We start from the raw sequence: 115,343 nt of genomic DNA, 5'->3' as shown, positions 1-115,343 counted from the left end.
CACGTAAGTTAATGATGTCTGCTTCTGCCATCAACTCATCAACGTTTGGCCCAAGAGAAGCTCCAGTGAAAACGTTTACTTTGAATTTCTCAGTTTTACCTCTTTCAGCTAATGCCAATGGGACCGCTTTCGCATCTCCAGACAAAGTAAAGCCACTTAAACCTAAAGACATTCCATCCTCGATCCAAGATGCAGCTTCTTTAGCTGTAACAATCTTATCTTTTAGTGCTTCACAACGAAGGACTTTGTTTAATTCGTTTGACACGGTATCATCCACCTAACCTTTCATTTTGTATATAATTCTATCAGTTATTCAAATAAAATCAACACAATGTTATAGGAACTAGACTAATTCTCCCATAAGATCTTTTTCTCTTACTTTTACATGAGTAAAGTAGAGTTCTCCCTAGCTTTTGAAGGAGAATGATCGTATTGCTTGGAGGAAATAGGGATTTCCCCAATAGAAGGCTTGTGTGTAACGCGTATAATTGATGAATATAAAGATATTTTACTAGAGTCAGATGATTTGTTATGTAATACAAGAAAACAGTTAGGGATTTCCCTGTGGAAAATTCAGAGTAGTTTGTACTCCGTTGGGTAATATGTTTAATACGTCCGTGTTCCTGGTTGCTACATTCTTAGAAGGAGTGGAAATGTTCGATGAAAAAAAGATTCGGATTACATTATTTTAAACCTGTCGAAAGTTATTCGGGAAATTGGTCGGTGCTAGAAGAGAAAAGCCGTGATTGGGAAAATATGTACCGCCAGCGCTGGTCGCATGACAAAGTGGTGCGTACAACGCATGGCGTAAACTGTACGGGTTCCTGTAGTTGGAAAGTATTCGTAAAGAACGGCATCATCACATGGGAAAATCAGCAAATCGATTATCCTTCCTGTGGTCCTGATATGCCGGAATTTGAACCGCGTGGGTGTCCACGTGGTGCATCGTTTTCTTGGTATGAATATAGCCCGCTGCGTGTGAAGTATCCTTATATAAGAGGGAAGCTGTGGCGCATGTGGAACGAAGCACTACAAGAAACAAAGGATCCTGTGAAGGCTTGGACAGCGATTGTCGAAGATCCTGACAAGACGAATGAATACAAGAAAGCGCGTGGTAAAGGCGGACATGTCCGTATTCATTGGCGCGATGCTACGCTATTGATTGCAGCTCAACTCATTTACACCATACAGAAATACGGTCCAGATCGTATCGCAGGGTTTACGCCAATTCCCGCGATGTCGATGGTCAGTTATGCATCAGGTGCGCGATTGATTTCATTGCTTGGTGGGGAAATGTTGAGTTTCTACGACTGGTATGCGGATCTACCGCCTTCCTCTCCACAAATTTGGGGCGAGCAGACAGATGTTCCAGAGTCTAGTGACTGGTTCAATGCAGGGTATATCATTATGTGGGGATCCAACGTTCCATTAACTCGGACACCGGACGCGCATTTCATGACAGAAGTTCGCTATAAAGGAACGAAAGTTGTTTCGGTTGCACCGGATTATGCGGAAAGTGTGACACATGCTGACGATTGGATCGCGGCTAACCCTGGAACGGATGCAGCGGTTGCACAAGCGATGACACATGTGATTTTGGATGAATTCTATGAAAAACGTAAAGAGCCGACATTTTTAAACTATGCGAAACAGTATACCGACATGCCGTTCTTGATCATGCTCGAACCTCATGAAAATTCCTATAAGGCTGGCCGATTTTTACGTGCAAGTGATTTAGGACAGCAATCAGAGCATGCTGAGTGGAAGCCGGTACTATTTGATGAAGCAAAAGATGAAATCATTGTGCCTAACGGGACGATGGGACAGCGTTGGGAGCAAGACGCGAAATGGAATTTGCAACTTGAAAATCCAGATGGTACGAGAGTCGAGCCAGCATTGTCTGTGGAAAAGCACGGGGGCGAGTGGCAAGAAATTCATTTCCCTTATTTCGATAACCGAGGCAATGGCACATTTAAGCGTCCAATCCCAGCGATGAAAGTGCAGTTTGCGGACGGTACAGAGCGTTTAGTCGCTACGACGTATGATGTCATGCTGAGTCAATACGGTGTCAATCGGATCGATAGCGCGCTTGAAGCGACTGGTTATGATGATGTGACTTCTATTTATACGCCAGCATGGCAAGAAGCGATCACGAACGTTAAACCGGAGCTCGTTACGCAAATCGCGATGGAATTTGCGCAGAACGCAATTGATACGGGTGGCCGCTCGATGATTATTATGGGTGCAGGCATCAATCACTGGTTTAATAGTGACACGATTTACCGCGCCATCTTGAATTTAGTTACACTCACTGCTTCCCAAGGTGTCAACGGTGGAGGTTGGGCACATTATGTAGGTCAGGAGAAATGTCGTCCAATTGAAGGATGGAGTACGATTGCCTTCGCAAAAGACTGGCAAGGACCACCACGTTTGCAAAATGCTACGTCATTTTTCTACTTTGCGACTGATCAGTGGAAGTATGAAGAAGCGGGCGCGGATACGTTAATGTCACCGCTTGGAGGCGAAGCGAGATATCAACATCCAGCAGACTATAACGTACTCGCTGCAAGACTTGGCTGGTTACCTTCATATCCACAGTTCAATAAAAACAGTTTATTGCTTGTAGAGGAAGCGGCGAAACTCGGCAAGACCGCGACAAATGAAGTCGTTGAACATGTGGTAGATCAACTGAAGTCAGGGGAGTTACAATTTGCGGCACAAGATCCGGGGGCACCAGAAAACTTCCCACGTTCGCTATTTGTTTGGCGTTCGAACTTAATCTCCAGTTCCGCAAAAGGTCAAGAATACTTCATGAAACATCTACTCGGCGCATCTAGCGGCTTGTTAGCTACACCGAATGAAGACATGAAACCTGAAGAAATGGTTTGGCGTGATGAAGTAGAAGGAAAGCTCGATTTGCTCGTGGCACTCGATTTCCGTATGACTGCAACGCCTCTGTACGCAGATCTCGTGTTACCAGCTGCTACATGGTATGAAAAAGTAGATTTATCGTCTACGGATATGCACCCATTCGTTCACCCATTCAATCCAGCGGTCAATCCGCTGTGGGAATCTCGTTCGGATTGGGATATTTACCGCACCATCGCTGAAACTTTCTCTGAACTAGCGAAAACGCATTTGCCTGGTGTTTACAAAGACTTGGTTACGTCGCCACTTGCGCATGATTCCATTCAAGAAATCGCGCAACCATTCGGTGAAGTACGTGATTGGAGTAAAGGGGAAATTGAAGCGATTCCAGGGAAGACGATGCCAAGTATGACGATTGTTGAACGTGATTACACGAAAGTTTACGATAAATACATTTCGCTCGGACCTTTATTATCTACAGGCAAGACGGGGGCGCATGGCGTCAACTTCTCGGTTGCTGAAGAGTACGAAATGATGAAAGGGATCAATGGAGTGTATGACGACGATACGGTGAAAAATGGCTTGCCGAAGTTATTCACAGCGAAACATGCAGCTGAAGCGATGTTGACGCTGTCTTCCGCAACGAACGGAAGGGTATCGCAACGGGCGTTTGAGGCGGCTGAACATGACACGGGCGTTGAACTGAAAGACATTTCAGCAGACCGTGCAGCCGAGCGTTTTACCTTTGCTAATATTACAGCGCAACCACGTGAAGTCATTCCGACACCTGTGTTTAGTGGATCCAATAAATTAGGACGTCGCTACTCGCCATTTACAACGAATATCGAACGACTTGTACCATTTAGAACATTGACAGGCAGACAGCACTTCTATGTGGATCACGAATTATTCCTTGGATTTGGAGAAGCATTACCTGTTTATAAACCAACACTTCCGCCGTTCGTCTTCGCGGATCGCGACGCTGAAATCGTTGGCGGACAAGATGCACTCGTTTTACGTTACTTAACACCGCACGGCAAGTGGAATATTCACTCCACGTATCAAGACAATCAGCATATGTTGACGTTATTCCGTGGCGGTCCGACGGTTTGGCTCTCGAATCTAGATGCAGATGAGCACGGAATCGATGACAACGACTGGCTTGAAGTATATAACCGAAACGGTGTCGTTAACGCACGTGCGGTCGTCAGTCATCGGATGCCTAAAGGAACGATGTTTATGTACCACGCACAAGATAAGCATATTCAAATGCCGGGCTCGGAAATTACTGAGCAACGCGGAGGAAGTCATAATGCACCAACGCGTATTCACATGAAGCCGACGCAAATGGTAGGCGGCTATGCTCAGCTTAGTTATGGATTCAATTACTACGGACCGATTGGTAACCAGCGTGATGTCTACGTCGCGGTTCGTAAGATGAAGGAGGTCAACTGGCTTGAAAATTAAAGCGCAAGTTGCGATGGTGATGAACTTAGACAAGTGTATCGGGTGTCATACATGTAGTGTGACATGTAAAACGACGTGGACGAATCGTGAAGGTGCCGAATATATGTGGTTCAATAATGTTGAAACAAAACCAGGTATTGGCTATCCGAAACGATGGGAAGACCAAGAACTTTATAAGGGTGGTTGGCAATTACGTAAAGGAAAGCTAGAACTGAAATCCGGTTCAAAACTTTCTAAAATCGCATTAGGTAAAATCTTCTACAACCCGGATATGCCAGAAATGAAAGATTACTACGAGCCGTGGACGTATGATTATGAAAAATTAACATCTGCCCCAGACCGGAAGCATACACCAATCGCGCGTGCAAAATCGGTCATCACAGGCGAATATATGGATCCTGAATGGGGTCCGAACTGGGAAGATCAGTTAGCGGGTGCACATATTACAGGCCCGACTGATCCGAACATCGAAAAAATTGAAGAAGAAATCAAGTTCAACTTTGAACAAGCGTTCATGATGTACTTGCCTAGACTATGTGAACACTGCTTGAATCCGAGCTGTGTAGCATCATGTCCTTCAGGTGCGATCTATAAGCGTGATGAAGACGGTATCGTATTAGTTGACCAAGAAGCTTGTCGTGGTTGGCGTTACTGTACGACGGGTTGCCCATATAAGAAAGTCTATTTTAACTGGAAAACGAATAAAGCGGAGAAATGTACATTCTGCTTCCCGCGTGTGGAGTCGGGCTTGCCGACAGTTTGTTCTGAAACATGTACAGGACGTATCCGTTATTTAGGCGTTTTATTATATGATGCAGATCGCGTACTAGAAGCGGCATCAACACCGGATCCGAAAGATTTGTATGAAGCGCAATTGGACCTATTCTTAGATCCGAACGACCCGGAAATCATTGAACAAGCACTTCAAGACGGTATTTCGGAAGACTGGATCCAAGCGGCGCAAAACTCACCGGTATATAAATTAGCCATTGAATATAAGCTGGCATTCCCATTACACCCAGAGTATCGTACATTGCCAATGGTTTGGTATGTACCGCCACTTAGCCCAATCATGAATTACTTTGAAGGAAAAGACTCCATTAAAAATCCGGATATGATCTTCCCGGCTATCGAAGAAATGCGTATACCACTTCAATATTTGGCGAATATGCTAACAGCGGGAGATGTAGAAACGGTGAAAGGTGGCTTGCAACGTATGGCCATGATGCGTTCGTACATGCGTGCAGTATCTTCCGGCAAAGAATTTGATGAAACAAAGCTCGAACGTGTCGGATTGACCGCGAAACAGACGAAGCAAATGTATCGACTTCTTGCGATTGCGAAGTATGAAGATCGTTTTGTTATTCCTACTTCCCATAAAGAAGATCAAATGAATGTCTACCGTTCGCAAGGTTCTGCAGGGTATGACGGCATGGGCACATATGGCGAACAAGCGCCTACTCAAAGTCCGTATTCCTATTCCGTAATGGGTTCGGATGGAGGTTGTGATGGTTGTGGACCTGCTTCACCAGGAGCACCAGTAAAAACGGGTAAGGAAATTTATGAAGAGAATTTCTATGGGGGGATCTGGCGTGATTAATCTTGATCTCTTATATGACAAGAAAACGATTTTCGGTTTCTTTTCCAACCAGCTTAATTATCCTGAAAAACTAACATTTCATCCGTCCGTTTGGGATGAATTCGTAATGAGTGATGCAGCGGGTTATGAAGATATGCAAACCTACTGGGAGCAAATGCAAACGTATAGCTTGGACGAAATCCAAGAGATGTACACGTCCACATTTGACTTCCAGAAAGACGCAACATTGTTCATGACTTATGTGAAATTCGAAGACTCTAAAGAGCGCGGTCAAATGCTCGCTCGCTTGAAAGTGTTGTATGAAATGTTCGGCTTGAATATGCCGGATGGTGAACTGTCTGACTTACTTCCGTTAATGTGCGAGTTTATTTACGCAGCCGAATGGAAGGGGGATCCGCGGGCGCAGCAAAGTTTCTCTATGCTGCTCGCGGTCATTGAAGATGGAAGTTACTTTTTAATGAAAGCTTTAGAAAAGTATGAAAGCCCTTATTTCTATTTGATACGGGCACTGCGTGAAACATGTAAATCGTGTATTCAACGGGAGGTTTCTGCTAATGACTAGTCAATTCCTATGGGTCATTTTTCCGTATATTTGTATCGCTGTTTTTATAGTAGGGCATATATTCCGCTATAAAAATGACCAGTTCGGTTGGACCGCAAAGTCCAGTGAATTTATTGAGAAAAAGCAATTAATGATTGGTAGTTTGCTGTTTCATATCGGAATCTTCCCCGTCATTTTAGGGCATGTGGCGGGTCTAGGGATTCCGAAAGAATGGACACGCGCGATAGGTATCAGTGACCATGTGTACCATATAGGTGCGGTTTGGGGCGGAGGATTTTTCGGTGTAATGACGCTTGTTGGGATGATCATTTTGACATCTCGCCGCTTTACAAAGCCGAAAGTGCGAAAGCTTTCTTCTACTTCCGATTTAATTGTTAATACGTTTTTGTTGTTCATCGTATTTATCGGTGTGTATAGCTCGCTAATTACGAACACGATGACACCTGGCTTTGATTATCGGGACACGATTTCGGTGTGGTTTAGATCATTACTCATATTCCAACCGGAAGCAGCCTATATGGCGGCTGTCCCGATTGCGTTCAAATTGCATATTTTAACCGGATTTTTCATTTTTGCGATGTGGCCGTTCACGCGATTAGTGCACGTTTGGAGTGTGCCGTTGAATTATGTAGGGAGAAGTTATATTCTATATAGAAAACATCTACCGGGCAAACAGAACACTCTACGTTAAGCGAATGATAAAAATAGGAGATTACGTCTATGACTGGACAACAGAATTTTAATTTCCAATTAGCTATAGACCAGTTAAAAGAAACACTTGATGCGGATTTCATCGGATTGGCGCTAGTGGATGTAAGTAAATATTCTTATGAATTAAAATGGCGCTATGTCGCCGGGAACATCAGTTTACGTTATCGGAAAATTGTTCTTAGTTCAGGCAAAGGCGTAGCGGGATTGGTGTTCAAAACAGGGAAACCGATTCGGGTAGAAGAGGCGGATGAACGAATAGATAATCTAGACCTTTATAATTATCCGATTATCGCCTTTGAAAAGCTGAAAAGTTTTGGCGCCATTCCTTTATTTAAAGGTGATCACGTACAAGGCGTGTTACTCGTTGGCTACCGTGAACCGAAAAAAATGACGGTGGAAAAGTTTGAACAGTATAAGTTGACGGTCGGCACGAAGTTTGGGCCGTTTCATCATAAGGAGCGATTGAAAGATGACGCCATCGAGCAGTGACAACGTACCGGAGTTATTACAGATGCTTTACAATCGTACAACGGAAGCCATGTTCTTTTTTGGGGCTGAAGGTCAAATTCTATCAATGAATGAAGCTGCCAAACAAATTATTGAACCCGAACTTTATCATAAGATGCAGCAAGGTGAAGCTGATTCAATCTGTTTTACGTGTCGTGGCTATACGAGTGAAGATGAACAGATGACGTGTGTCTCTTGTTTTATGTCCAATCCTGGGCAAACGTTGACATCTTTCCAACTATACTTAGAAACGAAAGGTCTAGGCATCGTACCGTATAGTGCAACGTATCAAGTGATTGACGAACAACAACAGATTTCCGTGCTGATGCTACGGAATCTGACACTTCAGACGCAAACACAAGAAGTGCTCAATCAAAAGTTGCGTGTCAAGCAAGTGATTCAAGCGCAAGAGAACGAGCGTAAACGGATATCGAGAGAATTGCATGATAGTGTGGCGCAAGAGATGCTTAGTTCATTAGTCGATTTGCGCGTGTTGAAATATATGAATGTAGATGAAGATGTGCTGGGAAAGTTACGTCAGACAGAAGGTTCACTCATGCGGTTGCTTGATGATATTCGCCATTTGTCCGTTGAGCTTCGTCCAGCTGTGTTGGATGACTTTGGTTTGGAAGCGGCGTTTCGAACGCATATTAAAGGGTTAGAAAAAAACTTTGGATTGGTCGTTCATTTTGATTCGGATTTGAAACGCAGTCGCTATGAAGGGGAAATGGAGACGGTCGTTTATCGAATCGGGCAAGAAGCGATTTTGAATGCGTTGAAATACGCAGAGGTAGATGAAGTCTTCTTATCTTTGAAAGAAGTGCAGGGGAATTTGAAGTTGGAAGTACTTGACGAAGGTGTTGGTTTTAACGTCAATGATTTTACTCCGGGAGGTACGGGTCTTGGCTTGTTTGGAATGCGTGAGCGTGTCGAATTGGTAGGTGGAAACTTACTGATTGTATCTAACGCACATGAAGGAACAAAAATCCAAGTCGAAATTCCGGTAAAGAAGGAGAGGGCAACGAGTGAAAATCATAATAGCTGATGATCATGCAGTCGTCCGTACAGGATTTATGCATATTTTGAATTTCCAATCTGATATGGAAGTCGTCGCAACGGCTGCAGATGGATTGGAGGCATATGAATTAGTTGCCAAACATAGACCGGACATTATTTTACTAGATTTAAGCATGCCACCCGGTCAAAGTGGTTTAATTGCGACAGGTAAAATACATGAGGATTTCCCTGAGACGAAAATTGTTATTTTAACGATGTATGATGATGAAGAGTATATGTTCCATGTACTAAAAAACGGAGCATCGGGTTATGTGTTGAAAAATGCACCGGACGAAGAGCTATTAAGTGCGCTACGCCTAGTCTATGATGGCGGCACCTACGTACATCCTTCCATGGCGACATCGCTCGTGCGAGAGTTTGTGAAGAAGGGCTCTAAGCCGACAGATGAAGACGATCCGTTCAAGATTTTATCAAAGAGGGAAATTGAAATCTTGCCGCTTGTCGCAAAAGGGTATGGTAATAAGGAAATTGCGGAAATGTTGTATATTTCTGTGAAGACGGTAGAGGCGCATAAGGCAAAACTGATGGATAAACTTCATCTGAAAAGCCGTCCAGAATTAGTAGAATATGCGCTGCGAAAGAAGTTTTTAAACTTCTAATGAAGGAGGTGGAGGAAGATGGTCAACCAAAGTTTCACCCATACGTTGCCAGCCTTGCGTGTGCTAGAAAATGAACACCGCTTCTTAACGCATGAAATGAATCAATGGCATGCGATTGTTTTAGATTTTGAAAACGAACGCTTTTCTCGCGAGGAAGGCTTGGTTGCGCTTCAGCAATTACGTAAGCTCGTTATAGAATTCATTGATCCACTAAAAAATCATACGGAAAAGGAAGAGAAATTCTTATTTCCTATGCTGGCTAAATATGTAGGCAGCGATCAAGGACCTGTTCAGGCAGTGCAAGAAGAGCATAATGAAATTGATGCGTTTATTGGGCATTTCCTTCACCATACAAGAGGAGACTTATCCCAGTTTACACTGCAGATGATGCAAGATGTGGTGAAAGATGCAGGAGAAGCGTTCGAAGTCATGATGATTCACTTCATTAAAGAAGAGAATATCATCTTCCCAATGGTGTTATCTGTTTTACGAGCGAATGAACAAGAGGAGCTGTTCGAACAACTGTATACATCTATTTTGCCAGAGTCGTAAGTAAAGCGGGGAGTCATTTAGGTAGTTTCGTAACTAACTTTAGATTGGATGGATTGCTATGACACAAAAGATCCAATTGCCGTTACAGACGGCAAATTTAGTCGTCGGTTTCATGGTATGGGTGCTCATTTCATCTTTGCTACCATTTATTAGCGAAGATATTAGTATAGCGCCTGAACGCGTGGCCATCATTACAGCAATTCCCGTAGTACTCGGTTCCGTTTTGCGTATACCGCTTGGTTATTACGCCAATGTGTATGGCGCGCGCGTCATGTTTTTCATTAGTTATATCGTGTTGCTATTTCCTGTCTACTACATAAGTGAAACGTCAACCGTGACAGGATTATTAATCGGTGGTACGTTGCTAGGTGTAGGGGGCGCAGTTTTCTCTGTCGGCGTAACATCGCTACCGAAGTATTATCCTAAGGAAAAGCACGGTTTAGTCAATGGTATTTACGGTATGGGGAATATAGGGACCGCGATTACGACGTTTTCAGCCCCTATACTAGCAATGAAATTCGGCTGGACTCTGACGGTTAAAATGTATTTGGTTTTACTACTTGTGTTTATCGCATTGAATTTCTTCTTGGGTGATCGCAAGGAAGTAAAAGTAAAGGCACCGATTGTTGAGCAAATTAAAGGTGTCTATAAAAATGAGAAATTGTGGTTCTTCTCGCTATTCTATTTCATTACGTTCGGATCATTTGTGGCGTTTACCGTGTTCTTACCGAGTTTCCTCGTTAATTACTTTGAATTAGATAAAGTTGACGCAGGTCTTCGGACGGCAGGATTCATCGTAGTGGCGACATTCTTGCGTCCAATCGGTGGTTGGTTAGGGGATAAATTTCAACCATTATTCTTGTTGATGGGCTGTTTTGCTGGGTTAACTGTAGCGTCTATCGTTCTAGCATTTTCGCCTGATATTGCGCTCTATACAGTGGGAAGTATAATGATTGCGGCAGCTGCGGGAATTGGAAACGGCGTTATCTTTAAATTGGTGCCAATGTACTTTAGTAAACAAGCGGGTACGGTCAACGGGATTGTTTCGATGATGGGCGGCTTAGGCGGATTTTTCCCTCCTTTATTGCTGGCAACGATCTTCTCGATGACAGGTTCTTATTCAATCGGCTTTATGGCATTCTCTCAAGTTTCACTAGCGAGTCTCGTATTGGTCGTTTGGTTGTATTATATGGATCGTGTCAGTCTATCAAAAGAAGTGTTCGATTCGACCAGACAAGGGATTTTAGTAACCAATAAATCAGGAGCTATTGTGTTAGTCAATCCAGCGTTTACGCAGTTGACGGGCTATAGTGAAGAGGAAGTGCTAGGTAAAAGTCCGAATGTATTAAGCTCGGGGCGTCATGATCGCGCGTATTACGATACTATGTGGTGTCAGATTGAAGAACATGGTGTATGGCAAGGTGAGATTTGGAATAAGAAGAAAAACGGTGAAGAGTATTTGGAGTTTTTAACGATTAGTGCTGTGAAAGATGGGACGGGAGACATCGTTCAATATGTTGGATCATTTAGCGATATTAGTCCCGAAACAGCAGAAGGCAATCAGTTACTATAACTGATTGCCTCGCTTGTTTTAGATGAAAGGGTGCGGATGAAGTGGAAAATCGTTATTCAAGACAGACATTATTTCAGCCGATAGGGAATTCAGGGCAACAATTTTTGGCGGAGTCCCATGCCGTTATTATCGGTTGCGGGGCGCTTGGTTCGTCTATTTCGGAGACACTTGTTCGCGCGGGGATTGGCAAGGTGACGCTAGCGGATCGTGATTATGTAGAAGCATCAAATTTACAGAGACAACAATTATTTACGCAAGCGGATGCGCGAAATAATCTGCCGAAAGTAGTGGCAGCTGAGCGCAGATTGCGCGAGATTCGAGAAGATGTGAACATTCGAACGGTGTTGGATCATGTGGATGGTCCGTTGCTTGCGGAGATTGCTGTGGATGCGAATGTATTGATTGATGCGACGGATAATTTTGAGACGCGTTTGTTGATCAATGATGTCGCTTGGTCGCTTGATATTCCATGGATTTATGGGGCAGTTGTCGGCAGTTCAGGCAGCGTGTTTCCTTTTATTCCAGGCAAGACAGCTTGTTTCCGTTGTCTACTACCTGTCCTTCCATCTGTTAATGAAACATGCGATACGGTAGGAGTTATTGCACCAGCTGTTCAAATTTCCGCTGCGCATCAAAGTGCGGAAGCATTGAAATGGCTGACGGGAAATCGGTCGGCTATGCGTACAAAACTACTGCATTTTGATGTGTGGAATAATACATCTATAGAAGCGGGAATCAGTCGAATGCAAAATCCGCAATGTGAAACATGTGGCAATCATCCGACGTATCCCGCGTTACATCAGTCTTCAGGCACGCAATACGCGGTGCTTTGTGGTAGAGATACGGTGCAAATTATACCTGACGCTGGGCGGGAGTTGTCCTTAGCTGACGGCGTGCAAGTAGCCAAGCGATTGCAGACGGAGTACCGCGAGACGCCATTTTTCGTTGAGTTTCAAGCGGAAGGCTATCGCTGTATTTTATTTGGAAATGGACGGTTATTAATACATGGTTTGAAAGATATGCGAGTGGGTAGGAAAATTTATCATTCATTATTTGGTTAAGGGGTGTAGCGAATGGAAGAGGCACATTTACCGCAGCAAGCGCGTAAGAAATCTGTGGTGGTTGCGGTATTGACGATTAGTGATACACGAACGAAAGCAGATGATAAAAGTGGAAAAATCATTTGTGAGAAGTTGGTGGAGGCTGGGCATTATGTAAGGCATTATGAAATCTGTCCAGATGAAGCTACGCGAATTACGCAACAGTTGTCTGCGTGGCGGTCGGATTCAGCGGTCCAAGCGATGATTTTCACGGGTGGTACAGGTATTGGTGCGCGTGATATTACGGTTGAGACGGTTGCACCTCATTTTACGAAGCCACTAGACGGTTTTGGTGAGTTGTTTCGTTTCTTAAGCTATACCGAAGACGTGGGGTCGAAAGCGTTATTGAGTCGCGCGACTGCGGGGGCGATTGGCGAGCAAGTGGTATTTTTATTGCCCGGGTCTTCAAAAGCAGTGACGCTTGCGATGGATAAGTTGATTGTACCTGAGTTACCACATATTGTGCATGAGTTGACGAAGCATTTGGAAGGGTAATTTGTTAGTTATGAGCGCGGTTGGGGAGACTATGAGCGGTGGGGCGAGTTTTATGAGCGTGAAGCTGGGTTCTATGATCGCTTGAGTGAGTTCAATGAGCGTGAAGCCGTGTTCTATGATCGTTTGAGTGAGTTCTATGAGCGTGGAGCCGTGTTCTATGATCGCTTGAGTGAGTTCTATGATCGCGAACCCACATTCTATGAGCGCACCAACAAAAAACGCGCGACGATTAGTCTGCGCGTGTGTAGTCTCCATTTTTTCCACCTGTTTTATTTTGCAACATTGTGGGTCCGATGATCATCTCTTTGCCGGCTGCTTTGCACATATCGTAAATTGTCAGTGCAGCTACGGAAGCGGCGGTGAGGGCTTCCATTTCAACGCCTGTGACGCCTTTTGTTTTGACTGTAGCTTCTATACGTACTTCGTAATGTGAAGTTGCTTCGTCAATTTTCCAATCAAATCGGACATCTACACCTGTTAGCGGTAAGGGGTGGCACATCGGAATAATAGTGGATGTATTTTTAGCAGCCATAATGGCAGCGACTTGGGCGACTGCGAAGACATCACCTTTTTTATTCGTACCATGTGTGATTTGCTCGTGGATGGATTGGTTGACAATAATAGTAGACGTAGCGATTGCGGTGCGTAGGGTGATTTCTTTACTAGAAACATCAACCATTTTGGCGCGACCTTGTTCGTTAAAGTGAGTGAGTTCGGACATATTGTTCATCCTTTCGATTCATTGTACTCGTAAGTATAACAAAAGAAAGAGGAGATGTAAGTGGTAGAAATTCGTAAACCTATTCAAGTGGCGGACGCGGTAGAGCGTGTGATGTCACATGTGCAGACGATAGGGACGGAAATCCTTTCATTAGAAGATACATATGGCCGTGTGTTGGCGGAGCCGATTGTGGCAAAACATGATGTGCCACCGTTTGATCGTTCGCCGTATGATGGTTTTGCGATCCGTGCGATAGATTCTGCAGGCGCATCAGGGGACGAGCGTAAGGCGTTTGACGTAGTAGGTGAAATTGGGGCGGGGCATGTGGCGCATCGACCGATTGAACAAGGAGAGTCGTTCCGAATTATGACAGGTGCACTTATTCCGGAACAAGCGGATGCGGTCGTGATGCTTGAGCAAACGGTAGAGAATGATACAGGATTTACATTGCGGAAACCGTTTGAGCCAGGAGAAAATATTTCACGGCAAGGGGAAGACGCGAAACGGGGCGAGCAATTGATTGAGGCAGGTACGCTCATTCATCCGGGGACGATTGCCTTGCTTGCAACGTTTGGTTATTCGCAAGTGTGTGTGGCGAAGAAGCCAATTGCTGGTGTGTTGTCTACGGGTACGGAATTGCTTGATGTGGCGGATGAATTGGTACCGGGTAAGATTCGTAATTCAAACGGACCGATGATTCATGCGCAATTGACGCGGATGGGGATTGAATCAAAGTCGTATGGCATGATGGAAGATGATTTAGATAGTTGTACGGAAATTGTGGAACGTGCGCTTCGAGAAACGGATGTACTTATTACAACGGGCGGTGTATCTGTAGGTGATTTTGATTATTTACCAGCAATTTACGAACGTTTAGGCGCGAAAGTATTGTTCAATAAAGTAGCGATGCGTCCGGGGAGTGTAACGACGGTTGCAGTGCTAGGTGATAAATTATTATTCGGTTTATCGGGTAATCCTTCTGCGTGTTTCACTGGATTCGAACTGTTTGCGCGACCGGCAATCTTAGCGATGATGGGCTGCACAACGCCTTATATGCCGAGGATTCAAGCGACACTTGGAGAAGATTTCAAGAAAGCGAATCCGTTCACTCGTTTTATTCGTGCGAGCTGGGAAATGACGCCGCAAGGAATTGTCGCAACGCCTGCTGGTTTCAATAAATCGAGCGCAGTGTCTTCGATTGCACGGGGAAATTGTATTATTGTCTTACCGAGCGGAACGAGGGGCTTTGAAACGGGAATGTTAGTAGACGTCTTGTTGTTAGGTTCGGAGCAAGGTGTGGAGCGTTGGGAACTATGAAAACGCTACATGTCGTCGGCTATAAAAACAGCGGTAAAACGACATTGATTGCGCATTGGATTACGGTGTTGCAACGTTTAGGGCTGGAAGTCGCTGTGCTAAAACATCATGGGCATGGCGGTGCACCGGATCTACCCCCAGCACAAACTGATACTGTGCAATTTCTGGTAGCTGGAGCCGTCTCAACCGTAGTGGCAGGGGGCGGTATGCTACAATTAATACAACAAAAAGAACCTTCATTTCAAGAACTAAAGGCACTGGCTGCTTCAAGTGGTCCAGATGTGTTATTGATAGAAGGATATAAACAAGAAGTTGGTGAAAAAGTGGTGCTTCTTCGTAATGAAGAGGATCGGGCAACACTTGAGTCGCTACAAGGAGTCATCAAAATAGCGGATACACATGCACTTTTTTCGGATGGAACGTTACTCGACAATTGGTTGCAGCAGTGGATGGAGGAAGCGCAATGAAACGATTTGAAATAGTGGATACACCCATTGATCCGCAAACATATAGTGATCTCGTATTGCATCCGGCAGCGGGTGCGGTGACGGTCTTTACAGGGCATGTACGTGAATGGACACATGGTGTGCGCACATTGTATCTTGCGTATGAAGCGTATATTCCGATGGCGGAGAAGAAATTGGCCGAAATTGGTGCGGAGATGGAAGCAAAATGGCCAGGCGTCCAAGTAGCAATGGCGCACCGAATTGGCGAATTGAAGATATCAGATATTGCAGTTGTGATCGCGGTTTCTTCTCCTCACCGGAAAGAAGCGTATGAAGCGAATGAATATGCGATTGAGCGTATTAAGGAAGTCGTGCCCATTTGGAAAAAAGAAATTTGGGAAGATGGCGAAGAATGGATCGGTGCACAAAAGAAATATCCGAAGAAAGGAAGCGGGTCAAAATGATTACAGTTCATTACTTTGCGAGGTTGCGGGAGTTAACAGGTAAAGGAGAGGAATCTTTGGATCGGGCTTCGTTAACGGTAGAAGAATTGCTCGACTGGGCCGAAGAGACGTATCCTGGTTTTGGTAAAGAGACGATTCACGTGGCGGTCAATGAAGAATATGCACGTAAAGAAGACGTCATTCAATCGGGTGACGTATGTGCGTTCATTCCGCCTGTGAGCGGCGGATGAAGCAGACGGTTGGCATTCTACTTGCGGGTGGACAGTCGCGACGATTCGGTGAACCAAAAGCGTTTGCGGAGTATGAAGGTCGGCCGTTTTATCGCTATTCAGTAGAAGCATTGCGACCGTTTTGCGAGGACATTGTAGTAGTTACTCGTCCTGAATTTGTTGATCAGTTTCCGAGTGATCTTCGCGTAACGACGGATAGTGACATGTTTGCTGGAATGGGTCCGTTAGCGGGTATTTTATCGGCCATGGAACTAGTAGATGCAGAGCGTTATCTCGTGTTGCCATGTGATATGCCGTTCATTACACGTGATGTCATGGCGAATTTATTGGCTAGACATCAAGCAGATGTGACGGGTGTAACTGTCGAAGGTAAGCTTCATCCGCTAGTGTCGATATGGCAAGCGACTGTGAAGCCGACGATTCGTCAAGCGCTGCTAGATAGTAATCGCCGCGTGATGCATGTTCAAGCGTTACATGATGCGGAGTGGATAGAAGGTAATTTATTGACCGATCAACCTGCACTTGCGTTTAAAAATGTCAATACACCATGTGAACTAGAGAGGGGATGAAGGAATGGATGCCATCGTTGATCAACTGGGACGACCGATTCGGGATTTGCGGATTTCTGTGACGGATCGTTGTAATTTTCGCTGTACCTACTGCATGCCGAAAGAGATTTTTGGTGATGACTTTATGTTTTTGGCGAAAAATGAGTTGCTGTCATTCGAAGAGCTTGAACGTCTGGCGCGGATATTTGCCAAGCTAGGTGTCAAAAAACTTCGGTTGACGGGTGGAGAACCGTTGATGCGACGGGATCTACCTGAATTGATCCGGAAATTACACGGCATCGAAGGAATTGAAGACATCGGATTGACGACGAACGCAGTACTGCTTGGTCAATATGCGCAACCGCTTTACGAAGCAGGGTTGCGGCGTCTGAACATTAGTTTAGATGCACTCGATGCAGAACTGTTTGGTCAAATCAATGGACGTGGCATTTCACCTGATCTCGTTCTAAAAAACATCAAAAAAGCGCAAGACATAGGCTTCACGATAAAAGTGAATATGGTTGTACAAAAAGGTGTCAATGAGAGTGAAATTCTTCCGATGGCGACGTATTTCAAGGATTTAGGCATTACATTGCGCTATATCGAGTTCATGGATGTCGGCAATGATAACGGCTGGAGTTTTAAGAAAGTAGTTACGAAGAAAGAAATTTATACGATGTTGTCAGAAGTGTATGCTATGGAGCCGGCAGAAGAGGACTATTATGGGGAAGTCGCAAAACGTTATCGCTACAAGGATAGTGACGCTGAAGTAGGGTTTATCACATCCGTTTCAGAATCGTTTTGTTCTACTTGTACGCGTTCTCGATTATCTTCTGAAGGTAAGTTATATACTTGTTTATTCGCTTCGGAAGGCTTCGATATTCGTGAATTAATTCGATCAGGTAAGACGGATGAAGAGTTGTTTGAAGAAATCGCAGCTGTTTGGAGAGGGCGTAAAGATCGTTATTCCGATGAACGAACGGAGCAGACTGTGAAGAACCGTAAGAAAATTGATATGAACTATATTGGTGGCTAAAGGGGCGAGCAGAGTGAAACCTACGTTATATATTTGCCGGGAGATGCCGGAAGAAATAGTAGCACCGCTTCGTGAACTGTATGAAGTGGATATGTGGCAATCAACGAGTGTTGCTGTTCCGCGCGACGTATTGCTAGAAAAGTGTGCAACTGCGACCGCATTGTGGACAGTCATTTCAGATCAAATAGACGAAGAAGTGTTAACAGCGGCTTCGAAATTGAAAATCATCGTCAATATGGCGGTTGGTTATAATAATATTGACGTAGAAGCGGCACGAACGCGTGGAATCACTGTGACAAATACACCAAATGTACTAACAGAAACAACGGCAGATTTGGCATTCGCTTTATTGATGGCAACCGCGCGTGATCTGATCGGTGCAGAAAATGGATTGCGTGAAGGTCGATGGACGTCTTGGGAGCCGCTTGGTTTTACAGGAGTGGATATTTACGGGGCGACATTAGGCATTGTCGGAATGGGACGTATTGGCGAAGCGGTTATGCGTCGTGCGAAAGGATTTGGCATGGACGTCCTCTATCATAATCGTAGCAGGAAGCCCGAAGTGGAGGATATGTATGGTTGTACGTATGCAGAACTGGGGGATTTGCTTGCCGCATCTGATTTTGTTTTACTTTTGGTACCGTACAGTGCTGAAACAAAAGGCTTGATTGGCAGAGATGAGCTGGAGCGAATGAAAGAGACTGCAATCCTGATTAACGTCGCGCGTGGCGGTATCGTCGATGAAGATGCGCTGTTTGACGCGTTGCGCACGAAGAAAATCCATGCAGCAGGCTTGGACGTTTTCGAAACCGAACCCGTGCCACTCGATCATCCGTTACTGACACTACCAAATCTTACGGTACTTCCACATATCGGAAGCGCCACCGTCAAAACGAGGCTAGCGATGATGAGCCTCAACCAAAAAGCGCTACTGGCCTTCGCAAAAGGCGAGGAACCGAATCATCAAGTGACTTACTAAATAGAAAGAAACGCGACTCTGGGATTAGACCTAGAGTCGCGTTTTTTGAATATAGACGTAATTAGTGGGCTGTATTTGCGGCAATGATATACTTTCCTAAACCAATCGAACAGTTATTCCGTCTTATGAATAAACAACCACACAGCGGCGGATAGTTCGACTGCTTGCAACTGAAACTCGGAACCTTCGAATGCTTGGCGGAACGATCGGACGACGGATTCGAGCATATAGTTGCGGGGCGTATCCGACGAAAGTTCTTCTACTAAAAACTGACCGTACTGTTTGCCAGTGCTTTCAGGTAACTCCCCAACAAACGTCTGCATCTTCTCAACCAATACATCCTGTGTCACCGGATGCATCTCTGCACCTGTCAGGATCCTTTCGACAATTTCTTGCGATAAAAATCGTGTATTCTGCTGGATTATATCGGGTACGACGACTTCCATTCGCTGCATCACGAAGTCCACTAGCTGTTTTGTATCCAGCGTCTCCGTGGTCGAGCTTTTCCAGACGCCTAATGAATGTTGAATGAAACCGAACATCATTGACGCACAATCGAACGCATAAACTTTTAATTCTTTACCGTAGATGTCCACTAATCGTTTGGCAATCCATGCTAGCTCGCGATAGTGCATCTGTTTAACAAATTCCCGTAATTCATCATCTGATGAGTGTACTACGGTTTCAAAAAGGGGCAACAGATTTTGTTCACGATTCATTGAAAGGCGGATATGAATCTGCTCAGAAAGTAATTGCGGGTTGCTAAGGTCTTTGCCAATCGCTAGTTCGTTGCGTCGCAAGAAAGATAGATAATACGCGTCACGCAAGATCGCCATCAAGCACTCATTTTTGGATGAAAAGTAATTATAGAATGTACCTTTCGAAATATGTGCTTCATCCAAGATGTCTTGAATAGAAGTTGCTTGAAAGCCATTTTCGATAAATAATTTTTTAGCGGTTTGTAAGACAAGTTTCTTTCGATCTTTCATCCTCTATCACCTGTTCTTTAGAATTTTATACTGTTGGTCTAACTAGTATATTAACTAGTAAAGGTTATCATATCAACTATTTTGGGCGATTGAGCTTATGTAGTTGAAATAGTTGGACTGTAGGTATAAAATTAAATTCTGATATACTTTATAAGTACACAGAGGAGGATACTATGGAAGAATCATTAGATATTAAGAAATTGCATGAAAACCCTCCTTATGGGGTCATTGCGATTTTATTCATCGGGGCCTTTGTTGCCATTCTTAACAACACATTACTTAATATTGCACTGCCAGTCATCATGGAGGAGTTTGCGATTCGTCCGTCAGATGTTCAGTGGCTGACGACTGGATTTATGCTTGTCAACGGTATTTTGATTCCTGCGAGTGCATTTTTCATACAAAAGTTTACGAATAAAAAGATCTTCTTAACAGCGATGATCTTGTTTTCACTAGGTACATTCCTAGCGATTATTGCACCGACGTTTAATCTATTAATTGTATCCCGCATGATTCAAGCATGTGGATCTGCATTGATGATGCCGTTGCTGATGAATGTTATGTTAACAGCGTTTCCGATTGAGAAACGTGGGACAGCGCTTGGTATGTTTGGTTTAGTTATGTTCACTGCACCTGCTATTGGACCGACGTTGTCCGGTTGGGTAGTTGAGCATTATTCATGGCATATGCTGTTTGTGATTGTCTTGCCAATTTCTTTATTGACGATTGTCATTGCGATTTTCAAAATGAAGAATATCACACCGAATCGTGATGTGAAATTAGATTTCTTATCACTTGTGCTATCTAGTATCGGTTTTGGTGGGCTATTGTATGGCTTTAGTACCGCTGGTGAAAAGGGCTGGGGAGCGATAGAAGTATACAGCACGATTGCTATCGGGACGTTAGCGCTTATTATTTTCGTAGTGAAGCAGTTGAATATGAAAGAACCGATGCTCGATTTCAAAATTTATAAGCACCCGATGTTCGCATTAGCATCCGCTATTTCGATTGTACTTTCTATTGCGATGTTTTCGGGTATGATTTTAACACCGCTGTACGTACAAAGTGTTCGCGGTATTTCACCGTTGCATGCAGGGCTTCTGTTGTTACCGGGTGCAATTATTATGGGAGTTATGTCGCCGATTACGGGTAAATTGTTCGATAAATATGGACCACGCGCGCTTGCTTACACTGGGTTGACAATAACCGCAGTGTCAACCTTTTATCTGAGCCGTTTGGAAATCGATACGGGTTATTATTATTTGATGATGATTTATACGATCCGGATGTTCGGTTTATCCATGGTTACCATGCCGATCATGACGAATGGGATGAATTCATTGCCGATGAAATCTAATCCGCACGGTACTGCAATGAACAATACGTTGCAACAAGTGTCCGGTGCAATTGGTTCCGCGCTCTTGCTGACAATCATGACGAATCGTCTTGAAAAGTCAGCTGCCGCGCAAGCGAATGAGTTGGCTGCTTCTGGTGTCGATATTACATCGATGACAGAAGAAATTAAGCGTATGGCGATGCTTGATGGTGTCAATCACGCATTTTTCATCTCCACACTCATTACAGTAGGTGCGTTAGTCCTTTCATTGTTTATTAAACGTGTCGTGCCACCTACATTTACTCCAGTAAAAAATGAAGATTGAAAATTCCGAAAACTGGAATGGGAAGCTCTGTGTGCCTCTTGGCATGCTGAGCTTCTTTTTTTTGTGTTATAGTAAAAAGAAAAGGTTGTGTTCGATGTGATGGGGAATAATGAAAAATGCCCATGCGAAAGTGGGAAAATTGTTCAGGAATGTTGTGGGAAAACGAGCGAGCCGGGCACTAATCAAATTCAAATAGAACTGAGAAGTGTGCTGAACAGTTATTATGAAACGTCATTGGCACCTGCAGAAGTGCGGGCGTTGGAGGTTTTATTGAAGGAGTGGGCTGCACGTCTAGGCGACTGGATGCAGGAAGAAGAGTTAGTGACGAATGTTAGTGATTATTATTTCTTCATAGTCCGAAAAGATTTGTGGCGTCGTCATCTCGTAAAAGCGTTGAATCGCACGCAAAATAAAGCGGTACGCAATATACTAAAAAGCTGGCAAAATTCATTCATTACATTTGCTGAAGTCGTTTCCGCAGATGAGCAAGTGTACCATATGAAAGAAATTCTTGGAGAAGGCGAGTATTTGTTGGCCAAAGAGCCGGGGGAGCCGAGTGACGTAAAGGCTGTGCTTGCGATTGTGCTTGAGGAATTGCGCAATGATGAACGCCATGTCATGCCGATCTCTGCAATAGCTGTCAATGAACATATGAGCAAAGAGTTAGTTTCACAGGTACAGAAACTTGCTGAAACAGCTGACGAAAATAATAGTTTTGAATTCTTCAAAAACCATCTCGTGGACATTTATGAATTTATTTGTAAATTAGATGCACAGACATTGACTGATGTTGTGGAACAAAACTTTACGCCGCTTCAACGTGAAGTAGTTGAAATAGTAGATGCGAAATTAGAGAGTGAAGAACTGTATCCGGGCGCATATGAAATGTTGCTTTCATTGATGGCGTATTACTTTACAGATGAACAGCCGAAGTTCCGTAAGCCTGAAGTATTAGCGGCCGCTGCGTTCCAACTAGCTGTGGATCTAGAGATGATGCCGAATACGTATACGCAAACGGAAGTCGGTAAGATGTTTGGTGTGTCGGTGTCTTCTTATAGAAAACATACCGATGCGTTGAAAGGTAAGGTCGATGATTTAGAACAAATGATGAATGAAGGAAATTCAGGTGTTGCGTATTATGTTGGAACGGATCCACGTCCAACGGAGCAAACGAATTGGCAAGTGCATATGCTGTCGTTGAAAAACAATTTCGAGACGCTAGAAGAAGCGCAAGCATTCATTCAGCAAGCGATTCAAAAACCATTTGAGCCGGAAAATCAACAACAAGAAGCGCAGATGCTTTGTTATATGGCATATAATGCGGAGACTGTTGAGCAACGTCATGACTTTGCGCTGCAAGCATTTGGTGCAGATCCGACGAATGTGGATGCGTTGTTGTTACAAGCAGAATTTACAGAGGCGCTAGAAGAAAAAGAAAAGCTGTTCAAGCAAGCAATTTTCTCAGGTGAAAAGCAGTTCAATAATCAAGCGGAAGATGCTTGGGCTTTCGCGCCGAACCGTCCGTATTTACGCAGTTTATTAAGTTATGGTGTGTGGCTTTATAGCAATGAGCGTTATACAGAGTCGAGTGAATTGTTCATGCGTTTGTTGACGTTGGATCTTCATGATCATCAAGGGGTTCGCTATTTGGCGATTGCGTCGTTGATTTATCAGGACGAAATTGAACAGGCGGAGCGAGTGCATGAGGCGTGTGCAGAGATTTCGCAAGAGGATGCAGCGTATCATTATTTGGCGTGGTTGATTGAGATGGACAAGACGCAAGGGGAATCTGAACACAGTGCGGAGTTTTTCAAGAAGGCGGAGCGGTTGAATCCGTATGTGGGTGCGTTGATTCATGCGGGTGCTGAGAAGGCTCCTTTCCCGAAGAGTGCTTCGGTTAAGCCGGGTACTCCGGATGAGGCGCATTATATTTGGTTTATGCTGTAAGTTACGTTAATAACCATCACGGCTGGTCGTTTATACGACTGGTTGTGGTGTTTTTTTGTTGTGGTGGGTCGTTGCTCGACTTTTTTACGGTTCTGAAGTTAGTGCAGATCAGCTTTCTATCATCGCTTCGGCACGTGGGGGATTGCCTCCCACAAAGAGCCAGCTAGCGAAAGTTCACGCTAGCCGTCTCTTTGTTTCGGCCGACCCCGCAGTTGTGCCTACGCTATTGAGTACAGTGTATTTTTAGTAGTCTTTGATACATAGTAACATTCACTTTTAAACTTTAAAGTACTATGTTACATACTTCTCTTCACTAAACGAAGGCGCCTTACAAGCGGTAGGCGTAGCAATGAGACAGATAGGCGGTCTTCCTGTCTGGCTCATTGCGGGAGCCATCCGCCAGCGCCGAAGTGGGTACAGTGATGATTACTTAACAAAATTCAGAAGCGGATAGAAGTGTCTAGAAATTACTGAGTCCCTTACTAACTTCAAAGAGCTATGCTACTTACTCCCCCTCACCAAACGAAGGCGCCTTACAAGCGGTAGGCGGAGCGATGAGACAGATAGGCGGTCTTCCTGTCTGGCTCATTGCGGGAGCCATCCGCCAGCGCCGCAGTGGGTACAATGATGAATTACTTCTCCACATACAGAAGTGTATTGAATTGTCTAGAAATTACTAACTCTCTCCCCAGATCCCCCTATTAAACAGGCCTACTTCACCAGCGTTGAAGTGAGTACAATGAAGAATACTTTTACAACTAGACTTGTGGAAAATCCAGAATAAGTCTCGTAATGAAGGAATAGGATGATATATTGTCGAATAATTCTAATAAGGGCAATTACGAGAAAACTGTAAATGGAAAGGGGCAAGACGGATGAAACTTACTAACTACATCGATGGAACATGGCAAAAAGAGGCGGCGAACTATGGAGCTGTGGTTAATCCAGCGAACGGAGAAGTGCTAGCGCAAGTACCGCTTTCTACAGAAGAAGACGTTAAGCAAGCGGTGGCAGCTGCGAAGAAGGCGCAGAAGCAATGGGCGCTTGTACCGGCACCGAAACGTGCGGACTACTTATATGAAATTGGCCGACTGATGAAAGAAAAAAAAGAACATCTCGCGCAAGTACTGACGAAAGAAATGGGTAAAGTAATAGAAGAAGCTCGTGGCGAAGTACAGGAAGGAATTGACATGGCCTTTTATATGGCGGGAGAAGGGCGTCGGCTATTTGGCGAAACGGTACCGTCTGAACTACAAGACAAATTCGCAATGAGCGTACGTGCTCCTATTGGCGTCGTTGGCTTGATCACACCTTGGAACTTCCCGATTGCGATTGCGACGTGGAAATCGTTCCCGGCCATTGTGGCGGGTAATACGTTCATTTGGAAACCGGCAACGGAAACTCCGTTAATGGCGTATGAAATGGCATTGATCTTTGAAGAGGCATGCTTGCCGCATGGTGTAGCGAATATCGTCTTTGGGTCGGGTGCTGATGTTGGAACAGCGTTGATTGAACATCCGGATGTACGGGTCATTTCATTTACCGGGTCAACGGAAACAGGTCGTCATGTGGCGGAGCTTGGTGGTCGCCATTTGAAGAAGGTTTCATTGGAAATGGGCGGTAAAAATGCGGTCATTGTCATGGATGATGCAGATCTTGAGTTAGCAGTTGAAGGTATTTTATGGAGTGCGTTCGGAACGGCTGGGCAGCGCTGTACGGCATGTAGCCGGGTAATTGTTCATGAAGCGGTCAAGGAGCGACTGCAAGCGCGACTAATTGAAAGTATGAAAGAATTGACGATGGGTGACGGGCTGGATGAATCGGTAAAAGTCGGTCCTGTTATTAACGCGAAAGCACTTGAGAAAATAGAGAGCTATATTGAAATAGGTAAGCAAGAAGGTGCGAAGCTAGTGGCAGGTGGAAGTGTTTTAAATGAAGGAGACTTTGCGAATGGTCATTATTTCGAGCCGACGTTATTCGTAGATGTGGCATGGGATAGTCGCCTCGCACAAGAAGAAATTTTTGGTCCAGTCGTTTCGCTCATTACAGTCGGCAGCCTTGATGAAGCGATCGAAGTGAATAATAGCGTAAAGTACGGCTTGTCGAGTTCGATTTTCTCGCAAGATGTTAATAAAGTGTTCCGTGCACAACGCGATTTGGATACAGGAATCGTCTATATTAACGCAGGAACGACAGGCGCAGAAATTCATTTACCGTTCGGTGGGACGAAAGGAACGGGTAATGGTCATCGGGATTCGGGTGTTGCAGCGCTTGATGTCTTTACGGAATGGAAGAGCATATATATTGATTACAGTGGTAAATTGCAACGTGCACAAATTGATACGGAATGAACTACAGGAAGAAGGGATGGGCAGATGAAAGTTGTCGTATTAGGTGCCGGATTAATGGGAAAAGAAGTAGTTCGAGATTTAGTGAAGCACGATGAAGTGAAAAAAGTTTATTTGGCGGACCGAGCCATTCGGCAGGCGGAAGATTTTGCGGAGCAACTAATGTCCGATAAACTCGATATTCTCTTACTAGATGCCAGAAACGACGTGCAGTTGAGCGACGTCATTGGACTTGGAGATATCGTCGTCAATGCACTATTTTATACGTTCAATGAAAAAGTTGCTCGCTGTGCAGTCGAACGCGGTGTACATGTTGTCGATTTAGGTGGACATATCGGTGGCGCAACGGATAAAGTCTTGGCATTGCATGAACAAGCGGTTGCTAAAGGTGTAACGCTCATTCCGGATCTAGGTGTGGCACCAGGTATGATCAATATTTTAGCGGGTTATGGGGCTTCGACACTTGATGAAACGAGCGAGATCAAGCTCTACGTCGGGGGCGTACCTGTAAAACCTGAGCCACCACTCAATTACAATGTCGTCTTTTCATTGGAAGGATTATTTGATCATTACACAGATACTTCTCGCGTCATTCGTCAAGGACATGTGGTCGAATTGCCTTCACTATCTGAAGTAGAGTCACTTGAGTTTACTGGTTATGGCACGATGGAAGCCTTCCATACATCAGGTGGAACTTCAACGTTGCTAGAATCATTCCCTATGATTGAGACGCTAGAATATAAGACGATTCGTTATCCTGGGCATGCAGAAAAGATGAAGTTATTAGTTGATCTCGGTTTGTTGTCGAGAGAATCAGTAATCCAAGTAGATGGCAAACCACTGCGCGTGCGTGATGTTATGCTAGAACATTTGACACCCCAATTACGTCTTGGCGACAAGTCGGACGCAGTATTATTACGTGTCATCGTTAGTGGAACGAAGGAGGGGCAGTCGAAAACGGTGACGTTCAATATGATTACTGAAAAAGACCAATCGACGAATGAAACCGCAATGGCACTTGCGACGGCTAATACGATTTCCGTTGTGGCACAGATGATTGGTAACGGCGTCATCACAAAAAGAGGCGCGTATCCACCCGAACAAATTGTGCCTGGAAATCTCTATATTGAAGAAATGAAAAAACGCGGTGTAATAATTGAAGAGCAGTCATCGTAAAGGGGGAAACGGAGATGGACTTTACATTTACAGCTGAACAAAACATGTTACGCAAAACAGCTAGACAATTTGTTGATGCGGAAATTATGCCGCATATAGCGAAATGGGATTCGCAAGGTAGCTTTGATCCTGCGCTTTGGAAAAAGCTTGCGGATCTTGGTTTCATGGGGGTTTGTGTACCTGAAAAGTATGGCGGCAGTGGCATGGATTATAATTCATTGGCTATTTTATGCGAAGAATTAGAGCGTGGAGATACTGCATTCCGTACAGCGGTTTCGGTGCATATTGGACTGAATTGTATGACGCTCATGCAGTGGGGGACGGAAGAACAAAAACAGAAATACTTAGTTCCGCAAGCGAAAGGCGAAAAAGTTGGTGCCTTCGGATTAACGGAACCCGGTGCTGGATCGGATGTGTCAGCGATTCAGACGACTGCTGTGCGTGATGGTGATGAGTATGTAATCAATGGGCAGAAAACGTGGATTTCGCTTTGTGATTCAGCAGATCATTTCCTTGTCTTCGCGTATACCGATAAATCAAAAAAACATCATGGCATTAGCGCATTCATTGTAGAACGAACGATGCCTGGCTTTTCATCGAAAGCGATTAAAGGCAAGTATGGCATTCGTTCAGGTAATACGGGTGAACTGTTTTTCGAAGACGTTCGTGTGCCAGCAGCTAACTTAGTTGGTGAAGAAGGTGAAGGTTTCAAGATTGCCATGGCGGCGCTCGATAACGGTCGATTTACAGTGGCGGCGGGTGCGGTTGGTCTGTTAAATGCTTGCCTTGAGGCGAGTATTGAGTACGCGAAAACACGCGAGACATTCGGTAAGAAAATTGGAGAACATCAATTGGTACAGCAGATGCTTGCGAAGATGGAAGCGGGCTATCAAATGAGTCAACTTCTCGTCTATCGTGCGGGTGAGTTGAAAAACAAAGGAATCCGCAACACGCGTGAAACGTCACTAGCGAAGTGGCAAGCTTGTGATTTTGCTAACCAAGCAGCAGACGACGCGATGCAAATTCACGGCGCATACGGCTACTCAGACGACTTTCCCGTCGCGCGCTATTTACGAAACTCCAAAGCACCTGTAATTTACGAGGGTACTAGAGAAATTCACACGATCATGCAGGCGGAATATGTGCTAGGCGAACGAAGCGATAAAAAGCTCAATCGCATGTTGCCTACTTGGCCTTTTGAGGAATGAATTGAAACAAGCATAGTTTTTTAGACTATGCTTGTTTTATCATAATTTACGAACCGACATAATCGCCCCCATTTACATGAATCGTTTGTCCGGTCATATAACTAGCATCTTGTGAAGCGAGGAATACATAAGCGGGCGCATTTTCTACAGGTTGCCCACGACGTTTCATCGGTGTATCAGATCCGTGTTCAGCAACTTTTTTTGCATCAAATGTTGCTGGAATGAGTGGTGTCCAAATCGGACCTGGTGCCACAGCGTTCACTCGAATCCCTTTATCGCTCAAGTTCAGAGCTAGTGACCGGGTGAAACTTGTGATAGCGCCTTTCGTTGCGGAGTAATCAAGCAAGTCCTTCGAGCCGTTATATGCTGTGATTGAAGAAGTATTGATAATGCAATCGCCTTTCTTCATATGTGAGACTGCAATTTTTGAGAGATAGAAGAGCCCAAAGAAATTGGTTTCAAACGTTTCTTTAAGCTGATTTGCTGTAATGTTCTCAATCGACTCTTGTGGAAACTGTTTGCCGGCATTATTGACAAGTATATTAAGTTCGCCAAAATCCACAATCACTTGATGAATCAGCTGTTCGCAGTTATCTTCTATGCTAATGTCCGTCTGATATTTCATCGCCTTACCGCCGTAGTGTTCAATCAATTCAAGCGTTTTATCGGCATCTTCATCTTCCTGGTCTGCTAAATAGGCGATCGCGACATTTGCTCCCTCTTTTGCGAATGCAACGGCGACAGCTCTGCCGATACCACTATCTCCACCCGTAATCAATGCAGTTTTACCTTTTAGTTTATCTGCACCTTTACGATTAGGATCATCATAAATCGGAGCTGGATGCATGTCTTCTTCCACGCCTGGTTGTTCAGCTTGCGTCTGACCGGGTACTTGATTATCAATCTTTTCAAATTTATCGTTAGTCACATGTATCCTCCTTTATAAAGTTGGTCATCAAAAGTATTCCCAGATTTTCATAAGACAAACATCCACAGATTATTGCTAAAGTTTTTTCCAAGATGCGATTTTGCGTGTTATACTAAGTAGATAAACTATTCTATAACAGCTAAGGAGTGCATCTTCATGAAATTTGAACCGTCCAAAAAAATGTCCATCTTCACACCCGCTATTTTCGGTGACCTAAAAGCAGCTGCATCGGAAAAGCGCGCAACTGGAGCTAACGTCATCGACTTAAGCTTAGGTAGCCCGGATCTGCCGCCAGACGAGCGTGTGCGTCAAGCGCTGTCTGAACAAAGCGCGCTGGCCTCTTCTTACGGCTACACACTCGGAGGGACGAATCGATTCCATGAAGCTGTCGCGAATTACTATAAACGACGCACAGGAGTTATCATCGATCCACAAACAGAAGTTTTACAGACGATGGGTTCGCAGGAAGGACTCGTCCATTTACCGCTAGCATTTTGTGATCCAGGGGACTATGTACTAACAACAAACCCGGCATACGTTGCATACGATGCTGGGATCAAATTAGCAGGCGCAGTTCCTTACTATATGCCGTTGCTTGCAGAAAACGGCTTCTTACCTAATTTGAATGAAGTACCAGAAGAAGTGGCGGAAAATACGAAGCTACTCATTTTGAACTTGCCGGGCAATCCAGTGCCTGCCATGCCAAATGAAGAATTCTTCAAAGAAGTCGTAGCGTTCGCAAAAAAATACGAAATCATCGTACTGCACGACGCGGCGTATTCCGAATACTACTTCACAGGTGATCGTCCCGCGAGTTTCCTAACTACACCAGGTGCAAAAGAAGTCGGGATGGAAATCAATTCCCTTTCAAAGAGTTTCAGTCTAGCAGGCGCACGTATCGCATACTTCGTCGGTAATGCAGAGATGATTAAAGTGCTGAAAGAATTGAAGTCGAACCTTGACTACGGCACATTCGGTCCGATTCAAGAAGCCGCAGCCGTAGCTCTTGATAACGGGGAAGAAATTACTGATCGCTTGCGTGCAGAATTCTCGAAACGTCATCATGCATTGATGGACGGACTTGCATCACTAGGATGGGAAACGACTCCGTCAGAAGGCGGGATGTTCGTCTGGGCGAAGTATCCATTTGACATGGACGATAAAGCATTTGTCTTCGAAGCGATTAAACAAGTTGGCGTCGTCATGGTGCCGGGAAGTATTTTCGGTACAGCAGGTGAAGGCTATGTGCGACTTGCGCTCGTTCAGAAAGTGGAATTGATTGAACAGGCGATTAAGCAACTTTCGAAAATAGTGTTAGTAGAAGCTTAAGTAATGGACGAAAAAAGGACCGCTAATTCACTTGTGAATTAGCGGTTTTTGATTTTACTATGGGTAGGTAGTGAAACATAAAAAAACAAGCGTATTCGAGAGTGACACCTCGAATACGCTTATTTTGAATGGTTGTTGGGGTTATCGCTTTTAAAGAACATGTCTGCTATCAGCAATAGTATACAACCTACTAAAATTGCGCTAGCGATGATTGTTCCTTGCGTATCTTGCCCCCACCTAGTGAAAATTGTATAGACTTGAAAGATACTCAAGAGAAAGATGCCGAATTTTAATGGTAACTTTTTTATTTTCATGTTCATCATCCTCACCTAGTCTAGTTGTTATAGACAGTTATTATAGACGTTTCCACGCACCTGATTTTGTATATTTCCAACTACGATACATTCTCCAACCCCCATTGTTACAATTATATCACTGTCCATAGTTTCTACATCTACTGTACCAGATGTCGCAAGCGAAGGAACGATCAAATTATCTCCATCAGCAATCACCTTTAAGTCCGTCTTTTTAGTCAGCCATTTTGCTACCTTTTCCGCAACGTGCTTTTCAATCCCTTTAGGCGACTGCTCCAAACCTTCCAAGAACTTGACTAAATCTCCAAACGGAGGCAATTGTTGAATATGTGAAAATAACTTATGTAAGTCGTTGTTGTGCTGATATTTTCCTGATTTGATTGCAATTTCGAATATTTGTTGCCCCATCACTGTATTGAACGTGAAACATATTGATTAGGATATGGTTTTTTTAAAACAAAAAAGTCACCATTTGGTATCTTCAAGTGTGTTAGTAGTGAAAGGAGTTGAGAAATGTTGCAACAAGCGTGGTCGGATGAACTAGACGCAAAGCGAATTGTTGATACATATGGCAATATGCTATTTAGTATTTGTCTTGTTATTCTATGTAATGAGAAAGATGCAGAGGATGCTGTACAAGATACTTTTATTACTTATCTAACGAAATCTCCAACATTTAACGATCCAGAACATGAGAAGGCTTGGTTGATAACGATTGCCACAAATCGCTGCAAAAATATGAGAAGGTACAATTTTATTCGTAAGCATATAGATATCAATGATTTACAGCTATATTCCAAGAATGATAAAAATCATGATTTACTCGATCACTTAATGAGATTGCCAACTAAACATAAAGTTGTATTGTTACTTTATTATGTGGAGGGCTATAAAGTCGATGAAATAGCGAAAATCCTTACCATTACTACGTCAGCCGTGAAAAAGCGGTTACAACGGGGAAGAGAGCTTCTTCGAGAAAGATATCGAAAGGAGAATGAATATGGATTTTGAGAAGATCAAAGATGCCGTTACTTCTATTGAAATGTCAAAAGCTATGGAAGATCGTATAAAAAAGAATATTGGCAAGAAAAAATCGATTCAAGTGAATTATATAAGATGGATTTCGGTAGCATGTGCATTTGGAATCCTTTTATCTATTATGATAGGCATGCCATATCTTAATAAGAATGGAGAGATCCAAGTTGCAAATTTTGCAATCACGGCTTATGCATTGAGTGATGATGGGAAACAGTTTAATACAGCTATTACGTCAGAAAAAGCTACTATTGAATTAGCAACTGAAGATAGAGTAGGTGCTCTACTGAGTATAAGTGGTAGTGGAGCTAATTTAATTTTTACAGATGTTAGACTAAAAATAACTGGAGAACAGATTGAATCAATCACTTATACGTTAAGCGAAGGCAAGTTTATTGAAGATGTTACATTTACTTCTAAAGAGTATGTAGACAAAGAATGGTTAAGATCGGAAAAGATAAATTTCATTACTACTGAGCCTGGTTCGGGTAAATATCAAGGAATAAAGGAAGTAGGGAGTACCTATACAGTTAACTATAATGAACAAGAAAAACATAAATATGCTCTTGCCATTCCTCATGACGGCAATGAAGTAATAGGTGATGACATGATCATTAAAGTAAATGTAAAATATACAGATGGAAATTCTGAACAACAAGACATCGTTGTAACTCAAGAATCAAATTCTATTTCATTGAGGCTTAATTAACAAAATCAAGATGATAAAGAAACACTTTCAGATATAAAACAGTCTTTTAATTTGAATCTAGGGTCTTACGCTGCCTACAAATACAATCAATTGCAATACCAAGCAGAAATAAATAATGAATTTAAATCCCTTGTTACTATTGCAGATGAAATAGTAACCAACATATTGCTTCCTGAGAGAAAGATCCCCTACAAAAATGTCATTGACCCTGTTACCTTTCTAAAAGATAACACGGGTTATATACTTTTCAAAAATCCGACGGTATAAATGTAAATTATAAAGTGCAAAAGAAAGACGGAGGTTGGATAAAAATAGTGAAAATTCAGTAAAATAGATTATAAATTACCATGGTATGTATGGGGAGAGAAAAAACCTACTGATTAATTCAGTAGGTTTTTTCATAAAAACTGTAACGAAATAAAAAGAATCCAGTCCAATCTGGTAAGGAGGGGATCCAATGAATATGAAAAATGACTATCCAAGTGGTCATTATATTGTGATAGAAACGTTAAACTTGCGACTCCGTAACATCCTCTGTTGGTTTCGCCCGATACACACTAAACGATAAAATAACCGCAACGATAGACATCGCAAATGCAATGAAATAAACAAGCTCTACTCCTGCAACTAATGCTAAATTAACCGTTGCAGATTCAGTAGGTGTCGTGGATTTTTCTAAGAAGTGCAATTGTCTCGCGTTCATAATACTAATGAAAATCGAAACGCCAATCGCACCAGCAACAGGTTGTAGGGTGGACATAACAGCCGTTCCGTGTGGGTACAATCGTTTAGGCAATTGGTTTAGTCCATTCGTTTCTGCTGGCATCATAATCGCGGAAATCGTCAACATGAGTAAAATATAACTAACAACAACCATCCAAATAGGCGTATCAATTGTTAATCGACTCATCATAAACATCGTTGCACTTAACACAATGCTTGAAGGAATCATCAGTACACGTGGCCCGAATTTATCGAATAAATGCCCCATAAACGGTGACATAATACCATTTAAAATACTGCCCGGTAACAAAATCAGTCCCGCTGTCGCAGCAGTGAGAGCGAGAGGACCTTGCATATAAATCGGCAAAATAATTTCCGAAGCAAACATCGCCATGATAATAATTAAAAACATAAGAACAGCGTGTGTAAACATCGGATACCGGAAAACGCGCAAATCCATGACGGGCTCTTTTAATTTAAATTGTCTAGTTGCAAAAAGGACAATACCGATCACGCCGGTGCCGATGAATAGCAATACCATAGGATTTGCAAACCCATTCGCGCTTTCACCAACCGAACTGAATCCGTAGACGAGCGAGCCGAAACCGATTGTTGAAAATACCAATGATACATAATCGATTTTAGGTTTCGTCACTTCAGATACATTGACTAAGTATTTATAACTAAATGCGATGGAAAATAACGAGAATGGAATAACGAGGATGAATAAATAGCGCCATCCTAAATAGTGAACAATGACTCCAGATAATGTAGGTCCGATCGCGGGCGCAAACATAATAACGAGTCCGATAAGACCCATGATTTTCCCGCGTCGTTCGGGTGGGTAAATGAGCAAGAAGACGTTGAAAATAATGGGCATAAGTAAGCCGGTTCCAACAGCTTGAAAGAGTCGGCCAGTTAATAATACAGCGAACGAAGGCGCGCTCGCTGCAATGATCGTTCCGATGGTGAATACGGTCATCGTTCCAATAAATAATTGTCGGGTCGTGAACCATTGGAGTAACAAGGCTGAAATTGGAATGACAACTGCCATGACGAGCATGAAGCCAGTCGCCATCCATTGCACGCTGGGTAATGTAATCGAAAACTCATCCATCAGTGTGATAAGCGCGATATTTAATAATGTTTCATTCAAAATAGCGAAAAAAGCGCCAATGATTAGAGTTAACATGATAGGGAGAACTTTGACATTCGGATTGTCCGCTAAGTATTCGTATTGCTTTTGTTCCATTTAAAAACCTCTTTCGTCCATTAAGTGAATTATAATTATAATTGCTTACCTACGTATTGCAAGTTTCAAGTGCGTTGTTGACACGGTAAACCACATTTTTTTCAAACATTGTAACTAAACTAAAAGAATTCAGTCTACTCCAATAACAGTAATTATGGAGAGGATGAATTGTATGAAGAAAAATAGAGGAATTCTAGTTTTCGGCATCGTCGCGGTGCTTGTACTAGCAAGCTTCTTACTCTGGCCGAAAGTAGGAGTCAAGTCTGCGAAATCCGTACTTGCGGGACAGCCATTGACAGTGTATTTTGCGACACCAGCTACAATCGATGCATCGAAATTTTATGTGACGGATCAGCAGAAACAAAGAGTGTCCACAAAAATGACGTATGGAAATGAAAAAAACACTTTGAAAGTAGGCGAGTTACCACCCGGAGAATATCAATTGCATTTGCCAATGAACAGCTTCGGCGGATGGCGGCGCGCGGCAGATTCGACGGTTTCATTTTCTGTAATTGAATCGGTTAAACCAGTCGCATCCGTGAAGGAAATTGAAAAGTATTTTGCACAAGTAAAGAAACGAAATACATTTATGAGTAGAGACGATGTCGTGATGGAGTCTGCATCCGAAGATAAAGCATCGGCGCAAGGGAATTCCAATTATTCCGAAACGAATCAGCAAGTAGCAGGCGTGGATGAAGCGGATGTCGTCAAAACAGATGGCGATTTCATTTATGATATGACGAATTACGAGGAGTTAGTGATCGTAGATATCCGCGATCAGAAGAATTTGCTGAACGCCAGTGTGACGGATTTTGGCGATAATTTTTATCCGAGAGAATTGTATGTAGATGAGGATATTCTGGTGGTCATTGGCAATCGACAATCATTGGATGCGATGACATCCAATCGAATCATGCCTACGCAAGAATTATCCGTTATTCGTGTCTATGATATTGCAGACCGAAAGCAGCCGAAACTACTGCGTGAAGCAGGGGCGGAAGGCTATGTAATCGGTACACGAAAAATTGACCAATACGTCTATATGATTACGAATAACCAGCCGATGTATTGGATAACAGATATGCCAGTTGAAAGGGAGCAATATTTGCCGAAAGTTTTTGATTCTACTATAAATCGGACGTCACAACCGATGGAGCTGGATAAAGTCTACATCCTGCCTGGTGCGATGGAACCTTCTTATTCGGTCGTTACAGCGATCGATATTCACTCGGCAGAAGAAGGTAGTGTCCAGACGAAAGCCTATCTCGGCAGCGGTGAACAATTGTATATGTCGAAGGACAACATCTACTTAACGTCCACGCAATATGATGAAGGGCGAGGCTATATGGCAGGAAATAGTGAAGTATTCAAATTCGCATTGAACGGTACGTCAATTAATTTCGAGCAAACCGCCCAACTAAAAGGAACGATTTTAAATCAATTTTCCATGGATGAACACGATGGCTATTTCCGCGTTGTGACAACAGAAGGCAATCTATGGGATGAGAAGAATGTTGCGAAAAACCATTTATTCATTCTAGATAGTCAAATGAAACAAGTCGGTTCAGTGGAAAATCTTGCGGTCAATGAACGAATCTACTCTGCGCGTTTCATTGGAGATAAAGCGTATATGGTGACGTTCCGCGAAACGGATCCACTGTTTGTAATGGATGTTGGAGATCCTAGAAACCCGAAAGTGTTAGGGGAGTTGAAGATTCCAGGCTTCAGTAACTATTTGCACCCGCTTGACGATGGACATTTAATAGGCTTCGGCTACGAGACTGTTACGAAGAAAAATCCACAGGGAGGCGAACCTATTATTCAGACGCGGGGGATGAAGATTTCCCTGTTTGATGTTACAGATTTCGCGAATCCAAAAGAAACGGCATCAGAAATCATTGGCGGCCAAGGAACATATTCACCCGTTCAACATAATCACCATGCGTTGTTTGTTCATCCAGCAAGAAATCTCTTCGGCTTTCCGATTACTGTTTACAAGGAAGGGAAGAACGGTAATTATCTGCATCTTGAAAAGGCGGGTGCGATGATTTATGAAATTACTGCAGAGAATGGCATTACGCTGAAGGCGAATTTGACTGATTCAATTACGCAGGATTATATGGATTGGGAGAGAGAGGTTCAGCGTTTGTTGTATAGTGGCGATGCCGTGTACACGATTGCCTCGGGTGAAGTGAAAAGTTACTCGTTGGATGGATTCAGTGTGTTGGATGTAGTGAAAAAGTAATCGAGTAATTTATGTCCACGCTCATAGAAAGTGGTTTCGCGCTCATAGAAAGCGTTCCCGCGCTCATAGAAAGCGATCCCGCGCTCATAGAAAGCGATCCCGCGCTCATAGAAAGCGCCCCCGCGCTCATAGAAAGCGATCCCGCGCTCATAGAAAGCGATCCCGCGCTCATAGAAAGCGATCCCGCGCTCATAGAAAGCGTTCTCGCGCTCATAGAAAGCGATCGCGCGCTCATAGAAAGCGATCCCGCGCTCATAGAAAGCGATCTCGCGCTCATAGAAAGCGGTCCCGCGCTCATAGAAAGCGATCGCGCGCTCATAGAAAGCGATCTCGCGCTCATAGAAAGCGGTCCCGCGCTCATAGAAAGCGATCTCGCGCTCATAGAAAGCGATCTCGCGCTCATAGAAAGCGATCTCGCGCTCATAGAAAGCGATCCCGCGCTCATAGAAAGCGGTCCTGCGCTCATAGAAAGCGTTCCTGCGCTCATAGAAAGCGATCTCGCGCTCATAGAAAGCGATCCCGCGCTCATAGAAAGTGATCTCGCGCTCATAGCCCAAGCAACCTCAATATAAAAACATTGTATTTTCATCCCCCATCCAGTAAGCTGTAAGGAAATAGACGGATAAAACCTAACTACCCATATGCGCGAAAAAATGGAGCCCTTTCTATAAGAAAGGTGCTCCATCAAATTTGTGTGGACTTATTTTAGTGTATGTCGATTTGATCGGCGGGTAGTGGTATACCGATATAGTGACCTTGTACCGCGTCGATTCCCATTTTCTTCAACAAATTAAACTGGTCTTCATTGACGACGCCTTCAGCGACTGTGTATAAGTTCAGCTTTTTGGAAAGCTGAATAATTCCTTCTACTAACTTTTGAGTCTTTGGATTACTAAGCAAAACTTCAGTAAAGATCCGGTCAATTTTGATAGTTGTGACAGGCAAGTGTTGCAAATAGCGTAACGATGCATAACCTGAACCAAAGTCGTCTAGCGTGAATTGTAACCCAAGATTTTGAAGCTCGGACATTTGTGAGAGTACAGATTGTTCTTCTTCCGCCTTGAGTGCGAATGTTTCTGTAAACTCTAAGTATACTTTGTTTGCCGGACAGCCCGTATCGTTTAAGATAGAGATTAGACGGTCTTTCCATTGCGGATTCAATGATTCGCGCACAGAAGTGTTAATGGAAATGCCCATATCCGTGCCGGCTCGGTGCCAATTCGTCGCAAACGTCATCGCTTCTTCCGCTACGTAGGCTCCGACTTCTTCTATCAATCCGTTTTCTTCCGCGATGGGAATTAATTCATCGGGACTAATGACGCCAAGCTCTTCATCTTCCCAGCGAACCAATGCTTCATAGCAAGTAATACTGTTGCTGGCAATATCGAATTGTGGTTGATAGGCAACGTGTAACGAATTTCGATCTAGTGCTGTCAGCATTTTACGATCGATTTCATGACGGCGATTTAAAGTTTTATGAGACTCGGCAGAGAGTGAAGCGATTCGGCCGCCACCTGAGCTGATGACCTCATCCGCAGCAGCAAGTGCCACTTGATATAACTGCACGTATGTTTGTTGATCTTCGGGGAAACGTACGATCCCGCCACTGATCGAAAGCGTTTGTGCGTTATGACTCAAGTAGATTGGTTGTTGTTTTAGGAAATCATAGAATCCTTGAATATACCAATCACCAAATGCAGTGAGTACGACGAAACTGTTCGTATCAATCCGTGCAATCGGGCTATCTTGGAAATAACGCTTTAGACGATTAGTGAATTCTTGGATCAGTTGCGTTTCAGAATCAGCAGATTGTAATTCTTTTATAGTGTAGTAATGATCGATCGTTAAATAGACAAATGAAAAATGAAGTCCTTTGTCAATCGACTCATTAACGACTTGTTCCAATTTGTGGCGGCTCATTAATCCGGTTTCCACGTCAATAAATGCGATTTCTCCTAGCTTTTCTTGCAAGCGGATATCTTCTGTAATATCCAGTTCTAAAAAAAGTGCGGATTGTAATTCGCCTTCATTAGAAGTTGTAGGTACTGCTAGCATATTTACAAAAAATGGCTTGCCGTCGCGAGACATTTTTTCTACTTTACCTGACCAGGACTTACCTAAAAGTAAACGATCCCAAATCGAATTGACGATATCTTGGTTTTCCGAGCAATCCGAAAACATTTGCCAAATAGATTTTCCAATGATGCGTTTAGGTGTCCATCCGCTCACGTTTAAGTAATTCTGATTTGCATAGGTTATTAGTCCTTCTCCATCCGTATGGGTGACTAAATGAAATTTATCGAGACTATTAACTAATGAGTTATATTCATTGGTTTCAGGGAGGTCGGTTGTATTCATTAGAGAAAGCTCCTTTCAAGTTCTACTATATAACTATTATAAGCAAAAATAGACTTGTGTCCATATTATAAGTAAGAACTTTATACTATACGTAAAGAAATCTACAATTTTTTGTTAGGGGTGATGGAGCATGTTACGAATGAAAGGAATTATGATGATTGTCATAGGTTCAATGTTATGGGGTGCTACAGGACCTATGATGGAGTGGATTTTGAATCATAGCGACATGTCAGTTTCCATGATGTTGATCTTGCGTCTGACGATAGCAGGAGCGGCTGTTCTTTTATTACTAAAGGCTAAAGGCGTACAAGTAGGGCGTCCAATGAGGCAGAAACTGTGGTTTCGAAAGATGATCGCGTTCGGTGTGATCGGTATGCTAGGTGTGCAGTTTGGTTTCGTCCAGACGATCGCGCATAGTGACGCAGTAGTCGCTACACTCTTCCAATTCGTCGCGCCTGTATATATCATTATCCTATTGTCCATTACCCAAAGATCCTTTCCGCCGGGCGGGCAAGTGATTGGTATGGTCGTCGCATTGTTCGGTCTACTCTTGTTATTGACTAATGGGTCGTTTTCCAGCATATCATTAAACACAACCGCCATTGTGTGGGGGGTAGTTGTCGGGATTGCCTTTACATTTTATACATTGTATCCAGTTGTTTTGATGGCAGAGTGGGGCGTATTACTCGTTGTTGGTTGGGGGATGTTCATTGGTGGATTGGCATTATTTATCATCAATTTACCGATGTTCTTCATGAATTTAGTTATCTTGCTAAATGGACCGGCGATGGGGATGTTGTTGCTCGTTATTATCATGGGGACGCTTGCCTTTATTTTGTTCCTACAAAGCATGACATACATTTCACCTGTAGAGACAAGTGTATTGTCTAGCTTTGAACCGCTAACTGCGATGGTAGTATCTGTCGTTTGGTTAGATCAACTGATGGGGGGCTGGCAAATTAGTGGTGCGATTACTATGCTACTTGGAGTTATTTGGTTATCTGTAGGCGGCAATCGAAAGAAGAAGACTGTTGCGCCACCAGATCCAATTCAACAATATGAACCATATGATTCGTAACCGACTAAGCTAGTACAACAAAAACTCGCTTATCCAATACGCTGGATAAGCGAGTGTTCTTCATTTCTTTTCATCAATATCTAACGTTGTATTATCTGAAAACGTAACATCTAGATCAAACTCATCGTAATCATCAAGACCATACCACTGAAGAATCTTATCGATTGCTTGCTCTTGCGTCGTATCACTATCTAGCAAGATCTCGATAAACATAGGATGCATACTATCAATCGCTTCATTACCTTTTTGATTTACTTCTTGAAACTCATTCAGATATTCCGCATCACCAGGCTTTACACCTTCATAATCCACTTCGATTTTCTTATTATCCTTCTTGATCGTCAAATCAAAATCTGTGAAGCCGTAACCGTCACCGGTGTTGATTGTACTGCCTTTGCCTTTCTCCTCGTCCTCAAAACCAATGGCTGTATTATTATCTGGTGGATCTTCCTTTTTAGAACAGCCCCCGACGACTAAAAGAGACGCAATTCCAATAATCGATAACATTTTATAAAAAGACATCCGCTACATCCTTTCTGAGTGCATGGTACTTATATTATCGCCAAAAAAGGCATGCGCTAAACCACGATTTCCTAATGTAGGGGGGAGTTATTTTTTATACATATTTTCGTTCAAGAATAGAACCTAGCATTTGGCGAATAGGTAAGATTTGACCATTAGGCAGGCGAATCTTTCCGTGGTAATATCCAACTGTTTGATAGACAGACATTTTGCGTAGGAAATACTGTTCAAGTGTCTGGTTTTGGAAAAACGGTTTGAATAGTAATGAAATATCGTCTGATTCCTTAGTGTTAATACGCCAAGGATTCATAAGATTGCCTTTATCTTGTTCAAATACTACATCTTCATGGAATTTATACATCGTACCTTCCACGAATACTGCATTTTCAGTGATACCTGTACCGTCTGTCCAACTTCCTCCCAAATTCAATCCGACCCTTTTGCCGCCAGTTCGCTGAGAAGCCGTAGCCCATTCCCAGTTCTCCATGGTAGTCCAAACACCACGGCTGTAATCGTATACAGCAAAGCTATAGTAAGGGTTAAAGTCATAGCGACGATCTCCAACTTTGACAAAACCACCAGTAGGCAAAATTGTATGTTTTGATGTGAAGTGGAAGGAATCCCGACTTCTTGGAACCACAACATTAAGTGAGTCATCTTTTTCAGGATGAATAATATGTAAATCTGCATGAAGTATTTCATTATCAAAATCCTGAATGGTTACAGATAAATGCGTTTCACCTTGCATATGAATGACCTGAACTGTAATTTCATCATGAATGAATTTAATACTATCCAATGGTTCGTGTGGCATGTGAACGCGTCGCCCAAAAGGTATAGATATATGTTTTTCATAAAATCGCTGTGTTTCGTAATTTAATATGTAAATAAGGCATAGTGCTTTATAATCTAGATGGACAATGGTTGCGGAAAATAATAAATCTTCTCCATAGATGGACCAATGATTCCATCTTTTCTTTTTCATGAACTGACCTTTTAGGTTGCTGACTACTAGCGGAGTATGTGAAAAACCGATGGATTCAGGATTAAGAAGACCTTTAGAATCGCATAGCGGTACCGTTTCTTTAATTTTCTTTTCTGCATACTGCATCTGTCATATCACCTTCCTTGCCTATTGTCTTTTCTTTGACTAGTTGATATACTCTATATTGTATCAGAAACGAGGGGCATTAGCTCAGCTGGGAGAGCGTTGCGCTGGCAGTGCAAAGGTCAGGGGTTCGAGCCCCCTATGCTCCATAAACAAATTTGTGGCAGTTCTTGAAGTGAGTCTTCGGGAGCTGCCACTTTTTTTGTACAAAGTAGTTAATACTATTTTATAACACTAAATGAATTAATATACACATTATCGCATATTAATAGATTCATGAATAGTCATCAAGAAGTTTTCATCTAAAGTATTAATTCGTAGCCTCTTTTTGTCATATAGTTTGGCAAGGAGGGGTTTTTTTGTATGATCGACAAGCGGCAGTACGTTATGCAGATAAATGGTGGGATGGTAGGAATCCAGCGTTTCCTATAGTGGATGATGATTGTACGAATTATATTTCCCAGTGTTTACTAGCAGGTGGTGCACCGATGCATGGTTATCCCAATCGTGAAAAGGGCTGGTGGTTGCGTAAAGGTACTTGGAGTTTCAGTTTTACTGTAGCCCATTCATTGCGCTGGTATTTAGCAACTTCCAAGAAAGGTTTAACAGCTACTCAAGTCGGCTCGGCCGAAGAACTTCAAATCGGTGACGTCATCGCGTATGATTTCCAAGGGGATGGACGTTTTGATCATTCAACCATTGTGACAGCAAAGGATGGGAATACACCACTAGTCAATGCACATACCTATAATGCGTATCACCGAACATGGGATTATAAAGATTCCTACGCCTATTCACCTAATGCAAAGTATATATTCTTTAAAATAAACGACTATTTCTCTTGAATCGAAACTAGGCGTTCGAAGTGTTTTTTGCTTCGCCTCTAGTAACTACTCGCCAAGTTAGGTATACTTAGAAACAGTTATAGTACACATGCAAAGGAGAAGGTTGAGTGTGAATGAACAAGCATTATCGGTAAGAGAGGCCATCGTTACGCGGCGCTCGATAAAAAACTTTAATGGTCAACCGATCGAACCTGAAATCATACCAGAAATTATAGAAGATGCCGTCTGGGCACCGAACCATGGAAACCGTAATCCTTGGCGTTTGATAGTAGCAGCAGATGCGCAGTATAAGCAGCTTCTAGATGTATTGAAGGAATTCGGCGTAGCGAACTGGAAGCAACTTTCCGACGAAGACTTAGACAAGCAAATGAAAAAGTTTTCGTCTGCGAGCGCGGCTGTTTTCATTATCGTACCTGAAGATGCACGCCAAAAAGAACGTTTGGAGGATTATGCTGCAGCAAGTATGCTAATCCAAAATATTCAATTGCTCGCGTGGGATCGGGGTATAGGAACGTGCTGGAAAACACCACCATTCCTAGATAATCCGAAATTCCGCGAACGTTTAGATGTGCAACAAGGTGAACGCATCATCAGCATGTTACAATTTGGCTATTTCGATACGTTACCAAAAGCAGCTCCACGTAAAACAAATGAAGAAATCATTACGTATTTCGGCGTGAGTGAAGAAGAATAAAACATAAAAACAGGCATCCATTTGGGGAGTGCCTGTTTTTACGTTTTTTATTGTCTCCGCGCTCATAGACCTTGTCTCCGCGCTCATGGACCTTGTCTCGGCGCTCATAGAACTTGTCTCTGCGCTCATAGACCCCGTCTCCGCGCTCATAGCCCCCGTCTCCGCGCTCATAGCCCCCGTCTCCGCGCTCATAGCCCCCGTCTCCGCGCTCATAGCCCCGTCTTCGCGCTCATAGCCCCCGTCTCCGCGCTCATAGCCCCCGTCTTCGCGCTCATAGCCCTCGTCCCCGCGCTCATAAAGCTTGTCTTCACGCTCATAGACCTTGTCTTTGCGCTCATAGCCCTAGTCCCAGCGCTCATAAAGCTTGTCTCCGCGCTCATAGCCCCCGTCACCACGCTCATAGACCAATCAACCTTACATCCCCAGCTTCTCAATCTCACCATAATAACTACCAATCACACGTAGCCCTTTATCAAAATTCTCCAAATGAAAATGCTCATTCGGTGCATGGAAATTTTCCGTATCCAAACCAAAGCCCATTAACACAACAGGTAAATTAAGAATCTCGTCAAATGCAGCGACAATCGGAATCGAACCGCCACCCCGCGTATAAACAGTCGGCACGCCATATACTTGTTCATACGCTCTGCCAGCTGCTTGAATCACCTCATGATCGTAAGGAGTCAAATAAGGCTTACCTTTATCGAACTCGGTCACTGTCACTTCACAGCCAACCGGTTCGTGCTTGGCGATATGTGCGCGCAACTTGGCGACGATTTCATCTGGATCTTGATCAGGCACTAGACGACACGTAATTTTCGCGCCAGCTTCTGAAGGCAACACAGTCTTGATACCTTCGCCAGAAAAGCCTCCGAAAACCCCATTTATCTCTAACGTCGGACGTGCCCATGTACGTTCTGTATACGAATAGCCAGGCTCGCCCGTTAGTTCTTTAACGCCAACTTCTTGTTTCACAGCTTCTTTATCAAAATCAAGAGAAGCCCATGCTGAACGCTCTTCTTCCGTTAAATTACGCACTTCATCATAAAAACCATCAATTGCAATCGTACCTTCTGCATCGCGGAATGAAGCTAAAATTTCAACTAATGCATGAATTGGGTTTTGAACTCCGCCACCATATAATCCAGAGTGAAGATCGCCTTTTGGACCTTTTACATCAATCTGCACACCCGCTAAACCACGCAAGCCATAGCAAATCGCGGGCTGTCCAGGGCCGTACATTCCTGTATCGGAAATAACAATTAAATCAGCAGCTAGTTTATCTTGGTTATTTAGAATATATTCTTCCAAATTAGGGCTACCGATTTCTTCTTCGCCTTCAATAATTAGTTTAACGTTGACCGGAAGTTTTCCGTCCAATTTCATTAGCGCTTCAATCGCTTTGACATGCATGAACACTTGCCCTTTATCATCGCTTGCTCCGCGCGCATATAATTTACTATCACGAATAGTTGCTTCAAACGGTGGGGTCTCCCATAAGTGAAGGGGATCAACAGGCTGTACATCATAGTGGCCATAAATTAAAATAGTTGGTTGATTTTCCGCATGTAACCAGTCTGCGTAGACGACAGGTTGACCGGCTGTTTCTTCAATAGATACGTTTTCGAGTCCGGTATTCTCGAACATTGTTGCTAGCCACTCAGCTGCTTTTTTCATATCTGGCTGATGTTCCGAAAGAGCACTAATACTTGGAATCGCCAAAAAGTCTTTTAGTTCATCCAAATGGCGCTCCCGGTTCTCTGTGAAGTATTGATCCAATGATTGTAATGTAGTCATCTGAAACCCTCTTTTCTTTAGACTTTTTCTTTCCCACAGTATAGCAGAATTTCTAGATTTTATAAGGTTTAGTCGCTTATGAAGAGGGGAGTCACTTTGTGAAACTTACTATAAACGTACATCTGAAATTAACGGATACACATATATTTGTGTTATACTAATTGAATTAGAAAACGTGGATTTTGAGAAAATTTTTATGATTCTTGATTAAAAATACACAAGAAACGCTGGGGGAGACGCAATTGTTTATTGCATTAGGACTTTGTTTATTTTTGTCCTTTTTTTTATCGGGAAGTGAAACAGCTTTAACTGCCGTGAATCGCATGAAGGTTCAGCTACGTGCAGATCAAGGGGACCTGAAGTCGATTAAGTTACGAAAATTACTATCGAAGCCGGATCGAATGATTACGGCCATATTAATTGGCAATAATATCGTAAATATTTTAATGCCGACCATCGTGACGATGATTGCGATTGATAAAGGGTTAAGCATTGGATTACTAACAGGAATATTGACGGTCATTTTAATTATATTTGGTGAAGTATTACCCAAAACGATAGCAGCTACTTTCGCAGATCGGATTGCTTATATCGTGGCACCACCAATTAATGTGCTTGTTAAATTACTCATTCCGTTAACCGCTATTTTGGCATTGTTTACAAACTTCTTTGTTCGATTGATTTCAAAAGGGGCTGTAACGGAAGCGACGCTTACTAAGGAAGATGTACGTTCTATGGTAGACATCGCATCAACTGAAGGTACGTTTGGCCAAGACGAGTCGATTCGTTTAAAGGGTGTTTTGGACTTTAGAGAAAAAGACGTAATGGATGTCATGGAAACACATCGTACGGATATTATTTCGTTGTCAATGGATTCCACATATGAGGAAGTGCGGGACGTGGTATTACAGTACTTTTACACACGTTATCCAGTGTATGAGGAAAGTATTGACAAGGTAGTCGGTATTTTTTATTCGAAAATGTTAATCGAGTGGTCAATGTATCCAAAGCGAAAGTTTTCGGAAGTGATTGATACGCAACCATTATTTGTTGTACAGACAGCGAGTGTAGAATTGGTATTTAAACGCATGCTAGCGCAGAAAAAGCATATGGCGATTGTGTTGGATGAATACGGTGGAACGCTCGGTATTGTTACGCAGGAAGATATTATTGAAGAAATGATTGGGCAAGATATAGAAGATGAAACGGATGTTGCAGAAGAGTCGATGGTTTTTGAAAAGGATGAAAATCTTTTAGTTTGTCAGGGACGTCTGGAAATTGAAGATGTCATTGAGTTATTAGATATTAATTTGCCAACTGACCACGACACGATTGGTGGATTCGTTTTCCAGGAAATAGGTCATATCCCCGAAGAAGGCGAATGGTTCGTGTATAATTCATTGTTGTTTGAAATTGAAGAGATGGATAGAACGCGAATTTTACGTCTGAAAATTACAAAACAGCAGGAGCAAGAAGAGGCGATTGAAGCATAGAACATGTCAAGTAACCTTACATAAATGTAAGGTTACTGAAAGAGAAACCGATAGTTTGTAATGAATGTGTCGTTCATAATAAGGGTAACAGTTACTAATGGAGGTTACCTATAATGAATACTGACTTAAACGCATTATATGAAGAGTATGGCCGTTACCTATATCATTTATGTCTTAAATTGACTCGAAATAAAGAAGAAGCAGAAGATCTTATGCAAGATGTCTGGGTGAAAGTAGTTCGCTACAGTGGCGAAATGAGCGGGGTCAATCGTATGAAAGCTTGGTTAACTACGATTTGTATGAACACTTTCCGCGATCGTTACCGTAAAAATGTTCGTAACAGCCAATACGTGATGAATCAACCTGATACATTAGACGTTCCGATTTTAGATCTGGTTCCCAGTAATGCAAAAACGCCTGTGGAATTGGTTGAACAAAACGATATCCAGTCGCTCGTTCAGGAGAAAATCGGTGAGCTAGACGGCATTTATCGTAAGACAATCGAGTATTTCTACGTGAATCAATATTCGTTAGTGGAGATTGCTAGTTTGATGAGTGTATCAATCGGTACAGTCAAGTCACGCCTTTTCCGCGCGAAGAAGTATTTGAAGGAGTTACTAGTACAAGACCAAGCGGCACAAGAATACGTCATGGCCTAAGCTCACCTCGCGTGGGCTTTTTTGCTATGGAAATAAAAGAAGTATGGATGTTGAAATTAGTAAGGAATTCAGTAATTTCTAGACACTTCGATCCGCTTCTGAATTTTGTTAAGTAATCATCACTGTACTCCCTTCGGCGCTGGCGGATGGCTCACGCAATAAGCCAGAAAGGAAGAGCGCCTCTCTGTCTTATCGCTCCGCCTACCGCTTGTAAGGCGCCTACGTTTTGTGAGTGGAAGTAAGTGATAGTACGTTGAAGTTAGTAAGGGTTTCAGTAAGTTCTAGCCACTTGAATCCGCTTCTGTATGTAAAGAAGTAATCATCACTGTACTCCCTTCGGCGCTGGCGGATGGCTCCCGCAATAAGCCAGATAGGAAGGGCGCCTCTCTGTCTTATCGCTCCGCCTACCGCTTGTAAGGCGCCTTCGTTTTGTGAGTGGAAGTAAGTGGCATAGTACTTTAAAGTCTAAAAGTGAGTTTACTATGTACCAAAGCCTACTAAAACCTACTAAAACTACCTTGTACTCAAAAAGCGTAGGCACAACTGCGGGGTCAGCCGAAACAAAGAGACAACTAGCGTGAACTTTCGCTAGATGGCTCTTTGTGGGAGGCAATCCCCCACGTGCCAAAGCGGTGATAGAAAGCTGACCTTTACTAACTTCAGTATTGAAAAAGTTAGTAAGGGATTCTGTAAGTTCTAGACACTTCAATACGCTTCTGAATTTTGTTAAGTAATCATCGCTGTACCCACTTCGGCGCTGGCGGATGGCTCCCGCAATAAGCCAGATAGGAAGGGCGCCTATCCGTCTTATTGCTCCGCCTACCGCTTGTAAGGCGCCTACGTTTTGTGAGTGGAAGTAAGTGATAGTACGTTGAAGTTAGTAAGGGTTTCAGTAAGTTCTAGCCACTTGAATCCGCTTCTGTATGTAAAGAAGTGATCATCACTGTACTCACTTCGGCGCTGGCGGATGGCTCACGCAATAAGCCAGAAAGGAAGAGCACCTCTCTGTCTTATTGCTTCGCCTACCGCTTGTAAGGCGCCTACGTTTAATGAGGGAAAGTAAGTAGCATAGTACTTTGAAGTCTAAAAGCGAATTTAACTAAGTACCAAAACCTGCTAAAACTACACTGTACTCAAAAGCGTAGGCACAACTGCGGGGTCAGCCGAAGCCAGGAGACAACTAGCGCGCCCTTCGCTTGTTGGCTCCTGGCGGGAGGCAATCCCCCACGTGCCGAAGCGGTGATAGAAAGCTGACCTGTACAAACTTCAGTACCATAAAAAAATCGAGCAACGCCCCAACACAAACTGGTTTTCCTATGTACAAAGCCTACAAGTGTCCAGCAACGAAAAAAATGACCTCCATCATAATCGATAAAGGTCGCTTCATTCATTATTCAGATACCGCCGCCAACTGCTTATTCAAATCAGCCAAACGTTCCTCCATACCAGCCAACCGACGCTCAGCATTTTCAATCATCTTATTATGACCCATAGACTCCAACTTCTCCATATCGCCCTGCAAACTAATATAATCCATCTTCAACTGTAAAATTTCTTGTTCCAATTGATCCTTATTCATTCAAGAAAACCCCTATCTGCGATTTTCCCTAAGTGTAACATATCCCGTCGGTTTACGTTTCGGAAATTCGAGCAAATAATGAATCACTTCCAAAACCTTTTCCTCGCTTGAACCGACCTGTAACTTCAGTTGCCGCTTAATCGCACGTTCCTTACGCGCCTCATGCAATAAAGGTTCCATAATTGCATTCAATAAATTCGACTGCGTCACTTTGCGTCCAAGACCGAGGTGGGTGAAGCCGTTTGATTCTGTCGGGAAACCTAAGTTTGATTCGAACTCATTTTGGGCAAGTACAATACAAGGAACACCAATTATGGCCACTTCATATGGTGTATAAGCAGCATCACATAAAATCATATCCGCTTGTGCGAAGAGTGCCAATCGATCGGTAGGTGCGCGAAGAACTTTCGTGTTCCTACGACTTAACGCCATCAGTTGAATCTCGCTTACATCATGCGCATAATTAGGGCCAATGACAACAGAAACGGCTAAAGGAATTTGTAGTTGCTTAATATGTCTCATCGCACGAAACGTTAAATTACCGGGATCTTCATCACCAAATGAAATGACCAAATGAGGTGAGTGTGAAAAAGGCTTATCCTTTAAACCTGCTTGACGGAACGATTGTAAGGAGCTGTCGACCACAAACGTCTCAAAGCCAGCAATGTAATGGTTAGGAAGTGGTTCGTGGGTGTCTGCATATAGTGTTTGGATGACCCAATCCGCTTGCTGGCCACCTTCACCGAAATCATCAAAATGCAAAATACTCGGTACCAGCTCTTGTAGCTTGGCCATTTCGTCTTTATAGCTAGAACCGCTATCGCGTATTAATAAGTCAGGCTGAAGACGCGTAACTAATTGGATGAGAGAAGATGGCCCTTCAATCTCATAACATGTAAAATCCGTAGTAGGGGCAAGTGTTTCTGGATCATGTAAGAAAATGATCTCCGCTTCTGTTTTCAATTTATTTGCTAATAGCGTTGCACGTCGTAGAGGATAACTTCCTTTTCCGTCAGTTATTGAGAGATACATCACAATTGTTTTTTTGGCTTGTTGTTCGATTGGAACCACCCTTTCTGAACCTGCTTCGTTCCTCTTACCCTATGAAAAAGGGGAATAGTTTATTACAATGAAAGGCGAGTATAGAAGAATTGAGCGTATACGATGGAAGGAGGGGAATCACATGTTTAATTCGTTAGTGATGGATTTAATGTTGGTCGTATTAATTGGGGTAGGATCGCAGTGGGTGGCATGGCGTACAAGAATGCCCGCGATTGTCGTGATGGCGATTGCCGGTTTACTCGTCGGTCCGATTTTTGGATTGATTAATCCGCAACAATCAATGGGGGATTTATTTGGGCCGATTATTACATTTGCAGTTGCTATTATATTATTTGAAGGAAGTTTGAATCTCGATTTTAAAGAAATTAAAGGGTTTGGGCGACCGGTTGCACGTATTGTAACGATTGGTGCGTTTATCGCTTGGATTGCAGGTTCTCTCGCAGCGCATTATATTGCGGGATTGTCATGGGAAGTAGCATTCATTATTGGGGGCTTGTTTATCGTCACGGGTCCAACGGTTATTTTACCGTTACTGCGGCAAGCTCGATTGAAACCGCGCCCTGCAGCAATTTTAAAATGGGAAGGAATTGTCGTTGATCCGTTCGGCGCGTTGCTTGCGGTATTTGCTTTTGAAGTTATAAAATTTATCAATGACGAAGTAACGGTGAAGACGATGACGTTATTCGTTGGTGCTTCGTTGTTCTCGGTCTTGCTAGGATGGGGAGCGAGCCGCATTTTGGGGAATGCATTTGAAAAAGGAAAAATCCCTGAATATCTGAAAGCGCCGATATTATTTGGAGTAGTGTTATTCGTTTTCGTTTTGTCAGATGAAATTATGCACGAAACAGGGTTGCTAGCAGTTACCGCGATGGGGATGACGATGGCTAATATGCGACTGACGACATTACAGGATATCCGTCATTTCAAGGAGAATATTTCTGTGTTGTTAATTTCGGGGATATTCGTTATGTTAACCGCATCTCTTGATCGGCATATATTAATTGAAATTTTAAATCCTAAAATTATTATGTATGTTCTGGCGATGCTGTTTATCGTCCGACCATTGTCCATTTGGATATCAACTATTGGAACGGATTTGACGGTGAAAGAAAAGACGTTAATCGGTTGGATTGCTCCACGCGGAATCGTCGCGCTGACGGTATCTGGATACTTTGCGACGATCTTACTAGAAACGGGCTATAAAGATGCTGAACTGTTAACTGCGCTAACGTTTGCGCTTGTATTTTCTACCGTTGTTGTGCATGGCTTTTCAATCGGTTGGCTGGCGAAGAAACTAAATTTGACGACTCCGGAAGAATCAGGTGTCGTACTGATTGGTAGCTCACGTTTTGTGGCGGAATTCGCGAAGTCTATTACTGAAGCGGGGCATAAAGTGCTGATTATCGATGATTCATGGGGCGGACTATCGAACGCACGGAAGCTCGGAATCCCTTCATATATGGGTGATATTTTATCTGAGCATACGGGCTATCACCTAGACTTGACGCCTTACCGCTATATCGTAGCAATGACCAAAATGGATACGTATAACTCGCATGTATGTGCAGATTTTACACCGGATCTAGGACGGGATTTACTGTTCCAGACGTCTCCGCATAAGCGAGGGAAAGATCATCAAATTAATTTGACGACTGGGCAGATTTTATTCACACCGAACTTGTCGATTAATGAATTGGAGGAACGCATCAATTCTGGATACGTCTTCCGTAAAACATTGCTAACGAAGCAGTACAGTTATACGCAATATTTACGGGAACGGGATGATCAATCTGTGCTACTCTATATCCTGCGTGAAAACGGTGATATGGAATTCTACACAGCAGAGAAAGAGCTCCAAGCACAAACGGGTGATACGATTGTTGCGCTATCCACGCTAAATAAAACGATTGAACGGACGATAGATCGCTTAGAGGAAATAGGCGGTAAGATGGCAATTAAAAAAGAAGTAATTGAAACTAAATTTTTAGAAGATCCGCCCAATGAAAAGCCGGAAATTCCTGGTGAAACGCCACCTAAAATTAAAGAGTAGTACAGAAAGCACGTCAGACAGCACGTATCGTCTGGCGTGCTTTTTCATCTAGACAATGTTTGCGAATTGATAGAAACGGGTATTAATGGTACACACAATATGAAGCGAATTTGAATAAAGCGGAAGTTGTATAGGTAAAAGGATATAAAGGAGAATCTACAAAACGATTCGCGAATATATGTCATCCCGCACAGCTATTACACCAGTTGATTCCTCAAAAGCGCGTGCAACGAATCGTATGCAAACATATTACAGCAATGCATTTTCCGCTTATGCCATTCAGAGTCAGGCGAAAAATAACCAATACCAAATCGAATGGCCTCAAATGAACGTCAGCGTCTAATTAGAGACTATAGTTCATCCATGAGCTTCGCCATATAAAGTCCGTTTCCTCCAGTGAAATGGGCTTTTTACTGTATAATAAGAACAACTAAATTTAGAAGGGAAGGGGAATAGAAGAGTGGTAAAAAAACAGAAATCCATTAAAACCAATGCGATTCGAATCCTTGAAAATGAGAAGATTGCCTATCAAATGCGTAGTTACGAGATAGAAGATGGCCAAAATGACGGTGTTTCGGTAGCGAAAAAAACGAATGAACCACCAGAAAACGTTTATAAAACACTAGTCGCTATGGCAAGTAAAACAGCATTGCTCGTCTTCATCATCCCGGTAACGGAAGAACTCGATCTAAAAAAGGCCGCAAAAGCTGCCGGTCATAAGAATGTAGACATGTTGCCTATGAAAGAACTTATGAAAGAAACTGGTTACGTACGTGGCGGTTGTTCACCCGTTGGCATGAAAAAGGAATTGCCGACATTTATTGACCAACAAGCGGAAGCCCTCGACTATTTCTTCGTTAGCGCTGGAAAAGTAGGTTTGCAGATGAAGCTCGCGCCAAGTGATTTAGCTACTGTAACGAAAGCGCAATTCGTGGACATTGTCAAAAAATGACGGAACAAGCGCACATTTATCTGTTACAATGAATCAATGACAATATGACAACTAGAAGAAAGAAGAATGTTTATGCGTAATTTATTAGCTTGGCGATGGATTTTTTTCATTGGCGGAATGATGATCATGTCGCTCGGTGTATCACTTACAATTAAAGGACAGAGGCTCGGCATCGGTCCTTGGGATGTACTACACGTCGGTTTGTTCCAAAATATTGGGTTGACGATCGGTTCTTGGAGTATTATAACAGGATTTTTAATCGTTATCGTTACATCGCTTATTCTGAAGGAGTGGCCTAGAGGGGGCACTTGGCTAAATATGATGATTATCGGTCTATTCATCGACTTTTTCAACTGGCTATTGCCTGATTTGACTTCACTACCCGCACATATTGCTAGTTTCGTACTAGGTGTCTTAATATTAGGTTATGGCGTGGGCATTTATGTAGCGCCTAATCTTGGTGCCGGTCCGCGTGATAGCTTAATGTTATTATTTGTTGAGAAGTTCGGCTGGAGTTTACGCGCGGTACGTACTGGAATCGAAGCAACCGTCACGGTAGTAGGGTTTTTCCTCGGTGGACCTGTGGGGATTGGTACACTTATTGTCGTGTTATTCACAGGACAAATCATTCAAATCTCCTTACCGCAATGTCGTAAAATGTTATTAAAAATTACGAATCAAGACGATGAAAAAGGATTATTACACTATAAAGAAGCATAAGCGGAGACGCTGTGCTTTTTTTATTTGCTCATACATAGAATGAAAGGAAGAAAGAAAGGATGGTCAGCATATACGGGCATATGACAGAATATATGGGAATGGCTTATACAGGAAAAGGTATCATGCATAAGTACGATGAATTACTGGAGGAATCGCGAAAGACGATATTTTTGAAGTGTCTGCCAACGCACGCCTTATCCCAAGTATTAAACGATTTAGCGGTGCACTTTGTTGATAAAGGACATAGAGTAGATCGTTTCATGAATCCAGGCAATGTAGATAAAACGGATGCGATTTTTGTCAAAGAATTAAGTCTATTCATCTTGCAAGCTTCTCATCCGATTTCATTTGAACCGACGGATATAGGGGGGCGCCATAAAGTATTTTGCTTTTATGACGTCTATCATCAAGAGCAGCTGTTTGATAAACAGGAAGAAGTTGATCAGTTGCAGAAAGTAGGGAAAGTTTGTTTTGAAAAGGCGATGGCATCTCTGAAAGAAGCGAAAATCATTCATGATGAATGGGAAGTAGTCAATATTCAACGCATGGATTGGAAGCGTCATGAAGAAATGATAGAAGAACTGAAGGCGGAAATATTCGGAACGATTTCATTGGCGAAACCCAGTCACACAGCGCATCGCATTATTGGTTCATTGTCCGCTGGCAGTGCACATGATTTCATTCCTTCTATTACGAAACGACTGAAGCGTCGATTGCTGATCAAAGGATTACCGGGTACGGGGAAATCCACGATGATGCGCGCACTTGGCGAGGAAGCGCAGCGCAGAGGAATTGATGTGCTCTACGGTTGGTGCGGTCTAGATCCATCAAGTATTGACTTAGTACTATTTCCAGAGTTATCGATTGGACTATTTGACGCGACCCAACCTCATGCCTATGATGCTGAAAGTCCGCGAGATGAACTAGTCGATATCGTTCCGCTGTGCGCTGAGGACGAAAAGCTGGAGATGCAAATTGACGGTATTCGACAGAGGTATCAAAAAACCATTACAGCGGCAGGAAATCATATGCAAGTGGCGATGAAATCACAAAACAACGTCAGAGTTCAACTAGATCATGCCTTGAATGTAGAGATTTTTGAAAAGAAATTGCAAAGTTTGTATGCTTTAATTAAAACAATCGATTGACCTGGCTGACGCTCATAGATTTGGCTTATGCGCTCATAGCTCCCGGTAATGCGCTCATAGCCCCGGTCAATGCGCTCATAGCCCAGGTTAATGCGCTCATAGCCCAGGTTAATGCGCTCATAGCTCCCGGTAATGCGCTCATAGCCCCGGTTAATGCGCTCATAGATCCCGGTTATGCGCTCATAGCCCCGGCTTCACACGAAGTATTACGAATAAAAAACAAGTGCTGAGAACTTATTCGTTCTCAGCACTTGTTGCTAGTTCACAATCCGTTTCATTCAAATGTATGAATATAGAATGCTTCGGTGTGAAGCCACTCCAATGCTTCTTGATCATTCGCAGCCCAGCGCTTTTCCATATCAGGAAGCATCCAAATTGTCTGGGAAGCGTGTGCGCGTAACGCAGCAATTTTTTTATCAGCAGCGCCTGCTACATGATGCACCACATGCGGTTTACCAATTAATTTCACGGTATCATTATCGAAAGCTTTAACATAGACGACCGGTCTTTCATCTGACGGCATCCGTTGAACAGCCTCTAACACGGCAACACCCGTCGCGTTATGATCGGGATGGACAGCTAATGTTGGGTGGAATGTGATGACGAGTGAAGGAGTCAATTCATCGATTAAATCTGCCATCATCTTAACCAATTTCTCAGGATCTTCGAATTCAATTGTTTTATCACGTAAGCCCATCATACGTAAATCGGTTAAGCCCATCGCGTCACAAGCGTCAAGTAATTCCTGCTTACGGATTTGTGGTAACGTTTCGCGGTTGGCGAATGGAGGATTTCCTAGGTTCCGTCCCATCTCACCGAGTGTCAAACAAGCATAAGTAATCGGTACGCCCATCTCAACATACGTAGCGATCGTACCCGCACTGCCGAATGATTCGTCATCGGGGTGAGGGTAAATAACTAATACATGTCGTTCTTTTTGTAACATGTGAAAAACTCCCTTCTTAGTAAGCGAATGGTGTTTCGCTAATTTCAAGCGCTACGGCAAGTTTGCCATCTGGACCCAGTCCCGCCATCAATAAACGATTATGTTCGTCTAGTGTATAATGCGTGATACCTTGAGCATAAATCCATCCACTCGGCATTTTTAGACCGACGCGGTGAGGGGAGTCACCTGTAACCTTCCCAAGTTCATAGCGAATGACAATATTTCGGATAAACGCACCCGCATTAAAAAAACCTTCTTGAAAATGGGAAGCATACGATCCATTCGTTGTCTCTAAATGTATGTATACATCTTTGGTAGCAAAAGAGTCCAATAACTCCTGTAAATGATTCACTTCAACGGTTTGCATATTTATCCTCCTCGTATAGTACCAGTATATAGAAAGTCCTGTTTGAATGCGATTAGACGGCTCGCGTAAAAAGCCAGAAAAAGTTTCCTGGCTTTTGCACGTTATGGGTTATTATACTTCTGTTAATGTCACTTCTGGCGCATCGTACTGACTTTTCGCACCGTGCATAACAGGGCCTACATATTCATTGAGCTTCCAGCCGTGTGTAATTGCTGAGGTTACGAATTGCTTTGCTTCCACTACAGCATCTTTAATCGTCATGCCATTTGCCAAGTTCGCAGTGATGGCTGCCGCAAATGTACAGCCTGCACCGTGATTATAGTACGTGTCTGCTCTTTCAGCTTCTAATAAAGTGAATGTCTGACCGTCAAAGAACAAATCGACTGCCGCAGGATGATCTAATTGCTTACCACCTTTGATTACGACATTACGAGAACCGAGTTCGTGGATTTTCAGAGCTGCTTGTTTCATTTCGTCAATCGTTTTTGGTGTTTTCATGCCAGCTAATTGGCCCGCTTCGAATAAATTCGGTGTGACGATTTCTGCTTTCGGAACTAAATAGCGAATCATTGCATCCGTATTACCTGGATTCAAAACTTCATCTTCGCCTTTACAAACCATAACAGGGTCAATAACGACATGGTCTAAACCGGATTCGTCAATGGCCTCACCAGCCGTCCGAATGATCTCTTCTGTACTTAGCATGCCGGTCTTAATCGCATCAATTCCAGTAGACAATGCTGTTTTCACTTGAGCTTTCACCACATCGATTGGCAATGAATAGACATTATGCGCCCAGTTAGCATCTGGATCCATCGTTACGATAACCGTTACAGCAGTCATACCATACGTACCATGCTCCTGAAACGTCTTCAAATCCGCTTGAATCCCCGCCCCGCCTGACGTATCAGAACCCGCAATCGTCAAAGTCTTCTTCAATTCCATTACAAAACGTCCCCTTCACGTACCAAATTTTCTTGTTCCTTATTTTATATCACAAATTGTCAAAATACAAACCAATTACGCTTGAATTTATTTCAATGATAGTCGATGAAACCTATTAACCTGTCGAACGTACAGATAGAAAGAGTATTTTCACTAGTGTGTTGATTCCTACATTTTTAATATAGAAGGGATGTGAATTATGAGTAAACGTAAAACAGGTTTTCTTAACCTCACACTGGCTTTATGGTCTTCTTGGAGAAAAACCTATATAGTTCTTATTTTATTATTAGTTGCTGCTCTTATTATTCTCCCGATTATAGGTTTTAATCTAATGAAAATAGGTTCTACTTTTGCTGAACAAAAAGGGGCTTTCGTTGAGCGCGTAAAAGAGCTACAAGAACTGACTACAGCGGAAACTTACACGAAAGTGCTAGTGGAACGAACGGACAATGAATTATTCGGTCATAGCATCGGTGTCAACTTTCCAGGTACGAAACGAAATATATTGGTCGTCATTCCTGGCTCCATAAAAGCGGGAATTGATCTAGGGGATTTGACGGAAAAGGATGTAGAAATAGATGAGGCCGGTAAGCATATTCGTTTAACATTGTCGCCAGCTGAATTTTTCGGCGGAGCTGAATTATATTTTGACCAAGTGGAAGTCTATTCAGTAGAAGGATTATTTCGTGGCAAAGCGGATATAAAAGAAGGATATGAACTAGCGAATGAAGCAAAGTCATTAATAATAGAAGAAGCGTCAGAACAGGGCGTACTTCAATCAGCTGAAGTTAATGCAGAGAAGACATTAAAAGACATGTTTTCATTTGCGGGCTATACGCTGGAAATTGAATTTAAGGAGTGAAACAGATGAACCCACAATTCCATAATGATTGGGACACCGAACTTACTAATGAGTTTGCTAAACCATATTACCAAACATTACGAAAGTTTTTACAGTCTGAATACGCTACGCATGTGATTTATCCGCAAATGATGGATATGTGGACAGCATTCAATTTAACACCATACCGAGATGTCAAAGTAGTCATTTTAGGGCAGGATCCATACCACGGTCCAAATCAAGGTCACGGTTTAAGTTTTTCAGTGAAGTCGGGCGTTAAGATACCACCAAGTTTACGTAATATATTTAAAGAACTATCAGCGGATCTTGATATACCGATTCCTGAAAGTGGAAGCTTGACAGGATGGGCGAAACAAGGTGTACTATTATTGAATACGGTATTGACGGTACGTGAAGGTGCGGCAGCTTCACACCGAGGGAAAGGCTGGGAGGAGTTTACGGATGTAGTCATCCGTAAACTCTCTATGCGTAGGGAACCAATCGTTTTTATTCTTTGGGGCCGCCACGCACAGGAGAAGACAGCTTTAATTAATCCTAGGAGACATGTGATTATTGAATCACCACATCCAAGCCCGCTTAGCGCATCGCGGGGATTTTTTGGTAGCCGGCCATTCTCGAAAACAAATGCGTATTTGCGTGAATGGGGCGTGCAACCCGTTGATTGGTCGAAAACATCTTCAGAGTGAGTCTATAGATAGAAGGGAAGTGTAGTAATGGCGGTCAATTGTTTTGGGTGCATGTACTTCTTTACGACATGGGAACCACAAAATCCAAGAGGGTGTAAGGCATATGGCTTTAAGACTAAAATGGTACCGTCCGTCGTTGTGAAGCAATCGTCAGGTATGGAATGCATGAAGTTTGAACCGAAAAAAGGAGTGAGGTTGCGATGATTTCATCAGAACAATTGCTTGCGGAAATCGAGCAACAAGTTCATGTGGCGAAGCAAGCGAGTAATGAACAAATGAGAAGGGAAGCGATTTCAGCTGTGCGTTCCCTATGTAATGTTGTACTGAACGATCACACACCAAGTCAACCGGTGCCTGTAGTGCTTAGCTCTGTGCAAACACCAACGCCCGTTACGTTTGGTGAACAACCTTTACAGGAAGCGGATGCCAACGGAGAATCATTATTTGATTTTTAACGTTGCCACAAAGCGTTCGAAAACCGTTCATTTTGTTCAGTATTGATATGGTAAACTAGAAGTAATATGTACGTTAGTAGCCGGAAGAAAGAAGGAATTATCATGCCGTTTTTTATTATTGCAGGAGCAATTAACGCAGCGATTGCTGTTGGTTTAGGTGCGTTTGGTGCGCATGCACTGAAAGAGCGTCTGTCAGCACACTATTTAGCTATTTGGGAAACAGCGGTACAATACCAAATGTTTCATGCAATCGGTCTATTAGCAGTAGGGATTTTAATGAGTAGCGCGTTACTTGGACCTTCCACACAATTATCGTGGGCAGGTTATTTATTGCTAGCAGGTATCATCATCTTTTCGGGCAGTTTATATGCACTTAGTCTATCCGGTATCGGTATATTAGGAGCGATTACTCCTATTGGCGGTGTCGCGTTTATTGCTGGATGGATTCTATTGATTATCGCTGCTATTAAATTTGGCCACTAAGCCTTATAACGAAAAACCGTTCACAGACGAGTGAACGGTTTTTTGTGCACTTATGGTGTTTGATCGAAGTAATTTAATTCTTCACCGAACTCGGCATAATCAAAGTAAATCATCGGGAAGAGGAAGCGACGCCCTGTTTTCGCTTCGCTGAGAATGACGTGATCCCGTCCTGCCGCCTCGACGACACCAGCGACAGATTTTGTATTCTTGCCAGCTTCTACCGCATGTTCGAATGAAAAATGGAAAATGCCTGGTTTTCCTCTGTTTAATCGTAAAATATTCTCGATGTATGATTGCTCTCGAAACGGAGGCGTAGTCGGTGTTGCGCCTGTGAAAGTTCCTTGTGGTGGAGCCATTTGCTGTTGGCCGTAGCCGGGATAATAATATTGAACCATTTCAACATCCTTTCCAGATTTGTGAGATATTTGGGTAGTCTTGTTCGGTAGGAGAGTAGAGCCGATGTAAAACCCCCTTGCGTCTATACTATGTGCGAGGGGGGAAGGGTATGAACAAAAGATTTAAAAGGATGTAGAAGTGGATACTTTATAAATTGTCCGGGATTTCCGCTACAGAAAGGGACGCTTTCCGGAGGGCGTGGCTTGAGCCAAGCGAACAGGGAAGGGTTCGCTTTGCCGTATTTCTGCGGTCTATGCAGAAATTAAGGCAGCTCTGTGCTCCTAACGCTTCGCTTTTACTCGCAAAAGCCGTACTACGCAACGGCTTTCGCTCAGTCCAGGGTCATAAGGCGCACGCTGATCCTCCCGGAGGATCGCCGCGGGCACTCCCGAACGCGGCCGACTGGAACGCAGCGTAACGGTATCCTTCCCATTTCCTCATTCTAAGGCCAACAAAAAAGACCACGAACGAATTCGTGGTCTTTCGCTTATTACACTTCAAAGAACGAAGCGCGCTTGTCTTCTTCTAAAATCGTACCGATGAAGAACGAACCGAACACGCCATAACGTGCACTTACTTCATCAAAACGCATCTCATATACGAGCTTCTTAAACTGCAACACGTCATCCGAGAACAACGTCACACCCCACTCGTAATCATCAAAACCGACAGAGCCGGAGATGATTTGCTTTACCTTTCCAGCGTAGCCTCGACCGATCATGCCGTGGCTGCGCATCAAGCTCTTGCGGTTATCCATATCTAGCATATACCAGTTATCTTCGCCTTCACGCTTCTTGTCCATTGGATAGAAACATACATATTGGCTGCGTGGCAGTTCAGGATACAGACGGCCGCGGATATATGGATTCTGGTATGGATCCTCATCCGATTCGCCCGCTAAGTAATTCGATAACTCCACTACAGACACATAAGAATACGCTGGAATTGTGTAATCAGCGATCGTTAGCTTATTAAATTCTGCTTCTAGTTGCTGTAGTTCGTCCATTGTTGGGCGTAATGTCATCAGCATGAAATCGGCCTTTTGACCAACCACAGTATAAAATGCATGACTGCCTGTTTTTGCTTCATCCGCTTCGTTCAGGCGCTCTAGAAATGCTAGGAATTCATTGACCGCTGCTTGGCGTTCTTCTTTTGAAATCAATTTCCAAGAAGCCCAGTCCATTGTTCGAAAATCGTGAAGTACGTACCAACCGTCTAATGTAATAGCTGCTTCATTCACTTGAATTCAGTCTCCTTTTAAATCAAAATTTATTCATCTTTAAGTGTATCATAAACAGACTTTAGACGTTAGGGATTAAGGTAGAACCGACTCAAGGTATGACGAAATTGTGGAAATGAGGGAGCGGTGTTTGTAGGTTTAGAAATTCCTAGTGAATATTGTAAGGGTTTCAGGTATGATGAATAGGAAAAAAGTACAAAGGGTGGGAATTGCACATGGCAGATCTTTTTGATGGTATCCGAGCGGCACTAGAAGGAAAAGGGAAGACGATTGTATTACCTGAAGGGGAGGACGCAAGAATTCTTGAAGCGGCTGTACAACTAAAGCAAGAAGGTATTGTGACTCCGGTTTTATTAGGGAATGAAGCGGCTGTTAGAAAAGCAGCGGATGAAGGCGGGTTCGATATTTCCGAGATTCAGTTAATTGATCCTGCAAACGCTTCCTACAGTGAAGAACTAGCTGAAAAGTTTGTTGAGCGTCGTGCGGGGAAGGCAACAATCGAGCAAGCGCGCGAGCAAGTAAAAGATGTAAACTATTTCGGCACGATGTTACTCTATACAGGGCGTGTGGATGGCCTAGTAAGTGGTGCTGCGCATTCAACAGCAGATACTGTTCGTCCGGCTTTGCAAATCATTAAGACGAAGCCTGGCGTTTCAAGAACGAGCGGAGCTTTCATTATGATGAAGGGCGAAGAGCGTATGGTTTTTGCGGATTGTGCAATCACAGTTAATCCTACAGCGCAAGAATTAGCTGAAATTGCGGTGGAAAGTACAAAAACAGCAAAAGCATTCGGTATCGATCCACGTGTTGCAATGCTATCATTCTCAACAAAAGGTTCTGCGGTGACGGAAGAAACGGAAAAAGTAGTGGAGGCAGCGAAGATCGCACAAGAATTAGCGCCTGAACTTTCAATTGATGGAGAATTCCAGTTTGACGCAGCGTACGTTCCAAGTGTTGCGGCTAAAAAAGCACCGGAATCCGTTATTAAAGGGGATGCAAATGTTTTCGTTTTCCCGACATTAGATGCAGGAAACATCGGTTATAAATTAACGGAGCGCTTGGGTGGCTACGAAGCAATTGGACCGATCTTGCAAGGGTTGAATGGACCTGTAAACGACTTGTCACGCGGCTGTTCTGCGGAAGACGTCTACAAACTTTCCCTTATTACAGCAGCACAAAGCCTATAACGTAATTCATGTAAAGCTGATATACTAGATTGTGAAGCGTCTACATCATGAACAACGATGGGAGAACTAGACATGTCACAAGATAAAATATTATTAAATCAACCAGCTTGGCGTTTCATTGATGAATCGATTACGGCACGAAGTCGTTCTGCGCTGGAATCGTTTGCGATGGATGATGCGCTTTGTCAACTAGTCGGCCAACAGCAAAGCGTTCCTGTCGTTAGGACATGGGTACATAACCGAACGGTCGTCCTTGGAATTCAAGATCATCGCATGCCTTTTATTCAGCAGGCGATTGACGAACTTGAAGACAAAGGTTATCAAGCAATTGTACGTAATTCTGGCGGTCTCGCGGTTGTACTCGATGAAGGGGTACTGAATATTTCACTACTCTTTTCTGAGCAAAAGTCGTCGATTGATATTCCGGTAGGTTATGAAGCGATGCTAGCTTTCGTGAAGCGACTGTTTCCCGAGCTAGGTGAACAGATTGAAGCCTATGAAATTGTCGGTTCCTATTGTCCAGGTTCCTATGATTTGAGTGTGGCGGGTAAGAAATTTGCAGGTATTTCCCAGCGGCGTTTGCGCCAAGGGGTAGCTGTGCAAGTGTATCTGTGCATTGAAGGTAGTGGATCTGAGCGTGCTGAACTGATTCGTGATGTGTATGAGACAGGCTTGCAAGGACAGGCGACGAAGTTCAGCTATCCTGTAATTCAGCCTGATGTCATGGCTTCGTTATCCGAAATCTTTGATACACCGCTGACGGTTAATGAAGTGGTCATTCGTTTACAATTACTGCTTCGTTCATTAACGGAAGATGTCCAACAAGGTGGATTAAGCGACGAAGAACTCAATCTTTATGGCTTTTATTTGCAACGCGTCGTGGATCGTAATCAAAAAATGTTATCGTAAAAAAGAGCTGCCAATCAGTGACTGATTGGCGGCTCTTTTGATGATACTAGATTACCGTTTGGCTCCATTTTGAATAAGGGAGCTACATGCTCACTTTCTTCATTGAGCGCGATTAATCTGCGTGCACGGTTCATGATTTGAACGAATTGTTCATAGTCATCTTTCAATGTACGATTCTCTTTTTTCAACTCTTCCAATTTCGCTTCTGCCGCTTTTAATTGCTCTGTCGCAGTTTTTGCCGTCTGTCTCCAACGAAGTGCGTCTGTGTCTGCACCTCCGTTATGATGCATGCGAATCAAATACGCAATGACTGTATCAAGGGATAAAGCTGAAAGAGGGACTTGAATTTTTTCTTGCCCATCTCCACTAGCATCCGGACTATAAAGTGCCTGATTGCGTCTTTTAAAATCTGTACCTAGCACGCGCAATGTTTGCTTTCTCTCTTTCTTTGCTTCCGATAGCTCACCCTCGTATTCTCGTCGCACGACTGCATTCCATCTAAAACCACAAGCAGCAGCTGTTCGATTCAATGCGTCACCCACTTCTTCAAACGCACTTAACTGCGTACTACCTTCCCTCACATGTCGTAACACCGTCTCTGCCAACAACTCATCATCAGACTCTAACCAAGCGTCTTGTCTAACTTTCACCATCTCCATGCCTCCTGTCTTGAACTCTCTTTCTACTGCCATTATGACCATTCACCGAAACTTTTATTCAGAGACTCACAAAATTCTATTAAACAAATGATGTAAACGTGTTCAAAGGTGGGGTATAGCAAGGGGCGAAGCGATTATGTATGGCGGATTCATATAGGGAATCTGAAAATCCTTCATAGAGTCTATGTCACCTTGCGTCGTTTTTTGCTATACTGGAAAGAATGAAGGTTGAGGTGAAGACATGGCGTACCAAAACGAAAAATTGCCCGAAGAAAAGGTATTTAAAGATCCAGTGCATCGTTATATACACGTCCGGGACCGCGTGATCTGGGACGTCATTAACACGCGTGAATTCCAAAGATTACGGAGAATCCGCCAACTCGGCACTACCTATCTCGTCTTTCACGGAGCCGAACACAGCCGATTCCAACACTCTTTAGGCGTGTACGAGATCATGCGTCGGATTATCGACACGGGCTTTAGTGGGCGTGAAGAATGGGATGAAGATCAAAGACTTGTCGCGCTATGTGCAGCGTTATTGCACGATTTAGGACACGGTCCGTTTTCCCATGCGTTTGAAAAAGTATTCAATTTGGATCATGAACAATTCACTCAGCAAATTTTATTGGAACAAACAGAGGTCCATGAAGTGTTGAGTCGAGTAGCGCTTGATTTTCCACAAAAAGTGGCAGATGTTATCGCGAAAACGTATCCCGATAAACTAGTCGTCAGTTTGATTTCCAGTCAAATCGACGCGGATCGGATGGACTATTTGCAGCGCGATGCCTACTATACAGGTGTTTCCTATGGTCATTTCGATATGGAACGTATTTTGCGTGTCATGCGACCAACGGAAGATCAAGTTGTCATCAAAGACAGCGGAATGCATGCGGTAGAGGATTACATCATGAGTCGCTATCAAATGTACTGGCAAGTGTATTTTCATCCGGTGTCGCGCAGTGCAGAAGTGATTTTGATCAAAATTTTGCATCGAGCGAGACATTTATATGAAACGGGCTATTCATTTGCACAAGAACCGTTCCACTTCATATCATTTTTTGAAAAAGAATTTAAGTTAAAACAATATATAGCACTTGATGAAAGTGTGTTATTGATGTATTTCCAGTTGTGGATGGATGAATCGGATCCGATCTTAGCAGACTTATGCGATCGTTTCGTCAATCGTCGACTCTTCCAGTATGCAGAGTTCGATCCAGCGTCCCAATATATGAAATTCGGTGAGCTAGTGGGACTATTCCATGAAGCAGGTCTCGATCCGGAGTATTATTTAGTAACGGATTCTTCCTCTGACTTGCCTTATGATTTCTATCGTCCAGGCGAGGAAAACGAGCGTGTTCCGATTTATCTGCAAATGAAAAATGGAGATTTACGTGAACTGTCACGGATGTCTGATGTCGTGGATGCGATATCTGGAAAGCGTAGGACAGACCATAAAATTTATTATCCAGAGGACCGACTCGTGAACGGCAATCCGTTACACGATAAAATTTTGGAGTTGTTAAAAGGTTAAGAGAGGGGTTGCACGTGTTGCTGCAAGAGCATGCAAAAATCGTTCAGTTTGTGTCGTTGGCGTGTGAAGTGAATGGTCGTAAGAAAATGCAAAAGATGGTTTATATATTAAAAAAGATGAACTTCCCATTTGTGGAGAAATACGAGCTTCATATGTACGGACCGTATTCAGAGGAATTGACGTTGCGCGTAGAAGAACTATGTGAGATGGGTTTTCTGGCGGAGCGTTTTGAAGATAAAGGATCGTATAAGCAATATTGCTATCAAGTGACGGATGAGGGATCGATGTTTTTGAATACTGCAGAAGAACCACGGACGCAATTGTCAGATTGTATTGAGCGATTAAACAGCAAGTCGTCCCGCTTCCTTGAATTGGTTTCGACGCTGTTGTTTTTCGATCAGTTAGACAAAGAACAGCAAATTGCCAAGGTACGTATCGTGAAGAATAAATTGAACTTCACTGAGCAAGAAATGGATCAAGCGTTTGAATTTATTGAAGAGCTGCAACTGGTTTCTGCTGGATGAAATCCTGAACCGCACACTTTGACTTTTAACAAACAAAAGGATTCTCATGACGAGAATCCTTTTGTTTGATTACTTATCGCTTTCTCTTACACCGCTAGTAGAAAAATTGTCTTTTGACATTTCTTCAATGTACACACTAATTCTTTCAACAGGCGCGCCAGATGTCTCAGAAACCGCTTGTGTGACTTTTTCACAAAGCGCTCGTTTCTGTTCATCCGTGCGTCCTTCTAACATTTTTACAGTAATGAATGGCATTTTACTTCCTCCTTTGCAGAAAATTCAGGTATAGTACATATAATAACAGAGATAGAGGTGGATTTACATGGCGAGTGAGAATAACTCGAAACCGAAGTTAGGTTTTACGATTATTAAAAATGACCCGACAGATGGTCATAAAGGGTTTGGCATTGGATCTTTGTCACTGGAAAACATTTCACCTGTCATCATCGACGTGGAAGAAGGTACCGCACAAGTAGAAATGGGTGCGATGCATGCCCGCAGTGATACGGAACGTGGCATTAAATTCACGACCAATCGTGAAGACTCAGAAGGCGGGAAACCGTATTGGCTTGTATGGGTAACGATTGATTATCGCGAAGAAGGCCCTTACTACGCAGGCGTTACAGCTTGTGAAATGGTCGTCAATCGTGAAAAACGTCGAGGCTATAAACTGTTGGCTGATCACGTCAACCGAATGGATAAATCGATGAAACGTAATATTATCGTGGATGATATGGATGATCGTTCGAAAAAGATTTTAGCGGACTTTTTACAAAACCATAATGCGGAACTTTGGGAGCGCAGTACACCTGAATTACATGAAGGTTTACGCTCGGAGTAAGGATTTATTCCAGCAGAGTTCCAATTAAATAAGTCAAATGTGTGACAATTTGTTTTGTAGTCTCTTTGAGGTTGAATGTCTGCATGAAACGAAGTAAACTGAACATACAGCTTTGCTGCTGTAACCTAGGACAACTGCTATACATACTAATTGTTTGATGAAGCCACAAAACCCAAGCAGGTGAATTCATTCAGTGGTTGTACTGCAGTCAAAAAGACCTCACTCTCCGCGGATTCGGAGAGTGAGGTCTTTTTCTCTTGTGTAGGATGACTCGTTGTGCTCATAGACCTAGGCTTCGCGCTCATAGAACTAGGTCACGCGCTCATAGACCTTGTGCTCGCGCTCATAGAACTAGGCCCCGCGCTCATAGAACTAGGCCCCGCGCTCATAGACCTTGTGCTCGCGCTCATAGACCTAGGCCGCGCGCTCATAGACCTGGTCTTCGCGCTCATAGACCTTGTGCTCGCGCTCATAGACCTAGGCCGCGCGCTCATAGAACTAGGCTTCGCGCTCATAGAACCAGGTCACGCGCTCATAGACCTGGGCTTCGTGCTCATAGACCTAGGCCGCGCGCTCATAGACCTGGTCTTCGCGCTCATAGACCTAGGCTTCGCGCTCATAGACCCAGGCTTCGCGCTCATAGACCTAGGCTTCGCGCTCATAGAACCGAGCCCCAAGCTACCCAAAGTCTTCATTCAAAAAACGAAAACGGAAATAACTCCAACTTCGAATTCTCTTCATCTCCGGCATGTTGCTCCCTCAACGAGCGATCCGTACATAACTTCTTCGGAACATCTTTATCCTTTAGATAAACCAATCGCTGTTTTGGGCATTCATTGACCGCGACACCGCCCGTTTCGATATCGACAATGACGCCTTGAACACCTTTAGGTGGTAGAAAAGGCTCCGGTGCTGTTCCTGCATGCGCAGCTTCCATGAAGTCAATCCAAATCTTTTTTGAAGCGGCTTTGTCTTCTAGATTCTCTAATTGCTTCCCGCGATCGAACCCTGTCCAGATTCCTGCTGTCAATGTGGGGGAGAAGCCGATTAAATATTGATCGGATATCGTAGTTCCTGACTTAGCTGCATAGGGACGTGTTTGTTTCGGACGCATCGACAAGCCCGTTGAGGATAAATAGTCGCTAAATACTGGATCAAACATGCCCGTCATCAAATGAGTAAGCACAAATGCATCTTGCGGAGACATGATCCGTTTCGGCTTCTTCTTCGTATGCTCATAAATGACTTTCCCTGATGAATCCGTTATCGACAAGATCATTTGTGGCTCTACCTGTAAGCCTTTTGATGCGATGCGATTATAAGCAGTCGTCATTTCTAACAATGACACTTCAGACGTTCCAAGAGCTACTGCCGGGGCTTCCGGAAATGCAACATCGATTCCAAGACGTTGCGCCATCTTCGTATATTGCTTATAGCCCACGTTTTCTAATGTCTTCACTGCGTAAATATTATCCGAAATCGCCACTGCTTGTGCTAATGAAATCGGCTTCGCTGCGAATTCACCATTGATATTGCTTGGTTCATACGTCGAACGTCCATCGTCATACGTAAAGACCGTCTTTTCCGCTGTCATGAAGGTTAACGGATTAAATCCATTCTCAAGGGCGGCCGCATATAAAATAGGCTTCATCGCAGAACCGGGCTGCCGTTTCGCCTGTGTCACTCGGTTAAATGAACTATCCGCAAAGTTTACCCCGCCGACCATCGATGTAATAAAGCCCGTATCCGCTGCCATAGATACAAATCCAAGCTGCAAATCATTATGGGGCATCCATCGCTGAATCACTTCTTCGGCAGTTTTCTGATGTTGCTGATTGAGTGATGTACGAATCGTCCAACCACCTTCAGCAGGCGACCGTCCTTTAGTTAGCAAGATTTCTTCCGCTTGCTGCCAAGCCGAATCAAGAAAGTACGGGGCTACTTGTTTCGTATCTTCCCAGCTTTCCGTTTTCAGCACGATTTTCTCTGCACTCGCACGTTCCTTCTGCGCTTCCGTAATTAAACCGCCACGTTCCATTAGACTCAACACTAAAAGCTGTCGATTCCGCGACTTTTCGGGATTAGCAAGGGGTGAATAAATTGAAGGGCCTTTCGCGATTGCCGCAATTGTAGCCGCTTCTTCAAGTGTTAGTTCTTTGGCTGCTTTCGAAAAGTAAAAACGACTTGCCGCTTCCACACCATACATACCATGACCGAAATAGACCGTATTTAAATAGCCTTCCAATATCGTATCCTTGTCGTAAAAGACTTCCAGACGATAGGCAAATAGCGCTTCATGAATTTTTCGCGTCCATGACTTTTCATGTGTCAAATACAAATTCCGTGCATATTGCTGGGTGATCGTACTGGCACCTTGCGCTTTACTCATCGTTTTGACATCTTTCAAAACTGCAGCCGCAATCCGTTTATAATCAAAACCATGATGCGAAAAAAATTTCTGGTCTTCTGTTGCGATAAACGCATCAGCTAAAAAAGGGGACATATCCGATAACTTCATCCAATAGCGGCGCTGCTGTGAGAAGTGATCGCCAATCTGATGTCCACTATGATCTAAAAATAGCGACGCTTTCGGAACGCTCAGTGAAGGAGCACCGAGTATTTGCGCGTAAAGCCGAAGAGCAATCATCACAGTGACAGCCGCAGTAATGAACATAATAGACAGCGAAAGAAATAGTTTCTTAAATCTTTTTTTGTTTGTCGATTTTATATAGTCGGTACGTTTCATTAAGCATCACATCCCGTTCCATTCAGTATCTTTTGACAGTATGGGATGGAATAGGATGGATTAAACGGTGACCGTTAAAAAGTTTAGTCGCGGTAACGTTGAAAGTGGCAGTGGATGAAGTGTATAATGAGTAAATCTATCTAACATAAGGCGGTGAAAGAATGGAAGCGCCAAAAGTGGACGTTCAGCTCCGTTCTGTTATTCAACATCCAAGTCAGCCGGCGGAAACACATCATCTGCAGGCGAGTGGAGAAATCATTGAGAAAAAAGGACAACACTACTTACTGTTTGATGAAAAACTAGAAGGTATGCCGACCGTCCGTACAACAGTAAAATTACATGCGGAAGACGCGTTTATTATGCGTAAAGGTGGCGTACAAATGCGATTGCCATTCCGTCCCAATGATTCAAGAATCGGCACATACGGCAATGGACCAGCCATTATGGATATACTAGTCGTTACAAAAAGTCTTCACTCTATGCCTGGACAGTTCGCGGTGGCATATGAATTGCATGCAAATGGTACGATTTTAGGAAACTATGAACTGACAATAACCTACTCGGAGGTAACACAATGAATGCAGTAGAACAGATTCAACACGAAATTAAAGAAGCGCTGAAACAGGCGATAGAAAAGGCAGAACTCGTAGAATCATCGGATATTCCAGAGATCAAATTAGAGTCGCCAAAGAATAAAGAAAACGGTGATTATGCGGCTAACATCGCAATGCAATTAACGAAGCTTGCGAAAAAGCCTCCACGTGCAATAGCAGAAGCTATATTAGAAAAACTTGACACGACAGACACGGCAATCCAGACAATTGAAATCGCAGGACCAGGCTTCCTTAATATTAAAGTGAAGTCGGATAGTCTAGCGGATGTCGTTAAATCCGTTCTAGAGCAAGGAGAGGACTACGGCCGTTCAGAAAGTGGCCAGCAACAAAAAGTTCAAGTGGAATTCGTTTCGGCTAACCCAACTGGCGACTTGCATTTAGGTCACGCGCGCGGTGCATCGCTAGGGGATTCATTATGTAATATTCTCGATAAAGCAGGCTATGATGTAGCACGTGAATATTATATAAATGATGCAGGAAACCAGATCAATAACTTGGCACTATCCATTGAAGTTCGTTATTTCGAGGCGTTGGGTCTTGAAAAGGAAATGCCGGAAGATGGTTATCGTGGAGCAGATATTATCGCAATTGGTAAGGACTTGGCAGAGCAATATGGCGACAAGTATGTACATGTCACAGAAGAAGAGCGTCTAGCATCTTTCCGTGAACACGGCTTACAAATCGAACTCGATAAGTTGAAAAAAGACTTAACGGATTTCCGTGTTCATTTCGACAACTGGTTCTCTGAAACGTCTTTATATAAAAACGGTAAAATTGAAGTGGCGTTAAATAAATTACGTGAAAATGGTCATGTCTTTGAAGAAGGCGGAGCAACTTGGTTCCGTTCGACAACATTTGGCGATGACAAAGATCGTGTGCTGATCAAGCAAGACGGTTCATTTACGTACTTAACACCGGATATCGCGTATCACGAGGACAAACTTCATCGTGGTTACGACAAGCTTATCAACATTTGGGGAGCCGACCACCACGGCTATATTCCACGTATGAAAGCGGCAATCCAAGCACTAGGTTACGATCGTGAAACATTGGAAGTAGAAGTTGCACAAATGGTTCAGCTCTATAAAGACGGCGAGAAATTCAAGATGAGTAAGCGGACAGGAAAAGCCGTCACTTTGCGCGAACTAGTCGAGGAAGTCGGACTCGACGCAGTACGTTATTTCTTCGCGATGCGTTCAGGCGACGCGCAAATGGACTTCGACCTAGACCTTGCCGTTTCTAAGTCTAACGAAAACCCAGTCTATTACGCACAGTACGCACACGCTCGTATTTGTTCAATTCTGCGCCAAGCAAAAGAGCAGAACATCCAGGCGTCAACAGAAAACGTTACACAACTTCAAGACGAAAAAGAACTAGAGCTATTGAAGAAACTCGGCGATTTCCCGAAACTAGTCAGCGACGCAGCACGCCTTCGCGCACCGCACCGTGTGACGACATACATCCAAGAACTAGCCGCAGCATTCCATAGCTTCTACAATGCAAACAAAGTTCTTGATCCAGAAAACAAAGAACTATCCGAAGCACGCCTAGCCCTAATCACCGCAACTAGCACAACCATCGCAAACGCGTTGAAACTAGTCGGAGTAGAAGCGCCGGAGCGTATGTAATAAAGAAAACTAAGCAGCTGGTCCGTAGTAAATCGGGCCAGCTGCTTTTGGTAAGCCGTAAAATACATCTAGAGTAAAACAATTTGCCACTAGCTTAATACGATTGGCGCGGTTGTACAGGGGAATAGCGCGGTTGGGTAAAGTGATGGCGCGATTATGTGTCGAAATGGCGCTGTTAGACGAAAGTTTGGCTCGTTAGAACTGACGATTGGCGCGGTCTATGTCGTTAATTGCGCGTTCTTGTACATGACGGAAAGCGTATCCCACTCACTTCACCCTGTACAACAGACCAATGTATAGTATAATAAACACAATTACGAATCACATTTATTCCGAAAGGTTCTCTCATTCAAAGAGAGATTAAAAGGGAAATCGGTCCAAGCCGATGCGGTCCCGCCACTGTAAGTGCATAACGCACGAGCCAGATACCTACCCTCATCGGAAAAAAGATTCTGCAGCAACCTACGAGGATAGGTAAAGCGGAGGGAATCTACTATAGATTTCGTCCTGCCTAATCCTTCGAAACAATCGAAGGGTTTTTTCGTATGTGCAGCAGTGACGTAATGGAATACAAACACACTAGGAGGATATGACATGAAGAAGTTTTGGCAACTGTTGCTAACAGCTATGCTCGCAGTATTACTACTAGCAGCTTGTGGCAACGATAAGAAGAAAGAAGAAGCTCCGGACAGTTCAGATCAGACATCTGAAGAAACAACTACAGATGAGGTAAAAGACACTACGTATCCGTATACGCTAAATGACGCGTCTGGAGAAGATATAACGTTTGAAAAAGCACCAGAATCCGTTATTTCATTACTTCCAAGCAACACAGAAACTTTATTTGCAATTGATGCAGGGGACAAAGTAATCGCAGTTACAGAAAACGATGATTTCCCAGCTGAAGTTGCAGAACTAGAAACAGTTGGAAACTTTACTGTTAACGTTGAAAAAGTAATTTCATTGCAACCAGAAGTGGTCTTTGCCCATGAAATGATGCTCGACTCAAGCGAAGAGGGAATTAACCAAATTCGTGAAGCAGGTATTCCTGTCGTTGTCGTACCGAATGCAGGAAATTTTGAAGAAACATATGAAGCGATTCAGATGATCGGCGAAGTAATGGACAAGAATGAAGAAGCGGCTCAAGTCATAGAAGGTATGCAAGCAAAAGTTGCTGAAATTAAAGAAAAAGCAGCGACGATTACAGACAAGAGACGTGTATTCGTTGAAAACTCTGATGTACCGGAAATCTATACACCAGGTAAAAACACATTTCCACAGCAATACCTCGATATGATTAACGCAGAAAACATCGTAACAGAAGATGGCTGGGTCATGATTAGCCCTGAAACAATCGTTAATGAAAACCCTGACGTGATCGTAGTCATGTATAGTTACGTACCAGATATTATTGAAAAGATTAAAAAGCGTGACGGTTTCGATACAGTTACTGCAGTGAAAGAGGATCGAGTCGTACAAGTTGAAGAAAATATCACAAGCCGGACAGGTCCACGTTTAGCAGACGGACTAGAAGTTTTTGCAAAAGCAATTTATCCAGAGGTTTTTGGTGAATAAAACCTTGATCGCCTATGCTGTGTCAATTGCCACGTTACTCGTGGCAATCTGGCTCGGTGTATCGATTGGTGCTGTGAAGATACCGATAGAGACGCTATGGAGTAACAGTGACGCGACAGCAAGTAATATTTTGTGGAAGATTCGCATGCCACGTGTGTTGCTGGCAGGAATTGTTGGCGCATCACTCGCGATTTCAGGTGCCGCATTCCAAGGGTTACTGAAAAACCCATTAGCTGACCCATATACCCTCGGAGTGTCATCCGGTGCCTCTGTAGGCGCTGTGGTTACACTCTTTTTTGGTATCTCCTTACCAGTCTTAGGGGCGTACACATTACCTGTATTTAGTATGGTCGGTGCTGCGGCTACGATGTTCTTAGTCATCGGCTTTGCTCGGCTAGTCGATCGTTCGATGAAAATGGAGACGATTATTTTAACAGGTATTATTTTCGGTTCATTTCTAGGCTCTGTTTTATCGCTGATGATTGCATTGACACAAGAAGAGTTACGTCAAATCGTCGGTTGGTTACTCGGAAGCGTGTCGATGCGCGGTTGGAATTATATTACGATGGTGTTGCCATTTTTCATTATCGGTTCATTCATTCTGTGGCTCAATCGTAGGGAGTTGAATGCGATGCTGTTTGGTGAAGAACGCGCGCATCATTTAGGAGTCAATGTAAAGCGTCGTAAGTTACAAATTTTAATTGGCGGCTCTGTCCTGACGGGTTCTGCGGTGGCGGTTTCGGGGACAATTGGCTTTGTTGGCTTAGTCGTTCCGCATATGACACGCATGATGTGGGGGTCCGACCATCGACATGTGCTGCCGTTGTCTTTATGTAACGGAGCTGCATTACTAATCATTTGCGATTTAGTCGCTCGGACGATTATTTCGCCGGCCGAATTACCGGTTGGTGTCATTACGGCATTCATCGGTGCTCCAGTCTTTGCCTATATCTTTTACAAGCAACGTAGGAAGGGGGCCATGTAGATATGCTACAGGTGAATCAAGTATCAGGTGGGTATGATAAGAAGCTAATCGTGCGAAATGTGTCGTTCCACGTGGAAAAAGGTGAAGTTCTTGGAATATTAGGGCCAAATGGTAGCGGAAAGTCCACGTTATTGAAAATTATTTCAGGTATTTTGCCGAAACAAAGCGGTACCGTGACGATAGATGGAAAACCGGCTTCATCCTATACGCAAAAGCAATTTGCACGGAAAGTAGCGGTTCTGCCTCAGCTTCACGCGCATGCATTTTCTCATACCGTCAAGGATACGGTGGGGCTTGGCAGGTATCCGCATCAGACAGGACTGTTTTCAAGTTGGTCAGAACAAGACGAGAAAGCAGTGCAAGATGCGATGAATTATACAGGAATTACACGTTATGCCGATACGCCCATTGAATTATTATCTGGCGGTGAGCAACAGCGGGTTTTCGTAGCACAAGCTCTTGCCCAGGAAGCACCGATATTATTATTAGATGAACCGACGAATCACTTGGATATTGCGCATCAGCAACAATTATTAGATACGATTCGCAATCAAGCACATCAAAAAGGGATCACGGTCATCTCGGTGTTCCATGATATTAATTTGGCTGCACTTTATTGTGATCGACTACTTTTATTAAGGCAGGGCGAAGTGGCAATCAGCGGCCGACCACAAGATGTCGTGTTGGAACAAGAAATACGAACGGTCTACAACGCGCGTGTGAAAACACAGCCCCATCCCGAACTGCCGAAACCACAAATGACGTTGCTGCCTAATTTGCAAGAAGAGACACAGTTGTTCCGCGTGAAAAAAGAAGATGTCGTGGTGCAAGGAGATCATGTATTAGTGCAAGCAAAGCAACCACTGAAGACGATCTCATCAGCTGTACATAATGCAGGAATGGGTTGGTATCGCACGTTTATCAATCGAGGCGTTCACTTTACTTATAATATTGATGATGTACAAAAAGAGAACACGGAGTATTTGCGGTCGCATGGCTATCATCTGACAGATACAGTTGCGATGATGACAGCAGTAAGCCCAGAGCATGTAGTAGTGGAAGAGTACCAAGGGGATTTCGGCTCAATCGTTATCGCGGTAACAGCGGGTATCGGCAATGCGGTGGATGTCTCGAAATCTTGGCAACGTGAAGATAGTTGGTATGTAGGTACGATCAATACGTGGGTATTTATTAATGGAGCGCTGGCGGAGGAAGCATTCGTTCAGGCAATGATTACCGCGACGGAAGCGAAAACGAAAGCGTTGCAAGATGAAAAAGTGCTCGATCCAGAGTCTGGCACGATTGCGACAGGTACGTCAACGGACAGTTTGTTAATCGCATCTACACAACAAGGCAATTACATTCCATATGCAGGTCCAATTACGCAACTAGGTAAATTAATTGGTCGAGGCGTTTATGAATGTACGGTGCAAGCGATTCATTCGTATCGTCAGGCGAAGGAGGAGTTTCAGTGATACCGGCACATTTTATCGCCATCGCAATCGGTATGGTGCTGGATCGACTGATTGGTGATCCTCCGAATTGGCCGCATCCTGTTAAATGGATTGGCACATCGATAGGGAATTTGACGAAGTTGTTGAATAAGGGTCAGATGCGCACGGTTAAAGGGGCGTTTTTATGGCTTATTGTTTGTGGAACGACTTTTGTGCTTGTGATCTGGCTCGTTAGTTTGTCTTATCGGCTTCATTTATTTGCTGGAATTGCAATTGAAGCAGTACTCATTGCGGCAGGGCTTGCGCAGAAAAGTTTAAAAGACGCGGCCATGCTTGTTTATGAACCGTTGCAGTCTGGAGAGTTGAAAGAAGCACGTGAAAAACTGAGCTGGATTGTTGGTAGAGATACAGATACACTGGATGCTTCGGGCATTTCACGAGCAGCGATTGAAACGGTTTCGGAAAACACGTCGGACGGTATAACTGCACCATTATTTTGGGCATTTCTTTTTGGGGCACCTGGCTTATGGCTATATAAAGCGGCTAATACACTGGATTCAATGGTTGGTTATAAAGATGAACGCTATCGTGAGTTCGGTAAAGTGTCTGCACGAATGGACGACTTGTTGAATATCATTCCTTCAAGGATTACAGGTTTGTTACTCGTCTTATTCACTCCAAATGAAGGGGGATTACCTTTAGGGCAACGATTTGGTGGGTGGTTGCGTGATGCAAAACGTCATATGAGTCCGAACAGTGGTTATTTAGAAGCAGCTACGGCTTGGCAGTTGAATATCCAATTGGGTGGAAAAAACACCTATCGTGGCGTGACGTCCGAACGGGCGACGCTAGGTCCTGCGGTTATCGCAACTGCATCTCATATTCATTCTTCTTGCAGACAAATGCAAGTGGTGTCCTGGATTTTCTGGTTCGTATTTACGGTGATAGGAGTGTGGATGTATGCAATTGCCTGAACATGGCGCGAACAGTGCGCGGTTATATGAGTCGATGAATATACCTGTCCCTGATAGGATTCTGGATTTCAGTGAGAATTGTAATCCAGCAGGCCCGCCAGTAGCGGTCAAAGAAGCATGGGCGGGTTTATTGTCTACTATTACAAGTTATCCAGATCCGGATGGTCAGCCGTTTAGAGCTGTAGCTTCGAAATTTCATCAAGTGGAAGAGCAGTGTGTGCTAGTTGGAAATGGTGCGGCAGAATTATTATCGTTGCTAGCTGGACGTTATCGCGGGCAACGAGTGCTATTGATTGATCCGACGTTTTCTGAATATCGTGCGACGCTTGAAGCGAGTGGAGCGGAAGTTGTTTCGATTCAAGCGAAGGAAGAGGATGATTTCCGATTGCCAATCGCGCACATTTTGGAGGCGTTACCTAAAGTAGCAGCCCTCTATTTATGTACACCGAATAATCCAACGGGTATTTTACCTTCATCGGATGAATTATTGACCGTCGTGCGAGCGGCAGGAGAAAGTGGAACGGAAGTAGTCATGGATGAAGCATTCATTGATTTCGTAGATGAAAAGCAGTCATTCATTCATCAGCTAGAACGGTATCCACACGTTATTGTCGTTCGTTCAATGACGAAAATGTATGCGATTCCTAGTATTCGATTAGGTTACATCGTTGCGCATCCTGAAATAACCTCAGCAGTGAAACGCCAAGCCTCTCATTGGCATGTTAATGGGGTGGCGGCTGAAATTGGTGCTTTATGTTTAAAGGAACAACAGTATTGTCAGTCCGCTATTCATCATGCGCAAACGGAGCGTGCCAAGATGGTCGCGTTTTTACGTGCGTATGATTGCCGAGTCATTGATTCAGTAGCGAATTATTTAATCTTTGCACCGAAGCAAGATGCTAAAGTATTGTATCGCTATTTACTAGCACAAGGAATCGTCTTGCGTCACTCGGAAAACTTCCGTGGCATGGATGGTAGGTGGTTGCGAGTGGGTATGAAATCAGCTGAGCAGATGAATACATTGCGGGAGGCGATGGCGAATTGGTTCAAGGAACAGTAACGTTCATTAGTGGCGGTGCGCGCAGTGGGAAAAGTACGTATGCGGAACAACTACTCGTTACGCAACCAGGTCGCCTCGTGTATATCGCGTCCGGTGTAGCGTATGATCAGGAAATGAAAGAACGCATCGCGAAGCATCAGTTCGATCGTAGAATGGACCACTGGGAAACTATCGAACAGCCGCTGAATATTCACGAAGTATTACCTTTCTTACAGGCAGGGGACTTGGTGCTATGGGATTGTATGACGACATGGCTGGCGAATGAATTGTATGAAGGCTATGAAGCTGGCAATCCTTGTTGGCAACGTCCTGGTTGTTTAGAGGGGAAAACGGAGCAATTACTGCGTACAATTAAGCAAATTAGTGAACGCGTCACTTCATTAGTTATCGTTTCAAATGAAGTGTTAGACGACTGGCCGGAGCATGGGCAGGAAACGCAATTGTATCGCAAAACGCTCGGTATACTGCATCAAAAACTTGTTCAACAGTGTGACGTAGCAATTGAAATGGATCACGGCTTGCCGATCGTTTGGAAAGGAGATCCACTATGAATGGATTAATCGTTGTTGGAACGGCTTCCGATGTAGGCAAGACGATGATTTGCAATGCGTTATGCCGAATTCTTTCCAATGAAGGAGTCAAAGTGGCACCTTTCAAATCACAAAATATGTCTGGCTTTTCAGTGACTCTCCCAAATGGCCGTGAAATCAGTCGCTCACAGTTTCAACAAGCACAAGCTGCACGGACAAAGCCGATTGCGGAAATGAATCCCATTTTATTGAAATCGAAAGAGGGATTACAGTCGGAAGTTTTATTTTTAGGAGAGCCTTTCATAACAGTCGGTGGCCAGGAAATCCGTGAGCAATTATACGAAAAAGGACTCGACACGATTACGCAATCTTTACATACGCTTTCAGAGCAATACGAAACGGTCATTATGGAAGGGGCCGGCAGTACCGCGGAAGTAAATTTGATGGATCGGGAACTAACGAATATGCGCGTGGCAGAACTTGCGGACGTTCCTGCATTGTTAGTTGCAGATATTTCTAAAGGTGGGGCGTTTGCATCCATCGTTGGCACATTGCAATTATTGTCTCCGGAAAGGCGACGGCGCGTGAAAGCCATTATTATTAATAAATTTTATGGCGATATAGCATTTTTTCAAGATGGAGTAGAATTTATCGAACGCTATACAGGCATTCCAGTGGCAGGTGTCATACCGGTTCTCGAACAGCATGGCATTCCGGAAGAAGATGTGGAACGCAAGACGGAACCCGCGGCTGACGGAGTGGATGTTTATGAACAATGGGCAAATCACGTAAAGAAACATCTAAATTGGCCATTGATTGAGTCTATTTTGGCGTAAAGGAGCGAGAAGATGAATAGCATTTTATTGGCGCTCCAATTTTTCACTTCATTACCTGTTCGTAAAGAATTACCGCTTGGCAAAAAAGAAGTGTCCGGCATGTATATCGCGCTCCCTATTATTGGCGGAGGGATTGGCTTGTTGCTGGCGGGAACAGCGTATGTAACTGTAGAGTTTAACAGTTTCCTTGCAGCGATGCTGATTGTACTTGTCGGGTTGATTGCGACGGGTGGCTTGCATGTGGATGGATTTGCGGATCTTGGCGATGCTTTTTTCTCTTATCAAGAACGTGAAAAGCGTATGGCGATTATGGATGATCCGAGACTTGGAGCATTCGGAACATTGTCGTTGCTTATTTTGTTAGGGTTGAAAATTGGTTTGTTTATCGAAATTTTAACACTGCCGCATAGTTGGGTGTTACTTGTCGCGATACCTATACTGTCCCGTGCTGCAGTAGTCTATTATTTCACACTAACAAACACGGCGAAACAAAGCGGTATCGCATATTTTTTTAAGCAACACTTTTTACGTGCGCGGATGCTTGGGGCAGTTAGTGTCATCAGTCTGCTTACCATCATCGCGCTAGGCATTTTGTATAAGTCCGTTCTGCTAATCGCTATCATGGTATGTGTGATGGTTTTCGCAATCTGGCTCTATCGTCGCTTTTCGGTCAAACACTTCGGTGGTGTAACAGGTGATTTATGCGGTGCATTCATTGAAGGAATGGAGGTGCTATTATGGCTCGTCCTTATCGTCTATTTTTCATTCGTCATCTAAAGACCGTGGCCAATGAAAAACGGCAATATTGCGGTTGGACAAATAGTGAATTGGCTCAAATGGCAGGGGAAGCAATTGAATTTCCGGTCGTTGTAGAAAAAGTCTATGGTAGCGATTTGATTAGAACGCGTCAGACGGCAAAGATCTATTTTCCAGATGCAAGTTATATTGAAGATTCGCGTTTGCGAGAGTGTCATTTTGGGGATTTCGAAGAGCAAACGTATGAAGAGTTAAAGGATGATCCCGACTACCGCAACTGGCTGGATGATCCATGGCAAGTAGCACCGCGTAATGGTGAAACGTTGCAACAAGTGAAGTTACGAGTACTTGATGTGTTGGAAGCTTTACCAAATGATGCAGTCGTCGTAACGCATGGTGGAGTTATTCGTTTACTACTAGATACATTTGCTACGGATTCACGCCCGTTTTGGGAATGGAAAATAGACAATGGGTCGGTTTGGCAATTCGAGTGGGCAGACGAACAACAACGGAAGGAGCGGGCGCAATGCATGTCATTATCGGAGGTGCCTATAACGGCAAAACGGAGTATGTAAGGCGCTTAGTTGGCGATCAGCCGGTACAATTTTGTACAATGGAAACAGCAGCGGCATCTGACGAGCGATTAGTCATAGTTGGCTTGCTTGACTGGCTTAGGCAAACAAAGATGGATGAAGCGCAAAGTTTACAAGCTGTGCGCGATGTAATGACACCCGACACAATCTTCGTCTTGACGGAAGTCGGTCGCGGAATCGTACCGTTTGAAGCGGAGCAACGCGAACTGCGCGATCGATGTGGACGGCTCTATCAGTTTTTATTTGAACAAGCGACAGAGATTACGAGAGTTTGGTATGGAATTCCCCAAAAAATCAAAGGAGTGAAGTGAGATGAAAATTTATACAAAGACAGGCGATAAGGGTCAGACGAGCTTGATTGGTGGACGCGTTGCGAAAGATGATTTGCGCGTAGAAGCTTATGGTACGATTGATGAACTAAATTCATTTATTGGAAAAGCGATGACAGAATTAGAAGCAGATAAGTTTGCGGATATTTTGACAGATCTAGAAGCTATCCAGAATGAATTATTTGATGGCGGTGGCGATTTGGCAAATGTTATGAAAGAACGTCACTATAAGTTGGATGATGCTCCCATAACAGTACTTGAAGAGCGAATCGACAAGTTGATGGAAGAAGCACCTGCGCTTGAACGCTTTATCTTACCAGGCGGTTCACCTGCAGCTGCGACATTGCACATCGCACGCACGATTACACGCCGCGCAGAGCGAGTGACTGTAACGTTGATGAATGCAGCAGACGATGTTTCACCAGTCGTTCAGCGCTATTTAAACCGACTGTCGGATTATTTATTCGTTGCAGCTCGTATTGTCAATGCACGTCTAGGTATTGCGGATAATGAATATGTTCGTAGTGCAAAGGTATTCCGTACAGATAATAAGAAATGAATGCCAAAAAAAGGCTTAGGGAAGTTATCCTAAGCCTTTTTTTATTGGAATCCGTTACAGTGAACGTTTTATACATGTTCTATGAGCGTCCACCCGTGTTCTATGATCGCATCAGCACTTTCATACAATCCATTGATAAACCTCCGTTACTAGAATTTTATATGACAGTGAAAGTTTGGGGGAATTAGGATACAATGAAGAATATGCAAGATAGGAATTTACTTAGGTAACATGTAAGGGGTAAGCAATTGGGTTCCATTAATTCTGAAATGATAAGAAAATCACTATACTATATGATCAAAGAGCAAATTAAACAACATGAATTGAAAGAACAGTTAGTGAGGTATGTTGATTATCAATCTAATAGGGGGTTCCCTTTTGGAGAGTTGCTTATTTTGCATTACAACATGTTCAATGGAACAAAAACTGAAGAAATTTACTCGGTTGCAGCCGCAGTAGAAATGTTAATACTATCCTTCGATATTTTAGATGATTTTGAAGATGACGATTGTAAAGACAAACCATGGTCAATGGAACCTAATGTAGCGTTAAATGCAACAACGGCATTACTTTTTTTGTGTATAAGTGTTATTAGAAATACTCGTTTCAAGAATAAAGAACAAGGTATCTCTATTTTGTCGGAATGAAGCGGATTACATACAGATGACAATCGAGAAGTCTGGTTCGTTGGTTGCCCTCTCTTGTATAGTGGGTTCAGTATTGGCAACTGAAGACTATCCAGTTGAAATAGAAACCTATTCTAATTACATCGGTCTTATAGGACAAATTACGAATGATTTAGCAGATATAAAAACGTGGAATGAAAAGAATGACCTACTTAATAAAAAGTTCAGTCTTCCTATCCTATATTTGTTGAATTACAAGGATAAAGATCTTAGTTTTATTCATAAATATTACTCAGACCAGGTAGAAGGGGGAGCAAAAGATGCAAGATATTATTCAGTTTTTAATCAATAATGCTGATGTGTTAGGCAAAGTAAAAGACGGAACGGCAAGCTTAGTTGGAGTTAGCCCAGAAGAATTAAAGGCTATTATGGAAGTATTCTTCGAAGGACAAATTACACAAACGGCTTATTACTGGAGATGAAAGTTTGAACCGGAATAGTAATCCTTGCGTTTTTAAGGAGTTAACATGATAAAGTCATTTAAATTTACCACATATTGCTTGCTGTCAATAATATTCGCTATAATGATAACCGTTTATTTAACTACGATTATCTTAAAATTCCCACTAGTCGGCATGGAAGTGAAGTCAACTACTGACCAGTGGATAGTAGAAAGAATAGTTAAAAATGGATGGGCATCGAGTCAATCGATAGAAGAAGGAGATATTGTAGAACTTGTTGATGGTAAAAAGCCAGAGCATCATACTACTGTAGCTAAGTTTAACAGGGTAGAAATGGCAAGGTCCATAACGATTAAAGATCAGGACTTGGGTGAAAGTACATATTCCATCGCTTACGCTGACACAAACGGACAATATGTACTCTACTTGTTTCTGCCGCTTGTATTTACTCTTACGACAATACTATTAAGTATTTTTCTATATAGTAGAATGAAATCTGACAAATCAGCGGTGATCCTCATCTATTTTTTATTAACAATAGGTGTTAGCTACTTAAGCGCATCTGTTTCTGCTAGAGGAGACACTATAGGAAGAATTGTAAACATTATAACATTACAGGGTACCTTACTATTATATGCCCACTTTCTAAAAAGCTATTTAATAAGATTCGATTTAGTGTTTATAAGAAATAGATCATTAAATATATTGTATATTATCTATTTTATTGTTATTTCATTAGTCATTAGCAGTACTATTTTTCCCGAAATAAATTTCACCACGATAGCTATTGAGTTACTATTCTTCTTGTTATTACTAGTATATTTACTGTATCTTATTATTCGATTTTATATAAAACACAAAAGTTCTGAAGCGAGTAATGTTTTGAAAATTCTTGGGACCACAATATTTTCATCATTACTTCCATTTGTTAGTTTATATGTAATTCCCACTATTTTTTTTAGTAAGGCACTTGTATCTGCTGAAATAACAGCAATCTTCTTACTCATCATCCCGATTGCTTTTGTTTATTTACAACTGGCAGAAAAGTTATTTGATATTGAGTTTTTGTTGAATAGGTTACGTTATTATTCTTTTCTTTCTTTTCCATTCGCAAGTAGTCTGGCACTATTGTTAACCTTTATTCTGAAGGTTAACTTTCTTTCGAGCGCAACTCTTATTCTATTTTCCGTTTTGTTTACATGTACCATTCTGTTTTTGTACATAAAAGAATACGTAGATTATTATTTCAGCCATCGCTTATTCTCGAAAAAAGGACACTATGAGGCTAACTTATACATGTTTGTCCAAAAGGCGATGCATGAAACAAAGGTAAGTAGTTTGATTACTAGTCTTCAAAATGAAATTAAAAATGTGCTAAAGGTAAGGGATGTATTCTATATAGAGATGGTGAAAGTGAAGGACGGGGAAAAATGGACACTAGCAACTGATGAAAATAAATGTGGGAACTCCTTTATTGGGGAGCTAGAAAAAGTAAAGTGGGATAATCTCGGTACTGGTTCTTTGATTGAAGTATGGGGTGGATTCGGAATCGTTATTGGGGAAGGCAGCGATCATATACATATCATATTTTTCGGTATGAAGAGATCAAAAGCCAACTTGAATATCCAGGAAAGAATTTGGCTTGAATCATTAGCGTACTTTTCCAGCATTCTTCTTGAAAACTTTCAATTAATCGAAGGTCTTTTTGAAAAAATTGAGGACTATAAAGCGGAAACCCAACTAACAAACCCAAATTATCCTTATTGGCTATCAAGATTATTATTTTCCTTATCCGAAAAGGAAAGAGCGAATTTATCAATTGACTTACATGATTCAGTACTTCAGGAACAATTACAACTTTTAAGAGATGTTGAAAAGATAAAAGGGGATGTTGAAGATCCGGCGATTAAAAATGAATTGACGGAGCTTACAGAAAAGGTACTGGACAGTATTCACTTAATTAGAGAAACGTGTAATGAACTTCGGCCACCGTTTTTAAATGAATTAGGAATTATTCAATCCATTCAAAATTTAATCGATCAGACAAAACTTCGCTGTGATTTTATTTTAAAAACGGAATTGGATCAATCAATTATTCAACTGGATAAAGAATATGAATTAATCTTGTATCGAGTGGTACAAGAACTTTTAAACAATGCATCAAAACATTCCCTAGCCACTGAAGTCGAACTATCACTGCAACAGACTAATCAACTAGTAACCTTGGTATACAGTGATAATGGGAAGGGATTCGATATGACGCGGTTACAGGACTCTTTTAAAACAATGGGTATTTTCGGGATGAAAGAGCGGATTAAGAGTATAGATGGCATGATTGATATTACCTCTGCTCCAGGAAAAGGAACGCAAGTATTCATCGAGATAAAAATAGGAGGGACCGCGAATGATTAATGTATTAATTGTCGATGATCATCCTGCTGTCGGACAAGGAACTGCGGCTCTTATAGAACAAGAAGAAGATATGAAAGCTACTGTCATTACTGATGTTGATAAAGTTTTAGATGCGATTAATGAAAATCGTTATGAGATTTATCTAATAGACTTATACATGCCGAAAATAAATGGTATAGAGCTTACAAAAATGATTTTACACGTTGATCCAGATGCCACTATTCTTATTTATACTGGTTTTGATCTAGTTTCGCATTATAATTTATTAATTGAAGCCGGGGTTAAGGGGTTTATCAGTAAGACCGCCACACAAGAACAGTTGATCACCGCAATCAGATGTGGAATAAGGGAAGAAGCGGTGATTTCCTTTCAGTTATTAAAACAACTGAGAAGAGTGGATTCTGAACCTTCAACTACTAATTTAGGTAACATGACGTTATCAAGCAAAGAACAAGAAGTATTAGCAGGGGTTTCTAAAGGTCTGACAAACAAGGTAATTGCAATTGATTTGTCAGTAAGTCAAAGGACTATTGAATACCATCTAACCAAGATCTTTTCGAAACTTGGGGTTAGCTCAAGGACAGAGGCATTATTAAAGGCGAAAGAGTTTGGTTTGTTGTCACGACAGACAGTTAAATCATGAATAAAGTAAAAGAAGCTGGCATATCATTGTCAGCTTCTTTTACTTTATTCTGCCTTCAAAAATCCCATGTCCCTAGGAACACTTCGGAAAACCGCAAGTTGATTTACGGTGAAATTTGATAAGGTCTATGTGAAAATAATAGTATAAGAGAGATGGTGTGTACAAATACCAAGCGCCAGTATAATGGAAAGTAGTATTGTATTTGATTTATTCTGGCCTTCCGTTAGTAGGGGTATCAATAGTATTACATAATTGAAACGAATATGAAACTTTTTTCTATATAAGGAAATAATAAATGAAATTTCTTGGATGTTTAGTGAAGGGGGTCATGGTATGGTGATGAAAGCGCTGGATATCAATAAATATCTTGAAAGTTCTCTAAATAAACTAATCATCAGTAAGGATGGCGAAATACTTGGAATGACAAACGCTTTAAAAAATATGGTGAATGAAAAAGGGCAGCCAACCCATATTTCCGAAATATTTGATGACTTACTATATAAAAAAATACAAATCGTTCTTGAAAGTAATCAACATCTTCAAACGATCGTCCGGGAATCTTTAATTGGAAATTTAATAATATCAGATGGGCGTAATGCACCTTGTTGTGTGATATGCAAGTCGGACAGTAAAAAGGTGATTATTACTGTAAATTTATATGAACAACAAGAGTCATGGAGTCAAATATTTGAAAATGCTTTCTTTACATGCAACACTCCGTCGGCAATTATGAATGAATGGGGCTTTTTTGTATCGGTGAACGATGCATTCCAGAACAAATACCATTTTCCGTCTAACAGTAATAGTATTCATTTGAAAACATTTTTAGAAGGTTTCCAGTTAGATGGGAATTTCTGTATTGCTGATTATTTTCTTCGCGCTAAGAATGAAGCATTTTCACAAACGAAAGTTGTACATCGATTGTTGGGGGAAACTACGTATTACAATTTAATAATGCAGCTTGATCCCGAAACTGAAATGTTCATCTTGAGAGTAGTAGACATAACCGAACAAGAGCAACTTCTGGATTTATTAGCCCGCTCCGATCAATTGTCGACGACTGGAGAGATTGCGGCAAGCATTGCGCACGAAGTTCGAAATCCTATGACAACACTACAGGGCTTTCTTCAACTACTTGAGCATGAAGTGATAGGAAATGCTCAAAAATATGTAAAGGTGATTCAGGAAGAAGTTAAACATATGAACAGTATTCTAGACGAAATGCTTTCACTTTCAAAACCAGTGGTGGATGAAGTAACGATATTTTCACTTTCTGTGTTAGTAGAAGAAGTTTTGCTTTTACTAAGACCAAAAGCGTTGTTAGATCAAATTAATTTAGTAAACCAAATGCTTGTGACTGAGCCGGTTCTAATCAAAGCCAATCCCAAACGTATTAAGCAAGTACTTGTGAATTTGCTGAAAAATGCGATGGAAGCATTGGAGCCTGAAGGTACGTTAGGTGTTCAAGTTTGTGAATCAACTGATAATATAGTGAATATCTGTATTTCAGATACAGGTATTGGCATGAGTGAAGATATGCTAGAAAAGATTTTCTTGCCATTTACTTCTGGAAAAGAGGGAGGTACAGGTCTTGGCCTTCCATTTGTTAAAAAAATGATAACTGAATACGGGGGAACGATTTCCGTTATGAGTGAAGAAGGAAAGGGCTCTGTATTCCAGCTGAGCTTTCCGCGAATCGATAGTAGTTTATTAGAAATAAAATCATAAGTATACGAAAGATAAAAGGCTGGGACAAAACCTTGAAAATGCATGAAGGATAAATTCGCCTCCATGCATTTTCTTTTTGACTACGTATTTAAAAACGTATCTTTTTTAATATACAGGAGCGGCAGCGACGGGGAGGCTCAAGCGTGCCTATTGAAGCGCAGGGGAACGGACTATTTTCTAGTAATGTCCCAGCCTCCAAATTTTTTAATTGAACATGTAATATGCTGTTTATTCCAAAAGAGAAAATCAACAATTAGGCAATGTGCATTTTTTTGAACAAAAAGAAAGTTGATAATTATGAGATAAACAGTAAATAACAGTTGACTGAACAACCACTCATTATTACACTATACTTAGATTACATATGTAAACGCTTAAAAAAGGGGAGCCTTACGAAAGGTTTAAAAGGGGGAGAAAGGGATGAATTTGCTACTTATCGCGAACTGGATATTATTCCTAGCAGTTGTTGTATACGGTGTTGGACTATTCTTATACCTATTAAAAACTCGTTATGAATTTATTCGATTAGGAAGAAAAGAAGACTTTGATCATAATGTTAAAGAACGACTGACGAAAATTTGGGTCTATGTATTTGGACAAAAGAAATTATTGAAAGATAAAAAGAGTGGGGCAATCCACGTCCTATTTTTCTATGGATTTTTACTTGTTCAATTTGGAGCAATCGATTTAATCTGGAAAGGTCTAAAACCTGGAACACATTTGCCTCTTGGCCCATTGTATCCGGCATTTACGTTTTTCCAGGAGATTGTCGTATTTTTAATTTTAGTTGCGGTCGTTTGGGCGTTCTATCGTCGCTATGTTGAGAAACTAGTGCGTTTAAAGCGCGGTTGGAAATCAGGTTTAGTACTTATTTTCATTGGTGCACTAATGATATCTACACTTGTCGCAAATGGAGCGAGCATGATTTGGCATAATGAAGGTACGACTTGGACGGAACCGATGGCATCTATAATCGCAGCTGTATTTGCAGGTGTTCCGCAAGGCGTTGCTATCACAATTTTCTTCGTTAGCTGGTGGGTACACTTACTGACATTGCTGACGTTCTTAGTGTATGTACCGCAATCCAAGCACGCGCACTTAATCGCTGGTCCAGCAAACGTTTATTTCCACCGTCTCGATCATGCAGGCCGCTTGAAGCCTATTGATTTTGAAGCGTTGGAAGAAATTGAAGATGAAGAAAACATGCCGCCGCTTGGCGTAGGGAAAATTACGGACTTCACACAAGCACAAATGATCGACTTCTACGCATGTGTCGAATGTGGACGTTGTACAAATATGTGTCCTGCAGCCGGAACAGGAAAAATGCTGTCACCGATGGACTTAATTACGAAATTACGTGATCACTTGACGAATACTGGCGCTGTCATGACGAAGCAGAAACCGTGGGTACCACAATTGATGTTCAATCAAACACAAGGTAATCAATTGGCGCTTGCTGCAACCGCAGAAGGCATGACAATGGATGAATTATACAATCCTTCATTGATTGGCGATGTTATTACAGAAGAAGAAATTTGGGCTTGTACGACATGCCGTAACTGTGAGGATCAATGTCCCGTAATGAATGAGCACGTTGATAAGATTATTGACCTTCGTCGCTACTTAGTAATGACGGAAGGGAAAATGGATGCGGATGCACAGCGCGCGATGACGAACATCGAGCGTCAAGGAAATCCGTGGGGTCTTAACCGAAAAGAGAAAGAGAACTGGAGAGATACGCGTCCTGAATTACACATCCCAACAGTGAAAGAAGCGAAAAAAGCAGGGGAAGACTTCGAATACTTACTATGGGTCGGTTCAATGGGTGCTTTTGACAACCGTTCTCAGAAAATTGCATTGTCCTTCGCTCATCTATTGAACGAAGCAGGAGTAAGCTTTGCGATTCTAGGTAATAAAGAGAAAAACTCAGGAGATACACCACGTCGTTTAGGAAATGAATTCTTATTCCAAGAACTAGCGACTGCTAATATCGCAGAGTTTGAAAAAGCGAACGTCTCGAAGATCGTGACAATCGATCCGCACGCATACAATATTTTTAAAAACGAGTATCCTGATTTCGGATTGCAAGCAATAGTCAAACACCATACTGAGCTACTCTATGAACTTGTCATGTCCGGTAAACTAGAACCGAAATATGCAATCGACGAAGTAATCACATTCCATGACTCTTGTTACTTAGGCCGCTATAATGACGTCTACGATCAGCCGAGAGAAATCCTTAAAGCGATCCCAGGCGTACAGTTGGTAGAAATGGAACGTAACCGACAAGACGGCATGTGCTGTGGAGCAGGTGGCGGTATGATGTGGATGGAAGAAGATACCGGTCAACGTGTCAACGTCGCACGTACGGAGCAAGCGCTAGAAGTTAGCCCTGGTATCATTTCATCAGGTTGTCCGTATTGTTTAACGATGTTATCTGACGGAACGAAAGCTGTGGAAGTGGAGGATCAAGTCGGCACGTACGATATTGCTGAATTACTTGAACGCTCTATTTTCGGAGAACAGCAACTTGAACCAAAAGCTATTGAAGAACTAGAAGAAAGAGAAGCGGAAGTAGAAATGGCTGCGACTGCTGAAATAGCGGATGAAACACCGAAAACGAACGACGAAACACATAATTAAAATTATTGCGAATACCAAGGTAATAACGTACAATTAGAGTATCTAAAACGCTAACAAAATAATAAATCGGAGGGACTTTGTCCCTCCGATTTATTAACTCTAAGCTGAGCGAGCGTTCAGTCAATGAAGAATAGGAGGTATATATTTATGAGGACAGTTATAGTACAAGGTGCAAGAACGCCATTTGGTAAATTAGGTGGCGTATTACAATCACAAACGGCTAGTGACTTAGGTGGTATCGCCATAAAAGAAGCACTTAAGCGTTCAGGCATTCAAGGGGATCAAGTTGGAGAAGTAATTATGGGAACTGTACTACAAGCAGGACAGGGTCAAATTCCTTCTAGACAAGCAGCGACAAAAGGTGGAATTCCTTTCAGTGTCAAAACAGAAACAATTAACAAAGTATGTGCTTCAGGCATGCGCAGTATCACACTAGGTGATCAATTGATTCGATTAGGTGACGAAAAAGTAATTGTAGCTGGCGGCATGGAGTCTATGTCTAACGCACCTTACTATGTGCCAGGTGCACGTTCAGGTCTACGAATGGGCGATAGCAAGCTAGTTGACGGCATGATCTTCGACGGACTTTCTTGTTCATTCTCACCAGACTGTGTCCATATGGGAACATACGGAAACAGCACAGCGTCTGGCTTTTCATTGAGTCGTGAAACGCAGGATCAATGGTCATTACGCAGTCATGAACTTGCTTTAGCAGCGATAGATAACGGGGTATTCGCTGAAGAAATCGTGGGCGTCAGCATTCCGCAACGTAAAGGAGAGCCAGTCGTCGTAACAGAAGACGAAGGTCCGCGTAGAGGGAGCTCTCTAGAAGCGCTTGCTAAACTGCGTCCGGCGTTCGGTAAAGATGGAACGGTAACAGCGGGTAACGCACCTGGTGTGAATGACGGAGCGTGTGCAGTCGTGTTGATGAGTGAAGAAGAAGCAAAGAAGCAAGGTAAAGAACCACTTGCTGTCATTTTAGGGCATGCTGAAATAGCTATCGAACCTGAACGATTCCCTGAGACTCCAGGACATGTCATCAATGCATTACTGAAAAAAACAGGAAAAACGATTGAAGACATTGATTTATTTGAGATCAATGAAGCGTTCGCAGTAGTAGCTCTTGTTAGCTCACAAATTGCTGGACTGGATGAAGAAAAAGTCAACGTTAACGGTGGTGCTGTTGCACTAGGTCATCCAATTGGTGCAAGTGGGGCACGTGTTGTACTGACACTAGCGAATGAACTAAAACGCCGTGGCGGTGGAATTGGTATTGCGGCAATCTGTTCAGGTGGCGGCCAAGGCGATGGAATTATGATTGAAGTACCAAAAACGAACTAATCGGAGGTGTTCTACATGACAATTGAGCACGTATTTGTAATTGGTGCAGGCCAAATGGGCGGAGGGATCGCCCAAGTTTGTGCACAAGCAGGCTATCAAGTAACGCTCCATGACATCAATGAAGAAGCATACGACCGCGGTTTCCAAGTAATTAAGAAAAACTTGAACCGCAATGTGGAAAAAGGGAGAATGACAGAGGATGAAATGCAAGAAGTCCTCGGTCGTTTTACGAAGTCAACTGATCTACAACATGCAAAAACGGCAGATATCGTTATTGAAGCGGCTGTTGAAAATATGTCGGTAAAGACAAAAATCTTCGCAGAGCTAGATGAAATCACACCCGCTCATACGATTTTGGCAACGAATACTTCTTCTTTGCCTATCACGGAAATTGGCGCAGCTACCAAGCGTCCTGGAAAAGTGATTGGTATGCACTTTATGAACCCTGTACCTGCCATGAAACTCGTGGAAATTATTCGTGGTCTCGCAACAGACGATGAAGTGTATGAAGCAGTCGAAGAAATGACGAAGAAATTAAGTAAAACACCAGTCGAAGTAAATGACTATCCAGGCTTTGTCGCGAATCGCATCTTGATGCCGATGATCAATGAAGCAATCTTTACATTGTATGAAGGGGTAGCGACAAAAGAAGCAATTGACGACGTCATGAAGATGGGTATGAATCACCCGATGGGACCGCTGCAATTGGCAGACTTCATTGGTTTGGATACATGCCTCTACATCATGGAAACACTTTACGAAGGATTTGGAGATTCTAAATATCGTCCATGTCCGTTATTACGTAAATACGTCAAAGCGGGTTGGTATGGTAAAAAGACGGGTAAAGGTTTTTACACGTACGAGTGAATGGATTAATCCGAAAGTTAGAGGTGAGGAAGATGGATTATACATTTTCAGAAGAACAACAAATGATGCGTCAAATGGTTCGTGATTTTGCGAAAAAGGAAATCGAGCCATGGATTCCGCGAATGGAAGAGGGAGAATTTCCTCGCGAACTGGTAGAAAAAATGGGTGAGCTTGGATTGATGGGAATTACAGCGCCTGAACAATATGGTGGTTCTGAAATGGACTTTGTATCATACATCATTGCCATCCATGAGTTATCTAAAGTAAGCGCCGTCGTAGGTGTCATATTATCTGTCCACACTTCTGTTGGAATGAATCCAATCCTCTACTTCGGCAATGAAGAACAAAAGAATCGCTACTTACCTAAAATGGCATCAGGTGAGTATTTAGGTGCGTTCTGTCTAACAGAAGCTTCCTCTGGATCAGACGCTGGCTCCTTAAAGACAAAAGCAAAACGTGTGGATGATGAGTATATCATTAACGGATCCAAAATGTTTATCACGAACGGTGGAGAAGCGGATGTCTATATTGTTTTTGCCAACACTGCACCGGAAAAAGGAACATACGGCATTACCGCTTTCATTGTCGAGAAAAACACGCCAGGACTCGTGATTGGTAAAGACGAAAAGAAAATGGGCTTGCACGGTTCGCGTACAGTTGAGTTAACTTTTGATAATATGAAAATACCGGTTGGAAATAGACTTGGTGAAGAAGGCCAAGGCTTTAAAATTGCGATGGCTAACTTAGATGTCGGAAGAATCGGTATCGCTGCCCAAGCGCTTGGCATTGCAGAGGCTTCACTAGATGCTGCTGTAAATTATGCAAAAGAGCGTGAACAATTCGGTAAACCAATTGCTAGTAATCAAGGCGTCGGTTTTAAACTGGCGGATATGGCTACTGCAACAGAAGCTGCGAGACTACTAGTGTATAGAGCTTCGTGGCTTCGCTCGGAAAACAAACCATGTGCTAAAGAAGCTTCCATGGCTAAACTTTTTGCCGCACAAGCAGCAGTAGATAACTCTATTGAAGCTGTCCAAGTGTTCGGCGGCTATGGTTACACGAAAGACTATCCGGTAGAACGTTACTTCCGTGATGCCAAGGTCTGCCAAATTTATGAAGGCACCAGCGAAATTCAACGAGTCGTCATAGCGAAACACGTGACTAACTGATGCTTAATCAAAGCAATTGGGATAAAACTTAATTAAACAAATATAAGGGGTGGGAAAATAATGGACTTTAAACTATCAGAAGAACATGAAATGATCCGTAAAATGGTAAGGGACTTTGCGCAGAAAGAAGTAGCACCAACCGCAGCGCAACGAGACGAAGATGAAACATTCGATATGGATATTTTCCGAAAAATGGCTGAACTTGGACTTACGGGTATTCCTTGGCCAGAAGAATACGGGGGGATTGGCAGCGACTATCTTGCTTACGTCATCGCAGTAGAAGAGCTATCGAGAGTTTGTGCATCTACCGGCGTCGTCCTGTCTGCACATACGTCACTTGCTGGCTGGCCGTTATTTAAATATGGCAACGAAGAGCAAAAACAAAAATACTTACGCCCGCTTGCTGAAGGCTCAAAAATGGGGGCATACTGCCTAACCGAAGGAGGTTCTGGCTCAGATGCGGGTGGCATGAAAACTACAGCAAAACTTGATGGTGACGACTACGTGCTAAACGGCTCGAAAATTTTCATCACGAACGGTGGAATTGCTGACACATATATTGTCTTCGCTGTTACGGATCCTGAATCCAAACATAAAGGGACGAGTGCATTTATCGTTGAAAGCACGTTTGAAGGGTTCTCTGTAGGTAAAAAAGAGAAGAAATTGGGGATTCGCTCTTCACCTACAACAGAAGTCGTGCTTGATAATTGCCGCGTGCCGAAAGAAAATCTTCTCGGTGAAGAGGGTGATGGTTTCATCATCGCTATGAAGACACTGGATGGCGGGCGAAACGGGATTGCTGCTCAAGCGGTCGGTATTGCACAAGGTGCGCTCGACGCATCCGTGGAGTATTCGAAAGAACGTGTACAATTTGGCAAACCAATCGTTGCTAATCAAGGCGTTAGCTTTAAGTTGGCAGATATGGCTACGTCCATTGAAGCGTCACGTTTACTAACGTATCAGGCAGCGTGGCTAGAATCTAATGACCTACCATACGGCAAAGCGTCAGCAATGGCGAAATTGATGGCTGGCGATACAGCGATGAAAGTAACGACAGAAGCTGTTCAAATATTTGGGGGCTATGGCTATACAAAAGATTATCCAGTAGAACGATATATGCGTGACGCGAAAATTACGCAAATTTACGAAGGAACACAAGAAATTCAGCGTCTCGTCATTTCTCGTATGCTGACGAAATAACAGGAGGTGTACGACATGCCAAAGCATGAAGTGAAGTCCACGGTCAAAGATGAAGAATTGATTCGGAAAAGACGCGAGCAAATTAGTCGTGGTGCCGTGAAATTATTCATCGACAAAGGCTTCCACCGCACGACTACACGTGAAATTGCTAAGGAAGCGGGCTTCAGTATTGGCACGCTGTACGAGTATATCCGTACGAAAGAAGATGTGCTGTATCTCGTATGCGACAATATTTATGATGAAGTGAATGTGCGACTAGCTAAATTAGATACAAATGACAATACGGTAGAAGGCTTGCGCATGGCAATTGCCAACTATTTTGAAGTCATTGATGATATGTCCGATGAATTCCTTGTCATGTATCAAGAGTCGAAATCATTGCCAAGCGAAGCATTGAGCTATGTGTTAACTAAAGAACTTGAGATGGTGCAACAATTCGAAACAATCATTCAACGTTGCATGGAAGCAGGCAACTTACGTGTTAGACCGGAAGAGGTCTCTTTAACAGCGCATCATATTCTCGTACAAGGCCAAATGTGGTCATTCCGCAGATGGGCACTGCGCAGAGAATATACATTGGAGCGTTACATCCAAGTGCAAACAGACCAAATCATTAATGGACTAGCAAAATAAACAATAGACTCCGCCACGCGAGATTTCCGTGGCGGTAGTCTGTATGTAGGGGAAGGCGGAAAGCTAATGGCTACTGAAGAAATTTATAAACCGAAACATCATATTCGTTTTGTTACGGCATCCAGTCTATTTGATGGGCATGATGCATCAATCAATATTATGCGGAGAATTTTACAGTCAACCGGAGCAGAAGTCATTCATCTCGGCCATAACCGATCTGTTGAGGAAGTTGTAAATGCTGCTATTCAGGAAGATGTACAGGGCATTGCTATTTCATCCTACCAAGGTGGGCATGTGGAGTATTTTAAATATATGTATGATTTGTTAAAAGAAAGAGGCGCTTCTCATATTAGAATCTTCGGTGGTGGCGGAGGAGTCATCATCCCGAAGGAAATCAAAGAATTGCATGAATACGGCATTCAATGGATCTTTTCGCCAGAAGATGGGCGGAAAATGGGTCTGCAAGGTATGATCAACCGAATTATGGAACTATCGGATTTCTCCACGACACCCGAAAATGAAGAAGCGAATCTAGAAAAACTGACTACCGAAACACCTGGTGTCTTAGCGAATCTCATTACCTATGTTGAAGATAAGCACTTGAAGAATGATGAGGCAGCTAAAAAGTTAGTAGAAAACGCACGTAACCTTTCGAAGAATACACCGGTACTTGGAATTACAGGTACAGGCGGAGCGGGGAAAAGTTCCCTTACGGATGAATTAATCAGACGTTTTTTACGGGAATTCCCAGACAAGCGTATAGCTATTCTCTCCGTCGATCCAACGAAGCAAAAGACGGGCGGCGCATTGCTTGGTGATAGAATTCGTATGAATGCTATTTTTAATGACCGCGTCTATATGCGCAGTTTGGCGACGAGAGGTTCGCGTTCGGAATTGACGACTGCTATTCATGATGTGCTAGATGTCACGAAAGCTGCAGGCTATGATTTAATCATCGTCGAAACGAGTGGAATTGGGCAAGGAGATGCACAAATAACGGATATTTCAGACGTTTCCATGTATGTTATGACGAGTGAATTTGGAGCGCCAACACAGCTTGAAAAAATTGATATGATTGACTTTGCGGACTTAATTGTTATTAATAAGTTCGAACGAAAAGGTTCGGAGGATGCATTAAGTCAAGTACGTAAACAATATCAGCGAAGCCATACATTGTTTGATAAAGAATTAGACACAATGCCAGTATTCGGTACAATTGCAAGCCAGTTTAATGACAAAGGAACGAATATCTTGTTCGCGGCACTCGTTGATCAACTGAATAAAACGTGCGACTTAGATTGGGCAACGAGTTATTCGGAATCCATTACAGAGCAAAAACAAACGGTCATCATTCCGCCTGACCGCAGCCATTATTTACGAGAAATTGCATCAACGGTACGTAATTATCACGCGAAATCTAAACAACAAGAAGAGTTAGCACGTCGCTTATTTCAGCTTGAAGGGGCAATAGAAGCGGTAAAAGAAGCAGATTCCAATGAAGCGTTAATCAATTCACTAACTAGTTTAAAAGAAGGCATAGAAGAGCAACTAACTAGCGAATCTAAACGTGCGTTAGCGAACTGGGAAGCGTTGCGGAAATCTTATGAGCAAGACGAGTATGTTGTGAAGATTCGTGATAAAGAAATTCGGACAGCACTTCATACGACTAGTTTATCGGACTTAAAAATTCCGAAAGTCATTTTGCCTAAATATAAGGATTATGGAGAAATCTTACGCTTTGTCTACAGGGAAAACGTCCCCGGTTCATTCCCTTATACAGGAGGCGTGTTCCCGTTCAAACGTGAAGGGGAAGATCCGAAACGTCAATTCGCTGGAGAAGGGACACCAGAGCGAACAAACCGCAGATTCCACTATGTCTCAAAGGACGACGATGCCAAACGTTTATCGACAGCATTTGACTCGGTTACGTTATACGGTGAAGATCCTGATGAAAGACCAGATATTTACGGTAAAGTTGGTGAATCAGGAGTTAGCATTTGTACGCTTGAAGATATGAAGAAACTCTATGCTGGATTTGATCTGTGTGCACCATCAACATCTGTTTCAATGACGATTAACGGACCTGCGCCAATTATTTTAGCGATGTTCATGAATGCGGCTGTTGATCAACAAGTACGTAAAAAAGAACAAGAACTTGGCCGCACATTAACAGTTGAAGAATTCACAGATGTACGTGCAATGACGTTCCAGACCGTTCGCGGTACCGTGCAAGCCGATATTCTAAAAGAGGATCAAGGGCAAAACACATGTATCTTCTCTACCGAATTCGCTTTACGTCTAATGGGCGACATCCAACAATATTTCATTGATAAAAACGTGCGTAATTACTATTCTGTATCTATTTCTGGCTATCATATTGCAGAAGCTGGAGCAAACCCTATTTCGCAATTAGCCTTCACATTGGCAAATGGTTTCACCTATGTCGAATATTACTTAAGCCGCGGGATGCATATTGATGACTTCGCACCGAACTTGTCGTTTTTCTTCTCGAACGGACTCGATCCAGAGTATACCGTTATCGGACGCGTTGCACGCCGCATCTGGGCAATTACGATGCGCGATAAATACGGTGCCAATGAACGAAGCCAGAAGCTGAAATACCATATTCAAACATCAGGTCGTAGCTTGCACGCACAAGAAATCGACTTCAATGATATCCGTACGACATTGCAAGCGTTAATGGCACTACAAGATAACTGTAACTCGCTTCACACAAATGCTTACGACGAAGCGATTACAACACCAACGGAAGAATCTGTGCGCCGCGCCATGGCAATCCAGATGATTATCACAAAAGAACACGGCTTATCAAAAAACGAAAATCCACTACAAGGTGCATACATCATTGACGAACTAACGACCCTAGTGGAAGACGCTGTGCTTCAAGAATTCGATCGTCTAAATGATCGTGGCGGCGTGCTCGGCTCTATGGAAACACAGTACCAGCGAGGTAAAATCCAAGAAGAGTCCATGCACTACGAGATGAAAAAACACTCGGGCGAACTACCAATCATTGGTGTCAATACGTACTTGAACCCGAACCCGCCATCTGAAGAGGATATTGATAATATGGAACTTGCACGTGCAACGCAAGAGGAAAAGCAAGCGCAAATCCGCAACTTGCGCGCATTCCAATCCGCACATGCAGACGAGGCAGGGCAGGCATTACATGACCTTCAACAAACGGCCATTTCAGGGGGCAACGTCTTCGCCGAATTGATGAAAACAGTCCAAGTCGCCAGTCTAGGCCAAATCACCAATGCATTGTATGAAGTAGGCGGCCAGTACCGACGGAATATGTAACAAGCCAAAAGCTGCGTAACCCACGCAGCTTTTTTTACTGCAATTTCACTGTCGCGCTCATAGAAAGAGGTCTCGCGCTCATAGCCAACGTGACCGCGCTCATAGAAAGTGCCCCCGCGCTCATAGCTAACGTCCGAGCGCTCATAGAAAGTGCCCCCGCGCTCATAGCTAACGTCCGAGCGCTCATAGAAAGTGCCCCCGCGCTCATAGCTAACGTCCGAGCGCTCATAGAAAGAGGTCCCGCGCTCATAGAAATTACCCAAATATAAAAACCTTCCACACAATAGTGGATAAATTTTCAATTCCAACAGTATAATAGAATCAACGAAGAGAAAGGGTGTGCTAAATGTGAGGTGGTATCACCATGCAATCATAATTACACTACTATTGATTCTCACATTTTTCCTTTATAATAGCGGCTTAGGAGCAATCCCCTTCACCTTAACGGCCATATACTTAGGATGTTTGACGGTAAAAGAGTATATAAACGTAAAGAGAAGCAAAAGAATGTAGCATATTGGAAGACAAACTGTATATAATGTAAACTATGCTTATGTGATTGAAGAAAGGACGTGCCATACATTGAATATCCACGAAATGACAAGAGAAGAACTATTGGAAGAGTCGTTCATCAATATTACACACCATATCTTAACCGAACGACGTGAATCCCTAACATTACAACAACTGATGGACGAAATACGGAAAATGACAGGTCTTTCTGAAAAAGAAATGAAAGAAAGAATCCTTCAATTCTATACAGATTTAAACGTGGATGGAAGATTCCTTGCGATTCAAGACAATCGCTGGGGATTACGCGAATGGTATCCAGTAGACCAAATCGAAGAAGAAACAGCACCAGTTGTAAAAGTACGTAAGAAGAAAAAGAAGAAAAAAGACTACGATGATGAAGATGAAGAAATCGAAGACGATGACGAAGATGAAGATATCTTCGATGAAGAATATGTAGAACTCGGCGAAGAAGACGATGATGAAGAAGAGGAAGACGAAGAAGTAATCGAGATTGAAGAAGAATTGATCGATCCGGACGATGACTTAGAAGTGATTCCTGAAGAAGAACTCGACATCGATGAAGAAGATGAAGAGGAAGAGGAAGAGGAAGACGAGTTCGAAGAAGGTGTATAAACAGACTTGACATTTGGAGCCTGAAAATATAAGATTTGTATGGGCTCCTGAAAAGGACACATGAATTCATGTATACGCGCTCCTTATTGTAGTTAAGCTACAACTGGGGCGCTTTTTATATTTTTCACTTCAGCCTTCGAGTATATAAATAGAATAAATGGAGGAAGTACACATGACAAAATATATTTTTATAACAGGCGGCGTCGTTTCGTCTTTAGGTAAAGGAATCAACGCAGCATCTCTAGGCAGATTGTTGAAAATGCGCGGATTGAAAGTCACGAACCAAAAATTCGATCCATACATCAATATCGACCCACGCATGATGAGCCCATACCAACACGGTGAAGTATTCGTTACAGAAGATGGCGCGGAAACGGATCTTGATATCGGACACTACGAGCGTTTCATCGACATTAAATGTAACCGATACTCAAACGTTACAATGGGTAAAGTGTATGACCTAGTGTTACGTAAAGAGCGTAGCGGGGAATATAAAGGAGCTACTGTACAAGTAATTCCACATATTACAAATGAAATCAAAGAACTAATCAAACGTGCAGGTCAAACACTAAATGCAGATGTTGTTATTACTGAAATTGGCGGTAGTGTAGGTGATATCGAATCATTGCCTTACCTAGAAGCCATTCGTCAATTGAAGACAGATTTGGCAAAAGATGATGTCATGTACATTCATACCACACTTATTCCATACCTACATGCTGCAGGTGAAATGAAGACGAAGCCAACACAGCACAGCGTGAAAGAATTGAGAAGTCTAGGAATTCAACCGAACATGATCGTTGTACGTAGTGAATATCCAGTACCACAAGAAATGAAAGACAAGATTGCGTTATTCTGTGATATTAAGCCAGAAGAAGTAATCGAAGCATTAGACGCAGAAACATTGTATGAAGTGCCACTACGTCTAAACGAACAGAATATGGATCAGTTAGTAGTTGACTACTTAGGCCTTGAAACACCACAGCCCGTATTGACAGAAGTTGAAGAACTCGTCACACTCGTCAAATCACTGAATGAAAAAGTGAAGATTGGTTTGGTTGGTAAGTATGTAGAACTTCAAGATGCTTACATTTCTGCAGTAGAAGCTATGCGTCATGCAGGGTACGCATTCGGTGCAGACATTGAAATCAAATGGATTGATTCGGAAGTGGTTACGAAAGAAAACGCGGAAGAATATCTTGGCGATGTCGATGGAATTCTCGTACCAGGTGGTTTCGGCGATCGTGGAATAGACGGGAAAATCGAAGCAATCACGTATGCGCGTGAACATAACGTACCATTCTTCGGTATCAGTCTCGGACTACAATTGGCAGCTACTGAAATCGCGCGCAATGTACTTGGTTTAGAAGATGCGCATTCATTAGAGTTCGATACAGAAACGAAAAACAAAATCACAGTATTCCACCCAGATTGCTTAACTGCGAGCGAAACAGACAGCACATTACGTCTAGGTGCGTATCCATGTAAAGTTACAGAAAACACAAAAGCTTATAATGCATACGGTGAAGAGTTAGTGTATGAACGTCACCGCCACCGTTATGAGATTAATGTTGCGTATCGCGGACAGTTGGAAGAAGCAGGACTCATCGTTTCGGGTATTAGCCCAGATGGTCGCTTGATCGAAATTATGGAATTGAAAGATCATCCATTCTTCATTGGTTGCCAATTCCACCCGGAGTTCGAATCACGCCCGACACGTCCACAACCGCTATTCCGCGAATTTATCCGCGCTTCATTGGAAAATCGCTAATCAGATATAAAAAATGCCGCCAGAAGGGTTATCCTTCTGGCGGCATTTTTGTATGTAGGCAAAGTAGATTATACCGTTTCGCTTCTAACATTAGCGAGTAGAATATCCAACTTATTACCTAGTATCTTAATTTGAACTTAATAAAGTAAAGAACAGATACCGAGTCATTTAAAAACAACAATGAAATCCCGAACCGCACATCAAGTATTCACCTTTACTTATTATGATTTCTGTTAAAACTCTTCATCATCCTCGAGCATTTCATCAAGTGATAACTTCACAGCTTCGTAAATGAAGAGAGCGGCCAGTGCGTGAGGTTGTACGATACGTTCGCCTGTTGGACCCGGAAGCAAACCTTTTTTCAAGCCGGTAGAAATATAAGTGAAAGCTAAATCTGCAAGTTCATTTGAATCATCTGCCGGACCCGAAGTCAGTGCTGCGAATGGAATGAACTGATCTGCCAGTTTTCGAGCAAGTGCTAAGGCGTCTGGATGATTTGCATTTCTTGCGAGTAGCCAAACACGATCTGCTTTCGTCGGTACCATTTCGTCGGTATAACGTACAGCTCCTTGTAAAGGCTCCGCACCATATAAAGCGGTAGCTGTTACGGCTTCCATTTCGTCAAATGTTGCAATAAGGATTCGACCTTCACCGACCAATGCCTGTGCCAATAATCGTGCCGTTTCATCTATATTCTCTTCCTGTCCGTCAGCAAGACGCTCTAAAAGACCTCTAATTTGTGTCGTCAATATTTTCATATATATCCCTCCGAACGTTCAGTATAGGGGAGAAAACAAAGAAGTGCAAAATAGATTGTAAAAAAAAAGAGGTGAAATTGAAATAATCGCGAATAATATACATGTATAGGGTTAGGTATCTAAAAAATGCGATAGAAATGAATCGATACGTTCATATCTAGCAATGTAAATCGTTATGCAAGCGCTTGCATTGCATGCGTACTAATCTAGAATACAAATTAGGTTAGTGTTCTAAATAAAATTACTGCTAAAGAAAAAGAGAAGCAGAGTAACCGGGGGGAATGGGGATGAAAAAACTATTGATTGTTGATGATCAAGCGGGGATTCGATTATTACTAGAAGAGATCTTCAAACAAGCTAATGTTGAAACATTGCTCGCTGCAAGTGGTAAGGAAGCTTTGGAAATACTAGAAGAAGTAAAACCTGATTGTATTTTATTAGATATGAAAATGCCGGGCATGAACGGTGTTGAAGTACTTCGTGAAATTAGAAAATCAAAGCCGGATGCGGTAGTTATGATGATGACTGCTTATAGTGAGATAGAATTAACAGAAGAAGCGGGAAGACTGGGGATCGATCATCATTTCACTAAACCGTTCGATATATTTGAAGTGCGGGACACTGTCTTAAAAAGGTTGGAATTACAAGGCATCTGACAGTAGTAATAATGTTCTGGATTTGGTATGCTATAGAGTAGAAAGTGTAATGAAAATGCACAAAACTCGTAGGAAAACCAAGGAGGAATTTTGAATGCCGCTCGTCTCGATGAAGGAAATGATGATTAAAGGGAAACAACAAGGATATGCAATCGGTCAATTTAACCTTAATAATTTAGAATATACACAAGCTATATTACAGGCTGCTGAAGAAGAGAAATCACCTGTTATTTTAGGGGTTTCAGAAGGTGCAGCACGTTATATGGGCGGCTTTAAAACAGTTGTTATGATGGTCAAAGGATTGATGGAGGATTTTGGTACAACTGTGCCTGTAGCGATTCATTTAGACCATGGCTCTAGCTTTGAGAAATGTAAAGAAGCAATTGAAGCGGGTTTCACGTCCGTGATGATCGATGCATCTTCCAAGCCACTTGAAGAAAACATTGAAATCACGAAAAAGGTAGTAGAATACGCAAAGCAGCATAATGTATCCGTAGAAGCAGAGCTTGGGGTTGTTGGTGGACAAGAAGACGACATCATTGCTGAAGGCGTAATCTACGCAGATCCTGCAGAGTGTAAAGAACTAGTAGAAAAGACAGGTATTGATTGCCTAGCTCCTGCACTTGGTTCAGTACACGGTCCTTATAAAGGTGAACCGAACTTAGGATTCGAGGAAATGGAGGAAATCTCTAAGCAAGGTGATATTCCACTCGTATTGCATGGTGGTACTGGAATCCCATTGAAAGATATCCAACGTGCGATTTCTTTAGGCACTTCTAAGATCAACGTTAATACAGAAAACCAAATTCAAGGTACACGGGCTGTTCGCGATATACTAACGGCAGATTCTGAAGTGTACGATCCACGCAAATATCTTGCGCCAATGCGCGAAGCTATCAAAGCAACAGTGATCGGCAAAATGCGCGAATTCGGTAGCTCGCAGCAAGCATAACCAAAGAATTTTGATTGAACGAAGGAGAAGTGCAATACGTCTCCTTCTTTTACATGGGTAATGAAAAAACAATACTTCTGGAGGGTCATACAATTGAAATTTTTTATTGATACTGCAAACTTTGATGAAATAAAAGAAGCACATAGCTGGGGGATTATTTCTGGCGTTACAACGAATCCTTCACTTGTTGCAAAGGAAAACATCTCGTTCCACGATCGTTTGAAAGAAATCACGGCACTTGTACCAGGTTCTGTAAGCGCGGAAGTCATCGCACTCGATGCAGAAGGTATGATTGAAGAAGGACGTAAACTGGCAAGCCTCGCGAAAAATATTACCGTGAAATTGCCAATGACACCTGAAGGTCTAAAAGCTTGTTCTGTATTTGCGGCAGAAGGAATTCAAACGAATGTCACGCTCATCTTCAGTGCGAACCAAGCGCTTTTAGCAGCACGTGCTGGTGCAACATATGTTTCACCATTCATCGGACGCTTAGATGATATTGGACAAAACGGTGTCGAGTTAATTGAAACGATTTCAGATATTTTTACAATCCACGATTTGGATACGCAAATTATTGCGGCTTCTATTAGACACCCTCAGCACATTACCGCTGCCGCATTAGCAGGAGCTCATATCGCGACGACACCATTTAATGTGTTGCAAAGCTTATTCGCACATCCGTTAACAGCTAAAGGAATCGATCAATTTCTGAAAGACTGGGAAACTAGAACGAATAAGTGATGGAACAAAAGGAGATCGAAATGGACGTTTACAAAATTAAAGGCGGCAAACGGCTACAAGGAACGATTAGAGTGAGTGGAGCTAAAAACAGCGCAGTTGCTCTCATTCCTGCTGCAATTCTAGCCGACTCCCCCGTAACGATTGCAGGCCTACCGGAGATTTCAGATGTTTTTACTTTACAAGCACTAGTTGAAGAAATTGGTGGAAAAGTGGAAATGGAAGACTGTAAGATGACGATTGATCCATCCGAAATCATTTCAATGCCGCTGCCAAATGGCAATGTCAAGAAGCTCCGTGCGTCGTATTATATGATGGGGGCGATGCTAGGTAAGTTCGGGCGTGCTGTCATCGGTTTACCAGGCGGCTGTCATCTGGGACCTAGACCAATCGATCAACATATCAAGGGATTTGAAGCGCTAGGCGCGACAGTAGAAAACGAACATGGTGCCATATATTTGCGTGCAGATGAATTACGCGGCGCGAAGATTTATTTAGATGTCGTTAGCGTCGGCGCGACAATTAACATTATGCTGGCGGCAGTTAAAGCCAAAGGTAAGACAATTATCGAAAATGCCGCAAAAGAGCCTGAAATCATTGATGTTGCGACACTTTTATCCAATATGGGTGCGAACATCAAAGGTGCAGGTACAAATGTTATTCGTATCGAAGGCGTGGAAAAACTGCATGGTACAAAACATACTATTATCCCGGATCGTATCGAGACGGGCACCTACATGATTATGGCAGCGGCTATTGGCGACGGCATTACAGTTGATAATGTGATCCCGCTTCATGTGGAGGCCGTTACAGCGAAACTCCGTGAGATGGGTGTCAAAGTAGAAGTCGGTGTGGAGCAGATTTACATTCCAAAAACTGAAAAGTTAGCAGCTGTTGATGTTAAAACATTAGTCTATCCAGGATTTCCAACAGACCTTCAGCAACCGTTCGGTGTACTTTCCACGCAAGCAGAAGGGTCTTCAATTTTGACAGATACGATTTATCCGGCGCGTTTCAAACAAATAGATGAACTACGTCGTATGAACGCAGACGGGCGAGTAGAAGGACGATCCGCCATCATTACAGGACCGACACCTTTGCATGCTGCGACTGTAGAAGCGACAGATTTACGTGCAGGTGCTGCATTGTTGATTGCCGGATTGATCGCAAGTGGAGAAACGGAAATTCGAGAAATTGAACATATTGAACGCGGATACGGTAAGATTATACAAAAGCTACAGAAGCTTGGCGCTGACATTAGCAAAGTGGAAGGTATCAAAACAGCTTCTATTTCTGAGTGACGATAATTGCCAATTCGTGTATAATAGATCCTAACGACACATTCGGGGTGCATACTAGCCATGGATGCGAACGTAGGTAAATGAAAGGTGAAACGTCACAAGCGTCTTACCACAAACAGGAGGAACAACACATTATGGAACGTAGTTTATCAATGGAATTAGTACGTGTAACAGAGGCAGCGGCTGTTGCGGCAGCTCGCTGGATGGGACGAGGAATGAAGAACGAAGCGGATGATGCTGCTACAGAAGCGATGCGTCAAGTATTCGATACAATCCCAATGGAAGGTATTGTTGTTATTGGGGAAGGCGAAATGGACGAAGCGCCAATGCTTTATATCGGTGAAGAACTAGGAACAGGTCACGGTCCAGCAGTAGACATCGCGGTCGATCCAGTAGAAGGAACGAACATCGTTGCAGCTGGTGGATGGAACGCGCTTGCTGTTCTAGCAGTTGCAGATAAAGGCAACCTATTGAATGCGCCAGATATGTATATGGACAAAATTGCAGTAGGTCCTGAAGCAGTAGGTAAAATTGATATTGACGCGACAGTTACTGAAAACTTGCACGCGGTAGCGAAAGCGAAAAATAAAGACATTACGGATATAGTCGCATCTGTCTTAAATCGTGAGCGCCATAAGGATATCATTGATGAAATCCGTTCAGCGGGCGCACGTATTAAGTTGATCAATGACGGAGACGTTGCGGCAGCGATCAATACAGCTTTCGACGATACGGGTGTCGATATTTTATTCGGAAGAGGCGGAGCACCTGAAGGCGTTATCGCTGCAGTTGGCCTAAAGTGTTTAGGTGGAGAATTCCAAGGGCGTCTTGTACCCTCCAATGATGAAGAACGCGAACGCTGCATTAAGATGGGCCTCGACGTAGATAAAGTATTGATGATGGACGACTTAGTTAAGGGTGATGACTGTATTTTCGCGGCAACTGGTATAACAGATGGTGAATTGATGGGCGGAGTGCAGTTTAAAGGCACATACTGCAGTACTCACTCACTAGTTATGCGCTCTAAATCAGGAACAATCCGTTTCGTAGAAGGTCGCCACAGCATGAAGAAAAAACCTCTTCTCGTTATGCAAGACTAACTCCCTCACATCCCGGTGTCGCAGCCGGGTCTCTATTTCCAAAACTATGAACGATCCATAATGCACATTATAGTGATAAAAGGAAAGGAAGTACGTTATGTATCTTCCTTTCTATTTATTTTGCGTCGAAATTTCCATATTATAAATGAAGAGTGGTGCACACAGATGACTATGATTACACTGGCGGACCTTGAGAATATGACGTTGAAAGACCTCTACGCTCTAGCGAAGCAGTTTAAAATTACGAATTACAGCAAATTGACAAAGAAAGAATTGATCTTTGCCATTTTGAAATCCCGTGCTGAACAAGAAGGTTACTTTTTCATGGAAGGTGTTCTAGAAATCATCCAATCTGAAGGGTACGGCTTCTTACGTCCGATAAACTATTCGTCAAGTTCAGAAGATATTTACATATCTGCTTCTCAAATCCGTCGTTTCGATTTGCGTAACGGTGATAAAGTAACGGGTAAAGTTCGTCCGCCAAAAGAAAACGAACGTTATTACGGCTTGTTGCAAGTAGAGGCAGTCAATGGACAAAACCCCGAAGTAGCACGTGAACGCGTACATTTCCCAGCGTTGACACCACTATATCCGGATCGTCAAATTAAGTTGGAGACAACGAAGAATAATATTTCTACACGTATCATGGATCTAGTTTCCCCAGTTGGATTCGGTCAGCGAGGCTTAATCGTCGCTCCTCCAAAAGCAGGGAAGACGATGTTGTTGAAGGAAATTGCCAATTCAATTACGGTCAATCATCCAGAAGCAGAATTAATTGTTCTTCTAATTGACGAGCGTCCTGAGGAAGTAACGGATATTGAACGTTCCGTTAACGCGGATGTAGTCAGTTCTACTTTTGACGAAGTGCCGCAAAATCATGTCAAAGTAGCGGAACTTGTACTTGAGCGCGCGATGCGTTTAGTCGAACATAAACGTGATGTCATCATCTTGATGGACTCCATTACTCGCTTGGCACGCGCATTTAACTTGGTGATTCCTCCAAGTGGACGTACTTTGTCAGGTGGGATTGATCCAGCGGCATTCCACCGACCAAAAAGATTTTTCGGTGCAGCGCGTAATGTAGAAGAAGGCGGAAGTTTAACGATTTTAGCGACGGCTTTAATCGAAACGGGCTCTCGTATGGATGAAGTCATCTATGAAGAATTTAAAGGAACCGGCAATATGGAACTACATTTAGATCGTAGTCTTGCTGAGCGTCGAATCTTCCCGGCACTTGATATTCGTCGTTCGGGTACAAGGAAAGAAGATCTTCTCGTTCCGTCTGAAAAACTAGAAAAACTATGGGCTATTCGAAAAACGTTCTCAGATGCCCCAGACTTCGCAGAACGCTTCCTGCGAAAACTCCGCCAATCTGAAAATAACGACGAATTCTTCGATAAACTGAATGAAGAAATGAAAGCTCACCGTAAAGGTAAAGGGTTACTTTAATATAGAAGCAACCAATAAAAATCCAAATCAAACAGTTGCGTATGACGTGCAATTTTGCTATACTATTCAAGTACAGTTTTCTGTACACTGCATATGCGGCTGACATAAACGGGCCGTGTAAGGCATCGATCCGTTTTATTGACAATTGGTCAATAAAGCACCCGAAATTTATACTCTGTTCCAGATGGTTCAGGGCGAGAGGAGAGAGACCGATGAAAGCAGGAATTCATCCTAATTACAAACTTGCAAACGTAACTTGCTCATGTGGCAATACATTCGAAACAGGTTCTGTAAAAGAGGATATTCGAGTAGAAGTATGCTCAGAATGTCACCCATTCTACACTGGACGCCAGAAGTTTGCTGCAGCGGACGGCCGTGTCGACCGTTTCAACAAGAAATACGGCATCAAGTCAGAAGGACAAGAGTAATCAAATGCCAGATACCCGTCAGGTGCAGTCGTGCCAGGCGGGTATTTTTATCATTTAGCACATTAAATTAGCTTAAATAATTCCGCGTGTGCTCATAGAATGCGTCCCCGCGCTCATAGAACGTGGTCCCGCGCTCATAGAACGTGGTCCCGCGCTCATAGAACTCGGTCCCGCGCTCATAGAACGTGGTCCCGCGCTCATAGAATGCGTCTTCACGCTCATAGAACGTGGTCCCGCGCTCATAGAACGAGTCCCCGCGCTCATAGAATGCGGTCTCGCGCTCATAGAACGCGTCCCCGCGCTCATAGAACTCGATCCCGCGCTCATAGAATGCGTTCCCGCGCTCATAGAACGTGGTCTAGCGCTCATAGAACCCGGCCAAAAGCGCATAATAACACTAAACCAAAATCAGCAAAAACCATACATAACACGACATTGAAGGGAGATTGAACATGTACGTTTCCATGCAAGGTGGCTGGATGGAAGTCATCTGCGGCAGTATGTTTTCAGGTAAATCGGAGGAGCTTATTCGTCGAATTCGTCGAGCGGAATTTGCTAAACAGAAGATTGCGGTATTCAAACCAGCAATTGATGACCGTTATAGTGAAGAGGCAGTAGTCAGTCACGATGGCTCATCAACGATTGCTAATCCAATCGTCAAAGCCTGTGAAATACCAGATCTTGTATCAGATGATTTCGATGTGGTCGCCATTGATGAAGCTCAATTTTTCGACGCTGACATACTTGAAGTTGCAATTGGCCTAGCGGATCGTGGATTCCGAGTAATTATCGCTGGACTCGATCAAGATTTCAGAGGAGAACCGTTTGGACCTATGCCACAACTAATGGCGGTTGCAGAACTTGTTACAAAGTTGCAAGCGGTATGTACGGTTTGTGGATCTCCTTCGAGTCGTACACAACGATTAATTGATGGACAACCTGCAAGGTATGATGATCCGATCATTCTAGTCGGTGCATCAGAAGCTTACGAACCACGTTGCCGACTACATCATGAAGTGCCTGTTAGCGCACATGTAAAATAAAACTCTAGACCGTCTATCCGCAAGCAAAAAAGGATAGGCGGTTCTGCTATACCATAAATCATCGCAAAAATCCCAATACTATAGAAGAGGTGAATTCATTATGTTCGATAGACTACAAGCAGTAGAGGATCGTTATGATCGACTCAATGAACTACTTAGTGACCCTGAAATCGTCAATAACTTAGACAAATTACGCACGTACTCGAAAGAACAATCTGACCTACAAGAAACAGTAGAAGTATATCGGGAATATAAAGAAGTTCAACAACAATATAAAAATGCCAAGGACATGCAGGAAGAACACTTGGATGACGAAATGAAAGAACTTGTCAAAATGGAAATTGATGACTTGGAAGATCGTATCGAACCATTAGAAGAACAATTGAAAGTCTTACTTATCCCCAAAGATCCAAATGATAATAAAAGTGTTATCATGGAAATTCGTGGAGCGGCTGGTGGAGATGAAGCCGCTTTATTCGCAGGTAGCTTGTATCGAATGTATACACGTTATGCAGAATCGAATCACTGGAAAGTCGAAGTACTAGACTCCTCACCAACAGAACTTGGTGGTTTTAAAGAGATCATCTTTATGATCGACGGTACGGGCGCGTATTCAAAGTTGAAGTATGAAAATGGTGCGCACCGTGTACAACGTGTACCAGAAACGGAATCAGGTGGGCGCACGCATACGTCTACTGCGACGGTCGCTTGCTTACCGGAGACGGAAGAAGTAGAAATCGAAATTCATGAAAAAGATATCCGTACCGATACATTTGCTTCGTCTGGCCCAGGCGGACAATCCGTCAACACGACGATGTCTGCTGTCAGATTAACGCATTTGCCGACTGGAATCACGGTATCTATTCAAGATGAAAAATCGCAAATCAAAAATAAAGAAAAAGCAATGAAAGTATTACGTGCCCGTGTCAATGATAAATTCATGCAAGAAGCCCAAGCAGAATACGATGAAAAACGAAAAACGGCTGTCGGATCTGGTGATCGTTCTGAACGAATCCGCACATATAACTTCCCGCAAAACCGCGTGACTGACCATCGAATTGGTCTAACTATCCAAAAGCTCGATCAGGTGATTGAAGGGAAGTTGGATGAAGTCATTAACGCATTGATTATCGAAGAACAAGCACATCGCTTAGAAAGTTTAGATAAAAATGACTGAGACAATCTTTGAAGCCGTTCAACGCGCGAAGCAAATACTTGATGCGCGTGGACTGGAGCCTAGGGCAGCGGAAATGGCGATGCTTGCGGTAACAGGGAAAAGTCAGGCTAATTATCTTGCTAGTCTAAACGAGAAACTATCTACAGAACATTACACAGTATTTTGGACTTATATGAATGAATTAGTGACGGGAAAACCGATTCAATACATTCTTGGGGAAGAATCATTTTATGGCCTACCATTCGAAGTGAATGAGCATGTCTTAATTCCACGTCCTGAAACAGAAGAATTAGTGCACTATGCATTGGAGCGCGCGAATAAATTGTTTGGTGATGAAACGATTCGTGTAGCTGATATAGGAACGGGTAGCGGAGCAATTGCGGTAGCATTCAAAAAAGAACGTCCAAGTGCACAAGTGACCGCCACAGACTTTAGTAAAGAAGCACTTGAAGTAGCAATGCGAAATGCTAAGCGCAATGAAGTAGAAATCACATTTTTACAAGGCGATATGGAAGAACCGCTTGAGCAGCAAACGTGGGATATCATTTTATCTAACCCACCTTATATCGCAGCGCACGAAAAAACAGCAATGTCACCTACAGTCTATGACTTCGAACCCGCGTCTGCATTATTTGCGGAAGAAGACGGACTATACTTTTATCGCAGACTGGCAGAACGGCTAGTATCTATGATGAACCGTCCAGCGCTCATCGGTTTTGAAATTGGCTATCAACAAGGAAAAGCGGTGCAACAATTCCTTGAAAAAGCCTTTCCTGAAGCGAAAGTGGATATCGTACAAGATATCAACAAAAAAGATCGAATGATATTTTGTGAGATTCGATGAATAAAACACCCTCTTGCGGGTCATGATAGATTGCAGGAGGGGATGACATGTTACAAGATTATCCGATTACACAACAACCAACCAAAACTTCAAAACTAATTGCTTTTATAGAATTTACACTCGTGCTACTGGCGATTCAAGGGGTGCTAGTATTATTTAGTCAAGAAGTACCTACAAATGAAGCTACGCAGTTTCGCATTCTAGCAAACTCAAATACGGTAGCAGATCAGCAAGTAAAACAACAAGTCCAAACAATAATTGCACCTTTACTGGAACAAGCGATTAGCCACTCAGCAACGACGCAACAAATGAAAGAACAGCTACACGTATTGGAGCCAAAAATTATCGAACTCGCCACACAACAAACGAATGGATTGCCTGTAACGATTGAATACGGAGCTGCATTAATTCCGCCGAAAAGGATCGGATTTGCGATTCAGCAACAAGGTGTGTATGATGCGTACGTCTTGAAAATAGGTAAAGGTAAGGGGGATAATTGGTGGTGTGCATTGTTCCCGAATGTTTGTTATCCGGAAGAAGCAACAGTTGCTGAAACGGAAGAAGAGCCTGTTACATTTTTCATTTGGGAGTGGATAAAGTCGTTGTTCTCATAAAACTATTCACACTTTTTGTGGATAAAATCAATGAAATGTGTATAAAAAGGGGTTGAGTACATGGATACGGTTAGCAAAACGGTGGATAACCCCGTGGATAAGGATGGAATATATGAACAAGCTGTGGATATCCTTCGCAACGGAGGAGTTGTGGCATTCCCGACTGAAACAGTTTACGGTCTTGGAGCTATCGCAACAGACGAGAAAGCTGTGCAACGAATCTTTGAAGCGAAGGGTAGACCAGCGGATAACCCGCTGATTGTACATATTGGAAGAATAGAAGAAGTTGAGCAGTATGTTGCGGAAATACCTGAAGTAGCCAAAAAGTTAATGGAAGCATTTTGGCCGGGGCCGCTGACATTGGTGATGAAAAAAAAGCCTGGCATCATTGCTGAAACAGTGACTGCGGGTATGCATACAGTCGCGATCCGAATGCCTGACCATCCTGTAGCGCTGCAATTATTACAAAAACTTGAATTGCCTTTAGCGGCGCCTAGTGCCAATCGTAGTGGAAAACCGAGTCCGACTGAAGCGCAACATGTTTATCATGATTTAATAGGAAGAGTTCCATTAATTATAGATGGTGGTGCAACAGGTATTGGTGTGGAATCAACCGTTCTTGATGTCACAGTCACACCGCCTGTCATTTTACGTCCAGGTGGTATTGTTAAAGAACAGTTAGAGGAATTGATTGGTATAGTTCATCTAGCAACTAAACCGGAAGATGAAATCGAAACACCGCGTGCGCCGGGTATGAAATATACACATTACGCACCAGATGCACCGTTATTTATCATCAAACCGGACGCTATAATGATAGACGATGCGCTCGACACCATTCATCAACAACGAAAGCGTGCCGCAATTATCGGTCCAGATGAGTTATTTACAGAAAAAGCAGATTGGTACTTTTCAACAGGTGCTATCGATAGTCATGAAGCGATGGCAGCCAATCTGTATAAAGCGATTCGTCAATGTGATGCGACCGATGCAGATGTGATCTTAGCGATTGAAACCGATCTGTCAGGGATTGGTGCAGCAGTTATGAATCGGTTAGACAAAGCTTCTGACGGTAAGCGATTTTCTGAATGAACTAAATGATGAATAGCCCCCTCAAGCGGACGCATAAGATAGGTAGATGCGAACAGCAAGGGGGCTTACTCAATGATAGAAATCATAGCGGCAGTTATTACTACAATTGATATACTCATTGTCTATACGGTTCTTCAACTGCGTCGTGGTAGACTCATGATTGCGTTATGGACTACTATATTAAATATGCTGTTACCGCTTATAGGATTTTATATGGGCGAGTTAGTTGTGCAGTTTTTTGCGGGATGGAGTCAAGTTTTATCGGGTGTCATGCTTGGATTGATTGGCTTGCATATTTTATTAGATGATGCAGAACAACCATCTATGATAAAAAGAATATCGCCGTTTTTCTTAGCATTGCTTGTGAGTTTGGATGCATTTACCGTAAGTATGACATTCGGAATGATGCAGTTAAATAAATGGTTGTTTATTTTTGTTTCAGGTTTCTTTTCTCTCTTCTTCTCTAGTATAGCCTTGTTATCAACAGGACGTATTCGTTTCATTAATGGAATGTATATTAGATATTTAACAGGAAGCATATTTATCCTTATAGGCATATTATCTTTTATATTTTGAAGGGGATTGTATCTTGAATCTTATAAGTCCGTTATTCTGTAAAGTAGGTGAGGAAAATGAATATTTACTTTATTTGTACAGGAAATACATGTAGAAGTCCGCTTGCTGAAGCGATAGTAAACCACTCAAATGTGCCGGGTATTACAGCGAAATCTGCAGGGATTCATGCAATGGATGGCTTGCCGATCTCCGCCAACACCGCGCAGTTGTTGACAGAAGCCGGAATGTCGTACAAAGAGTTTTCAAATGAATTCAAACAATCTGACATGCAATGGGCAGATGTAGTCTTAACGATGACAGCAAGCCATCGAGATTTTCTACATAGTACATTTCCGGAGATGAAAAACAAAATTTTTACGCTGAAAGAGTATAGTGGTATACCTTTTAGTCCGGATGTACATGATCCCTTCGGTGGTGATCTAGCGACCTATCGTAAAACATTCAATGAGCTGACAGAACTTATCCATTCTGTCATTCAACAGCGCGCGGGTGGCAAACTATGATAGAAGTGAAGAGGAAAGTAGGACTAGGCAAAAAACTTGCATTGTTGTGTTTCTAGCAGTCATTTCCTATACAACTAGCGCAGTCTTTATCAATTGGGTTGAGCCAACGTTCTTCCCGAATGTCCGGCCATCCGTCAATAAATTGCTAACGTATGCGATGGTAGTACGAGCCGCCACAGAAAAACAGGTTGCTTCTATACAAAGGCATACGCAAGCCCGATTGGTCAGTAGATAGAAAACACAAGCCTCCGAATAAAGTCAGAAGCACGGACTTTATTCGAAGGCTTTTTCTGTTCCAAGAAAAATGCAGAAGTGATCATCACTGTACCCGCTTCCTGTCTGGCGGTAGGCGCCTTTGTTTGGTGGCGGGGAGTAAGTGGCATAGCTCATTGAAGTTAGTAAGGGTTTCAGTAAGATCAAGCCACTTCAATCCACTACTGTATGTATGGAAGCAATTTATCACTGTACTCACTGCGGCGCTGGCGGATGGCTCCCGCAATGAGCCAGACAGGAAGACCGCCTATCTGTCTCATTGCTCCGCCTACCGCTTGTAAGGCGCCTTCGTTAGGTGAGGGGAAGTGTGTGGCATAGTTTTTTGAAGTTAGTAAGGAATTTGGTAAGTTCAAGCCACTTCAATCCGCTTCTGTATGTAGCTAGTAATTCATCATTGTACCCACTACGGCGCTGGCGGATGGCT

117 protein-coding genes, 1 tRNA gene and 1 riboswitch (1 of these 119 running past the window's edge) are annotated in these 115,343 nt (G+C 42.9%); of the genes, 96 read left to right on the top strand and 22 right to left on the bottom strand.

The genetic code is table 11. From position 1 onward, the window contains the following. Window positions 1-265: the 5' portion of a succinyl-CoA:acetate CoA-transferase ScpC gene (locus CSV79_RS05390; RefSeq protein ID WP_099688016.1), read on the bottom strand. Its footprint begins 1,253 nt before the window's first position; the window shows 265 of its 1,518 coding nt (coding positions 1-265); the start codon lies at window positions 263-265; its stop codon lies beyond the left edge, outside the window. Between the two features lie 395 nt (window positions 266-660). On the opposite strand from CSV79_RS05390, the gene CSV79_RS05385 reads away from it, so the two are divergent. From CSV79_RS05385 to CSV79_RS05335, 11 genes are read left to right on the top strand one after another with little or no spacing between them, the layout of a single operon-like run. Next, window positions 661-4,335: a nitrate reductase subunit alpha gene (locus tag CSV79_RS05385; protein WP_099688015.1), complete on the top strand. Its 3,675-nt coding sequence runs from the start codon at window positions 661-663 to the stop codon at window positions 4,333-4,335. Next, window positions 4,325-5,935: a nitrate reductase subunit beta gene (narH, locus tag CSV79_RS05380; protein ID WP_099688014.1), complete on the top strand. Its 1,611-nt coding sequence runs from the start codon at window positions 4,325-4,327 to the stop codon at window positions 5,933-5,935. Before CSV79_RS05385 ends, narH begins: the two co-directional genes overlap by 11 nt. After that, complete coding sequence (gene narJ / locus CSV79_RS05375; protein ID WP_099688013.1) at window positions 5,928-6,497, top strand: nitrate reductase molybdenum cofactor assembly chaperone; 570 nt, start codon at window positions 5,928-5,930, stop codon at window positions 6,495-6,497. Before narH ends, narJ begins: the two co-directional genes overlap by 8 nt. Continuing rightward, entirely contained in the window at window positions 6,490-7,188 is a 699-nt protein-coding gene (gene narI / locus CSV79_RS05370) for a respiratory nitrate reductase subunit gamma (protein ID WP_099688012.1), read from the top strand. Before narJ ends, narI begins: the two co-directional genes overlap by 8 nt. Before the next feature lie 29 nt (window positions 7,189-7,217). Further along, window positions 7,218-7,697: a GAF domain-containing protein gene (locus CSV79_RS05365; RefSeq protein WP_099688011.1), complete on the top strand. Its 480-nt coding sequence runs from the start codon at window positions 7,218-7,220 to the stop codon at window positions 7,695-7,697. Then, on the top strand, window positions 7,678-8,760 hold the full coding sequence (locus CSV79_RS05360; protein WP_099688010.1) for a sensor histidine kinase: 1,083 nt from the start codon (window positions 7,678-7,680) through the stop codon (window positions 8,758-8,760). Before CSV79_RS05365 ends, CSV79_RS05360 begins: the two co-directional genes overlap by 20 nt. Then, window positions 8,741-9,391, top strand: a complete 651-nt coding sequence (locus tag CSV79_RS05355; RefSeq protein WP_099688009.1) for a response regulator — start codon at window positions 8,741-8,743, stop codon at window positions 9,389-9,391. Before CSV79_RS05360 ends, CSV79_RS05355 begins: the two co-directional genes overlap by 20 nt. Window positions 9,392-9,409: 18 nt before the next feature. Further along, window positions 9,410-9,943, top strand: a complete 534-nt coding sequence (locus CSV79_RS05350) for a hemerythrin domain-containing protein (RefSeq protein ID WP_099688008.1) — start codon at window positions 9,410-9,412, stop codon at window positions 9,941-9,943. A 58-nt stretch (window positions 9,944-10,001) separates the two neighbouring features. Next, the gene (locus CSV79_RS05345) at window positions 10,002-11,516 is read left to right on the top strand and encodes an MFS transporter (RefSeq protein WP_099688007.1); all 1,515 of its coding nucleotides are present in this window, start codon (window positions 10,002-10,004) and stop codon (window positions 11,514-11,516) included. A gap of 41 nt (window positions 11,517-11,557) precedes the next feature. After that, entirely contained in the window at window positions 11,558-12,577 is a 1,020-nt protein-coding gene (locus CSV79_RS05340; protein WP_099688006.1) for a ThiF family adenylyltransferase, read from the top strand. 12 nt (window positions 12,578-12,589) lie between these two features. Beyond that, complete coding sequence (locus CSV79_RS05335) at window positions 12,590-13,111, top strand: MogA/MoaB family molybdenum cofactor biosynthesis protein (protein ID WP_099688005.1); 522 nt, start codon at window positions 12,590-12,592, stop codon at window positions 13,109-13,111. Here CSV79_RS05335 and CSV79_RS05330 read toward each other — a convergent pair. Next, complete coding sequence (locus tag CSV79_RS05330; protein WP_099688004.1) at window positions 13,067-13,366, bottom strand: hypothetical protein; 300 nt, start codon at window positions 13,364-13,366, stop codon at window positions 13,067-13,069. The two genes, CSV79_RS05335 and CSV79_RS05330, sit on opposite strands and share 45 nt — an antisense overlap. Then, window positions 13,341-13,832, bottom strand: coding sequence for a cyclic pyranopterin monophosphate synthase MoaC (moaC, locus tag CSV79_RS05325; RefSeq protein WP_099688003.1), 492 nt, complete (start codon window positions 13,830-13,832; stop codon window positions 13,341-13,343). Before moaC ends, CSV79_RS05330 begins: the two co-directional genes overlap by 26 nt. Window positions 13,833-13,892: 60 nt before the next feature. Between moaC and CSV79_RS05320 the strand changes: the two genes are divergently transcribed. From CSV79_RS05320 to CSV79_RS05290, 7 genes are read left to right on the top strand one after another with little or no spacing between them, the layout of a single operon-like run. Next, window positions 13,893-15,149, top strand: a complete 1,257-nt coding sequence (locus CSV79_RS05320; protein ID WP_099688002.1) for a molybdopterin molybdotransferase MoeA — start codon at window positions 13,893-13,895, stop codon at window positions 15,147-15,149. Beyond that, a complete protein-coding gene (mobB, locus tag CSV79_RS05315; RefSeq protein ID WP_099688001.1) occupies window positions 15,146-15,616 on the top strand; it encodes a molybdopterin-guanine dinucleotide biosynthesis protein B in 471 nt (156 codons plus the stop codon). The genes CSV79_RS05320 and mobB overlap by 4 nt, the downstream gene beginning before the upstream one ends. Then, a complete protein-coding gene (locus CSV79_RS05310) occupies window positions 15,613-16,059 on the top strand; it encodes a molybdenum cofactor biosynthesis protein MoaE (RefSeq protein ID WP_099688000.1) in 447 nt (148 codons plus the stop codon). Before mobB ends, CSV79_RS05310 begins: the two co-directional genes overlap by 4 nt. Further along, on the top strand, window positions 16,056-16,289 hold the full coding sequence (gene moaD, locus CSV79_RS05305) for a molybdopterin converting factor subunit 1 (RefSeq protein WP_099687999.1): 234 nt from the start codon (window positions 16,056-16,058) through the stop codon (window positions 16,287-16,289). Before CSV79_RS05310 ends, moaD begins: the two co-directional genes overlap by 4 nt. Further along, the gene (mobA, locus tag CSV79_RS05300) at window positions 16,286-16,858 is read left to right on the top strand and encodes a molybdenum cofactor guanylyltransferase (RefSeq protein WP_158232472.1); all 573 of its coding nucleotides are present in this window, start codon (window positions 16,286-16,288) and stop codon (window positions 16,856-16,858) included. The genes moaD and mobA overlap by 4 nt, the downstream gene beginning before the upstream one ends. A gap of 4 nt (window positions 16,859-16,862) precedes the next feature. Next, a complete protein-coding gene (gene moaA / locus CSV79_RS05295; protein WP_099687997.1) occupies window positions 16,863-17,873 on the top strand; it encodes a GTP 3',8-cyclase MoaA in 1,011 nt (336 codons plus the stop codon). Between the two features lie 13 nt (window positions 17,874-17,886). After that, complete coding sequence (locus CSV79_RS05290; RefSeq protein ID WP_099687996.1) at window positions 17,887-18,852, top strand: 2-hydroxyacid dehydrogenase; 966 nt, start codon at window positions 17,887-17,889, stop codon at window positions 18,850-18,852. 113 nt (window positions 18,853-18,965) lie between these two features. Here CSV79_RS05290 and CSV79_RS05285 read toward each other — a convergent pair whose 3' ends face one another. Next, on the bottom strand, window positions 18,966-19,841 hold the full coding sequence (locus CSV79_RS05285; RefSeq protein ID WP_099687995.1) for a TetR/AcrR family transcriptional regulator: 876 nt from the start codon (window positions 19,839-19,841) through the stop codon (window positions 18,966-18,968). Between the two features lie 173 nt (window positions 19,842-20,014). Between CSV79_RS05285 and CSV79_RS05280 the strand changes: the two genes are divergently transcribed. The 6 genes from CSV79_RS05280 (at window position 20,015) to CSV79_RS05260 (ending at window position 28,181) form a co-directional block, all read left to right on the top strand. Continuing rightward, complete coding sequence (locus CSV79_RS05280) at window positions 20,015-21,502, top strand: DHA2 family efflux MFS transporter permease subunit (protein ID WP_099687994.1); 1,488 nt, start codon at window positions 20,015-20,017, stop codon at window positions 21,500-21,502. 96 nt (window positions 21,503-21,598) lie between these two features. Next, window positions 21,599-23,449, top strand: a complete 1,851-nt coding sequence (locus CSV79_RS05275) for a hypothetical protein (RefSeq protein WP_143560540.1) — start codon at window positions 21,599-21,601, stop codon at window positions 23,447-23,449. A 554-nt stretch (window positions 23,450-24,003) separates the two neighbouring features. After that, window positions 24,004-24,129, top strand: coding sequence for a hypothetical protein (locus tag CSV79_RS17265; RefSeq protein WP_255407416.1), 126 nt, complete (start codon window positions 24,004-24,006; stop codon window positions 24,127-24,129). Window positions 24,130-24,324: 195 nt separating this feature from the next. Continuing rightward, on the top strand, window positions 24,325-25,800 hold the full coding sequence (locus tag CSV79_RS05270; protein WP_099687992.1) for an aldehyde dehydrogenase family protein: 1,476 nt from the start codon (window positions 24,325-24,327) through the stop codon (window positions 25,798-25,800). A 24-nt stretch (window positions 25,801-25,824) separates the two neighbouring features. After that, complete coding sequence (locus CSV79_RS05265; protein WP_099687991.1) at window positions 25,825-26,973, top strand: saccharopine dehydrogenase family protein; 1,149 nt, start codon at window positions 25,825-25,827, stop codon at window positions 26,971-26,973. 14 nt (window positions 26,974-26,987) lie between these two features. Further along, window positions 26,988-28,181, top strand: a complete 1,194-nt coding sequence (locus tag CSV79_RS05260) for an acyl-CoA dehydrogenase family protein (RefSeq protein WP_099687990.1) — start codon at window positions 26,988-26,990, stop codon at window positions 28,179-28,181. Between the two features lie 46 nt (window positions 28,182-28,227). On the opposite strand, the gene CSV79_RS05255 is transcribed toward CSV79_RS05260, so the two are convergent. Continuing rightward, window positions 28,228-29,109: an SDR family oxidoreductase gene (locus CSV79_RS05255; protein WP_099687989.1), complete on the bottom strand. Its 882-nt coding sequence runs from the start codon at window positions 29,107-29,109 to the stop codon at window positions 28,228-28,230. A 156-nt stretch (window positions 29,110-29,265) separates the two neighbouring features. Between CSV79_RS05255 and CSV79_RS05250 the strand changes: the two genes are divergently transcribed. Beyond that, entirely contained in the window at window positions 29,266-30,438 is a 1,173-nt protein-coding gene (locus tag CSV79_RS05250; protein WP_099687988.1) for an aminotransferase class I/II-fold pyridoxal phosphate-dependent enzyme, read from the top strand. 341 nt (window positions 30,439-30,779) lie between these two features. Here CSV79_RS05250 and CSV79_RS05240 read toward each other — a convergent pair whose 3' ends face one another. Next, window positions 30,780-31,160, bottom strand: coding sequence for a hypothetical protein (locus CSV79_RS05240; RefSeq protein WP_099687986.1), 381 nt, complete (start codon window positions 31,158-31,160; stop codon window positions 30,780-30,782). 105 nt (window positions 31,161-31,265) lie between these two features. Here CSV79_RS05240 and CSV79_RS05235 point away from each other — a divergent pair, with 105 nt between their 5' ends. Then, window positions 31,266-31,763 (top strand): RNA polymerase sigma factor, encoded by a 498-nt coding sequence (locus CSV79_RS05235; protein WP_099687985.1) that lies wholly within the window; start codon window positions 31,266-31,268, stop codon window positions 31,761-31,763. Further along, the gene (locus CSV79_RS05230; protein WP_233201373.1) at window positions 31,753-32,496 is read left to right on the top strand and encodes a hypothetical protein; all 744 of its coding nucleotides are present in this window, start codon (window positions 31,753-31,755) and stop codon (window positions 32,494-32,496) included. The genes CSV79_RS05235 and CSV79_RS05230 overlap by 11 nt, the downstream gene beginning before the upstream one ends. A 508-nt stretch (window positions 32,497-33,004) precedes the next feature. Here the strand turns inward: CSV79_RS05230 and CSV79_RS05220 are convergent. Further along, the gene (locus tag CSV79_RS05220) at window positions 33,005-34,471 is read right to left on the bottom strand and encodes an MDR family MFS transporter (protein WP_099687983.1); all 1,467 of its coding nucleotides are present in this window, start codon (window positions 34,469-34,471) and stop codon (window positions 33,005-33,007) included. Between the two features lie 172 nt (window positions 34,472-34,643). Between CSV79_RS05220 and CSV79_RS05215 the strand changes: the two genes are divergently transcribed. Next, window positions 34,644-36,716, top strand: coding sequence for a beta-propeller domain-containing protein (locus tag CSV79_RS05215; RefSeq protein WP_158232471.1), 2,073 nt, complete (start codon window positions 34,644-34,646; stop codon window positions 36,714-36,716). An 11-nt stretch (window positions 36,717-36,727) separates the two neighbouring features. Continuing rightward, complete coding sequence (locus CSV79_RS16565; RefSeq protein ID WP_143560539.1) at window positions 36,728-37,288, top strand: hypothetical protein; 561 nt, start codon at window positions 36,728-36,730, stop codon at window positions 37,286-37,288. Window positions 37,289-37,421: 133 nt separating this feature from the next. On the opposite strand, the gene CSV79_RS05205 is transcribed toward CSV79_RS16565, so the two are convergent. After that, window positions 37,422-39,074 carry a sensor domain-containing protein gene (locus CSV79_RS05205; protein ID WP_099687980.1) on the bottom strand — a complete coding sequence of 551 codons (1,653 nt, stop codon included), beginning with the start codon at window positions 39,072-39,074 and terminating at the stop codon, window positions 37,422-37,424. 130 nt (window positions 39,075-39,204) lie between these two features. Here CSV79_RS05205 and CSV79_RS05200 point away from each other — a divergent pair, with 130 nt between their 5' ends. Next, window positions 39,205-40,152: a DMT family transporter gene (locus CSV79_RS05200; RefSeq protein WP_099687979.1), complete on the top strand. Its 948-nt coding sequence runs from the start codon at window positions 39,205-39,207 to the stop codon at window positions 40,150-40,152. 60 nt (window positions 40,153-40,212) lie between these two features. Here the strand turns inward: CSV79_RS05200 and CSV79_RS05195 are convergent, their stop codons facing one another. Beyond that, complete coding sequence (locus CSV79_RS05195; protein WP_099687978.1) at window positions 40,213-40,674, bottom strand: YusW family protein; 462 nt, start codon at window positions 40,672-40,674, stop codon at window positions 40,213-40,215. 94 nt (window positions 40,675-40,768) lie between these two features. Next, on the bottom strand, window positions 40,769-41,785 hold the full coding sequence (locus CSV79_RS05190; RefSeq protein ID WP_099687977.1) for a DUF2804 domain-containing protein: 1,017 nt from the start codon (window positions 41,783-41,785) through the stop codon (window positions 40,769-40,771). 73 nt (window positions 41,786-41,858) lie between these two features. Between CSV79_RS05190 and CSV79_RS05185 the strand changes: the two genes are divergently transcribed. From CSV79_RS05185 to CSV79_RS16560, 4 genes are all read left to right on the top strand, one after another. Next, a tRNA-Ala gene (locus tag CSV79_RS05185) sits at window positions 41,859-41,931 on the top strand. Between the two features lie 210 nt (window positions 41,932-42,141). After that, entirely contained in the window at window positions 42,142-42,627 is a 486-nt protein-coding gene (locus CSV79_RS05180; RefSeq protein WP_099687976.1) for an amidase domain-containing protein, read from the top strand. A gap of 109 nt (window positions 42,628-42,736) precedes the next feature. Then, entirely contained in the window at window positions 42,737-43,321 is a 585-nt protein-coding gene (locus CSV79_RS05175; RefSeq protein ID WP_099687975.1) for a nitroreductase family protein, read from the top strand. Between the two features lie 28 nt (window positions 43,322-43,349). Then, on the top strand, window positions 43,350-43,556 hold the full coding sequence (locus tag CSV79_RS16560; RefSeq protein WP_143560538.1) for a hypothetical protein: 207 nt from the start codon (window positions 43,350-43,352) through the stop codon (window positions 43,554-43,556). A gap of 179 nt (window positions 43,557-43,735) precedes the next feature. Here the strand turns inward: CSV79_RS16560 and CSV79_RS05165 are convergent, their stop codons facing one another. Further along, window positions 43,736-45,118 carry a dipeptidase gene (locus tag CSV79_RS05165; RefSeq protein ID WP_099687973.1) on the bottom strand — a complete coding sequence of 461 codons (1,383 nt, stop codon included), beginning with the start codon at window positions 45,116-45,118 and terminating at the stop codon, window positions 43,736-43,738. Window positions 45,119-45,360: 242 nt separating this feature from the next. Here CSV79_RS05165 and CSV79_RS05160 point away from each other — a divergent pair, with 242 nt between their 5' ends. Continuing rightward, window positions 45,361-46,611, top strand: a complete 1,251-nt coding sequence (locus tag CSV79_RS05160; protein WP_099687972.1) for a hemolysin family protein — start codon at window positions 45,361-45,363, stop codon at window positions 46,609-46,611. A gap of 113 nt (window positions 46,612-46,724) precedes the next feature. Further along, window positions 46,725-47,270: an RNA polymerase sigma factor gene (locus CSV79_RS05155; protein WP_099687971.1), complete on the top strand. Its 546-nt coding sequence runs from the start codon at window positions 46,725-46,727 to the stop codon at window positions 47,268-47,270. Between the two features lie 1,390 nt (window positions 47,271-48,660). Here CSV79_RS05155 and CSV79_RS05145 read toward each other — a convergent pair. Together CSV79_RS05145 and CSV79_RS05140 are read right to left on the bottom strand one after the other, a co-directional pair. Beyond that, a complete protein-coding gene (locus tag CSV79_RS05145; RefSeq protein ID WP_099687969.1) occupies window positions 48,661-48,849 on the bottom strand; it encodes an SE1832 family protein in 189 nt (62 codons plus the stop codon). A gap of 12 nt (window positions 48,850-48,861) precedes the next feature. Next, window positions 48,862-49,920: a CMP-N-acetylneuraminic acid synthetase gene (locus tag CSV79_RS05140; protein ID WP_099687968.1), complete on the bottom strand. Its 1,059-nt coding sequence runs from the start codon at window positions 49,918-49,920 to the stop codon at window positions 48,862-48,864. A 112-nt stretch (window positions 49,921-50,032) separates the two neighbouring features. Between CSV79_RS05140 and CSV79_RS05135 the strand changes: the two genes are divergently transcribed. The 6 genes from CSV79_RS05135 (at window position 50,033) to CSV79_RS05115 (ending at window position 55,011) form a co-directional block, all read left to right on the top strand. Next, window positions 50,033-51,961, top strand: coding sequence for a cation:proton antiporter (locus CSV79_RS05135; protein WP_233201372.1), 1,929 nt, complete (start codon window positions 50,033-50,035; stop codon window positions 51,959-51,961). Between the two features lie 178 nt (window positions 51,962-52,139). After that, window positions 52,140-52,304: a hypothetical protein gene (locus CSV79_RS16745; protein WP_158232470.1), complete on the top strand. Its 165-nt coding sequence runs from the start codon at window positions 52,140-52,142 to the stop codon at window positions 52,302-52,304. Between the two features lie 117 nt (window positions 52,305-52,421). Next, complete coding sequence (gene ybaK / locus CSV79_RS05130) at window positions 52,422-52,913, top strand: Cys-tRNA(Pro) deacylase (protein ID WP_099687967.1); 492 nt, start codon at window positions 52,422-52,424, stop codon at window positions 52,911-52,913. Between the two features lie 72 nt (window positions 52,914-52,985). Continuing rightward, window positions 52,986-53,633: a YczE/YyaS/YitT family protein gene (locus tag CSV79_RS05125; protein WP_099688029.1), complete on the top strand. Its 648-nt coding sequence runs from the start codon at window positions 52,986-52,988 to the stop codon at window positions 53,631-53,633. A gap of 59 nt (window positions 53,634-53,692) precedes the next feature. Next, on the top strand, window positions 53,693-54,781 hold the full coding sequence (locus CSV79_RS05120; protein ID WP_099687966.1) for a hypothetical protein: 1,089 nt from the start codon (window positions 53,693-53,695) through the stop codon (window positions 54,779-54,781). Further along, entirely contained in the window at window positions 54,778-55,011 is a 234-nt protein-coding gene (locus CSV79_RS05115; RefSeq protein WP_099687965.1) for a hypothetical protein, read from the top strand. The genes CSV79_RS05120 and CSV79_RS05115 overlap by 4 nt, the downstream gene beginning before the upstream one ends. Window positions 55,012-55,055: 44 nt before the next feature. Here the strand turns inward: CSV79_RS05115 and bshB2 are convergent, their stop codons facing one another. The 3 genes from bshB2 to thiD form a co-directional block, all read right to left on the bottom strand. After that, a complete protein-coding gene (gene bshB2, locus CSV79_RS05110) occupies window positions 55,056-55,727 on the bottom strand; it encodes a bacillithiol biosynthesis deacetylase BshB2 (RefSeq protein ID WP_099687964.1) in 672 nt (223 codons plus the stop codon). A gap of 16 nt (window positions 55,728-55,743) precedes the next feature. Further along, on the bottom strand, window positions 55,744-56,094 hold the full coding sequence (locus CSV79_RS05105) for a YojF family protein (protein ID WP_099687963.1): 351 nt from the start codon (window positions 56,092-56,094) through the stop codon (window positions 55,744-55,746). A gap of 111 nt (window positions 56,095-56,205) precedes the next feature. Next, on the bottom strand, window positions 56,206-57,039 hold the full coding sequence (thiD, locus tag CSV79_RS05100; RefSeq protein WP_099687962.1) for a bifunctional hydroxymethylpyrimidine kinase/phosphomethylpyrimidine kinase: 834 nt from the start codon (window positions 57,037-57,039) through the stop codon (window positions 56,206-56,208). A 199-nt stretch (window positions 57,040-57,238) separates the two neighbouring features. Between thiD and CSV79_RS05095 the strand changes: the two genes are divergently transcribed. The 5 genes from CSV79_RS05095 (at window position 57,239) to CSV79_RS05075 (ending at window position 59,525) form a co-directional block, all read left to right on the top strand. Further along, on the top strand, window positions 57,239-57,901 hold the full coding sequence (locus tag CSV79_RS05095) for a DUF4230 domain-containing protein (protein ID WP_099687961.1): 663 nt from the start codon (window positions 57,239-57,241) through the stop codon (window positions 57,899-57,901). Between the two features lie 5 nt (window positions 57,902-57,906). Next, the gene (locus CSV79_RS05090; RefSeq protein ID WP_099687960.1) at window positions 57,907-58,587 is read left to right on the top strand and encodes a uracil-DNA glycosylase; all 681 of its coding nucleotides are present in this window, start codon (window positions 57,907-57,909) and stop codon (window positions 58,585-58,587) included. 27 nt (window positions 58,588-58,614) lie between these two features. Continuing rightward, window positions 58,615-58,791, top strand: a complete 177-nt coding sequence (locus CSV79_RS17065) for a uracil-DNA glycosylase (RefSeq protein WP_099687959.1) — start codon at window positions 58,615-58,617, stop codon at window positions 58,789-58,791. Next, a complete protein-coding gene (locus CSV79_RS05080) occupies window positions 58,788-59,042 on the top strand; it encodes a YwdI family protein (protein WP_099687958.1) in 255 nt (84 codons plus the stop codon). The genes CSV79_RS17065 and CSV79_RS05080 overlap by 4 nt, the downstream gene beginning before the upstream one ends. Window positions 59,043-59,144: 102 nt before the next feature. Next, a complete protein-coding gene (locus tag CSV79_RS05075) occupies window positions 59,145-59,525 on the top strand; it encodes a DUF423 domain-containing protein (protein WP_099687957.1) in 381 nt (126 codons plus the stop codon). 50 nt (window positions 59,526-59,575) lie between these two features. Here CSV79_RS05075 and gerQ read toward each other — a convergent pair whose 3' ends face one another. Together gerQ and hemQ are read right to left on the bottom strand one after the other, a co-directional pair. Further along, complete coding sequence (gene gerQ / locus CSV79_RS05070) at window positions 59,576-59,920, bottom strand: spore coat protein GerQ (RefSeq protein WP_099687956.1); 345 nt, start codon at window positions 59,918-59,920, stop codon at window positions 59,576-59,578. Window positions 59,921-60,411: 491 nt separating this feature from the next. Further along, the gene (hemQ, locus tag CSV79_RS05060) at window positions 60,412-61,161 is read right to left on the bottom strand and encodes a hydrogen peroxide-dependent heme synthase (protein WP_099687954.1); all 750 of its coding nucleotides are present in this window, start codon (window positions 61,159-61,161) and stop codon (window positions 60,412-60,414) included. A 215-nt stretch (window positions 61,162-61,376) separates the two neighbouring features. Between hemQ and pta the strand changes: the two genes are divergently transcribed. Together pta and lipL are read left to right on the top strand one after the other, a co-directional pair. Further along, the gene (gene pta / locus CSV79_RS05055; RefSeq protein WP_099687953.1) at window positions 61,377-62,348 is read left to right on the top strand and encodes a phosphate acetyltransferase; all 972 of its coding nucleotides are present in this window, start codon (window positions 61,377-61,379) and stop codon (window positions 62,346-62,348) included. A 72-nt stretch (window positions 62,349-62,420) separates the two neighbouring features. After that, window positions 62,421-63,257 carry an octanoyl-[GcvH]:protein N-octanoyltransferase gene (lipL, locus tag CSV79_RS05050; RefSeq protein ID WP_158232469.1) on the top strand — a complete coding sequence of 279 codons (837 nt, stop codon included), beginning with the start codon at window positions 62,421-62,423 and terminating at the stop codon, window positions 63,255-63,257. A 14-nt stretch (window positions 63,258-63,271) separates the two neighbouring features. Here lipL and CSV79_RS05045 read toward each other — a convergent pair whose 3' ends face one another. Continuing rightward, window positions 63,272-63,910: an RsfA family transcriptional regulator gene (locus tag CSV79_RS05045; RefSeq protein WP_099687951.1), complete on the bottom strand. Its 639-nt coding sequence runs from the start codon at window positions 63,908-63,910 to the stop codon at window positions 63,272-63,274. Window positions 63,911-64,157: 247 nt separating this feature from the next. On the opposite strand from CSV79_RS05045, the gene CSV79_RS05040 reads away from it, so the two are divergent. Further along, window positions 64,158-65,447: an HD domain-containing protein gene (locus tag CSV79_RS05040; RefSeq protein WP_099687950.1), complete on the top strand. Its 1,290-nt coding sequence runs from the start codon at window positions 64,158-64,160 to the stop codon at window positions 65,445-65,447. A gap of 17 nt (window positions 65,448-65,464) precedes the next feature. Beyond that, window positions 65,465-65,971, top strand: coding sequence for a YwgA family protein (locus CSV79_RS05035; RefSeq protein ID WP_099687949.1), 507 nt, complete (start codon window positions 65,465-65,467; stop codon window positions 65,969-65,971). Between the two features lie 69 nt (window positions 65,972-66,040). On the opposite strand, the gene CSV79_RS05030 is transcribed toward CSV79_RS05035, so the two are convergent. Continuing rightward, on the bottom strand, window positions 66,041-66,226 hold the full coding sequence (locus CSV79_RS05030; protein ID WP_099687948.1) for a 2-hydroxymuconate tautomerase: 186 nt from the start codon (window positions 66,224-66,226) through the stop codon (window positions 66,041-66,043). 67 nt (window positions 66,227-66,293) lie between these two features. On the opposite strand from CSV79_RS05030, the gene CSV79_RS05025 reads away from it, so the two are divergent. After that, window positions 66,294-66,812, top strand: a complete 519-nt coding sequence (locus CSV79_RS05025; RefSeq protein ID WP_099687947.1) for a YwhD family protein — start codon at window positions 66,294-66,296, stop codon at window positions 66,810-66,812. A gap of 691 nt (window positions 66,813-67,503) precedes the next feature. On the opposite strand, the gene CSV79_RS05020 is transcribed toward CSV79_RS05025, so the two are convergent. Continuing rightward, window positions 67,504-69,558 carry a transglycosylase domain-containing protein gene (locus CSV79_RS05020; RefSeq protein ID WP_099687946.1) on the bottom strand — a complete coding sequence of 685 codons (2,055 nt, stop codon included), beginning with the start codon at window positions 69,556-69,558 and terminating at the stop codon, window positions 67,504-67,506. A 161-nt stretch (window positions 69,559-69,719) separates the two neighbouring features. Between CSV79_RS05020 and CSV79_RS05015 the strand changes: the two genes are divergently transcribed. The 29 genes from CSV79_RS05015 to CSV79_RS04880 all read left to right on the top strand — a co-directional run bounded on the left by CSV79_RS05015 (window position 69,720) and on the right by CSV79_RS04880 (window position 101,415). Further along, a complete protein-coding gene (locus tag CSV79_RS05015; RefSeq protein WP_099687945.1) occupies window positions 69,720-70,136 on the top strand; it encodes a YwiB family protein in 417 nt (138 codons plus the stop codon). Further along, on the top strand, window positions 70,133-71,800 hold the full coding sequence (gene argS / locus CSV79_RS05010) for an arginine--tRNA ligase (RefSeq protein ID WP_099687944.1): 1,668 nt from the start codon (window positions 70,133-70,135) through the stop codon (window positions 71,798-71,800). Before CSV79_RS05015 ends, argS begins: the two co-directional genes overlap by 4 nt. Before the next feature lie 322 nt (window positions 71,801-72,122). Beyond that, window positions 72,123-72,251, top strand: a riboswitch (cobalamin riboswitch). Between the two features lie 143 nt (window positions 72,252-72,394). Then, window positions 72,395-73,375 (top strand): ABC transporter substrate-binding protein, encoded by a 981-nt coding sequence (locus CSV79_RS05005; protein ID WP_099687943.1) that lies wholly within the window; start codon window positions 72,395-72,397, stop codon window positions 73,373-73,375. Further along, a complete protein-coding gene (locus tag CSV79_RS05000; RefSeq protein ID WP_099687942.1) occupies window positions 73,368-74,360 on the top strand; it encodes a FecCD family ABC transporter permease in 993 nt (330 codons plus the stop codon). The genes CSV79_RS05005 and CSV79_RS05000 overlap by 8 nt, the downstream gene beginning before the upstream one ends. Before the next feature lie 2 nt (window positions 74,361-74,362). Next, a complete protein-coding gene (locus CSV79_RS04995) occupies window positions 74,363-75,835 on the top strand; it encodes an adenosylcobinamide amidohydrolase (protein ID WP_099687941.1) in 1,473 nt (490 codons plus the stop codon). After that, window positions 75,835-76,788: an adenosylcobinamide-phosphate synthase CbiB gene (cbiB, locus tag CSV79_RS04990; RefSeq protein WP_099688028.1), complete on the top strand. Its 954-nt coding sequence runs from the start codon at window positions 75,835-75,837 to the stop codon at window positions 76,786-76,788. The genes CSV79_RS04995 and cbiB overlap by 1 nt, the downstream gene beginning before the upstream one ends. Continuing rightward, window positions 76,775-77,848 (top strand): threonine-phosphate decarboxylase CobD, encoded by a 1,074-nt coding sequence (gene cobD / locus CSV79_RS04985; RefSeq protein ID WP_099687940.1) that lies wholly within the window; start codon window positions 76,775-76,777, stop codon window positions 77,846-77,848. The genes cbiB and cobD overlap by 14 nt, the downstream gene beginning before the upstream one ends. Next, entirely contained in the window at window positions 77,830-78,399 is a 570-nt protein-coding gene (locus CSV79_RS04980; protein WP_099687939.1) for a bifunctional adenosylcobinamide kinase/adenosylcobinamide-phosphate guanylyltransferase, read from the top strand. Before cobD ends, CSV79_RS04980 begins: the two co-directional genes overlap by 19 nt. Further along, window positions 78,396-79,214 (top strand): cobyric acid synthase, encoded by an 819-nt coding sequence (locus CSV79_RS04975; protein WP_099687938.1) that lies wholly within the window; start codon window positions 78,396-78,398, stop codon window positions 79,212-79,214. Before CSV79_RS04980 ends, CSV79_RS04975 begins: the two co-directional genes overlap by 4 nt. A 12-nt stretch (window positions 79,215-79,226) precedes the next feature. Continuing rightward, a complete protein-coding gene (locus CSV79_RS04970; RefSeq protein ID WP_099687937.1) occupies window positions 79,227-79,991 on the top strand; it encodes an adenosylcobinamide-GDP ribazoletransferase in 765 nt (254 codons plus the stop codon). After that, window positions 79,952-80,545, top strand: a complete 594-nt coding sequence (locus CSV79_RS04965) for a histidine phosphatase family protein (RefSeq protein ID WP_099687936.1) — start codon at window positions 79,952-79,954, stop codon at window positions 80,543-80,545. Before CSV79_RS04970 ends, CSV79_RS04965 begins: the two co-directional genes overlap by 40 nt. Continuing rightward, the gene (locus CSV79_RS04960; RefSeq protein WP_158232468.1) at window positions 80,497-80,874 is read left to right on the top strand and encodes a bifunctional adenosylcobinamide kinase/adenosylcobinamide-phosphate guanylyltransferase; all 378 of its coding nucleotides are present in this window, start codon (window positions 80,497-80,499) and stop codon (window positions 80,872-80,874) included. Before CSV79_RS04965 ends, CSV79_RS04960 begins: the two co-directional genes overlap by 49 nt. Before the next feature lies 1 nt (window position 80,875). Beyond that, window positions 80,876-81,451, top strand: a complete 576-nt coding sequence (locus CSV79_RS04955; RefSeq protein ID WP_099687934.1) for a cob(I)yrinic acid a,c-diamide adenosyltransferase — start codon at window positions 80,876-80,878, stop codon at window positions 81,449-81,451. A 248-nt stretch (window positions 81,452-81,699) separates the two neighbouring features. Further along, a complete protein-coding gene (locus CSV79_RS04950; protein WP_099687933.1) occupies window positions 81,700-82,098 on the top strand; it encodes a hypothetical protein in 399 nt (132 codons plus the stop codon). A 16-nt stretch (window positions 82,099-82,114) separates the two neighbouring features. Next, window positions 82,115-82,429 (top strand): polyprenyl synthetase family protein, encoded by a 315-nt coding sequence (locus CSV79_RS04945; RefSeq protein WP_099687932.1) that lies wholly within the window; start codon window positions 82,115-82,117, stop codon window positions 82,427-82,429. Beyond that, complete coding sequence (gene comX / locus CSV79_RS04940) at window positions 82,398-82,559, top strand: competence pheromone ComX (RefSeq protein WP_099687931.1); 162 nt, start codon at window positions 82,398-82,400, stop codon at window positions 82,557-82,559. The genes CSV79_RS04945 and comX overlap by 32 nt, the downstream gene beginning before the upstream one ends. Window positions 82,560-82,604: 45 nt before the next feature. Next, entirely contained in the window at window positions 82,605-84,950 is a 2,346-nt protein-coding gene (locus tag CSV79_RS04935; RefSeq protein ID WP_099687930.1) for a sensor histidine kinase, read from the top strand. Further along, entirely contained in the window at window positions 84,943-85,593 is a 651-nt protein-coding gene (locus tag CSV79_RS04930; protein ID WP_099687929.1) for a response regulator transcription factor, read from the top strand. Before CSV79_RS04935 ends, CSV79_RS04930 begins: the two co-directional genes overlap by 8 nt. 333 nt (window positions 85,594-85,926) lie before the next feature. Further along, on the top strand, window positions 85,927-87,321 hold the full coding sequence (locus CSV79_RS04925) for an ATP-binding protein (RefSeq protein ID WP_158232466.1): 1,395 nt from the start codon (window positions 85,927-85,929) through the stop codon (window positions 87,319-87,321). Between the two features lie 420 nt (window positions 87,322-87,741). After that, window positions 87,742-89,964, top strand: a complete 2,223-nt coding sequence (locus CSV79_RS04920; RefSeq protein WP_099687927.1) for a (Fe-S)-binding protein — start codon at window positions 87,742-87,744, stop codon at window positions 89,962-89,964. Between the two features lie 147 nt (window positions 89,965-90,111). Beyond that, window positions 90,112-91,305, top strand: coding sequence for an acetyl-CoA C-acetyltransferase (locus CSV79_RS04915; RefSeq protein ID WP_099687926.1), 1,194 nt, complete (start codon window positions 90,112-90,114; stop codon window positions 91,303-91,305). Between the two features lie 15 nt (window positions 91,306-91,320). Continuing rightward, a complete protein-coding gene (locus tag CSV79_RS04910) occupies window positions 91,321-92,172 on the top strand; it encodes a 3-hydroxybutyryl-CoA dehydrogenase (protein ID WP_099687925.1) in 852 nt (283 codons plus the stop codon). 32 nt (window positions 92,173-92,204) lie between these two features. Beyond that, window positions 92,205-93,341 (top strand): acyl-CoA dehydrogenase, encoded by a 1,137-nt coding sequence (locus CSV79_RS04905; protein WP_099687924.1) that lies wholly within the window; start codon window positions 92,205-92,207, stop codon window positions 93,339-93,341. A gap of 60 nt (window positions 93,342-93,401) precedes the next feature. Next, a complete protein-coding gene (locus CSV79_RS04900; RefSeq protein ID WP_099687923.1) occupies window positions 93,402-94,541 on the top strand; it encodes an acyl-CoA dehydrogenase in 1,140 nt (379 codons plus the stop codon). A gap of 15 nt (window positions 94,542-94,556) precedes the next feature. Then, a complete protein-coding gene (locus tag CSV79_RS04895; protein ID WP_099687922.1) occupies window positions 94,557-95,174 on the top strand; it encodes a TetR/AcrR family transcriptional regulator in 618 nt (205 codons plus the stop codon). Window positions 95,175-95,240: 66 nt separating this feature from the next. Further along, a complete protein-coding gene (gene icmF / locus CSV79_RS04890) occupies window positions 95,241-98,498 on the top strand; it encodes a fused isobutyryl-CoA mutase/GTPase IcmF (RefSeq protein ID WP_099687921.1) in 3,258 nt (1,085 codons plus the stop codon). 89 nt (window positions 98,499-98,587) lie between these two features. Beyond that, window positions 98,588-98,767 carry a hypothetical protein gene (locus CSV79_RS16555; RefSeq protein ID WP_143560537.1) on the top strand — a complete coding sequence of 60 codons (180 nt, stop codon included), beginning with the start codon at window positions 98,588-98,590 and terminating at the stop codon, window positions 98,765-98,767. A gap of 313 nt (window positions 98,768-99,080) precedes the next feature. After that, the gene (rpoE, locus tag CSV79_RS04885) at window positions 99,081-99,644 is read left to right on the top strand and encodes a DNA-directed RNA polymerase subunit delta (RefSeq protein WP_099687920.1); all 564 of its coding nucleotides are present in this window, start codon (window positions 99,081-99,083) and stop codon (window positions 99,642-99,644) included. Between the two features lie 172 nt (window positions 99,645-99,816). Next, window positions 99,817-101,415: a CTP synthase gene (locus CSV79_RS04880; RefSeq protein ID WP_099687919.1), complete on the top strand. Its 1,599-nt coding sequence runs from the start codon at window positions 99,817-99,819 to the stop codon at window positions 101,413-101,415. Window positions 101,416-101,648: 233 nt separating this feature from the next. Here the strand turns inward: CSV79_RS04880 and CSV79_RS04875 are convergent, their stop codons facing one another. After that, window positions 101,649-102,173: a DUF2529 family protein gene (locus tag CSV79_RS04875; protein WP_099687918.1), complete on the bottom strand. Its 525-nt coding sequence runs from the start codon at window positions 102,171-102,173 to the stop codon at window positions 101,649-101,651. Window positions 102,174-102,460: 287 nt separating this feature from the next. Between CSV79_RS04875 and CSV79_RS04870 the strand changes: the two genes are divergently transcribed. The 15 genes from CSV79_RS04870 (at window position 102,461) to CSV79_RS04800 (ending at window position 114,646) form a co-directional block, all read left to right on the top strand. After that, a complete protein-coding gene (locus CSV79_RS04870; RefSeq protein WP_099687917.1) occupies window positions 102,461-102,829 on the top strand; it encodes a response regulator in 369 nt (122 codons plus the stop codon). A 94-nt stretch (window positions 102,830-102,923) separates the two neighbouring features. Next, entirely contained in the window at window positions 102,924-103,781 is an 858-nt protein-coding gene (locus CSV79_RS04865; protein WP_099687916.1) for a class II fructose-bisphosphate aldolase, read from the top strand. A gap of 93 nt (window positions 103,782-103,874) precedes the next feature. After that, a complete protein-coding gene (gene fsa / locus CSV79_RS04860) occupies window positions 103,875-104,522 on the top strand; it encodes a fructose-6-phosphate aldolase (protein ID WP_099687915.1) in 648 nt (215 codons plus the stop codon). Between the two features lie 20 nt (window positions 104,523-104,542). Continuing rightward, entirely contained in the window at window positions 104,543-105,820 is a 1,278-nt protein-coding gene (locus CSV79_RS04855) for a UDP-N-acetylglucosamine 1-carboxyvinyltransferase (RefSeq protein ID WP_099687914.1), read from the top strand. Between the two features lie 134 nt (window positions 105,821-105,954). Then, the gene (gene glpX / locus CSV79_RS04850) at window positions 105,955-106,920 is read left to right on the top strand and encodes a class II fructose-bisphosphatase (RefSeq protein WP_099687913.1); all 966 of its coding nucleotides are present in this window, start codon (window positions 105,955-105,957) and stop codon (window positions 106,918-106,920) included. 165 nt (window positions 106,921-107,085) lie between these two features. Then, window positions 107,086-108,369: a transcription termination factor Rho gene (gene rho, locus CSV79_RS04845; protein WP_099687912.1), complete on the top strand. Its 1,284-nt coding sequence runs from the start codon at window positions 107,086-107,088 to the stop codon at window positions 108,367-108,369. 212 nt (window positions 108,370-108,581) lie between these two features. Next, on the top strand, window positions 108,582-108,797 hold the full coding sequence (gene rpmE / locus CSV79_RS04840) for a 50S ribosomal protein L31 (protein ID WP_099687911.1): 216 nt from the start codon (window positions 108,582-108,584) through the stop codon (window positions 108,795-108,797). A gap of 88 nt (window positions 108,798-108,885) precedes the next feature. Further along, window positions 108,886-109,236 carry a hypothetical protein gene (locus CSV79_RS04835; protein ID WP_099687910.1) on the top strand — a complete coding sequence of 117 codons (351 nt, stop codon included), beginning with the start codon at window positions 108,886-108,888 and terminating at the stop codon, window positions 109,234-109,236. A 13-nt stretch (window positions 109,237-109,249) separates the two neighbouring features. Beyond that, window positions 109,250-109,840 (top strand): thymidine kinase, encoded by a 591-nt coding sequence (locus tag CSV79_RS04830; protein WP_099687909.1) that lies wholly within the window; start codon window positions 109,250-109,252, stop codon window positions 109,838-109,840. Window positions 109,841-109,940: 100 nt separating this feature from the next. Further along, a complete protein-coding gene (gene prfA / locus CSV79_RS04825; protein WP_099687908.1) occupies window positions 109,941-111,017 on the top strand; it encodes a peptide chain release factor 1 in 1,077 nt (358 codons plus the stop codon). Then, complete coding sequence (gene prmC, locus CSV79_RS04820) at window positions 111,010-111,861, top strand: peptide chain release factor N(5)-glutamine methyltransferase (RefSeq protein ID WP_099687907.1); 852 nt, start codon at window positions 111,010-111,012, stop codon at window positions 111,859-111,861. The genes prfA and prmC overlap by 8 nt, the downstream gene beginning before the upstream one ends. A 47-nt stretch (window positions 111,862-111,908) precedes the next feature. Further along, window positions 111,909-112,475 (top strand): stage II sporulation protein R, encoded by a 567-nt coding sequence (locus CSV79_RS04815; protein ID WP_099687906.1) that lies wholly within the window; start codon window positions 111,909-111,911, stop codon window positions 112,473-112,475. 60 nt (window positions 112,476-112,535) lie between these two features. Then, window positions 112,536-113,567, top strand: coding sequence for an L-threonylcarbamoyladenylate synthase (locus tag CSV79_RS04810; protein ID WP_099687905.1), 1,032 nt, complete (start codon window positions 112,536-112,538; stop codon window positions 113,565-113,567). Window positions 113,568-113,639: 72 nt separating this feature from the next. Further along, window positions 113,640-114,143, top strand: a complete 504-nt coding sequence (locus CSV79_RS04805; protein ID WP_099687904.1) for a manganese efflux pump — start codon at window positions 113,640-113,642, stop codon at window positions 114,141-114,143. A 56-nt stretch (window positions 114,144-114,199) separates the two neighbouring features. Further along, window positions 114,200-114,646 carry a low molecular weight protein arginine phosphatase gene (locus tag CSV79_RS04800; protein ID WP_099687903.1) on the top strand — a complete coding sequence of 149 codons (447 nt, stop codon included), beginning with the start codon at window positions 114,200-114,202 and terminating at the stop codon, window positions 114,644-114,646. Window positions 114,647-115,343: the final 697 nt, after the last annotated feature.

Origin of the sequence: Sporosarcina sp. P13 (assembly GCF_002743055.1) — a bacterium.
GTDB lineage: Bacteria > Bacillota > Bacilli > Bacillales_A > Planococcaceae > Sporosarcina.
Note: the sequence above shows the minus strand (reverse complement) of the source record. Positions and strands in the feature narration are given on the sequence as shown.

Coding starts and splice junctions, on each gene's coding strand:
- bshB2 (WP_099687964.1), bottom strand. CDS start 55,727: ATGTTACAAAAAGAACGACATGTATTAGTTATTTACCCTCACCCCGAT.
- CSV79_RS05165 (WP_099687973.1), bottom strand. CDS start 45,118: ATGACTACATTACAATCATTGGATCAATACTTCACAGAGAACCGGGAG.
- CSV79_RS04920 (WP_099687927.1), top strand. CDS start 87,742: ATGAATTTGCTACTTATCGCGAACTGGATATTATTCCTAGCAGTTGTT.
- CSV79_RS05385 (WP_099688015.1), top strand. CDS start 661: ATGAAAAAAAGATTCGGATTACATTATTTTAAACCTGTCGAAAGTTAT.
- CSV79_RS17065 (WP_099687959.1), top strand. CDS start 58,615: ATGGCGGTCAATTGTTTTGGGTGCATGTACTTCTTTACGACATGGGAA.
- CSV79_RS05330 (WP_099688004.1), bottom strand. CDS start 13,366: ATGGAGACTACACACGCGCAGACTAATCGTCGCGCGTTTTTTGTTGGT.
- CSV79_RS05365 (WP_099688011.1), top strand. CDS start 7,218: ATGACTGGACAACAGAATTTTAATTTCCAATTAGCTATAGACCAGTTA.
- CSV79_RS04925 (WP_158232466.1), top strand. CDS start 85,927: ATGGTGATGAAAGCGCTGGATATCAATAAATATCTTGAAAGTTCTCTA.
- CSV79_RS04855 (WP_099687914.1), top strand. CDS start 104,543: ATGGACGTTTACAAAATTAAAGGCGGCAAACGGCTACAAGGAACGATT.
- CSV79_RS05125 (WP_099688029.1), top strand. CDS start 52,986: ATGCGTAATTTATTAGCTTGGCGATGGATTTTTTTCATTGGCGGAATG.
- mobB (WP_099688001.1), top strand. CDS start 15,146: ATGAAAACGCTACATGTCGTCGGCTATAAAAACAGCGGTAAAACGACA.
- CSV79_RS04930 (WP_099687929.1), top strand. CDS start 84,943: ATGATTAATGTATTAATTGTCGATGATCATCCTGCTGTCGGACAAGGA.
- narI (WP_099688012.1), top strand. CDS start 6,490: ATGACTAGTCAATTCCTATGGGTCATTTTTCCGTATATTTGTATCGCT.
- CSV79_RS05075 (WP_099687957.1), top strand. CDS start 59,145: ATGCCGTTTTTTATTATTGCAGGAGCAATTAACGCAGCGATTGCTGTT.
- CSV79_RS05260 (WP_099687990.1), top strand. CDS start 26,988: ATGGACTTTACATTTACAGCTGAACAAAACATGTTACGCAAAACAGCT.
- CSV79_RS04970 (WP_099687937.1), top strand. CDS start 79,227: ATGAATAGCATTTTATTGGCGCTCCAATTTTTCACTTCATTACCTGTT.
- moaC (WP_099688003.1), bottom strand. CDS start 13,832: ATGTCCGAACTCACTCACTTTAACGAACAAGGTCGCGCCAAAATGGTT.
- CSV79_RS04995 (WP_099687941.1), top strand. CDS start 74,363: ATGCTACAGGTGAATCAAGTATCAGGTGGGTATGATAAGAAGCTAATC.
- CSV79_RS05090 (WP_099687960.1), top strand. CDS start 57,907: ATGAACCCACAATTCCATAATGATTGGGACACCGAACTTACTAATGAG.
- CSV79_RS05015 (WP_099687945.1), top strand. CDS start 69,720: ATGGAAGCGCCAAAAGTGGACGTTCAGCTCCGTTCTGTTATTCAACAT.
- CSV79_RS05205 (WP_099687980.1), bottom strand. CDS start 39,074: ATGAATACAACCGACCTCCCTGAAACCAATGAATATAACTCATTAGTT.
- CSV79_RS05310 (WP_099688000.1), top strand. CDS start 15,613: ATGAAACGATTTGAAATAGTGGATACACCCATTGATCCGCAAACATAT.
- CSV79_RS04960 (WP_158232468.1), top strand. CDS start 80,497: ATGCATGTCATTATCGGAGGTGCCTATAACGGCAAAACGGAGTATGTA.
- CSV79_RS05030 (WP_099687948.1), bottom strand. CDS start 66,226: ATGCCATTCATTACTGTAAAAATGTTAGAAGGACGCACGGATGAACAG.
- CSV79_RS16565 (WP_143560539.1), top strand. CDS start 36,728: ATGTCCACGCTCATAGAAAGTGGTTTCGCGCTCATAGAAAGCGTTCCC.
- rho (WP_099687912.1), top strand. CDS start 107,086: ATGACTATGATTACACTGGCGGACCTTGAGAATATGACGTTGAAAGAC.
- CSV79_RS04935 (WP_099687930.1), top strand. CDS start 82,605: ATGATAAAGTCATTTAAATTTACCACATATTGCTTGCTGTCAATAATA.
- CSV79_RS17265 (WP_255407416.1), top strand. CDS start 24,004: ATGAGACAGATAGGCGGTCTTCCTGTCTGGCTCATTGCGGGAGCCATC.
- comX (WP_099687931.1), top strand. CDS start 82,398: ATGCAAGATATTATTCAGTTTTTAATCAATAATGCTGATGTGTTAGGC.
- icmF (WP_099687921.1), top strand. CDS start 95,241: ATGGCTACTGAAGAAATTTATAAACCGAAACATCATATTCGTTTTGTT.
- CSV79_RS04810 (WP_099687905.1), top strand. CDS start 112,536: ATGGATACGGTTAGCAAAACGGTGGATAACCCCGTGGATAAGGATGGA.
- CSV79_RS04910 (WP_099687925.1), top strand. CDS start 91,321: ATGACAATTGAGCACGTATTTGTAATTGGTGCAGGCCAAATGGGCGGA.
- CSV79_RS05215 (WP_158232471.1), top strand. CDS start 34,644: ATGAAGAAAAATAGAGGAATTCTAGTTTTCGGCATCGTCGCGGTGCTT.
- CSV79_RS05265 (WP_099687991.1), top strand. CDS start 25,825: ATGAAAGTTGTCGTATTAGGTGCCGGATTAATGGGAAAAGAAGTAGTT.
- CSV79_RS05350 (WP_099688008.1), top strand. CDS start 9,410: ATGGTCAACCAAAGTTTCACCCATACGTTGCCAGCCTTGCGTGTGCTA.
- CSV79_RS05345 (WP_099688007.1), top strand. CDS start 10,002: ATGACACAAAAGATCCAATTGCCGTTACAGACGGCAAATTTAGTCGTC.
- CSV79_RS04805 (WP_099687904.1), top strand. CDS start 113,640: ATGATAGAAATCATAGCGGCAGTTATTACTACAATTGATATACTCATT.
- moaA (WP_099687997.1), top strand. CDS start 16,863: ATGGATGCCATCGTTGATCAACTGGGACGACCGATTCGGGATTTGCGG.
- CSV79_RS05120 (WP_099687966.1), top strand. CDS start 53,693: ATGGTCAGCATATACGGGCATATGACAGAATATATGGGAATGGCTTAT.
- CSV79_RS04865 (WP_099687916.1), top strand. CDS start 102,924: ATGCCGCTCGTCTCGATGAAGGAAATGATGATTAAAGGGAAACAACAA.
- CSV79_RS05080 (WP_099687958.1), top strand. CDS start 58,788: ATGATTTCATCAGAACAATTGCTTGCGGAAATCGAGCAACAAGTTCAT.
- CSV79_RS05280 (WP_099687994.1), top strand. CDS start 20,015: ATGGAAGAATCATTAGATATTAAGAAATTGCATGAAAACCCTCCTTAT.
- cobD (WP_099687940.1), top strand. CDS start 76,775: ATGCAATTGCCTGAACATGGCGCGAACAGTGCGCGGTTATATGAGTCG.
- CSV79_RS05230 (WP_233201373.1), top strand. CDS start 31,753: ATGGATTTTGAGAAGATCAAAGATGCCGTTACTTCTATTGAAATGTCA.
- CSV79_RS05285 (WP_099687995.1), bottom strand. CDS start 19,841: ATGAAAGATCGAAAGAAACTTGTCTTACAAACCGCTAAAAAATTATTT.
- lipL (WP_158232469.1), top strand. CDS start 62,421: ATGTCACAAGATAAAATATTATTAAATCAACCAGCTTGGCGTTTCATT.
- CSV79_RS04800 (WP_099687903.1), top strand. CDS start 114,200: ATGAATATTTACTTTATTTGTACAGGAAATACATGTAGAAGTCCGCTT.
- CSV79_RS05250 (WP_099687988.1), top strand. CDS start 29,266: ATGAAATTTGAACCGTCCAAAAAAATGTCCATCTTCACACCCGCTATT.
- prfA (WP_099687908.1), top strand. CDS start 109,941: ATGTTCGATAGACTACAAGCAGTAGAGGATCGTTATGATCGACTCAAT.
- CSV79_RS04870 (WP_099687917.1), top strand. CDS start 102,461: ATGAAAAAACTATTGATTGTTGATGATCAAGCGGGGATTCGATTATTA.
- rpmE (WP_099687911.1), top strand. CDS start 108,582: ATGAAAGCAGGAATTCATCCTAATTACAAACTTGCAAACGTAACTTGC.
- CSV79_RS04975 (WP_099687938.1), top strand. CDS start 78,396: ATGAATGGATTAATCGTTGTTGGAACGGCTTCCGATGTAGGCAAGACG.
- CSV79_RS05190 (WP_099687977.1), bottom strand. CDS start 41,785: ATGCAGTATGCAGAAAAGAAAATTAAAGAAACGGTACCGCTATGCGAT.
- moaD (WP_099687999.1), top strand. CDS start 16,056: ATGATTACAGTTCATTACTTTGCGAGGTTGCGGGAGTTAACAGGTAAA.
- CSV79_RS04945 (WP_099687932.1), top strand. CDS start 82,115: ATGACAATCGAGAAGTCTGGTTCGTTGGTTGCCCTCTCTTGTATAGTG.
- CSV79_RS05005 (WP_099687943.1), top strand. CDS start 72,395: ATGAAGAAGTTTTGGCAACTGTTGCTAACAGCTATGCTCGCAGTATTA.
- CSV79_RS05360 (WP_099688010.1), top strand. CDS start 7,678: ATGACGCCATCGAGCAGTGACAACGTACCGGAGTTATTACAGATGCTT.
- CSV79_RS04955 (WP_099687934.1), top strand. CDS start 80,876: ATGAAAATTTATACAAAGACAGGCGATAAGGGTCAGACGAGCTTGATT.
- CSV79_RS04815 (WP_099687906.1), top strand. CDS start 111,909: ATGTTACAAGATTATCCGATTACACAACAACCAACCAAAACTTCAAAA.
- CSV79_RS05020 (WP_099687946.1), bottom strand. CDS start 69,558: ATGAAACGTACCGACTATATAAAATCGACAAACAAAAAAAGATTTAAG.
- CSV79_RS05270 (WP_099687992.1), top strand. CDS start 24,325: ATGAAACTTACTAACTACATCGATGGAACATGGCAAAAAGAGGCGGCG.
- CSV79_RS04880 (WP_099687919.1), top strand. CDS start 99,817: ATGACAAAATATATTTTTATAACAGGCGGCGTCGTTTCGTCTTTAGGT.
- CSV79_RS05105 (WP_099687963.1), bottom strand. CDS start 56,094: ATGCAAACCGTTGAAGTGAATCATTTACAGGAGTTATTGGACTCTTTT.
- CSV79_RS04895 (WP_099687922.1), top strand. CDS start 94,557: ATGCCAAAGCATGAAGTGAAGTCCACGGTCAAAGATGAAGAATTGATT.
- mobA (WP_158232472.1), top strand. CDS start 16,286: ATGAAGCAGACGGTTGGCATTCTACTTGCGGGTGGACAGTCGCGACGA.
- CSV79_RS04915 (WP_099687926.1), top strand. CDS start 90,112: ATGAGGACAGTTATAGTACAAGGTGCAAGAACGCCATTTGGTAAATTA.
- CSV79_RS05240 (WP_099687986.1), bottom strand. CDS start 31,160: ATGGGGCAACAAATATTCGAAATTGCAATCAAATCAGGAAAATATCAG.
- CSV79_RS05195 (WP_099687978.1), bottom strand. CDS start 40,674: ATGTCTTTTTATAAAATGTTATCGATTATTGGAATTGCGTCTCTTTTA.
- CSV79_RS05155 (WP_099687971.1), top strand. CDS start 46,725: ATGAATACTGACTTAAACGCATTATATGAAGAGTATGGCCGTTACCTA.
- CSV79_RS05095 (WP_099687961.1), top strand. CDS start 57,239: ATGAGTAAACGTAAAACAGGTTTTCTTAACCTCACACTGGCTTTATGG.
- CSV79_RS05335 (WP_099688005.1), top strand. CDS start 12,590: ATGGAAGAGGCACATTTACCGCAGCAAGCGCGTAAGAAATCTGTGGTG.
- CSV79_RS05145 (WP_099687969.1), bottom strand. CDS start 48,849: ATGAATAAGGATCAATTGGAACAAGAAATTTTACAGTTGAAGATGGAT.
- CSV79_RS04905 (WP_099687924.1), top strand. CDS start 92,205: ATGGATTATACATTTTCAGAAGAACAACAAATGATGCGTCAAATGGTT.
- pta (WP_099687953.1), top strand. CDS start 61,377: ATGGCAGATCTTTTTGATGGTATCCGAGCGGCACTAGAAGGAAAAGGG.
- CSV79_RS05045 (WP_099687951.1), bottom strand. CDS start 63,910: ATGGTGAAAGTTAGACAAGACGCTTGGTTAGAGTCTGATGATGAGTTG.
- CSV79_RS04875 (WP_099687918.1), bottom strand. CDS start 102,173: ATGAAAATATTGACGACACAAATTAGAGGTCTTTTAGAGCGTCTTGCT.
- glpX (WP_099687913.1), top strand. CDS start 105,955: ATGGAACGTAGTTTATCAATGGAATTAGTACGTGTAACAGAGGCAGCG.
- argS (WP_099687944.1), top strand. CDS start 70,133: ATGAATGCAGTAGAACAGATTCAACACGAAATTAAAGAAGCGCTGAAA.
- CSV79_RS05025 (WP_099687947.1), top strand. CDS start 66,294: ATGGCGAGTGAGAATAACTCGAAACCGAAGTTAGGTTTTACGATTATT.
- CSV79_RS04900 (WP_099687923.1), top strand. CDS start 93,402: ATGGACTTTAAACTATCAGAAGAACATGAAATGATCCGTAAAATGGTA.
- CSV79_RS05200 (WP_099687979.1), top strand. CDS start 39,205: ATGTTACGAATGAAAGGAATTATGATGATTGTCATAGGTTCAATGTTA.
- CSV79_RS05220 (WP_099687983.1), bottom strand. CDS start 34,471: ATGGAACAAAAGCAATACGAATACTTAGCGGACAATCCGAATGTCAAA.
- CSV79_RS04965 (WP_099687936.1), top strand. CDS start 79,952: ATGGCTCGTCCTTATCGTCTATTTTTCATTCGTCATCTAAAGACCGTG.
- CSV79_RS04830 (WP_099687909.1), top strand. CDS start 109,250: ATGTACGTTTCCATGCAAGGTGGCTGGATGGAAGTCATCTGCGGCAGT.
- gerQ (WP_099687956.1), bottom strand. CDS start 59,920: ATGGTTCAATATTATTATCCCGGCTACGGCCAACAGCAAATGGCTCCA.
- thiD (WP_099687962.1), bottom strand. CDS start 57,039: ATGGAATTGAAGAAGACTTTGACGATTGCGGGTTCTGATACGTCAGGC.
- CSV79_RS16745 (WP_158232470.1), top strand. CDS start 52,140: ATGTCATCCCGCACAGCTATTACACCAGTTGATTCCTCAAAAGCGCGT.
- prmC (WP_099687907.1), top strand. CDS start 111,010: ATGACTGAGACAATCTTTGAAGCCGTTCAACGCGCGAAGCAAATACTT.
- CSV79_RS05135 (WP_233201372.1), top strand. CDS start 50,033: ATGTTTAATTCGTTAGTGATGGATTTAATGTTGGTCGTATTAATTGGG.
- CSV79_RS05235 (WP_099687985.1), top strand. CDS start 31,266: ATGTTGCAACAAGCGTGGTCGGATGAACTAGACGCAAAGCGAATTGTT.
- CSV79_RS05040 (WP_099687950.1), top strand. CDS start 64,158: ATGGCGTACCAAAACGAAAAATTGCCCGAAGAAAAGGTATTTAAAGAT.